The organism is Thermoanaerobacterium sp. PSU-2 (genome assembly GCF_002102475.1).
Taxonomy (GTDB): Bacteria; Bacillota; Thermoanaerobacteria; order Thermoanaerobacterales; family Thermoanaerobacteraceae; genus Thermoanaerobacterium.
On sequence record NZ_MSQD01000005.1, the window covers coordinates 57,672 to 173,014 of the forward strand.

General features: G+C 35.6%; 122 protein-coding genes, 1 pseudogene and 1 other annotated feature (2 of these 124 cut by a window edge). Of the genes and pseudogenes, 18 read left to right on the forward strand and 105 right to left on the reverse strand.

What is annotated here, in order from left to right:
• The 46 genes and pseudogenes from BVF91_RS05300 to purR form a co-directional block, all read right to left on the reverse strand.
• Positions 1 to 374, reverse strand: the start of a protein-coding gene (locus tag BVF91_RS05300) for an APC family permease (RefSeq protein ID WP_085112437.1). It extends 1,492 nt beyond the left edge of the window; the window shows 374 of its 1,866 coding nt (coding positions 1-374); the start codon lies at positions 372 to 374; the stop codon falls past the left edge of the window.
• A gap of 88 nt (positions 375 to 462) precedes the next feature.
• Positions 463 to 1,134, reverse strand: a complete 672-nt coding sequence (locus BVF91_RS05305) for a beta/alpha barrel domain-containing protein (protein WP_013787003.1) — start codon at positions 1,132 to 1,134, stop codon at positions 463 to 465.
• A 58-nt stretch (positions 1,135 to 1,192) separates the two neighbouring features.
• Complete coding sequence (locus tag BVF91_RS05310; RefSeq protein WP_085112438.1) at positions 1,193 to 1,837, reverse strand: response regulator transcription factor; 645 nt, start codon at positions 1,835 to 1,837, stop codon at positions 1,193 to 1,195.
• On the reverse strand, positions 1,838 to 2,947 hold the full coding sequence (locus BVF91_RS05315) for a sensor histidine kinase (protein ID WP_085112439.1): 1,110 nt from the start codon (positions 2,945 to 2,947) through the stop codon (positions 1,838 to 1,840).
• Positions 2,948 to 3,033: 86 nt separating this feature from the next.
• A complete protein-coding gene (locus BVF91_RS05320) occupies positions 3,034 to 4,176 on the reverse strand; it encodes an ABC transporter permease (protein ID WP_168170186.1) in 1,143 nt (380 codons plus the stop codon).
• A 2-nt stretch (positions 4,177 to 4,178) separates the two neighbouring features.
• Positions 4,179 to 5,294 (reverse strand): ABC transporter permease, encoded by a 1,116-nt coding sequence (locus BVF91_RS05325; RefSeq protein WP_085112441.1) that lies wholly within the window; start codon positions 5,292 to 5,294, stop codon positions 4,179 to 4,181.
• Between the two features lie 12 nt (positions 5,295 to 5,306).
• Positions 5,307 to 6,242 (reverse strand): ABC transporter ATP-binding protein, encoded by a 936-nt coding sequence (locus BVF91_RS05330; RefSeq protein ID WP_085112442.1) that lies wholly within the window; start codon positions 6,240 to 6,242, stop codon positions 5,307 to 5,309.
• 602 nt (positions 6,243 to 6,844) lie between these two features.
• Positions 6,845 to 7,486 (reverse strand): MBL fold metallo-hydrolase, encoded by a 642-nt coding sequence (locus BVF91_RS05335; RefSeq protein ID WP_085112443.1) that lies wholly within the window; start codon positions 7,484 to 7,486, stop codon positions 6,845 to 6,847.
• A 21-nt stretch (positions 7,487 to 7,507) separates the two neighbouring features.
• Entirely contained in the window at positions 7,508 to 9,274 is a 1,767-nt protein-coding gene (locus tag BVF91_RS05340; protein ID WP_085112444.1) for a MutS-related protein, read from the reverse strand.
• A 40-nt stretch (positions 9,275 to 9,314) separates the two neighbouring features.
• Positions 9,315 to 11,003, reverse strand: a complete 1,689-nt coding sequence (gene argS / locus BVF91_RS05345; protein ID WP_085112445.1) for an arginine--tRNA ligase — start codon at positions 11,001 to 11,003, stop codon at positions 9,315 to 9,317.
• Between the two features lies 1 nt (position 11,004).
• Complete coding sequence (locus BVF91_RS05350; RefSeq protein ID WP_085112446.1) at positions 11,005 to 11,427, reverse strand: YwiB family protein; 423 nt, start codon at positions 11,425 to 11,427, stop codon at positions 11,005 to 11,007.
• 13 nt (positions 11,428 to 11,440) lie between these two features.
• The gene (locus tag BVF91_RS05355; RefSeq protein WP_085112447.1) at positions 11,441 to 12,529 is read right to left on the reverse strand and encodes a D-alanine--D-alanine ligase family protein; all 1,089 of its coding nucleotides are present in this window, start codon (positions 12,527 to 12,529) and stop codon (positions 11,441 to 11,443) included.
• A 146-nt stretch (positions 12,530 to 12,675) separates the two neighbouring features.
• Entirely contained in the window at positions 12,676 to 13,128 is a 453-nt protein-coding gene (locus BVF91_RS05360; RefSeq protein WP_085112448.1) for an arginine repressor, read from the reverse strand.
• A 43-nt stretch (positions 13,129 to 13,171) separates the two neighbouring features.
• The gene (gene arcC, locus BVF91_RS05365; RefSeq protein WP_085112449.1) at positions 13,172 to 14,161 is read right to left on the reverse strand and encodes a carbamate kinase; all 990 of its coding nucleotides are present in this window, start codon (positions 14,159 to 14,161) and stop codon (positions 13,172 to 13,174) included.
• Positions 14,162 to 14,176: 15 nt separating this feature from the next.
• A complete protein-coding gene (locus tag BVF91_RS05370) occupies positions 14,177 to 15,604 on the reverse strand; it encodes a basic amino acid/polyamine antiporter (protein WP_085112450.1) in 1,428 nt (475 codons plus the stop codon).
• Between the two features lie 68 nt (positions 15,605 to 15,672).
• Positions 15,673 to 16,662 carry an ornithine carbamoyltransferase gene (gene argF, locus BVF91_RS05375; protein ID WP_085112451.1) on the reverse strand — a complete coding sequence of 330 codons (990 nt, stop codon included), beginning with the start codon at positions 16,660 to 16,662 and terminating at the stop codon, positions 15,673 to 15,675.
• Between the two features lie 28 nt (positions 16,663 to 16,690).
• On the reverse strand, positions 16,691 to 17,938 hold the full coding sequence (gene arcA, locus BVF91_RS05380) for an arginine deiminase (protein WP_085112452.1): 1,248 nt from the start codon (positions 17,936 to 17,938) through the stop codon (positions 16,691 to 16,693).
• 402 nt (positions 17,939 to 18,340) lie between these two features.
• Positions 18,341 to 19,717, reverse strand: coding sequence for an amino acid permease (locus tag BVF91_RS05385; protein ID WP_085112453.1), 1,377 nt, complete (start codon positions 19,715 to 19,717; stop codon positions 18,341 to 18,343).
• Between the two features lie 30 nt (positions 19,718 to 19,747).
• Positions 19,748 to 20,236 (reverse strand): arginine repressor, encoded by a 489-nt coding sequence (locus BVF91_RS05390; RefSeq protein WP_085112454.1) that lies wholly within the window; start codon positions 20,234 to 20,236, stop codon positions 19,748 to 19,750.
• Positions 20,237 to 20,428: 192 nt separating this feature from the next.
• A complete protein-coding gene (locus BVF91_RS05395; RefSeq protein ID WP_013786991.1) occupies positions 20,429 to 20,614 on the reverse strand; it encodes a small, acid-soluble spore protein, alpha/beta type in 186 nt (61 codons plus the stop codon).
• 66 nt (positions 20,615 to 20,680) lie between these two features.
• On the reverse strand, positions 20,681 to 22,015 hold the full coding sequence (gene ypeB / locus BVF91_RS05400; protein WP_085112455.1) for a germination protein YpeB: 1,335 nt from the start codon (positions 22,013 to 22,015) through the stop codon (positions 20,681 to 20,683).
• A 9-nt stretch (positions 22,016 to 22,024) separates the two neighbouring features.
• Positions 22,025 to 22,741 (reverse strand): spore cortex-lytic enzyme, encoded by a 717-nt coding sequence (gene sleB / locus BVF91_RS05405; RefSeq protein ID WP_085112456.1) that lies wholly within the window; start codon positions 22,739 to 22,741, stop codon positions 22,025 to 22,027.
• A 49-nt stretch (positions 22,742 to 22,790) separates the two neighbouring features.
• Positions 22,791 to 24,248, reverse strand: a complete 1,458-nt coding sequence (locus BVF91_RS05410; protein WP_085112457.1) for an aminotransferase class I/II-fold pyridoxal phosphate-dependent enzyme — start codon at positions 24,246 to 24,248, stop codon at positions 22,791 to 22,793.
• A 13-nt stretch (positions 24,249 to 24,261) separates the two neighbouring features.
• A complete protein-coding gene (gene spoIIR, locus BVF91_RS05415; RefSeq protein WP_085112458.1) occupies positions 24,262 to 24,897 on the reverse strand; it encodes a stage II sporulation protein R in 636 nt (211 codons plus the stop codon).
• A gap of 95 nt (positions 24,898 to 24,992) precedes the next feature.
• On the reverse strand, positions 24,993 to 26,141 hold the full coding sequence (locus BVF91_RS05420) for a Ger(x)C family spore germination protein (RefSeq protein ID WP_085112459.1): 1,149 nt from the start codon (positions 26,139 to 26,141) through the stop codon (positions 24,993 to 24,995).
• Positions 26,138 to 27,232 carry a GerAB/ArcD/ProY family transporter gene (locus BVF91_RS05425; protein WP_085112460.1) on the reverse strand — a complete coding sequence of 365 codons (1,095 nt, stop codon included), beginning with the start codon at positions 27,230 to 27,232 and terminating at the stop codon, positions 26,138 to 26,140. The genes BVF91_RS05420 and BVF91_RS05425 overlap by 4 nt, the downstream gene beginning before the upstream one ends.
• Positions 27,216 to 28,829 (reverse strand): spore germination protein, encoded by a 1,614-nt coding sequence (locus BVF91_RS05430; RefSeq protein ID WP_085112461.1) that lies wholly within the window; start codon positions 28,827 to 28,829, stop codon positions 27,216 to 27,218. Before BVF91_RS05430 ends, BVF91_RS05425 begins: the two co-directional genes overlap by 17 nt.
• 19 nt (positions 28,830 to 28,848) lie before the next feature.
• Positions 28,849 to 29,061, reverse strand: a complete 213-nt coding sequence (locus tag BVF91_RS05435; protein ID WP_085112462.1) for a CLC_0170 family protein — start codon at positions 29,059 to 29,061, stop codon at positions 28,849 to 28,851.
• A gap of 85 nt (positions 29,062 to 29,146) precedes the next feature.
• On the reverse strand, positions 29,147 to 29,869 hold the full coding sequence (locus tag BVF91_RS05440) for a nucleotidyltransferase family protein (protein ID WP_085112463.1): 723 nt from the start codon (positions 29,867 to 29,869) through the stop codon (positions 29,147 to 29,149).
• 7 nt (positions 29,870 to 29,876) lie between these two features.
• Entirely contained in the window at positions 29,877 to 30,554 is a 678-nt protein-coding gene (locus BVF91_RS05445) for a GntR family transcriptional regulator (RefSeq protein WP_013786981.1), read from the reverse strand.
• Positions 30,547 to 31,413, reverse strand: a complete 867-nt coding sequence (gene ispE, locus BVF91_RS05450; RefSeq protein ID WP_085112464.1) for a 4-(cytidine 5'-diphospho)-2-C-methyl-D-erythritol kinase — start codon at positions 31,411 to 31,413, stop codon at positions 30,547 to 30,549. Before ispE ends, BVF91_RS05445 begins: the two co-directional genes overlap by 8 nt.
• Before the next feature lie 154 nt (positions 31,414 to 31,567).
• On the reverse strand, positions 31,568 to 33,100 hold the full coding sequence (locus tag BVF91_RS05455) for a DUF3794 and LysM peptidoglycan-binding domain-containing protein (RefSeq protein WP_085112465.1): 1,533 nt from the start codon (positions 33,098 to 33,100) through the stop codon (positions 31,568 to 31,570).
• A 121-nt stretch (positions 33,101 to 33,221) separates the two neighbouring features.
• Positions 33,222 to 33,485: a Veg family protein gene (locus BVF91_RS05460; RefSeq protein WP_014757674.1), complete on the reverse strand. Its 264-nt coding sequence runs from the start codon at positions 33,483 to 33,485 to the stop codon at positions 33,222 to 33,224.
• A gap of 195 nt (positions 33,486 to 33,680) precedes the next feature.
• On the reverse strand, positions 33,681 to 34,529 hold the full coding sequence (yabG, locus tag BVF91_RS05465; RefSeq protein WP_014757673.1) for a sporulation peptidase YabG: 849 nt from the start codon (positions 34,527 to 34,529) through the stop codon (positions 33,681 to 33,683).
• A 72-nt stretch (positions 34,530 to 34,601) separates the two neighbouring features.
• Complete coding sequence (spoVT, locus tag BVF91_RS05470) at positions 34,602 to 35,153, reverse strand: stage V sporulation protein T (RefSeq protein ID WP_013786976.1); 552 nt, start codon at positions 35,151 to 35,153, stop codon at positions 34,602 to 34,604.
• Between the two features lie 98 nt (positions 35,154 to 35,251).
• On the reverse strand, positions 35,252 to 36,157 hold the full coding sequence (locus BVF91_RS05475) for a peptidylprolyl isomerase (RefSeq protein ID WP_143588973.1): 906 nt from the start codon (positions 36,155 to 36,157) through the stop codon (positions 35,252 to 35,254).
• 49 nt (positions 36,158 to 36,206) lie between these two features.
• Positions 36,207 to 39,707, reverse strand: a complete 3,501-nt coding sequence (gene mfd, locus BVF91_RS05480) for a transcription-repair coupling factor (RefSeq protein WP_085112542.1) — start codon at positions 39,705 to 39,707, stop codon at positions 36,207 to 36,209.
• Positions 39,708 to 39,712: 5 nt separating this feature from the next.
• Entirely contained in the window at positions 39,713 to 40,081 is a 369-nt protein-coding gene (locus BVF91_RS05485) for a hypothetical protein (protein ID WP_085112467.1), read from the reverse strand.
• Complete coding sequence (pth, locus tag BVF91_RS05490; protein WP_085112468.1) at positions 40,069 to 40,641, reverse strand: aminoacyl-tRNA hydrolase; 573 nt, start codon at positions 40,639 to 40,641, stop codon at positions 40,069 to 40,071. The genes BVF91_RS05485 and pth overlap by 13 nt, the downstream gene beginning before the upstream one ends.
• Positions 40,642 to 40,773: 132 nt before the next feature.
• Entirely contained in the window at positions 40,774 to 42,129 is a 1,356-nt protein-coding gene (locus tag BVF91_RS05495) for a S1C family serine protease (protein ID WP_085112469.1), read from the reverse strand.
• Between the two features lie 197 nt (positions 42,130 to 42,326).
• Entirely contained in the window at positions 42,327 to 43,790 is a 1,464-nt protein-coding gene (locus BVF91_RS05500; protein WP_085112470.1) for a sensor histidine kinase, read from the reverse strand.
• 1 nt (position 43,791) lies between these two features.
• On the reverse strand, positions 43,792 to 44,475 hold the full coding sequence (locus BVF91_RS05505) for a response regulator (protein ID WP_085112471.1): 684 nt from the start codon (positions 44,473 to 44,475) through the stop codon (positions 43,792 to 43,794).
• 90 nt (positions 44,476 to 44,565) lie between these two features.
• Positions 44,566 to 45,516 carry a ribose-phosphate diphosphokinase gene (locus BVF91_RS05510; RefSeq protein WP_013786968.1) on the reverse strand — a complete coding sequence of 317 codons (951 nt, stop codon included), beginning with the start codon at positions 45,514 to 45,516 and terminating at the stop codon, positions 44,566 to 44,568.
• A 2-nt stretch (positions 45,517 to 45,518) separates the two neighbouring features.
• Positions 45,519 to 46,892, reverse strand: a complete 1,374-nt coding sequence (glmU, locus tag BVF91_RS05515) for a bifunctional UDP-N-acetylglucosamine diphosphorylase/glucosamine-1-phosphate N-acetyltransferase GlmU (protein ID WP_085112472.1) — start codon at positions 46,890 to 46,892, stop codon at positions 45,519 to 45,521.
• Positions 46,893 to 47,001: 109 nt separating this feature from the next.
• Positions 47,002 to 47,283 (reverse strand): septation regulator SpoVG, encoded by a 282-nt coding sequence (gene spoVG / locus BVF91_RS05520; RefSeq protein WP_013786966.1) that lies wholly within the window; start codon positions 47,281 to 47,283, stop codon positions 47,002 to 47,004.
• 157 nt (positions 47,284 to 47,440) lie between these two features.
• Positions 47,441 to 48,303 (reverse strand): annotated as a pseudogene (purR, locus tag BVF91_RS05525) (pur operon repressor).
• A gap of 157 nt (positions 48,304 to 48,460) precedes the next feature.
• Between purR and murC the strand changes: the two are divergent.
• Entirely contained in the window at positions 48,461 to 49,858 is a 1,398-nt protein-coding gene (gene murC, locus BVF91_RS05530) for a UDP-N-acetylmuramate--L-alanine ligase (protein ID WP_085112543.1), read from the forward strand.
• 23 nt (positions 49,859 to 49,881) lie between these two features.
• On the opposite strand, the gene BVF91_RS05535 is transcribed toward murC, so the two are convergent.
• Positions 49,882 to 50,895, reverse strand: a complete 1,014-nt coding sequence (locus BVF91_RS05535) for a LacI family DNA-binding transcriptional regulator (RefSeq protein WP_085112473.1) — start codon at positions 50,893 to 50,895, stop codon at positions 49,882 to 49,884.
• Positions 50,896 to 50,973: 78 nt separating this feature from the next.
• On the reverse strand, positions 50,974 to 51,921 hold the full coding sequence (locus BVF91_RS05540) for a CPBP family intramembrane glutamic endopeptidase (protein WP_085112474.1): 948 nt from the start codon (positions 51,919 to 51,921) through the stop codon (positions 50,974 to 50,976).
• A gap of 120 nt (positions 51,922 to 52,041) precedes the next feature.
• Here BVF91_RS05540 and BVF91_RS05545 point away from each other — a divergent pair, with 120 nt between their 5' ends.
• Positions 52,042 to 52,452: an Hsp20/alpha crystallin family protein gene (locus tag BVF91_RS05545; RefSeq protein ID WP_085112475.1), complete on the forward strand. Its 411-nt coding sequence runs from the start codon at positions 52,042 to 52,044 to the stop codon at positions 52,450 to 52,452.
• Between the two features lie 34 nt (positions 52,453 to 52,486).
• Here BVF91_RS05545 and BVF91_RS05550 read toward each other — a convergent pair whose 3' ends face one another.
• Genes BVF91_RS05550 through BVF91_RS05560 form a run of 3 tightly spaced genes read right to left on the reverse strand, consistent with a single transcriptional unit; the run spans position 52,487 to position 54,573 of the window.
• The gene (locus BVF91_RS05550; protein WP_085112476.1) at positions 52,487 to 53,236 is read right to left on the reverse strand and encodes a hypothetical protein; all 750 of its coding nucleotides are present in this window, start codon (positions 53,234 to 53,236) and stop codon (positions 52,487 to 52,489) included.
• A gap of 13 nt (positions 53,237 to 53,249) precedes the next feature.
• Positions 53,250 to 53,933 carry a polymer-forming cytoskeletal protein gene (locus BVF91_RS05555; protein ID WP_085112477.1) on the reverse strand — a complete coding sequence of 228 codons (684 nt, stop codon included), beginning with the start codon at positions 53,931 to 53,933 and terminating at the stop codon, positions 53,250 to 53,252.
• Positions 53,926 to 54,573, reverse strand: coding sequence for a YhbD family protein (locus BVF91_RS05560; RefSeq protein ID WP_085112478.1), 648 nt, complete (start codon positions 54,571 to 54,573; stop codon positions 53,926 to 53,928). The genes BVF91_RS05555 and BVF91_RS05560 overlap by 8 nt, the downstream gene beginning before the upstream one ends.
• A 77-nt stretch (positions 54,574 to 54,650) precedes the next feature.
• On the opposite strand from BVF91_RS05560, the gene BVF91_RS05565 reads away from it, so the two are divergent.
• A complete protein-coding gene (locus BVF91_RS05565) occupies positions 54,651 to 54,935 on the forward strand; it encodes a nucleotidyltransferase domain-containing protein (protein WP_085112479.1) in 285 nt (94 codons plus the stop codon).
• Between the two features lie 43 nt (positions 54,936 to 54,978).
• Here BVF91_RS05565 and BVF91_RS05570 read toward each other — a convergent pair whose 3' ends face one another.
• From BVF91_RS05570 to BVF91_RS05625, 12 genes are all read right to left on the reverse strand, one after another.
• Positions 54,979 to 55,545: a hypothetical protein gene (locus BVF91_RS05570; protein WP_085112480.1), complete on the reverse strand. Its 567-nt coding sequence runs from the start codon at positions 55,543 to 55,545 to the stop codon at positions 54,979 to 54,981.
• A gap of 141 nt (positions 55,546 to 55,686) precedes the next feature.
• Complete coding sequence (locus tag BVF91_RS05575) at positions 55,687 to 56,328, reverse strand: hypothetical protein (RefSeq protein WP_085112481.1); 642 nt, start codon at positions 56,326 to 56,328, stop codon at positions 55,687 to 55,689.
• 291 nt (positions 56,329 to 56,619) lie between these two features.
• On the reverse strand, positions 56,620 to 57,675 hold the full coding sequence (locus BVF91_RS05580; RefSeq protein ID WP_085112482.1) for a hypothetical protein: 1,056 nt from the start codon (positions 57,673 to 57,675) through the stop codon (positions 56,620 to 56,622).
• Positions 57,676 to 57,867: 192 nt separating this feature from the next.
• Positions 57,868 to 58,686: an AsnC family protein gene (locus tag BVF91_RS05585; RefSeq protein WP_085112483.1), complete on the reverse strand. Its 819-nt coding sequence runs from the start codon at positions 58,684 to 58,686 to the stop codon at positions 57,868 to 57,870.
• Between the two features lie 48 nt (positions 58,687 to 58,734).
• Positions 58,735 to 59,169: a hypothetical protein gene (locus tag BVF91_RS05590; protein ID WP_085112484.1), complete on the reverse strand. Its 435-nt coding sequence runs from the start codon at positions 59,167 to 59,169 to the stop codon at positions 58,735 to 58,737.
• 275 nt (positions 59,170 to 59,444) lie between these two features.
• A complete protein-coding gene (locus tag BVF91_RS05595; protein ID WP_240495821.1) occupies positions 59,445 to 60,002 on the reverse strand; it encodes a copper amine oxidase N-terminal domain-containing protein in 558 nt (185 codons plus the stop codon).
• A gap of 56 nt (positions 60,003 to 60,058) precedes the next feature.
• Positions 60,059 to 60,673 (reverse strand): VanZ family protein, encoded by a 615-nt coding sequence (locus tag BVF91_RS05600; RefSeq protein WP_240495822.1) that lies wholly within the window; start codon positions 60,671 to 60,673, stop codon positions 60,059 to 60,061.
• Positions 60,674 to 60,794: 121 nt separating this feature from the next.
• A complete protein-coding gene (locus BVF91_RS05605) occupies positions 60,795 to 61,166 on the reverse strand; it encodes a hypothetical protein (RefSeq protein WP_085112486.1) in 372 nt (123 codons plus the stop codon).
• 96 nt (positions 61,167 to 61,262) lie between these two features.
• Complete coding sequence (locus tag BVF91_RS05610; protein ID WP_085112487.1) at positions 61,263 to 61,571, reverse strand: hypothetical protein; 309 nt, start codon at positions 61,569 to 61,571, stop codon at positions 61,263 to 61,265.
• Positions 61,561 to 62,202, reverse strand: coding sequence for a hypothetical protein (locus BVF91_RS05615; protein ID WP_085112488.1), 642 nt, complete (start codon positions 62,200 to 62,202; stop codon positions 61,561 to 61,563). Before BVF91_RS05615 ends, BVF91_RS05610 begins: the two co-directional genes overlap by 11 nt.
• 43 nt (positions 62,203 to 62,245) lie before the next feature.
• A complete protein-coding gene (locus BVF91_RS05620) occupies positions 62,246 to 62,716 on the reverse strand; it encodes a hypothetical protein (protein WP_085112489.1) in 471 nt (156 codons plus the stop codon).
• 612 nt (positions 62,717 to 63,328) lie between these two features.
• Positions 63,329 to 64,024, reverse strand: coding sequence for a hypothetical protein (locus BVF91_RS05625; protein WP_240495823.1), 696 nt, complete (start codon positions 64,022 to 64,024; stop codon positions 63,329 to 63,331).
• Positions 64,025 to 64,129: 105 nt separating this feature from the next.
• Between BVF91_RS05625 and BVF91_RS05630 the strand changes: the two genes are divergently transcribed.
• The 4 genes from BVF91_RS05630 to asrC all read left to right on the forward strand — a co-directional run bounded on the left by BVF91_RS05630 (position 64,130) and on the right by asrC (position 67,370).
• The gene (locus tag BVF91_RS05630; protein ID WP_085112490.1) at positions 64,130 to 64,429 is read left to right on the forward strand and encodes a YmaF family protein; all 300 of its coding nucleotides are present in this window, start codon (positions 64,130 to 64,132) and stop codon (positions 64,427 to 64,429) included.
• Between the two features lie 130 nt (positions 64,430 to 64,559).
• Positions 64,560 to 65,570 carry an anaerobic sulfite reductase subunit AsrA gene (asrA, locus tag BVF91_RS05635; protein WP_085112491.1) on the forward strand — a complete coding sequence of 337 codons (1,011 nt, stop codon included), beginning with the start codon at positions 64,560 to 64,562 and terminating at the stop codon, positions 65,568 to 65,570.
• Between the two features lie 6 nt (positions 65,571 to 65,576).
• Positions 65,577 to 66,368: an anaerobic sulfite reductase subunit AsrB gene (asrB, locus tag BVF91_RS05640; RefSeq protein WP_085112492.1), complete on the forward strand. Its 792-nt coding sequence runs from the start codon at positions 65,577 to 65,579 to the stop codon at positions 66,366 to 66,368.
• A gap of 12 nt (positions 66,369 to 66,380) precedes the next feature.
• A complete protein-coding gene (asrC, locus tag BVF91_RS05645; protein WP_085112493.1) occupies positions 66,381 to 67,370 on the forward strand; it encodes a sulfite reductase subunit C in 990 nt (329 codons plus the stop codon).
• A 17-nt stretch (positions 67,371 to 67,387) separates the two neighbouring features.
• Here the strand turns inward: asrC and BVF91_RS05650 are convergent, their stop codons facing one another.
• Together BVF91_RS05650 and BVF91_RS05655 are read right to left on the reverse strand one after the other, a co-directional pair.
• Positions 67,388 to 68,791, reverse strand: coding sequence for a B12-binding domain-containing radical SAM protein (locus BVF91_RS05650; RefSeq protein ID WP_240495824.1), 1,404 nt, complete (start codon positions 68,789 to 68,791; stop codon positions 67,388 to 67,390).
• Positions 68,792 to 68,824: 33 nt separating this feature from the next.
• Entirely contained in the window at positions 68,825 to 69,481 is a 657-nt protein-coding gene (locus BVF91_RS05655) for an HAD family hydrolase (protein ID WP_085112494.1), read from the reverse strand.
• Positions 69,482 to 69,736: 255 nt separating this feature from the next.
• On the opposite strand from BVF91_RS05655, the gene BVF91_RS05660 reads away from it, so the two are divergent.
• The gene (locus BVF91_RS05660) at positions 69,737 to 70,789 is read left to right on the forward strand and encodes an NAD(P)H-dependent flavin oxidoreductase (protein ID WP_276204894.1); all 1,053 of its coding nucleotides are present in this window, start codon (positions 69,737 to 69,739) and stop codon (positions 70,787 to 70,789) included.
• Between the two features lie 37 nt (positions 70,790 to 70,826).
• Here the strand turns inward: BVF91_RS05660 and BVF91_RS05665 are convergent, their stop codons facing one another.
• Positions 70,827 to 72,368 carry a DEAD/DEAH box helicase gene (locus tag BVF91_RS05665; protein WP_085112496.1) on the reverse strand — a complete coding sequence of 514 codons (1,542 nt, stop codon included), beginning with the start codon at positions 72,366 to 72,368 and terminating at the stop codon, positions 70,827 to 70,829.
• 46 nt (positions 72,369 to 72,414) lie between these two features.
• Entirely contained in the window at positions 72,415 to 72,900 is a 486-nt protein-coding gene (locus BVF91_RS05670) for a GNAT family N-acetyltransferase (protein ID WP_085112497.1), read from the reverse strand.
• Between the two features lie 125 nt (positions 72,901 to 73,025).
• On the opposite strand from BVF91_RS05670, the gene BVF91_RS05675 reads away from it, so the two are divergent.
• Positions 73,026 to 73,436 carry a cell wall hydrolase gene (locus tag BVF91_RS05675; RefSeq protein WP_085112498.1) on the forward strand — a complete coding sequence of 137 codons (411 nt, stop codon included), beginning with the start codon at positions 73,026 to 73,028 and terminating at the stop codon, positions 73,434 to 73,436.
• 26 nt (positions 73,437 to 73,462) lie between these two features.
• Here the strand turns inward: BVF91_RS05675 and hypE are convergent, their stop codons facing one another.
• From hypE to BVF91_RS05745, 14 genes are all read right to left on the reverse strand, one after another.
• Positions 73,463 to 74,452, reverse strand: a complete 990-nt coding sequence (hypE, locus tag BVF91_RS05680; RefSeq protein ID WP_085112499.1) for a hydrogenase expression/formation protein HypE — start codon at positions 74,450 to 74,452, stop codon at positions 73,463 to 73,465.
• A gap of 19 nt (positions 74,453 to 74,471) precedes the next feature.
• Positions 74,472 to 75,524, reverse strand: coding sequence for a hydrogenase formation protein HypD (gene hypD, locus BVF91_RS05685; RefSeq protein WP_085112500.1), 1,053 nt, complete (start codon positions 75,522 to 75,524; stop codon positions 74,472 to 74,474).
• An 18-nt stretch (positions 75,525 to 75,542) separates the two neighbouring features.
• Positions 75,543 to 75,782: a HypC/HybG/HupF family hydrogenase formation chaperone gene (locus BVF91_RS05690; RefSeq protein ID WP_085112501.1), complete on the reverse strand. Its 240-nt coding sequence runs from the start codon at positions 75,780 to 75,782 to the stop codon at positions 75,543 to 75,545.
• 2 nt (positions 75,783 to 75,784) lie between these two features.
• Complete coding sequence (gene hypF / locus BVF91_RS05695; RefSeq protein WP_085112502.1) at positions 75,785 to 78,031, reverse strand: carbamoyltransferase HypF; 2,247 nt, start codon at positions 78,029 to 78,031, stop codon at positions 75,785 to 75,787.
• On the reverse strand, positions 77,989 to 78,642 hold the full coding sequence (gene hypB, locus BVF91_RS05700; protein WP_085112503.1) for a hydrogenase nickel incorporation protein HypB: 654 nt from the start codon (positions 78,640 to 78,642) through the stop codon (positions 77,989 to 77,991). Before hypB ends, hypF begins: the two co-directional genes overlap by 43 nt.
• A gap of 14 nt (positions 78,643 to 78,656) precedes the next feature.
• Positions 78,657 to 78,998 (reverse strand): hydrogenase maturation nickel metallochaperone HypA, encoded by a 342-nt coding sequence (gene hypA / locus BVF91_RS05705; protein ID WP_085112504.1) that lies wholly within the window; start codon positions 78,996 to 78,998, stop codon positions 78,657 to 78,659.
• Complete coding sequence (locus tag BVF91_RS05710; protein WP_085112505.1) at positions 78,999 to 79,355, reverse strand: 4Fe-4S binding protein; 357 nt, start codon at positions 79,353 to 79,355, stop codon at positions 78,999 to 79,001.
• A 26-nt stretch (positions 79,356 to 79,381) separates the two neighbouring features.
• On the reverse strand, positions 79,382 to 80,464 hold the full coding sequence (locus tag BVF91_RS05715) for a hydrogenase large subunit (RefSeq protein WP_085112506.1): 1,083 nt from the start codon (positions 80,462 to 80,464) through the stop codon (positions 79,382 to 79,384).
• Positions 80,457 to 80,834, reverse strand: coding sequence for an NADH-quinone oxidoreductase subunit C (locus BVF91_RS05720; RefSeq protein ID WP_013786934.1), 378 nt, complete (start codon positions 80,832 to 80,834; stop codon positions 80,457 to 80,459). Before BVF91_RS05720 ends, BVF91_RS05715 begins: the two co-directional genes overlap by 8 nt.
• Positions 80,835 to 80,844: 10 nt before the next feature.
• The gene (locus BVF91_RS05725) at positions 80,845 to 81,318 is read right to left on the reverse strand and encodes an NADH-quinone oxidoreductase subunit B family protein (protein ID WP_013786933.1); all 474 of its coding nucleotides are present in this window, start codon (positions 81,316 to 81,318) and stop codon (positions 80,845 to 80,847) included.
• A 7-nt stretch (positions 81,319 to 81,325) separates the two neighbouring features.
• Positions 81,326 to 82,189, reverse strand: coding sequence for a respiratory chain complex I subunit 1 family protein (locus BVF91_RS05730; RefSeq protein WP_085112507.1), 864 nt, complete (start codon positions 82,187 to 82,189; stop codon positions 81,326 to 81,328).
• Positions 82,186 to 84,069 (reverse strand): NADH-quinone oxidoreductase subunit 5 family protein, encoded by a 1,884-nt coding sequence (locus BVF91_RS05735; RefSeq protein WP_085112508.1) that lies wholly within the window; start codon positions 84,067 to 84,069, stop codon positions 82,186 to 82,188. Before BVF91_RS05735 ends, BVF91_RS05730 begins: the two co-directional genes overlap by 4 nt.
• A 202-nt stretch (positions 84,070 to 84,271) precedes the next feature.
• On the reverse strand, positions 84,272 to 85,756 hold the full coding sequence (locus BVF91_RS05740) for an AAA family ATPase (protein WP_085112509.1): 1,485 nt from the start codon (positions 85,754 to 85,756) through the stop codon (positions 84,272 to 84,274).
• Positions 85,749 to 86,273 carry a hypothetical protein gene (locus tag BVF91_RS05745; RefSeq protein WP_085112510.1) on the reverse strand — a complete coding sequence of 175 codons (525 nt, stop codon included), beginning with the start codon at positions 86,271 to 86,273 and terminating at the stop codon, positions 85,749 to 85,751. The genes BVF91_RS05740 and BVF91_RS05745 overlap by 8 nt, the downstream gene beginning before the upstream one ends.
• A gap of 189 nt (positions 86,274 to 86,462) precedes the next feature.
• Between BVF91_RS05745 and BVF91_RS05750 the strand changes: the two genes are divergently transcribed.
• Positions 86,463 to 86,825, forward strand: a complete 363-nt coding sequence (locus BVF91_RS05750) for a NifB/NifX family molybdenum-iron cluster-binding protein (protein WP_085112511.1) — start codon at positions 86,463 to 86,465, stop codon at positions 86,823 to 86,825.
• A 54-nt stretch (positions 86,826 to 86,879) separates the two neighbouring features.
• Here BVF91_RS05750 and BVF91_RS05755 read toward each other — a convergent pair whose 3' ends face one another.
• A complete protein-coding gene (locus BVF91_RS05755) occupies positions 86,880 to 87,935 on the reverse strand; it encodes an Mrp/NBP35 family ATP-binding protein (protein WP_085112512.1) in 1,056 nt (351 codons plus the stop codon).
• A 233-nt stretch (positions 87,936 to 88,168) separates the two neighbouring features.
• Here BVF91_RS05755 and BVF91_RS05760 point away from each other — a divergent pair, with 233 nt between their 5' ends.
• Complete coding sequence (locus tag BVF91_RS05760) at positions 88,169 to 88,405, forward strand: HPr family phosphocarrier protein (protein ID WP_085112513.1); 237 nt, start codon at positions 88,169 to 88,171, stop codon at positions 88,403 to 88,405.
• A 39-nt stretch (positions 88,406 to 88,444) separates the two neighbouring features.
• Here the strand turns inward: BVF91_RS05760 and BVF91_RS05765 are convergent, their stop codons facing one another.
• From BVF91_RS05765 to BVF91_RS05795, 7 genes are all read right to left on the reverse strand, one after another.
• Complete coding sequence (locus BVF91_RS05765) at positions 88,445 to 89,551, reverse strand: hypothetical protein (protein ID WP_085112514.1); 1,107 nt, start codon at positions 89,549 to 89,551, stop codon at positions 88,445 to 88,447.
• Positions 89,552 to 89,615: 64 nt separating this feature from the next.
• Positions 89,616 to 90,434, reverse strand: a complete 819-nt coding sequence (rsmA, locus tag BVF91_RS05770; protein ID WP_085112515.1) for a 16S rRNA (adenine(1518)-N(6)/adenine(1519)-N(6))-dimethyltransferase RsmA — start codon at positions 90,432 to 90,434, stop codon at positions 89,616 to 89,618.
• Positions 90,435 to 90,483: 49 nt separating this feature from the next.
• A complete protein-coding gene (locus tag BVF91_RS05775) occupies positions 90,484 to 91,491 on the reverse strand; it encodes a resuscitation-promoting factor (protein WP_085112516.1) in 1,008 nt (335 codons plus the stop codon).
• A 183-nt stretch (positions 91,492 to 91,674) separates the two neighbouring features.
• A complete protein-coding gene (locus tag BVF91_RS05780; RefSeq protein WP_085112517.1) occupies positions 91,675 to 91,956 on the reverse strand; it encodes a hypothetical protein in 282 nt (93 codons plus the stop codon).
• 66 nt (positions 91,957 to 92,022) lie between these two features.
• On the reverse strand, positions 92,023 to 92,796 hold the full coding sequence (locus BVF91_RS05785; protein WP_085112518.1) for a TatD family hydrolase: 774 nt from the start codon (positions 92,794 to 92,796) through the stop codon (positions 92,023 to 92,025).
• 130 nt (positions 92,797 to 92,926) lie between these two features.
• Positions 92,927 to 94,171, reverse strand: a complete 1,245-nt coding sequence (locus tag BVF91_RS05790; RefSeq protein WP_240495826.1) for an MFS transporter — start codon at positions 94,169 to 94,171, stop codon at positions 92,927 to 92,929.
• A gap of 57 nt (positions 94,172 to 94,228) precedes the next feature.
• The gene (locus tag BVF91_RS05795) at positions 94,229 to 94,651 is read right to left on the reverse strand and encodes an EamA family transporter (protein ID WP_085112519.1); all 423 of its coding nucleotides are present in this window, start codon (positions 94,649 to 94,651) and stop codon (positions 94,229 to 94,231) included.
• A 475-nt stretch (positions 94,652 to 95,126) separates the two neighbouring features.
• Between BVF91_RS05795 and BVF91_RS05800 the strand changes: the two genes are divergently transcribed.
• Positions 95,127 to 96,176 (forward strand): hypothetical protein, encoded by a 1,050-nt coding sequence (locus BVF91_RS05800; protein ID WP_085112520.1) that lies wholly within the window; start codon positions 95,127 to 95,129, stop codon positions 96,174 to 96,176.
• A 95-nt stretch (positions 96,177 to 96,271) separates the two neighbouring features.
• Positions 96,272 to 96,568 (forward strand): hypothetical protein, encoded by a 297-nt coding sequence (locus tag BVF91_RS05805; protein ID WP_085112521.1) that lies wholly within the window; start codon positions 96,272 to 96,274, stop codon positions 96,566 to 96,568.
• An 88-nt stretch (positions 96,569 to 96,656) separates the two neighbouring features.
• Here BVF91_RS05805 and BVF91_RS05810 read toward each other — a convergent pair whose 3' ends face one another.
• The 7 genes from BVF91_RS05810 to BVF91_RS05840 all read right to left on the reverse strand — a co-directional run bounded on the left by BVF91_RS05810 (position 96,657) and on the right by BVF91_RS05840 (position 103,452).
• On the reverse strand, positions 96,657 to 97,415 hold the full coding sequence (locus BVF91_RS05810; protein ID WP_085112522.1) for an ABC transporter permease: 759 nt from the start codon (positions 97,413 to 97,415) through the stop codon (positions 96,657 to 96,659).
• Entirely contained in the window at positions 97,415 to 98,110 is a 696-nt protein-coding gene (locus BVF91_RS05815) for an ABC transporter ATP-binding protein (RefSeq protein WP_085112523.1), read from the reverse strand. The genes BVF91_RS05810 and BVF91_RS05815 overlap by 1 nt, the downstream gene beginning before the upstream one ends.
• Positions 98,110 to 98,481, reverse strand: coding sequence for a GntR family transcriptional regulator (locus BVF91_RS05820; RefSeq protein ID WP_085112524.1), 372 nt, complete (start codon positions 98,479 to 98,481; stop codon positions 98,110 to 98,112). The genes BVF91_RS05815 and BVF91_RS05820 overlap by 1 nt, the downstream gene beginning before the upstream one ends.
• 144 nt (positions 98,482 to 98,625) lie before the next feature.
• Positions 98,626 to 100,536: a methionine--tRNA ligase gene (gene metG, locus BVF91_RS05825; RefSeq protein ID WP_085112525.1), complete on the reverse strand. Its 1,911-nt coding sequence runs from the start codon at positions 100,534 to 100,536 to the stop codon at positions 98,626 to 98,628.
• Positions 100,537 to 100,589: 53 nt separating this feature from the next.
• Positions 100,590 to 100,824 (reverse strand) — a binding site (T-box leader).
• A gap of 56 nt (positions 100,825 to 100,880) precedes the next feature.
• Complete coding sequence (locus tag BVF91_RS05830) at positions 100,881 to 102,284, reverse strand: CCA tRNA nucleotidyltransferase (protein WP_085112526.1); 1,404 nt, start codon at positions 102,282 to 102,284, stop codon at positions 100,881 to 100,883.
• Between the two features lie 56 nt (positions 102,285 to 102,340).
• Entirely contained in the window at positions 102,341 to 102,862 is a 522-nt protein-coding gene (locus BVF91_RS05835) for a spore maturation protein (RefSeq protein WP_085112527.1), read from the reverse strand.
• 5 nt (positions 102,863 to 102,867) lie between these two features.
• Positions 102,868 to 103,452 carry a nucleoside recognition domain-containing protein gene (locus tag BVF91_RS05840; protein WP_085112528.1) on the reverse strand — a complete coding sequence of 195 codons (585 nt, stop codon included), beginning with the start codon at positions 103,450 to 103,452 and terminating at the stop codon, positions 102,868 to 102,870.
• Positions 103,453 to 103,591: 139 nt separating this feature from the next.
• Here BVF91_RS05840 and BVF91_RS05845 point away from each other — a divergent pair, with 139 nt between their 5' ends.
• Complete coding sequence (locus tag BVF91_RS05845) at positions 103,592 to 103,840, forward strand: AbrB/MazE/SpoVT family DNA-binding domain-containing protein (protein WP_013786911.1); 249 nt, start codon at positions 103,592 to 103,594, stop codon at positions 103,838 to 103,840.
• 38 nt (positions 103,841 to 103,878) lie between these two features.
• Here BVF91_RS05845 and BVF91_RS05850 read toward each other — a convergent pair whose 3' ends face one another.
• The 3 genes from BVF91_RS05850 to BVF91_RS05860 all read right to left on the reverse strand — a co-directional run bounded on the left by BVF91_RS05850 (position 103,879) and on the right by BVF91_RS05860 (position 106,466).
• On the reverse strand, positions 103,879 to 104,757 hold the full coding sequence (locus tag BVF91_RS05850; RefSeq protein ID WP_085112529.1) for a cation diffusion facilitator family transporter: 879 nt from the start codon (positions 104,755 to 104,757) through the stop codon (positions 103,879 to 103,881).
• 145 nt (positions 104,758 to 104,902) lie between these two features.
• Positions 104,903 to 105,718, reverse strand: a complete 816-nt coding sequence (gene rsmI, locus BVF91_RS05855; RefSeq protein ID WP_085112530.1) for a 16S rRNA (cytidine(1402)-2'-O)-methyltransferase — start codon at positions 105,716 to 105,718, stop codon at positions 104,903 to 104,905.
• A gap of 1 nt (position 105,719) precedes the next feature.
• Positions 105,720 to 106,466: a tRNA1(Val) (adenine(37)-N6)-methyltransferase gene (locus BVF91_RS05860; RefSeq protein ID WP_085112531.1), complete on the reverse strand. Its 747-nt coding sequence runs from the start codon at positions 106,464 to 106,466 to the stop codon at positions 105,720 to 105,722.
• A gap of 119 nt (positions 106,467 to 106,585) precedes the next feature.
• On the opposite strand from BVF91_RS05860, the gene BVF91_RS05865 reads away from it, so the two are divergent.
• The 4 genes from BVF91_RS05865 to BVF91_RS05880 all read left to right on the forward strand — a co-directional run bounded on the left by BVF91_RS05865 (position 106,586) and on the right by BVF91_RS05880 (position 111,292).
• Positions 106,586 to 107,806, forward strand: coding sequence for an arginine deiminase (locus BVF91_RS05865; RefSeq protein ID WP_085112547.1), 1,221 nt, complete (start codon positions 106,586 to 106,588; stop codon positions 107,804 to 107,806).
• A 79-nt stretch (positions 107,807 to 107,885) separates the two neighbouring features.
• Positions 107,886 to 110,069 (forward strand): alkaline phosphatase family protein, encoded by a 2,184-nt coding sequence (locus BVF91_RS05870; RefSeq protein ID WP_085112532.1) that lies wholly within the window; start codon positions 107,886 to 107,888, stop codon positions 110,067 to 110,069.
• An 11-nt stretch (positions 110,070 to 110,080) separates the two neighbouring features.
• Positions 110,081 to 110,914, forward strand: a complete 834-nt coding sequence (locus tag BVF91_RS05875) for a sulfite exporter TauE/SafE family protein (RefSeq protein ID WP_085112533.1) — start codon at positions 110,081 to 110,083, stop codon at positions 110,912 to 110,914.
• Between the two features lie 42 nt (positions 110,915 to 110,956).
• The gene (locus BVF91_RS05880) at positions 110,957 to 111,292 is read left to right on the forward strand and encodes a DUF1634 domain-containing protein (RefSeq protein ID WP_085112548.1); all 336 of its coding nucleotides are present in this window, start codon (positions 110,957 to 110,959) and stop codon (positions 111,290 to 111,292) included.
• Positions 111,293 to 111,318: 26 nt separating this feature from the next.
• On the opposite strand, the gene BVF91_RS05885 is transcribed toward BVF91_RS05880, so the two are convergent.
• The 6 genes in view from BVF91_RS05885 to BVF91_RS05910 are tightly spaced (at most 13 nt apart) and all read right to left on the reverse strand, a layout consistent with a single transcriptional unit that may run on beyond the window.
• Entirely contained in the window at positions 111,319 to 112,203 is an 885-nt protein-coding gene (locus BVF91_RS05885; RefSeq protein ID WP_085112534.1) for a PSP1 domain-containing protein, read from the reverse strand.
• A gap of 11 nt (positions 112,204 to 112,214) precedes the next feature.
• Complete coding sequence (gene holB / locus BVF91_RS05890; protein ID WP_085112535.1) at positions 112,215 to 113,174, reverse strand: DNA polymerase III subunit delta'; 960 nt, start codon at positions 113,172 to 113,174, stop codon at positions 112,215 to 112,217.
• Positions 113,175 to 113,184: 10 nt separating this feature from the next.
• Positions 113,185 to 113,628, reverse strand: a complete 444-nt coding sequence (locus BVF91_RS05895; protein ID WP_085112536.1) for a YaaR family protein — start codon at positions 113,626 to 113,628, stop codon at positions 113,185 to 113,187.
• A gap of 9 nt (positions 113,629 to 113,637) precedes the next feature.
• Positions 113,638 to 113,967 carry a cyclic di-AMP receptor DarA gene (gene darA / locus BVF91_RS05900; RefSeq protein ID WP_085112537.1) on the reverse strand — a complete coding sequence of 110 codons (330 nt, stop codon included), beginning with the start codon at positions 113,965 to 113,967 and terminating at the stop codon, positions 113,638 to 113,640.
• A gap of 13 nt (positions 113,968 to 113,980) precedes the next feature.
• On the reverse strand, positions 113,981 to 114,598 hold the full coding sequence (tmk, locus tag BVF91_RS05905) for a dTMP kinase (protein WP_085112538.1): 618 nt from the start codon (positions 114,596 to 114,598) through the stop codon (positions 113,981 to 113,983).
• A protein-coding gene (locus tag BVF91_RS05910) for an aminotransferase class I/II-fold pyridoxal phosphate-dependent enzyme (protein ID WP_206199028.1) crosses the window boundary here: on the reverse strand, positions 114,598 to 115,343 show its 3' portion. 676 nt of this gene lie beyond the right edge of the window; only the last 746 of its 1,422 coding nucleotides appear in the window; its start codon lies off the right edge, out of view — the gene reads right to left on this strand; it ends in the stop codon at positions 114,598 to 114,600. The genes tmk and BVF91_RS05910 overlap by 1 nt, the downstream gene beginning before the upstream one ends.

Genomic DNA, 115,343 nt, shown 5'->3' on the forward strand with positions numbered 1-115,343 from the left:
ACTGCCACTGTCAAAATATAGTCGACAGATAGTGCAGCACCAGCTACTACTCCTGCTATTTTCCCTAAGTTGTCAGACGCAACTATGTAGGCGCCCCCTCCATTTGGGTAGTTTTCTATTGTCTGTATGTAAGAAAAAGTAAGTATCAATAGTAGACTGATAATAGCGGCAGAAATATAAAGCAGATTTTTATATGCCATAAAGCCTATTGCAGGCAGCAAAACTAATAAGATTTCCTCGCCGGCATAAGCCACAGAAGAAATCGCATCGCTGGACAGTATAGGAAGTCCCCATATTACGCCGTATTTCTCGTTTTTAATAGCCTTATTTGTCAGTGGTCTACCTATTAAAGCCCTCTTAAGTCTATTAAACATCATAACGCCTCCGCTTATTAATAATAACCTATTATAAATCATTATTAATTATTTATCAATATCAATTTATTTATATATTTTACTATTTTTACTGCCTTTCCTCTCTGTATTTATCCATTACGTGTGAAAATATCTCCGCATTTGTTGGGGGTGTGTACGAAATAGCATTTGCACCAGCTTCTATCGTCTCCATTATCGTCTCATCTGTAGGCCCTCCTGTGGCAATTATCGGTATATTTGGGCAAATGTCTCTTACCCTTTTCACAATCTGTGGAGTCTTTTTTGCGCCTGAAATATTTAAAATCGTTGCCCCTGCATCTACGCGGCCTTTTATGTCTTCATTTTCTGAGACGATGGTTACTATTATCGGTATGTCGATTGTAGCCCTTATCTTTTTGATTATATCATTTGCAGTAGGTGCATTGACGACGACACCCATAGCGCCTTGGAATTCCGCATCAAGTGCCAAATTGACCACTCTCTTACCTTGTGTAAGTCCACCGCCGACACCGCTAAACACAGGAATGTCTGACGCCATAATTATAGCGTGTGTAATGACAGGCTGTGGTGTAAAAGGATAAACTGCTAATATGGCATTTGCATTTGTGTTTCTTATTATAGCTATGTCTGTAGTAAAAAGTATGGACTTTATAACTTTGCCATGTATTTTTATGCCTGAAACATTTTGTATGACCTCCGGAACTCTGACCATCTTCTGTCTCAAAGGCGACACTATCTCAGGTATTGACAAATTATCCATATATATCACCTCCGAAAATAAAGTTAAAGGCATATTGTAGTATACCACAACATCGGCATCATTTAAACTGGTTTTTTTCTTTTCCATTTAAATAATAAATGGCGATCTGTGTCCTATGCTGAAGGGATGTCTTATCAAGTATAGACGATATATAGTTTTTCACGGTTCCTTCTGAAATAAAAAGTTTATCAGCAATTTCTTTGTTGGAAAGTCCTTTCGATATGAGATCCATTATTTCTATTTCTCTTTTTGTGAACATTGACATGTCAATTTTTGAATCATCACACTTACGGATTCCTTCCTTAATCTTGTCAAGAACCACATCCTGTATAACTGAATTGCCTGCATAAACCATTTTTATGGCATTCTTTATGTTTTCAGGAGAATTGTTCTTTAAAAGATATCCTTTTGCACCGCTCTTTATGACATCTACTATGTATTCATCGTCGTCAAATGTGGTAAGTATCAAAACTTTTGTCTTTGTACGACTGCATATTTCGTAAGATGCCTGCACACCGTTCATTACAGGCATTCTAACGTCTATCAGCGCAACATCCACGTCGTGTTTTAAGCAGTAGTTTAAAGCTTTTAACCCATCGTCAACGCAAGACAGCACTTCAAAGTCTTTATCCATTTCTAATATGATCTTAAGACTTTCTCTAATAAGAGAATCATCGTCGGCAATAAGTATTTTAATCGGCATTCAACATCCCTCCAATGGAAGCAAAAATATCACTGAAAATCCATTTGAACCATCTATAATGACTTTTCCTCCAACGCTTTCGCATCTCTCCTCGATGCCCTTAAGCCCAAGTCCTTTTCTTACAACATCTGTGCCAACGCCATTATCTTTCATCTCTACCTTAATAAATTTATTAAGCACATCAATGGTTAAAGAAACTTTAGTAGCCTTTGAATATTTCATGGCGTTTGTCAACAATTCTTTTACATTTTCCATTATGATATTCCACTGTGAATATGTAATCTTATCAATAATACCAGTGTATTTTAGATTTGCAGAAATATGAGTCTTTAACGCGAAATCATCCAAAACAAGCTTCAATCTGTTAAGCCCCATCTGTTCCAGTGGTGGTTTTATCTCCCTTAATGCAATTCTTATGCTTTCAAGTCCATTTCGCAAAGTATCTATGGTGCTTTGGATCATCCTTTTTGCATCATCTTTGTTTCTATCCATTAAAAGCTTCGAAGCTTCTAACTGCATCAAACTTCCTGATATTGTATGCCCAATATCGTCGTGGATTCTCTGGGACAGCCTATTTCTTTCTTCTAACTGTGTAGTGTATTTAAGCTGCCTTTCATACTCTTCATTTTTATCTATTCTTATGTATAAATCCTGTATTTTCCATCTTAACTCCTCATTCTTCCTTTTTAAGCTTTCTAATTTTTCGTATGACCTTTTGGCAAGATATGATATAAGATACGACATCAATAATATAACAATATATTCTGGTATTAATTCGCTTTTAATGAACATCATAATTGAAAGCGAAATAATAAGGCTAAACAAATCAGTAATCAATCCTGAAAATATCTCGTAAATATTAACTGGAACTAAAAATACAAAAAAATAGCTGACATGATTATACGAAAATAGCAATAAGCCAATGGATATAAGCAGCATAAGCTTTTTTATATTCTTTCTATCTGCTAAATAATACGCCATATTGATACATATATATAAAAGAATGAATGCTACAAACTCTGCCGGATATGTAGCCGCTTCTATGTATATGTATTTTATAATAATGTATAAAACAATGATCAATTTTGTCGCAATAACCCACATTTCCATAAAAATATCTCCTCAATAGACTAATTATATTTTATCCCAAAATGGTTATAATTGCACCATAAAAAATAAGGCTTAAAAGCCTTAAATTATACAAAATCCGCCGTTTTATTAGACATCTTCATTTTATACGATGCAATTAGTATAAAAGTTAAGGAGAATGCCAGCAATATAAAAATATTTGGCAATACACCACTACTTGGCGTGGCACCTTCTATTTTTGTTATGGCATCAATAGCCCATCTTTGCGGCATAAAATAGGAAACTTTTTGGAAAATCTTTGGCATGACTTCGATAGGCCAAAAAGCGCCTCCCAACATACAGCTTGGAGTTATAATCAATGTCGACAGCCCCCCAGATTGAACAGTAGAATCGCTAAATGCTACGATAAGCATACTAAGCCCTATAGCAGATAGCCCAAATGCAATAAGAATTACAAATATTTCTAAAAGAGATTTATCAAAAGGCAGCTTCAGAAACACAGCCAAAAGCAACATGATCATCCCTATCTGAAACAAAGTCACTATCATATTCACTATAAAGTTGCTTAGTGCATATACAATGGATTTGACGGGTGCAGCGCATATCCTGGAGTAAGTTTTATCTCGTTTTTCATGAAGCATAAGCTCTGCTATCCTGCTTGTTCCCAGCATCAAAAACATTATAAACATTCCTACGCTGCGTGTCATTATATCGTTAATTGCGCTTTTGTCTTTAACTGTGTATTCGCCTAACTTTACCAAGGCATTTCTTTCATATTCTTGGTACATTTTATAAAAAGTGCTACTATCGCCATTAGAAGAAATCGACAGGTATTTTAAATTGCTGATGTATTCATCAACATAATTTTTTACGGCTAATGCGACTTCTTTGCCTTTAATGGACACAATTTGAACTTTTAAAGATTTATCTTCTATTATGCTTTTGCTGAAATCTTTCGGAAATATAATTGCAAAATCGATATTACCTTTTGTAACGTATTTATCCAAATTGCTTTTATCAATATTGACAACTTCGAACTTTTGAGAATCTTTAAATGAGTTTACTAAGTCTTTTGATAATATGCCTGTGTCGTTGTTTATGACTCCAATAGCTAATTTTGAACTACCGGACAGATTCACAGTCAAAACTACAAAAGGTATTAAAACCGACAACAGTATATAAATCAAATTACCTTTTCTCCTGAAAAACAATTTTAAAGTATTCTTTACGAGAAGAAAAACATTTCTCACGATTAGAAAGCCTCCTTTCGGAACAAATAAGCGGATAAAAACACGAAAACAAAAGCACATGCCAAATTAATGGCTATTGCTGTTAATACGTCACCGTAGTTATTGGCAAAAGCCACATTTAATATGGCTGAATTTGTCCATTTCATTGGTGATATGTTGGACAAATTTTTAAATAAGCCTTCCGCAGAGTCTACTGAAAAATAAGAACCGCCCAAAAATGCTATAAAAGGAATTATTGCATTGATAATGCCTGATGCAACGCCGCTATTTTTAAATAAAAATCCCAGGCAAATTCCAAGACTTATCGAAAATATGATCTCACTTATTATTATCAGTGCGATTGTGTATATATCATTTCCCCAATAAGCTTTAAGTATAAACGTGCTGTACAGAAAAACTAAAATTGACTGCAAAAGAACTGATAGCGATGAACCTAAAATTTTTCCCAATAATATCTCATGTTTTTTAGCAAGAGTTGTAAGCATCCTATTGCCCGTATTTCTCACTCTCTCACTATTTATAGAGTAAATACCGCTTATAGAGCCGTAGAGTATGATTAACGTCAACATGGTGATTGAATAGTAATCGTAAGAAGACGGCTGTCTTTCACCATTTAACGACACTATTTCTGTAAAGTCGTGATTGTCACTCACATTTATTTTTGATAATGATTGTGGATTTTCCTTTGCCACGACAGCAACAACATTAAATCTGTCGACAAAAGCTTTGAGAATTGTCTCAACAATGTTTGTATCAATAGAGTCTCTGTCATTTTTATAAAATACTATATTATTTCCTCTCAAGACAATGTAACCCGCATACTTGGCATTTCTAACATCGTTTATGCCACTGGTTATTTCTTTCACCTCATGAAACCTTATCCCTATCTTCTCACAGCTATCCACAAAATTATTAAATCCTTTCGATAGCTCTTTGCTTCCGTTATCTGTGTATTCTACGCTGATATTGCTTATTTTGTGATCTCCATTAAATGTATTTGAAAAAGCAAAACCTAATATGGTCATAAGGACTATAGGAAATAAAACCATAAATAACAACGACTTTTTGCTCCTAAAGTTTTCTTTTATCTCTTTCAATGCGATTTTTAATACTCTCATAATCAATCCACCTTAATCTCTCAATTTTCTGCCTGTAAGTGTCAGAAATACCGTTTCTAAATCAGGCGTCTGTGTCTCAATATTTTTGATAGATATGCCATCAGTCGTAAAGTAGTGAATTATCTTGTCAAGATTGTTGACATCCCTATAGCTTACGATTTTTACCGTATTTTCATCTATATCAATACTTTTTACTCCGTTAATAGCTTTAAGTTTGTTTTCATCAATATCTGCTACTTCCAAGACCGTTATCATCACCGTATTAGTATCGGTAATAATTGATTTAAGCTCTTCTTTAGTACCCTCAGCAATTATTTTCCCATGATCGATTATGGAGATTTTTGTGCATATAGCTTCAACTTCCTCCATGTAATGGCTTGTGTATATTACAGTGCTTCCCATCTCATTTAGCTTTTTCACAGATTCTAAAATATGATTTCTTGATTGGGGATCTATGCCGACCGTAGGTTCATCCAATATTATTATTTTCGGCTTATGCGCTATTGCACAGGCTATATTAAGTCGCCTTTTCATTCCACCTGAAAATTTATTTGCCAGCCAATTTGCTTTGTCTTGAAGACCTACAAATTCCAACGCCATATCAACACTTTCTTTAAGTTCTCCCCCTTTAAGTCCGTAAAGACTTGCAAAAAAGCTTACATTTTCGTATGCAGACAGTTCTCCGTAGATGGCGATGTCCTGCGGTACAACACCTATATTCATTTTGGCAAAATCAGGCTCTCTTTTTATGTCTCTCTCCATCACATAGACATTTCCACTGTCTATCTTCAAAAGCCCGCATATTATATTTATAGCTGTACTTTTGCCAGCACCATTGGGACCTAAAAAGCCGTAAATCTCTCCTTCTTCAATTTCAAGATTTACATTGTCAAGTGCCACCAAATCTCCAAATCTTTTAGTCAATCTCTCAAATTTCACAGCTTTCATAAACATTCTCCTTTATTTGAATCTTACGCTTAAATCATATAACAAAAAATGATCTTTATTAAGTACAAAAAGTCACTACTTGTATATGACTTTTGTCACAAAAAAAGAGACGGCGATAACCGTCTCCATGATTATATATAAAAAGGCCCGCAATGATCTTCGCTTCAGCCTATATAAATCTTTGCACACCTGTATTAAATCAAACCTTATGACTTAATACAAGCATCTCAAAACCCATATAGACCTTTGCTCGACCATTATAAATACCTTAGAAACCTAATATAATCTCTCGACTATATTAGACCTCCAGCCTAAGTACAACGCTAAGCTATACATCTGGCCTGCGGAACTTATAATGATCTTAGCTCGACTATAATACATCTCTTTTAACCTTATATTAATCTCTATGACTAATATAAAGCCTTACAAGACATATTACAGTCTGCCCGCCGACTGATATTGGACCACTTGATCCAATATCAATCTTTGGCCGATCATCTAAGAACTTTCGTCCTTAGATGATCTTGGCTCAACCATTGCGAACCTTACGATATTATATTGTCCCCATTACAACATAATATACCTAAAAATATATGGTAAATTTATGAATTTTTATAATTCAAAGCAACCACATCGCTTCTGCCTTCTAAGTAATTTCTGTCAATTTCAATTTCATTAGACTGTATCTTCCGTCCGCCTGTCATCTTCAAGAAATTATCCTCTGTCTCAATCGGCAAATTAACGTTGCTTGTCCTAAAGTGCATTGCAATGGTCAACTTTGGTTTAAGCTGCTCAACTACTTTTACTGCCTGTCTATCATCAATCGTGTAATACCCACCAACTGGCACCATCAATACGTCAACATCTCCTACTTCTTTCACCATATCGTCTGTAAGTATGTGTCCAAGATCACCTGCATGGCACACTTTCATGCCATCAGCCTCTATTACGAATATTATGTTCTTCCCTCTTTTAGCACCATGCTCGTCATCGTGAAATACACTTACTCCTTTTATGTGAACACCATCTACATCATGTTCACCAGGAGTATTTACAATTTTAAAGTCACCCTTTACAGCTTTAAAGTAATTGTGGTCAAAATGAGAATGAGATGATGTCACAATGTCGGCTTCTGTCTCAGGCAGCGGATATCCTACAGTCTGATCAAATGGATCTGTCACTATGCTTATGCCATTTTCTAATGTTATCTTGAAGCATGAATGTCCAAAATACCGTATTTTCATATTAACACCTCCTATGCCATATTATAACACATTATCTTGTCCTATATTAATATCATTGGCACGATTCATGGCTTTATCATAAATTTCCTCCGGATAGCCTAATAGTCTTAATATCTTTATTGCATTTCTGCTTCTTGAAGGCCCTTTTTGTAAAAGATAATTAAATCGCACATCATTATCATCTACTTCTTCTTCAAAATGGTAATTATCGTATATGTCTTTTGCCAAACTCGTAAGCTCCATGTCGTGAGTCGCAGCTACGACAAAGCAATTTTTGTTTGCGAGATATTTGAGGACTTCGCAAGCTGCACTTACTCTTTCTGCCGTATTAGTTCCCCTAAAGATTTCATCCAGTATGCATAGGACTGGCACTTCTCCCCCTGTAACATCAATTATCCTTTTTAAAGATTTTGCTTCAACCATAAAATAGCTATCACCGCCAATTATATTGTCCAATGTCCCAATAGATGTCATTACATTAAAAAAACTTGATGAATAATCTTTTGCAAGGACAGTATAAAATGTCTGAGCAAATATGGCATTTATACCTACCGTCTTTAAAAATGTCGATTTGCCCGACGCATTTGAACCTGTCAACAATACACCTCTGCCTGCAACCTCTAATGAATTAGGTACGGGATCTCTTAACAATGGATGATATATATCGACTGCTTTAAAATGATATGGCAAATCCTTATCTAATACTGGTTTTGTATAATACTTCAAACTACTTTTATATGAAGCCAAAGCTATATACGCATCCAACTTTCCAAGCTCAACATATACAGTAAACAATTCATCTTTATATTTGTTAATCAAATTGATGGATCTATAGAAACTTTTCACTTCCACAAGAAACAAAACATTTATAAATGTAAAAATTCCTGTAGGGTCGCCACCTGATGAAGCCCTTTCAAAATTTTCTATCCATTTTATATTATTATAGATCTTCTTTACCTTAAAAAAAGCAGATTTCAATGTGGATAAATCATAAATCTGTCCTTTATCCATCATCTTTATTATCTCATTTGCAGATTTTAAAATTTTTGACATATATTCAAAGACGATTATGCCTTCCAACAGTTTGTTTTTAGTATTTGTATAAATCATTCCATTTATCATAACAAGTCCAATTATCAAAAGTATCCCAAACGCATGTGTAAAAGCAATAATGATTGGAGACAAAACAACTAATATAGATAACATTTGTAAAATATAATATGTGGAAATCGGATTTTGATTTATTTTTATTCCTTGCATTAGATAGTTCAAAATATCCACATCGTATTTTTTGCCAATCCTATGCAATCGGCACTGCACAGACATGGCATAATTTTTATTTTCCATAAATCCTTCAATTGCAGCATCCCGCTTTTTTAATTCTTCCTCATCAAACAAAGGACATCTAAAAAGCGAATATAAATATTGTTGTCCTGCAATTGACATTGTATGATCAAGCTTTCCAAAGATAAAATCCATATCAAGATCATTCCAGGTGATATCATCTACATCCATTTTGTGAACTTCATCCTTTTTTATTTCATCCCAAAGCCTTCGTATTGATTCAAAGTTTCGTTTTTCTTCTCTTTCAATTCCCCAGTTTTTTTCTATTTCTTCTTTTATCTTTTTCCTGATCTTATTTTGCTGGACTCTATTCACAATTATCATGATGACAATGCCTACAAAAGGCATTATGAAGAATAAATGATTCACCTGAAAGCCTAATAATAGTCCACCGCCAATAAGAACGACATATAAAAGTTCTAAAATAAATTCTACGCCTTTCATAAATACTCCTCCATAAAAATATTAGGCGGATAATCCGCCTTTACATTTTCTCTGGTGCCGTTATCTTCAGCATGTCAAGCACATTCTTTATTACAATTCTTGTAGCATCGATTAAAACTATCCTTGCTTTCATCAGTTCTTCATCAACACCTCTCACCCTGCAGCTATTGTAAAAAGTGTGAAACAGTGATGCTACGTCGAGTATATACCGCGTGATTCTGTGAGGAGCCATGGTATTTGCTGCTATTGTAATTTCTTCAGGCAAATATGCCAGTTTTTTAATCAAACTAATCTCTGTATCTTCACTCAACAATTTTAAGTTGACTTCTTTTAAATTGTCTGTATCAATCCCATCTTCCTTTAATTGCCTCAATATAGAACATATTCTGGCATGGGCGTATTGAACGTAAAAAACTGGATTTTCATTTGACTGCTCAACGGCTAAGTCCATATCAAAGTCAACAGCGCTGTCTGCCGAACGCATGTTAAAGAAAAATCTCGCGGCGTCTTTGCCGACTTCATCAATCAAGTCTCTCAATGTCACCATCTTGCCTGTCCTTTTTGACATCCTCACTACTTCTTTGCCTTTCATAAGTCTTACAAGCTGCATCAAAAGCACATCAAGCCTATCAGGGTCAATACCCAGTGCTTTCATGGCGCCTTTCATCGGTGCCACATGTCCATGATGATCGGCGCCCCATATATCGATGACCCAATCAAAGCCACGAGTTACAAATTTATTCTTGTGGTAGGCTATATCAGATGCTAAATATGTAGGAAAGCCATTAGCCCTTACTAATACATCGTCTTTTTCAGCGCCAAAAAGCGTCTCTTTAAACCAAAGAGCACCATCTTTTTCATACGTATAGCCTTTTTCCTTAAGTTCTTCTATGACTGATTCTACTTCACCGCTTTCATGCAGTGTATTTTCAGAAAACCATACGTCGTACTCTATCCCGTACGCTTCAAGGTCCTCTTTAAGTTTAGCTATGTTCTTTTTAAGTCCATACTGTATTAATGCTTTTCTCCTTTCTTCAGGATCTGCATCCTTATACTTGTCACCGTATAGTTCTAAAAATTCTTTTGCTCTTTCAATTATATCGTCGCCGTGATAACCGCCCTCAGGTACTTCTGCTTCTACACCCAATAATTGCAAATAGCGTGCTTCCAATGATAATCCAAATTTTTCTATCTGATTGCCTGCATCGTTTATGTAAAACTCTCTCGTGACATCGTATCCTGCGTAGTCCAATATAGATGAAAGCGCATCGCCTAATGCACCACCTCTGGCATTGCCCATGTGCATAGGTCCAGTTGGATTTGCTGATACAAATTCTACTTGCACTCTCTTGCCATTTCCAATATTCACTCTGCCATAATCTGAGCCTTTCTCTTTTATAAGCATCAATGCTTCAACGTTATAATCATCATTCAAGTAAAAATTCATAAACCCTGGACCAGCTATCTCTACTTTTTCAATCATGGTGCCTTCAAGTTTAAGCCCATCTTTAATTATCTCAGCGATCTTTCTTGGCGGCATCTTTGCAGATTTCGCCATTATCATAGCTGTGTTTATAGCTAAATCTCCAAATTGTTTTTCTTTAGGCTCCTCTATTTCCACTGATGGAATTTCTTCAATATTTAAAAGACCATTCTTTTTAGCTTCCTCTATAGAGTTCATCACCATTTCAGTTATCTCATTTTTTACCTTTTGTACGATATTATCCAAATCAATTAACCTCCCGCACCGTTAAATGTAGTTCATTATCGCTTAATACTCTTTTATCTAAATCAATGGCATATTTGAGTTTCAACTCTCCACCATTTTCCGTCAAATTTACTTTGATTTCATCAGATTTTACGCCAAGCATTATATTGCCATAAGGTGTCACATAGTTTGATTCATGCCTCGTGTTCTTTTCAAATACCATCTTTGATTGATTGTCTCCAAATCTCATTAATATTACTGAATCTTGGCCAACTTTCAATGTAGTAGTCGTCTTGTCTAAACCGGAAAGTTCCGATTCATCGTACTTTATATAGTAGTATTCACCTTTTTTCAAAAATTCACCCTCTGTAATAAGCTCTATCGTATCTGTCTCATTTTGAGCATTCTTCTGTGTGCCTTTAACTGTAATCAAAGCTTTTTTCAAGCTAAACTCCCCTTTACCAGTTTGTACATTTTTCATTGTATGCAGATAAAGCCAATTGTATAAGCTCATCAATCAGTTTGCTGTATGGTTTTCCTGATGCCTCCCAAAGCTTAGGGTACATGCTGATTTGCGTAAATCCCGGGATCGTATTTAGCTCATTCAAGTAGACTTTACCTGTATTTTTGTCCATCAGAAAATCTACCCTGGCCATTCCTCTCACGTCCAATGCCATATACGCTTTTATTGCTAAATCTCTTATCTCCTCCATCTTAGCATCAGGTATAGGCGCTGGAATGAAAAGTTTCGATGCTTCATCAAAATACTTTGCATCATAATCGTAAAATTCATGTGCTGGAACAATCTCACCAGCGACAGACGCTTCAGGATTGTCATTGCCTAAGACAGAGCACTCAATCTCCCTTGCATCAATGCCTTCTTCTACAATAATCTTTCTATCATACTTTGCTGCAATTTTCAAGGCATCAATTAGCTCACCTTCATTGTGAACTTTTGTTATCCCTACACTTGAACCCATATTTGCAGGTTTTACAAAGCAAGGATATCCAATCTTTTGTGTTATTTCGCTTCTTATCTTGTCATGTTTATCTACGTCATTTAGATCTTTTCTGTATACAACCGTAAATTTTGGAGTTGGTATGCCAGACTCTAAGAATATCCTCTTTGAAAAGACTTTATCCATGCACAATGATGATGAAAGCACATTAGGCCCAACATACGGCATCTCAAGAAGTTCTAAAAGACCCTGTACTGTTCCATCTTCTCCATTGGGGCCATGCAAAACCGGAAAAACCACATCAATCGGATAAAATTCATAGCTCCCGTCTTTAAATGCAATTATCCCCTTGTACATAGTGGAAGGCCCTATCAAAGCAGGCACAGCTTCTTTTTCCCATTCACCTGTGGCGATTTTGTCAACATCACCGCTGTATAAATACCATTGACCTTTTTTCGTTATGCCTACCATGTAAACTTCGTACTTTTCTCTATCTATATTGTTAATTATAGAAGTGGCTGAAACCCTTGATACTTCATGCTCTCCAGACTGCCCCCCAAACAATACAGCTACTTTAAGCTTATCCATAAAAGAATTCATTCCTTTCAAATAGTATACATATAATTAATTATGTATTATTTATTAATTATATTCTAACCCTTTAGAAATATGGATTCAAGCTTAAGTTTTTCAATATAGTAAAATATTAAGGCGGATAAATCCGCCTTAATATTTTAATTTGTCATTTCGCTTTTGAAAATCTCTTTAACAACTGTACTGCCCGCTTTTCTTACCAATATAAAAATTGTATTGTCGCCAGCTACAGAGCCAACGATATCATCGCATTTTAATAGATCTATCATCTCGGCTACGGCAGATGCCGCTCCAGACAATGTCTTTATGACAATGATATTTCCATTACATTTAATATCGACTATTGATTTTAAAAAATTGTTTTTAGGAAGACTGCAGTCTTCATTAAAAGCATATTTATATGATTTCATATCAGTGCTTGGAACTTTTATCAACCTTAGCTCTTTAATGTCCTGAGAAATCGTCGATTGTGTGGCTATAATTTTATTTAACTTAAGCTCCTCTATAAGCTGTTTTTGGTTTATTATTTCCTTTTCTCTTATTATCTCGATTATCTTAGATTGCCTTAAAGCCTTTTGATTATAAGCCATCATTATAAAAACCACCTTTATAAGTATCCACAGCACTTTAAATCTTTTAAGCTTTTAAATTAGCAAGTTTTCTTTCAGCGACAGGACTTAAGATTATGGAAGTTCCACTTATGCCCATCACTGCTAATTTCGCTTTGCTTAACGATGCTATTATCGATTTTCGTCCTGCCTTAGACTCTGCAAACATTATTGCCGCTTTGACCTTAGGCAACATTGAGCCTTCTGCAAAATGTCCTTCTTCTATATATCTTTTGGCTTCCTCTACCGTCAACAGCGATAAATTCTTTTGGTCTGGCTTGTTAAAGTTTATCGCAACTTGTTCTACAGCCGTAAGTATCATGAGAATATCCGCATTTAAAATTTCAGCTAATTTTTCAGAGGCCAGATCCTTATCTATAACTGCTGGAACGCCTTTCAAGCTTCCATCTTCATTTTCAATTACTGGCACGCCGCCACCGCCTACCGCAATAACCACATGTCCTGCATTGACAATCGTTTTTATCAATTGCTCTTCAACGATCTTTTTCGGCATTGGTGATGCGACAACTCTCCTATAACCTCTGCCAGCATCTTCTTTCATTACATATCCTTTCTCTTCCATTAATTTTTTAGCCTGTTCTTCAGTAAAGAATGAACCTACAGGTTTTGTCGGATTCTTAAAACCTGGATCATCTTTATCAACCACCACCTGTGTAACCACAGACGCAACGTCTTTATTGATTCCTCTTTTTATCATCTCGTCTCTAATCGCCTGTTGCAGGTGGTATCCAATGTAACCTTGACTGAATGCACCGCATTCAGGAAAAGGCATAACAGGTATATTTTTATTTACAGAATTAGCGGTTTCATACGTTGATACAATTTGTCCTACCTGCGGTCCATTGCCATGAGAAATGATAACCTCATGTCCATCTTCTATAAGATCTACAATTGCTTTTGCAGTGCTATGTGCTGTCTTAAGCTGTGCTTCTGCAGATGTATCTTTTGGATTTTCTTGAAGTGCATTTCCTCCAAGTGCTACAACGATTCTTGCCATGTTACTTTCTCCTCTCTACGGTGTTATTTTTCCTGTCGCAACTTCATAAATCATGATAATCGCTATTAAAACCATTATCGCCATAGATATGACTTCAGCTTTACTGACTTTTTCTCCTCTTTCTCTTTTAGCAATATAGTAAGGAATTATACCTATTGCATACATAATGAATGCGAGACCTAAGTAGGATATGCCTACAGCATAAATCACGTACAAAGAATATACAGTGGCTATCAAAGAAATTACCGTATCAACGACTATAGATTTGTCTTCATTGCATACTTTTAAAGAAAACAGTGCTGAAAAAAGATATGGTATAAGTATCAATGTAGTTGCCATATAATACAATGTATAGTATGCAGATTGTAATTTATCAGATAGCAATGATACCAAAAACATTTGTGTTAACACATTAGTCAAAATAAGTGAATTTATCGGCACTCCGTTTTTATTTTCTCTGGAAAACCACTTAGGCATAACCCCATCTTTTGCCGCTACGTAAGGGATTTCTGCAGCTAACAATATCCAGCTTAAAGTCGCGCCTAAAAGTGATACTATAAGGCCAAGCTTTACGATAACTCCACCAGCGCCTCCTAATATAGTGGCTTCAAGCACATTTGCCAATGGAGTGCTGGCTTTTGCTAAAACCTTTGCAGGCACAACGCCCATTGCAATTGTGGATATAAGCATGTAAATCAAAAGTGTAATCAAGATGCTTAAAACTGTTGCTTTACCTACTATTTTTTGAGATTCAGCTCTTTCAGACAATACTGTTGCAGCTTCGACGCCTATGAAGCACCACAATATGGTTCCCATGGCACCTTTTATCTGTCCTATTAAGCTGCTTGCACTGCCATCGGATGCAAGTGTCGTGGTCCAGTTGTGTACATTAAAAATTGGAACCTTGAAAACTATCAATCCAAATATGATAACTAAAATCAACGGAAGCAGCTTTGCAACTGTTACAATCGCATTTACGACACCAGCATCTTTAATTCCTCTTGTAATGATATAATGTATTATCCAAAGCAAAATTGAAGCAACTATGAAAGTAACTACTGGTTTTAACTCATGCCCTTTTCCAAGCAAGCTATTAAATGTTTTAAAAAGCAAAACCAAAAATGCAACGTTACCAAGCCAAGCACTTAACCAGTAACCCCATGCAGAATTAAATCCTACAAATTCTCCAAAGCCTGCTCTTGCATAAGAATAAATACCACCTGTCAAACTTGGTCTTTTATTTGCCAGCATCTGAAACACCAGCGCCAACGAAACTACACCAATGCCGCCAATCAGCCACGCAATAAGTGCTGACTGCGGATTTGATACACCAATAAGATCAGTAGGGCTATTGAATATACCTCCACCAATCATCGAACCCACGCCCAATGCTATTAAAAGCATCAGCCCCAACTTTTTTTGCTTCCCAACACTACCTTCCATACATTCCCCTCCTATACATTTATTTTTACAATGGGATAGGTTTGTAACCTAGCCCATTGTAAGATGCATCATAGAGTAGCAACCATCACTGCTTTAATTGTGTGCATTCTATTCTCGGCTTCATCAAAAACAACTGAATGTTTGCTTCTGAAAACTTCATCAGTAACTTCTCTAATATCCAGATTCATTTTCTCTTTTGCATTCTTAGCCATTGTCGTCTCAAAATCATGGAAAGATGGTAAGCAATGCATGAATATGACTTCTGGATTTTGTGTAGCTTTTAACATATCCATATCAACTCTAAAAGGTGTAAGAAGTTTTACTCTGTCAGCCAGTTTATCTTCTTCGCCCATTGAAGCCCATATATCTGTATATATGACATCAGCACCTTTAATTTTTTCAATATCATCCGTAACTTCAAGTATAGCGCCAGTTTCCTCTGCAATTTTATTTACCTCATCAAGAACAGAACTTTCTGGCCACAGCTCTTTAGGTCCGTATGCCACAAAATGCATTCCCATTTTTGCACAACCATAAAGCCATGCATAAGACATGTTATTTCTTGTATCACCTACAAAAACTATTTTCACTTTGTTAAGTGGTTTTGCTACATGCTCTTCAATTGTAAGCATATCTGCCAGTATTTGTGTAGGATGATCTACATCTGTAAGCCCATTAAACACAGGAACCCCAGAATATTTCGCAAGATCTTCAACAACCTTTTGCGCAAAGCCTCTATACTCGATTCCATCATAGAATCTGCCAAGAACCTTTGCAGTATCTTCCAGCGATTCTTTCTTACCCATCTGAGAACTGTTCATATCCAAATATGTCACATGTGCTCCTTCATCTAATGCAGCCACTTCAAACGCACATCTTGTCCTTGTAGATGTCTTTTCAAACAAGAGGACAATATTTTTCCCATCAAGAAGTTTATCTTTTAGTCCCTTTCTCTTTTTTGCTTTCAGATCGTGTGAGAGATCCAGCAAATACCTTATTTCTTCTGTTGTAAAATCTTTAAGTGTTAAAAAGCTTCTTCCTTTTAAGTTTATTGGCATAATAATTCCTCCTCAAATCTTTTAGTTTTTATCTTAAATTTTCTCTAACAAGAGGCATACTCATGCATCTTGGGCCGCCTCTACCCCTTGAAAGCTCTGCACTTGGTATTCTGAGAACCTTTATACCTCTTTTCTCCAACAATTCGTTAGACACATAATTTCTTTCGTATGTTACGACGACACCAGGCGCTATTGCCAGCGTATTAGATCCATCATTCCATTGCTCTCTACCTGAGATTATTGGATCACCGCCACCGCATTTTATAAGCTCGACATAATCCAATCCTAATGCGTTGCTTAAAATGTTTTCAAGTGAATTAGTATCATTCCTGTATTTAAGTGCACCGTCACTTCCGCTTGAAATTTCATAGACATTGAGATTTCCCTGTATGCCTGAATGTATTGTAAATTTGTCGTAATCAACCATTGTAAATACGGTATCCAAATGCATGAAAGAACGGGCTTTTGGAATTTCAAATACTAATATTTTTTTGAAGCTTGTTTTGCCATTTAATAAATTTTTAGCTAATATCTCAATTGCTTCCGACGATGTCCTTTCGCTACATCCTATTGCCATCACTTCATCTGATAATATAAGCTCATCCCCACCTTCGATGGAAAAAGGCATTGTCCTGTCATACCAAAGAGGAATATTCGCATCCTTAAAGAGATCATGATATTTATGAATGTACTTTATAAAAAGTGTTTCTCTCCTTCTGGCTTCAGTTTTCATTCTGCTTATAGAAAGGCCATTTCCAATTGAAGCGCCGATATCTCTGGTAAAGTATAGATTTGGCATCGGATCAAGATAAAATGGGTAATCATCTTTAATTATGCCTGTAAGAGAATTGACCTTTTTAAGCCTTACGTCATCTTTTCGTATTCCAGCAATTATCGTGTCAATCATTTCTTCTGTGTCCATGCTAAGAAGGTATTCTTTCAATGCATCCTTTAAAACAGGTAAAATTATGCCACTTTCATTCAAAAATTCTTCAATGAACTCGTTTTTGATATCATCGTCGTTTAAGACGTCTGCTATCAAATTTTCAACGTACACTACCTCTACTCCATTTTCTCGCAATACATCTGAAAATTTATCGTGTTCTTGTTGGGCAACTTTGAGATATGGTATATCATCAAACAAAAGCCTTCCCAAATAGTCTGGAACTAAATTTTCAATTTCTTTTCCAGGTCTGTGTAGTAAAACTTTTTTTAATACGCCTATTTCTGAATAGACGTTTATGCTCAAAGAATCGATACTGACACAGGATTCCATATTGCTACCTCCATTTCTAAATTTATTTATCATCATCTGTTCACCGCAATTATACATCTAAAACGCTCATCCAATAAAACAGCAATAATCTTAAAATATTTTAATTTTATATGATATGGTTTTCTCTGAGAGAAATAACGGTTTACCTCTTAAATATGCGTATATTCTCTGAAATTTATGTATTTATCCGATTTTTATAAAAAAATATGAATTTTTACTTGCATACTGATTGATTTTTATTCATAAATGTCTTTTAATGTCGCTACTTGTTACAAAATATACAAACCTATACAAACTTTTATACATTCACTGCATAAAATATTAATTCGAATTTTTTACAAAAAAATAACCAGGTTTTAAGCCCGGTTATTCTTGTTCAGAAAAATTTGATTTTTAATGATCTTATCTTACATTTAAAGTGCTGTGATATCTGCTGTACGCGAAATAAATGATTAGGCCTACTATCATCCATATTACAAATCTCGCAAGTGTCACCATTGGAAGATTGATGATAAGGTACAAGCTAAATATCATCGTAAGAGGCGCTACAATCCACACGAAAGGCACTTTAAACTTCCTTTCAGCATTTGGCATCTTTACTCTTAGAACCAATATACCAATTGATACAATGATAAAAGCGCTCAATGTGCCGATGTTTGTAAGCTCAATTATTTCATCTAATGGAAGAAATCCCGCAATAATAGCAGTCAAAACACATGTAATCAATGTATTTATGTGAGGAGTTTTGTACTTTGGATGAACCCTTGAAAAAACCTCTGGCAAAAGGCCATCACGTGCCATCACCATAAAAATCCTTATCTGACCATACAAAGTCACTAAAAGCGTCGAAACCATGCCTACAATAGCACCTGTAGCAACCAGTGCAGAACCCCAGTTAATCCCCACACTTAAAAGTGCACCAGGAAGCGCATTGTTTGGATCTATGTGTTTGAAAGGTACCATCCCAACCAATGTGATGGCAACCGCCATGTATATAACAAGAATCAATACTACAGCCACCATAAGTCCTAAAGGAACATCTCTTGTGGGATTTTTCGTTTCCTCCGCTGCAGTAGAAACAGCATCAAAGCCTACATATGCAAAAAATATGATAGCTGCTGCAGTCATTATCCCTTTAAATCCATACGGTGCAAATGGAGTAAAATTGGCCATCTTAATGTGGCTAAATCCTAAAAATACAAACAATCCTATGACAGCAATCTTCAAAAGAACTATCAAATTATTTACAGTGGCACTTTCCCTTACGCCAACGTACAAAATCCATGTTACAAACGCAGTAATCAAAATTGCAGGCAAATCCATGATGCCGCCAGAAATTGGAGGTGTAGTTATGACTTTAGGCAATGTTATGCCAAGGGTTTTTAAAAATCCGATAAACGTGCCGGACCATCCTGATGCCACAGCGCTTGCAGATATAAGATATTCCAAAAGTAAATCCCATCCTATTATCCAAGCAACTATTTCACCAAAAGCAACATAAGAATAAGTATATGTGCTGCCAGCTACCGGAAACATTGTAACCAACTCAGCAAATATAAAAGCAGCCAAAACAGCCGTCACACCACCAATTATATACGAGATAATCACTGCTGGACCCGCTTTTAAAGCACCTTCGCCAGTTGACACAAACACTCCTGTTCCAACGACAGAACCAATGGCCAATGCAGCCAAATCAATAGCAGTGAGTTTTTTGTTTAAATTCGTCTTCTCAGCAGTCTCAAGCAATTGATCTGCCGACTTCTTTCTGAATACATTCATCTAATATTGCCTCCTATGTTGTTTTTAACATCAACTTAATTTTTTAATATTTTCCCCCATTTGCGTATCGACTATTTTTTTTAATCTATCGATTACTTCTTTTACATTATCATCTTTGTCGACAAGCACAAAAATAGTATTATTTCCTGCAATAGTGCCTACGATTTCACTCCAGTTTAATTCATCAATTGCTTCAGCGGCACTTGATGCAGCACCAGACAACGTTTTAATTGCAATTATATTGCCTGAATAATCTACATCTACAATTACTTTAGATAAAAGCGATAAAAATTTATCCAATGTTATATTCTCATTTACATCCCTGGTGGAGTATTTGTATCTTTTCCCATCGCTGCTTAATATCTTTACTAACTTCAGTTCCTTTATATCTCTCGATATGGTGGCTTGAGTCACAATGAATCCTTCTTTTTGCAATTCATTGACTAATTCCTCTTGATTCTCAATATCTTTCTCTTTGATGATTTTTAATATCTTGTTGTGGCGATCCAGCTTTGTCATATAACTCACCTCAAATCTCTACAAAATTATTGATTATTTTTAAACATTTTTTACACAATAATTTTATCGCGTTTGCTATTAAATGTCTACAATTTTAGTTGAGCACTAAAAATTTTTTAAGTCATTATAGACGTTAAAAGGCCAGAGAAGAAATTTATCTTCCCCGGCCTTTCTGGGCTTTAATGAGGAGACTTAGAAGTTATTGTTCTGTACCATGCTTTCCTCGGCTTTCTTGATAGCAAGTTTTACAAGATTGCCGCAGTCACGAGATGATACACTTCCCCAACCTTCAGTCTTTACAATGTCGTAAACGCCTAACTCTTTTGCCAATTCCTCTTTCAGGTTATCTGACATGAGGCTATTGCGACGTCTACTCATTTTCAATTCCTCCTTTTGGGCCCATTTATATTTTTCCTGTTAAGCTCTTTTTTATTCTAAAAGAAATTACATCGTCAGATTGCCTTGATTTGTCTTTATGACTTTTAAAATCTTTTCTTCAACGCCATTTTCCGCGTTGATGTATACATAAAATGTATCGCCGCTGTATGTTCCTTTAAATTCATAAGCCAAAACTTCTTTCCCTCCGTCCAATGGTATTATGCACAATCGGCTGCTTTCAATTTTCAAATTCTTGCTGACCTTGCTTTGCGCTTCAGATTCCGTAAGCTTCGGCTTTTCTATTTTCCTATCAACGTGTGACATATAGTATGATGTGGCATCAAATCCTACTATGTCGCCATTGTCCAATGCAATTTTTACTTTGACAATGTCAGGATAGATTCTTACGTTATCCTGAACAGGAGTAAAATTAAATTGGACCGTTCCATTGGCCTTTATAGAATAAGTATTTTCCATATTGCTGAAACCATGTGATTTTAAAAACTTCATAGCATAATTTAACGCTTGTGTCTCTGATATGTTCACTTTAGAAACTGCCCTTTGATCCATAAGCCATATTACATGCCCGCCCTTCTTGCTTACATTCACATATATAGAAGGAGCGTTTTGAGGTGGCTTTAATTCTACTCCATACGCATCTATCTTTCCATTGTTAGGACTGTATTTAATCGCAGACGATACTGGCTTTCCTAAAAACCTTTTTGCTATTGACACTGCGTTATCGTACGAAACGTTGCTGCCAGTCAGTCCTTTGGGCGTTAACTTTGCTTGACTTTCAGAAAAAGGTCCATCGTATATAAGTGTTGGATAGTTAGACATCTGTTGATTTACAGTATTCATATTCACATTTAGTATTTTGCTGTCTATCTGGCTCATCTTTTGAGTGCCTTTTTTATTTAAGTTGTCTAAATCATACCCTCCTTGTATTTTGCTTCTTAAATCTTGCAAACTTTTGCCAAGATATACTGCGTAGTTGTGCAGCTCTGATATTGTCTTTAAATCTTTGTCCGTCAATTTTTTGCCGTCAGCGACGTTTTTTGAAAGGCTGTAAGAATAATCGCCGATTTGGGACAAAAACTTTGAAGTGTTGTCTAATTCAGGTTGACTTATGGGAAGCTGGCTTAAGTTTTCCTGCGCCTCAAAAGCCTGTCTCCATACATCGCTTAGAATTGGTATTGTCGTATTTTCCTGAGATGAAACCATCAACTTGCCTGTTGATGTCTCTATATTTTCTATGCTGTTTACAAGCTGATAAAAAGACCTATCGTACTGTGCCTGTAAATATCTATGGTATGTTACTTTCTGCATGTACTGATTGTATCCCCATGCACCTACTACTAAAAGCAAAAGAAGCATCACGACTGTTGATATTCTCTTCATTTACATCACCTACCTTGCAAATATATGGTTGCCAATCTGGGTTATTATTGGCCTGTTAAAAATCCAGTAATTTTGTACTCTCGATGCATTGTAGTAGTACAGTGCTCCACCTGTTGGATCCCATCCTGCTATTGCATCCTGAGCTGCTCTTATGCAGTCTTGAGTTGGAGGAAGCCACATTTGTCCATCATCAACCGCAGAAAATGCTCCAGGTTGGAAAATCACGCCTGCAATTGTATGTGGAAACATCGGTGACCTTACTCTGTTCATCACAACCGCTCCAACGGCTACTTTGCCTATAAAAGGCTCACCTCTCGCTTCACCGTTTATAAGCATTGCCAAAAGGTATACGTCATCGTTTGTAGTCGTTGATGTTGCTGGAGTGTATGTACTTGATATTGAAGTGTATTTGCTAATATTAAATCCCAAGGCTACCTTCGTCTGATCGTCCACAATCCCAGTCACATTAAGTCCATTATTAGCCTGAAATTTTCTCACAGCCAGCCATGTTCTGACTCCGAAAAATCCATCTACAGGCCCATCGTAATATCCCCAATCTTTTAACCTTGATTGAACTCTCGATACGTCTGAGCCAGAATTGCCCCAGTACAAATTTGCCATTGTCTTCATGGACATGTTTAATGTGCTTAACTCGACACAAAAAGTCGTAAATAATATTAATATAAGCAAAACTACTTTGACTCTTGAAATGGAATAGTTTTTCATCTGTCTCCTCCTCTACAAATTAGTATTTGTAGATATTTTTTGTAGAGAATCAAACTTTATACACGTGTCCCAAAACTTTTATATGATCTATGTTTGGATCTTCAGTGCCCTGAAGCTGACAATGCTGCCTTTTAAGCAGCTTTACCCTTTCAATTATGTCTTTTGTTATCCTCTCACCTGGGCAAATCATTGGTATCCCCGGCGGATATGCCATGATCATCTCCGCACATATTTCACCTTCTGCATCATCCAAAAGAATTGACCTGCTTTTGCTATAATACGCATCTCTCGGAGCAACGATGACTTCTGGCCTTATTATGTTTCCTGTTGTTATTTCACCGCTGTTTTTATTCATTTTGGCAAATTCCTTTAAACTGTGTATTAGATGCTCTACATCATCCTTTTCATCGCCAAGGCTTATTATTGCCATTATATTGCTAAGATCCGCCATCTCCAACTGGATGTGGTATTTAAGCCTCAATTCTCTCATTATCTCGTATCCCGTCATGCCTGTCTTTGATACATTTATGACAAGTTTAGTTGGATCTAACATATATGGGCTCATTATATCCTTTTGAGTAATGGCTTTTAACCCATCTATCTTGTTGATTTCCTCACGAGCGTATTCCGAAAATTCTATGACTTTCATGAGCATTTCTTCACCTTTAGTAGCCAACTGTTTTCTCGCCACATCCAGTGATGCCATCAAAACGTACGAAGCAGACGTAGATTGCAAAAGGTTTAAAATGGACTTTATTGAAGACACTTCTACTCTATTGCCCTTAGACAAAAGAAGAGAGCTTTGTGTCATTGAGCCACCCGTTTTATGTATGCTAAGGGCACAAATGTCAGCGCCCAGTGTAATACCACCACGAGGCATGTCAGGATGAAAATAAAAATGGCTTCCATGCGCTTCATCGCACAAAACCGCCATATTATTCTCGTGTGCCACATTGATTATCTTTTCTAATTCTGAAGTAATGCCGTAATACGTAGGATTCAATATGAGAACTGCTTTAGCGTCAGGGTTTGCTAAAATTGCCTCTTGTACCTTGTCGGCGCTAATTCCTAATGCTATATCCAAATCTTCATCTATTTCAGGATACAGGTAAACAGGTACTGCACCTGATAGAATGAGAGCCGAAAAAGCTGATTTGTGAGCATTTCTCGGCATGATTATCTTGTCACCCGGCTCTGTAACTGCCATTATCATGGCTTGTATTCCAGACGTAGTGCCATTGACCAAAAAGTAAGCATAATCTGCACCAAAAGCCTGTGCTGCAAGTTTATGTGCTTCTTCTATTACGCCTATTGGATTAGCAAGATTATCCAAATCCTCCATGCTGTTGACATCAATGCTCATCACTGCACTTCCAACGTATTGAGTAAATTCTCTATTTCCCTTCCCATGTTTATGCCCTGGAACATGAAAGGCATACACATTTTCCTCTACATAATTTTTTAGCGCCTCAAATAAAGGCGCATCATTCTGTGTGTACTTCGTCATCTAAGTTTTCCTCCTAATCTTTTAATGCCATTTTTATCTCGTTAAAATACCTTTCCAATACTTCCACGACTTTAAATTTCACCTGTGGTTTTTCTGTCTCTATCATGGACAATTCATCTTCTGACAAGAACCTGCTTAATTCTCTCTTTGTCTCATCGCTTGTAAGCCCATGTGTTATATCGATAAAACACAGTGGCGGAAACATCACACACCACCAATTTTTCCCTTCGCCTTTACCTATGACGATCCTAAGTGCATTGTAATTTCCTGCAGGCAGTGTGATCGTTCCGTAGTATTTTGTAGGAAAATCAAAGCGACCGTACATTACTTTGACACCATAATTTTTTCCATTGGCGTAAACAGTATCTTGCGCTATCTTTTGTATGTATGGTATGTTCTTCTTTATTATTTCTTCTGACTCCTTTAGATTTGTCACACCGATGAATCTGTCGTTCATGTTTTTGATTACAGCATCTCTCACTTTTAGCTTTAGGCTTTGGTCCTCTTTAGAATCGCTGTTAGCTATAACGTGAAATCTTATAAGCTTATTTGAGATATCTTTTTTCATGGCGTATGTGTCATCGTTTTTACTTATCTCAAAGAAAAATACTGTAGAAATTATCAGAACAATTGCAATAAGACGCTTCATTATGTATAATCCCCCAATTATTTTTATTTGACAATTACAATTAAAATTGCCTTCGATTTCAATTATTGCCAAACAAGATGAGAATTATACAAAATTTATCTAAATAAGCCTATCCTCCTAATGTGGGCAGTCACAACCGGCTCCACCACAACATCCGGAAATTTCTCATTCCAAGTTGGCCCAACTTTGCTCCAAAGGGAAGGATTGTACTTCTCAATGTAGTCTCCTACACCTATCATATCGACTTTTAAATCCTTCTGAAATTTTTTAAGTGATTCATTTATCATTTTTTCAATGACGCCGTCGGCTTTTTTCTCCATTGTGCTTAATACATTTGTGTCAAACATCTCCCCATGTTTTTGAAAACTGTATTCCGTCACTTCTCCTTCAACATCGTATTTTAATTTGTATATTATCTTTCCGTTTTTCTCAATAACCTGTCTTTTCATAACGGTATTTGTGATGTTAAATGGCACCTTTACTTCCTTACCGTCCGTTGTAGGCATGTCAAACGTAATGTCTCCACCTTTGACAAAGCCCATAAGCCACATGTACCCCATGTTTTCCCCATCTGACAGCCATCCTGCCAGTTTGTAATTTTTTATGATGGCAGAACCAGCAATTTTCAGTTCATCTTTTCCCGCTGATATGACTGGAATTATGGCGTTTCCATTTGTGTCATGCAACGATTTGGTTATTTTATTGTAATCTATATTAGGAAATATTGACGTCCTGTTGTACTGCTTGAATATATCATCAATATACGCACCAATATCTGGATCAAATTTATAATTTTTAAGCAGTATATCTTGTGCCTTGCCATTTGCCACCAGCAACCTTAACTTCCTGCTTAGTTCGTAGCTTCTATCTAAAGTATCCAATACTTCAAGAAATTTATCCCTATTGCTGACTACATCCTTGCCTAAAATCACAGCTTTCGTATGACCTAAAAAAAGCCTTTTATCAAGCCTTGTGCTCACATGACGGGATGCAGAAAAGACTGTATCCCCAATTTCTGATATGGAGAAATTAGGCTGCCCACCGCCACCACCGCCGCCACCTGCAGCGCTGGACACCTGTTTTACATTTGGAAACTGGAAAGTCACCACATAATTTTTGGCTTGATTCGACGTGTCAATCCCTATGGCCATCACAAATGCTCTGTCCTCAATCTCAACCTTGTCCCAGCATCCTGTCAAAATTAATGGTATAATGAGCACCAAAATAAAAATAAATTTCTTCATTGCTTTTCACCTCCATGCCTTATTTTCACTATAGTACACATTAACAAAGGAAGGATGATCACAAAAAACAGAGCTAAATATATGGCGTATGACGCGTATCTGTATACCTCTACAATTGATTCAGGTATAAGTGCCATAAAGTATATGATGGGTATAAGCGGTATAACAAGATATGAATGTTCTCTTGCCTTTATAAGCTTTGACAAGCTCAGTGTGGCGGCATAATGAAAAGCCGATATAGATGTAAATACTGCAAACGTCCAAATGCCCATTATAAGGCTTTCAAGATTTTCAATAAAAAAGCCTGGAAAGTTTATGGATTTTATGACTGTAAGCAATGGCCACAATTGGACACTTGTTTCCTTGTACCCGAATATACCTATGGTGAAAAACGTTATGTAAAGATAAAAAAATATTATGGAAAAAAATGATACATTTATGCTTTTTTTAAGCTTGTTTCCCAATTGGATATATGGAAATATGACGTACAATATTTCAAATCCGATAAAACTGTAGGTAGTCTGCAAAATGCCTTTTGCAAGCCTTAAAGGTGAAATCCTAAGCACAGGCAAAAAATTGCTTAAATCTATGTCTGTAATGGCTGGCAAAAGGATGATCATGGCAGGTATAACCATTACAGGAAAAAGTATCTCCGACATCCTTGCAATAGGTTCTATCCCATATCGCACAATGTACGCCGACGTGAAAAGCAGGGTTATCATTATAACCTCTATAGGAGTGCTATTCAGTAGGTATGACTTTGCGACTTCACCGAATATCCTTAAATTTAAACTGCAAAAAATCAAAAAATACACGATTAAGAATATTGTAAGCAAAATAGACACAGGCTTAGTCATAATTTTTTCGGAATACTCTACAAATGTCTCCGTCGGAAATTTTGATGCTACGAAACTTATAATCCTAGCAAATGTTAAAGCCACAAGTCCTCCTAAAAGTATCACAATAAGACCATTGGGTCCTGCTGCCTTGGCCACATCTGCAGGCAAGCTTAATACACCAGCTCCTAACATAGTGGTAAAAAGCAGTATAGAAAGCTGATTTTCTGAGATCTTGTCATTGTTTTTTATCATCATTATCCCTCCGGTCTACTTCTACGCTTTCGATCTTCTCCGGTCTTAAATCCTTCATCCGTTTTTTGTCCTGTGTGTCAAGTGTAGGAGGTCTCTTTTTAAAGACCATCAGCGGCGCTCTTATAATTGTATCTGCCAAATCGCTTAAATTTATCTCTACAAATGGAGATAAATAAGGAAGTCCAAAGCTTTTAAGTACGACCAAATGTGTCAGCATAAGTATAAATCCCAGCATTATGCCGTATAACCCCAATACAGCCGCTAGAATCATAAAAGCAAACCTTAAAAGCCTAAAGGCAATGGCAGCACTGTAACTGGGTATAGAAAAAGACGAAACGGCAGTAACTGCTACCACTATCACCATCAACGGACTTACGATTCCTGCCATTACAGCAGCCTGACCGATGATCAAGCCGCCTACTATGCCTATCGTCTGGCCTATTGGTACAGGAAGCCTTATGCCTGCTTCTCTCAAAAGCTCAAAAGTCGCTTCCATTATTAATGCTTCCATAAAGGCAGGAAATGGAACTCCTTGCCTTGTTGAAGCTATATAAAGAGCCAATTTTGTAGGTATCATGCCAGGATGGTATGATGTAAATGCTATATATATAGATGGACCTACAAGAGCAATGATTGCCGCCGTAAACCTTAGTATCCTGAGAAGTGAAGAAATCATCCATCTCTCAAAATAATCTTCAGGCGATTGGAATAGTGTGGCCAACGTTGTAGGTATTATTAGTGCAAATGGCGAATTGTCTATGAGTATGGCAATCCTTCCCTCCAACACTGATGCAGCAACTTTATCAGGTCTTTCGGTGTTAAGCATTTGTGGAAATGGCGAATGCCAATCTTCCTCTATAAGCTGCTCAATATAGCCGCTTTCTAAAACGCCGTCTATGTCTATCTGATTAAGCCTTTCTTTTATCAATGACAACAAATCTTTATTGACTATGTCATCTATGTACAGTAAAGCAATATCCGTCTTAGACCTTTTCCCTATCTGCATCTGCTTTATCTTAAACTTCGGATCCCTTATCCACCTTCTGACAAGAGCTGTATTTACCCTCAAAGTCTCAGTAAAACCTTCTCTTGCGCCCCTTACAACCATTTCTGTCTCAGGAGGTGCAACAGATCTCATCTGCCATCCTCTGCTGGATATAATGACAACTTTAGAGTGTCCATCTAAGAAAAGGGCCGTATCACCTGAAAGTATAGATGTTATACATTTGTCTAAATCGTCAATCTCCTTTATGTCACCACCAGTTATGGCCGCTTTTTTGATTACTTCATATATGTTCTTTTTAATCTCATCAATCGAAGGTCTTGCCTGCCTTGAATCAAGCATAAGGGAATGCATCACGTGCTCGTTTATGATGCCTTTGTCCACAAGTCCATCTACAAACACTAATTCCAGTTTGTGCTGGAATTCCTCACCAACCCAAAATTCTCTGTAAATTATATCATCAGAATCTTTTAACATATCCTTTATGTATTTTATATTTTCTTCAATGTCTTCTTTCACCTTTGGACTTTCTACATCTTTACCTTCCCTGTTATCATTGTTTTTATTTTTAAAAAGTTTATTAAAAAATCCCAAAAAAACCACCCCTTTCTCATCAAATCGGTGAAAATTTAATGATTATGTACATGATTGCATCAACTAAAAGATACGCTATGCCTATATTTCTGCAAACTTTTGAGTCTTTATCAAGCCCTTTTTTCTTCAAATCTTTGGGCTCAAACACCGATTCATAAAAACCTGTTATGAAAAGTACGGTAAACAAATACGCGTTAAAAACTTGTTTCAAAAAAAGAAATACATTCATCATATCCACATCACCTTTTTTAAGTATTTCACAATAAAAAAAATATATGCAAAAAAAATAGGCCTCCGCCTATTCTCATGCATATATATTAAGCTATATACTTATTTGCCATTTCTACGTCTTCATCCTTATCTACATCATTGCCTATCTCTGGGTATTTAGATATTACAGCTTTTGCGTTAATATTGAAAAGCTCTGATACCTTTCTCTCAAGCTGACTTATGGTTACGCGCCCAAAAGCGAACAGTATCAAAATCCTAAAGCCCAGCAACTGTCCTAACTTCCACGGTTTTTTCCTAAACGCTATAAATTGTTTTGCCGCTTCAATGCAAGCATCGACAATTTGAGGATTTATATAAAATATATTTCCACCGGTGAAAGTGCCTTCTTTGATTTTAGCGTAAGTCCTCTTTGCGTCTGGAAATTTCCTCTCGTTGTCCTCTCTTTTAACTATCGGATAACACAAATCCGCGTTCAAGGCTTCAGACTGCTCTACAAAGTCTATTACTGCCTCTTTTGTAAGCATAGGTATATCGCATGTCAATATCAATACGCGCCTGTCATTTTTAAAAGGCTCGACTCCTTTGACAACATTTTCTATTATGGAATTTCCTTGATCTATCAATATATCTATGCCATCTATACATTGCAGTTTTTCCCTGTCGCCTACTACAGCAATCTTATCTACTTTCCCAGAGCCTCTTAACGCATCAATGACATACGATATCATATACCTATCCTTTATCTTAATAAGAGCCTTTTCTGGAAGCTTCTCATCGCCAGTGCTTCCAGCCAGTATTAAAGCATTCATGATTCATTCACTCTCCATTGCTAAAATGCTTCATATCTTTCACTAAATCATTTTGAAAATTCTGTATGTGCTTCTCCGCCCACTTTTGAGCATTGTCAGAACTACGCATCTCCAATGACTCCAATATCTTCTTGTGCTCTTGATACAGCTTCTTTGATTTTTTAAAATCGCTTATATACCTTACTCTAAACCTATGAACATGCTCTTGAAGGTTGTTCATTATCTGAACCAATTTTTCATTTCTTGAAGCATTGAATATCAAGTCATGAAACTCCTGATCGTACTTAATCAGCTTTTCTACGTCGTTTTCTTGTATCCCCTCATAAAATTTGTCCAATATTTCTTTTAGTTTTTTTAGTTCATCGTCTGTTATCCTTTCAGCAGCAAGTGATGCCGCAAGTCCTTCTAAAGACTGCCTGACTTCAAACGCATTAAGCAGATCCTTCGTACTAAGATCTGACACATATGCACCTTTTCTCGGTACCATGACGACAAGCCCGTCTAACTCCAGCTTTCTTATGGCTTCCCTTACGGGAGTCCTGCTAACTCCCAGTTTCTCCGCCAACTGCACCTCCATAAGCCTTTCTCCTGGCTTAAATTCGCCTGTTATAATAGCATTTTTCATGTAATCAAATACGATATCCCTAAGCGGTTTGTAATTTTCTAATGGCAAATAGTTATTCATAAAGTTCTATCCCCTTATCAATAGTATTAGAAATACATGCATAAAATCCATCAGCCACAAAAGAATCATAAGCAATATTTATTTTTACACTATCATCAAAAATTCCGAATACCGTTGGCCCACTGCCACTCATAAGAGTGCCTAATGCACCTTTTTTAACCATCATCTTTTTTATATCGCCTATAATAGGATATTTTTTGATGGTTACCCGCTCCAAGTCGTTCCCCAGACTCATACATATATTCATGACATCTCCTGAGTTTATAGCGTCAACCATATTTTTAGTATAATTATTTTCTATGAAAGCAAGATTGTCATATTCAGTATACACGTCCTTTGTCGCTACGGATATATGAGGTTTTACTAATAGCAATTTCAAGTTGGGCGTATGTAAGTCTTGAAGCACGTCCCCTATACCAGAAGCCACTTTAGTACCACCATCTATGCAAAAAGGCACGTCGGCCCCTAAAGAAACGGCCAAATCTTTTAAGACAGACAACTTTACATTAAGGTTCCAAAGCTTGTTTAGAGCGACTAAAGTTGCCGCAGCATTTGAGCTGCCCCCAGCAAGTCCTGCAGCAATTGGTATGTTTTTTTTAAGTCTAATGTGAACACCGTATCCGCCAAATTCTCTTTTTAATAAATCCGCTGCCTTTATGATCAAATTGGATCTATCTGTAGGTACATCTTTCCTATTGCATTCAAGAACTATGTCATCATACATCTCAAATTCTAATTTATCATATAAATCTATCGATTGCAAAACCATCTCAACAAAGTGGTATCCATCATCTCTTTTCCCTTTGACATCAAGTGCCAAATTTATTTTTGCGTACGATTTCGCTTTTAGTTTGTCCATAACCAGTTCACTTCCACAAAAAATTTACGCTATAATATATATTATACATTATACACGAAAATCCTTCTACATATGTTTAAATCGATAAATAAATTTTCTCTATGAAATAAAATAAAGTTGGAATAAATCATGAATTCCAACTTTAGCTTAAACCTCATATTTTATTAGGTATTATAAGCTTTGAGCCAGCCAAAATCCTCTCGTCTTTTAATTCATTTACTTTAATTATTTCTTCTTTAGAAGTCCTGTACCTTTTAGCTATATCCCAAAGCTCATCGTCCTTTTGGACCATGTATATCGTGATGCTGTGCCTATTTTCTTCACTTCTTACATCTTCAACTTCCTTCGCATCTACAAGCACATCGTACTTGCTAATTTTAAAGGCATCTACAGTAGCATCGACTACAAACTTAAGTTCTGCCTCTTTCATGGCCATAATGTCATAGGTAATATGCGTTACTTTTAAATCGACGAAAAGATCTCCGTCATCTATTGGCACATCCAAAAACGTCTTAAACTGTGCTTCGTCTTTATAAGACATGGTGTTGCCGTTATCACCTATATATATGATGTTATAATCGATCACACCTTCTAAGATGGCTTTTCCGTCCTTTAAAGCGTAGTCTGAAAGGACAGGATATGCAACAACATCAATTATTCTACGGACATTGTTTCTAAATTCCACATTTTCTTTAAATATGGCTTGTGATTTAAAGCGCCCTTGCTGACTTATGGCTTCTATTCTCTCGATTACAGGCTCAACGTTTCTGTTGATGCCGTATATGTCTACCGGGATCTCAGTTTCATCTTTCTCTGTCACAATAGTATCAGTCTTTAAAACCAATTCTATGTCGATTATCCTGTTATCTCCGCTTTCATCAGGCAATATCTCTATGTTTTTCTCAATTATTCTTTCATACGTATTGGCATTCATATAGCTTAATGCGCCAGGCACGTCTATAAAATTAGCGTAATTTAGGTCACATTCTTCATAGCCGTACTCATCTTTCGAATCTCCTTCGTACACTATATACACATGAACGCTACCCTGTATTATGACGCGATTATCTGTTATTTTAGGCTCATCAGGCTTTATAACCATGTCAACTTTTAATATCTTAGAAACATTAGGTTCACCGTCAGAAATCTTAACTTGCTCTTTCAAGAAAGTCTCCGCACTGTTTTGCCCTACGATATTTGCTAATTTGATGGTCTTTTTCAGATATTCTATGCCTTCATCGCCTTGTATTCCCACTATGGCTTCTTTCTTTTCCTTTGCAAATGCTCTACCAGAAACGCTTACTATTGCTTTTACGTTCATCTTGCGGCTATTTATAAGGGAAAAATCTACATGTTCTACTCTACAATTGACGATAGATTTGCACTTTGAGTCAACACCGCTAATCTCTAAAAAATGCGTAAAATCCACAGACTTGTTAATTCGAAGGAGTTTTTTGTCCTTGTCAGCCACGTATAATATGCTTAGCTTAAGCTGCCCATCAACTTGAATCTTGCCGTCGCTTTCAACAACGTCGTTTATTACAGATTCCCCTAAAACCGCAATCACATTTATGGCATCAGGCATATCTTCCGGTACTATTACATCGCTTTCTATAAGAGCCTGACTATCTTCCCCGCCTACAAATCTGTCATAACTTATGGGATTTGTCAATGCACCTTGTAACATTTTTTTACCTCCTCGTATTAAATATATGATCAAATATAGAAGCTATATTTATCTAATATAATAATATAAAAGGAGGTATAAAAATATGCTAAAAACAAAAACCGATTGTTATCGGTTTTTGCTACATACATCTTATTTCTTTTTCACCTTTCATAAGTGTAAGCTCAACTGTATCTGTTAAAATGTCAGAATAACTATATGAGACCCTGCGGGTTGTTCCATGTCCATCTATGACAATAATAAAAATACTGGGATATGTTTTTTCTAAAAATCCTTCACGGATTATTGTCTTCTTTCTGCCACCGTTAGTTTTTAGCCGGACTCTGGCGCCAACATGGTCATCCAGCTTCTTTTTAATCTCATGTAGGGCTAATCTATCGGCCAATTTTATCACTCCTTACAAAATTCTGAAAATATTATAACACATTTTTCATCCTTTGTCAAATAAAATATATTATTATACCAGTGAAAATGTAGTTTGTCAACAAATCAATTCATGCTTAAAAGCACAAATAAATGCGCTAAATAGAGAATTATCCGGCATAAGCCGGGAAAAATTAATAGCGAGTCAGTTGACTCGCTAAAATTTAGCCTTTGGAACGCCATATCTGAATTTCCCCATCGTCTGCAGTCCGCCAATCCCTGCTGAACCTGTGATGGTGTCTTCTATAAGCTCTTCGATTTTTACTATCTCATTTATATGAGCGTAAGCTACTTTTTCACACACTAAAACAGGATCAAGGCAATGTATCAGCACTCTTTCAGGTGAACTTGCGTAATTTGCTCCAGATGATATTAAAGCTTCATAATTAGACTGGCAAGCACCTGCAAAAATCACCAAATCATCCAGAGATGGCTCATAGCTTCTGGCCTTTTTTACAGCTTCTACAAAATATTTTGAGTTTCTGTAGTTGTTTAGATCTGAATAATTTCTGGTGTTTTTTACGCCATCATGTCCTGTCAGCACCAGAATATCCGGTTTGTATTTATTTAGTAAAGCCACCACTTTATCAGGCTGCTCTTTTTCATCTACTATTTCTCCATAAGCCACTATATTTGCCTTTTTGTATGCATCTAAGCAAATATTCAGATATCCTTCATCGCCGTCTATATGGAGAACCGTACCAGGTTTGCCGTACGGCTCACTTCGGTTTGATCGCATCACATTCGATTTCCTCAAATCTTTTGATTGAGCAATCTTTTTAATTATATAATTTGCCTTTCTCTGATATGGTTCATCGTATTCGTTAATTCTGGTCAATGAAGCTGGCATAAGATCATCTTCAGGTGCATCAGCAACAATTCGCATATTTAGTCCGTGCAAAAGGTAATGTCTTGTTCCTCTATTTTCTATAACATCTATAACTTTAAACAGTAAATCAAAACCGTGTGATTTCCTCACTACTATGTCATTGACTTTAAAAGGCATAAAGATCCCCCCACAACATTATAGTCATTTTCATATACTATAATATGCAGGGTTCTATATACTTGTTATATATTATTCTTCCATTTGTTTTCCTAAGAATGTAGCGGCTGTCTCAGCTATCTTGGCCTCGACATCGGTAAGAACAACACCGCTTTCTCTCGTAAAGATTATTACAGTTCCAATCGTATCACCTCGTGAAATAATCGGAACTATAACCTGTGATACAGGCATAAATTCCTGTCCTTCTGCTATTGCAATAGTGCCTTTGTCTTTTCCTTCGCCAAGTATGACAGTTCTTTTTTCCTCCATGTACTTTTCCAATTCTGGACTTATGGGTTTGTCAATCAATTCTTTCTTAGGCATACCTGCCACAGCAATGACATTGTCGCCATCTGTTATGCAAACAGGTTGCTTTGTTGATTGATATATGCTGTCTGCGTATTCTTGTGCAAAGTCTCCAAGTTCACTTATAGGAGAGTACTTCTTTAATATTATTTCACCTTCTCTGTCAGTGAAAATCTCTAACGGATCACCTTCTCTAATCCTCAATGTCCTTCTTATTTCCTTTGGAATTACAACTCTTCCAAGGTCATCTATTCTTCTAACAATTCCAGTCGCTTTCAAATTATGTACCTCCATTTCCTGAAATTTTAAGTTCAAGATTAGTATTTATGTATTTCCATTATTTTATACATAAAAAAAGACACTTCTTTAAGTGTCTTTTATATTGTTACTTTTATATTTTGCGGAAATTTCTCAATCTTAGCTGCCTTTTTAAGAGCTTCTGATTTCTGATTAAATATGTCCTGCTTTTTGTTGTTTTCCAAGTAGGATATTATGCTGCTTTTTGCTTCATCAAAAGACTTTGTGTACTTTTCTTCTGATTTAATTATATGGTATCCATACTGTGTCTTGACAGGCTTTGATATCTCTCCAGGCTTTAGCGCAAATGCAGCATCTTCAAATTCCTTTACCATTGTGCCTCTTGTAAACTCTCCAAGTTCACCGCCATTGTCCTTTGTAGAAGTATCTATCGAATATTGCTTTGCAAGATCCGCAAAGTTAGCGCCCTTCATAAGCTTATCGTATATTTCATTAGCGGTTTTCTCGTCAGAAACTAATATATGGCTGGCTTTAACCACCTCAAACTGACTTTTATTGTCGTTATAGTATTTTAAAGCTTCACTATCAGTAACTTTTACATTTTTAGTCCAACTATCTACAAGCTTGTTTATAAGGACGTTGTCCTTGGCCATTTCTTTGGTGACTTTGCTATTTGTGGCTTTTTCCGCGTTGTATTCATCGGTTATTTCTTTGTCCGTCGCTGTAAACTTCTCTTTTTCAGCTTCTTTCAGCAAAAGCTTCTCCAGAATCAAATTGTCCAATACAGAATTCTCAACTACGTCAATAAACTTTTGCTCATTGTAGTTTTGATTCCAAATGTCTTTAGTGTACTGCGGATCGCTTTCTATCTGCGCCTTAACCTGATTAAACGAATCTTGATATTCTTTCAGCGTTATATCTTGTCCATCAACTTTTGCAACGATGTTTTTGTTTACACCACAGGAAGTCAGTGTGGTAAGTGCCAATGTCAATGCTAAAAATGCTCCTAATCTTTTAAGCTTCAATGCATTCATCCTTTCACATTACTATTTATATACTCATTATATATCAGTTTTAATTTATCTGCAAACATTTAATCTTGCTGACCAAATCGATCAATTCTTTCAATAAGTTTTCCTTTTTGCCATATTTATAGGTGATGTATGGCGGAATTTGACCTGAAAACATTATTTTACCTTTAAATTCATTGACTAAAGCATCAACTATGCTTGAATTTATAGACTTATTGTCCTTAAACTTCAAGATTACGGAATTTCCTCTTTCAGTAATCTCCAATATGTTTGCATCTCTTGCCAGCGCTTTTAAATAAGCCACATCTATAAGAGCTTCTACAGCTTTCGGATACTCTTTAAACCTGTCAATAAGCTCGTCCTTTATGTCTTCAACGTCTTTTTCATTTTCGATGGAAGAAATCTTTTTATACATTTCAAGCCTTTGATTTTCATCTTCAATATAATCCTTATCTATATAAGCGCTAACTTTAATGTCGATTGCTGTATTGGGCTTGTCTTCTTCAGGTACTCCTTTTAAGCTTTTGATTGCCTCGTCCAGAAGCCTCAGGTACATGTCATACCCTACAGCATCTATATGCCCATGCTGCTCAGCTCCTAAAAGATTTCCAGCACCTCTTATCTCTAAATCTCTCATGGCGATTTTAAACCCTGAACCAAACTCCGTAAACTCCTTTATTGCTTCAAGCCTTTTTTCTGCCACTTCTGTAATAACCTTATCTTTCCTGTAAGTAAAATACGCATAAGCAAGTCTATTTGACCTTCCTACCCTTCCTCTCAATTGGTACAATTGAGAAAGCCCCATCTTATCTGAATCATACACTATTATGGTATTTACATTTGGTATGTCCAAGCCCGTTTCAATTATTGTGGTACACACTAATATGTCGTATTCCCTGTTTAAGAATCCTATCATGATATCTTCCAGCTTTCCTTCATCCATCTGACCATGTGCAACAGCAATACGAGCTTCAGGCACCAGCTCTTTTAAAATCGAAGCCATTCTTTCAATGCCATCAATTCTGTTGTAGACAAAATAAACTTGTCCTCCACGCCCCAGCTCCCTCAAAATCGCATCTCTTATTAGATCTTCATTAAATTCTACCACGTACGTTTGAACTGGATACCTATCTTCAGGAGGATTTTCCAATACGCTCATATCCCTTATGCCTATAAGGGACATGTGAAGTGTCCTTGGAATAGGCGTAGCAGAAAGAGATAACACATCAATGTTTTCCTTCAACTTTTTAATCTTCTCCTTATGTTTCACACCAAATCTCTGCTCTTCATCTATGATTAAAAGGCCAAGGTCTTTAAACTTCACATCGTTTTGCAAAATCTTGTGTGTCCCCACCAGGATGTCTACGGTACCTTCGGCTACCATTTTAATTATTTGCGATTGTTCCTTGTTGCTTCTAAAACGAGAAAGCATCTCAATTTTGACTGGAAAATCCTTAAACCTCTGCACAAAATTGTTGTAGTGCTGTTCAGCTAATATCGTCGTGGGACACAAAAAAGCCACCTGCTTCCCATCTGCAACAGCTTTAAACGCAGCCCTAAGTGCTACTTCTGTCTTGCCGTATCCCACATCACCACAAAGCAATCTGTCCATAGGTTTATCGCTTTCCATATCTTTCTTTATTTCTTCTATACACCTAAGCTGATCTTCCGTTTCCTCGTATGGAAACCTTTCTTCGAAGTCTTTCTGCCACGGCGTATCTTTAGAAAAAGCATATCCTTTCATTGTCTGCCTTTTTGCGTACAGCTTAATCAAGTCCTTCGCTATATCTTCAACGGCCTTTTTAGCTCTTTTCTTAAGCTTAGACCAATCGCTGCTGCCTAACTTATTTAGTTTTGGTGGTTTATCTTCTGGCCCTATGTATTTTTGCACCAAATCCAACTGTTCAACAGGTACAAACAACTTGTCATCGCCAGCATATTTTATTTTAAGGTAATCTTTCGTGACACCGTCAACAGTTATTTTCTCTATTCCTTCATATTTGCCTATGCCATAATTTACATGGACCACGTATGAACCAACAGTAAGCTCTGTAAAATTCTTAATCCTTCCATCACTTTTAACTTTAACGGATCTTTTAGGTCTCCTTGATTGGCCAAAAATCTCAACATCGCTTATTAAAGCAAACTTGGCATCTACGTACTCAAATCCTTTGCTTATTGTGCCTGGATAAATTAACACACCGCCTTCTGGTATGTCGTACTCTTCGTCTTCTATAATAGGAACTTCTAATCCATATCCTATAAGGGAATTTCTCAATAATTTTCCTCTCTCTAAATTGCTGGAAAGCATGACAACTTTATAGCCGGAACTTTTGTAAAACTTAAGATCCTCTGCCAAAAGATCCAGCTTTCCGTGAAAAGAGTGCATCGTTCTTGATACAAAATTAACGATTTCTTTTGCCTGTATATTTTCATCAGACTTTACAATTGTGTTCATTAAAATTAGAGATTTATCTGAAAGCTTCCTTAGGATGTCGTCATAACCAAACAAAAGGTTTGACTGCTCAGGTATGACTTCTCCAGACAAAAGCAGCGACTTAAAATTTTCATTAAACTCTTTAACAATGTTTGAGGCCCTTTCTTTTACCCTTAAATTCTCATCTACTATTATAAAAGCATCATCGAAATAATCAACGATGGAATAAAGATTATCGTAAAAAAAGCCTATCAATTCCCCTATATTTGTTACATTTCTGGTCTCAGAAATATTCTCCATCATTTCGTCAAACTTCTTCTTGAGCTTTTCTGCCCTACCGCTTTGTGTCTCTTTTATCTTAGAAATGTAGGAATTTACCTTGTTGCTTAGATTGGTAAGCCCCTTTTTGATGTTCTCATCTTCCAAAATAAACTCTCTGGCAGGAAACAACTCAACCTCGTCTACATTGTCCAAAGACCTTTGCGTAAATGTATCAAAGCTTCTTATAGAGTCAATTTCATCGTCAAAAAGCTCTATCCTAAAACCTTCTTCTTCCATAGGAGAGAAAAAATCAATTATACCGCCACGTATGCTAAACTGCCCTTTACCCTCCACCATAGGGACTCTTTCATATCCCATGTCGATAAAAAACGATGAAATCTCATTTAAGTCCAACTTATCGCCAATCTTGTACTTCCTTTTATACTTTAAAAACACGTCTTTAGACGCAACTTTGTTTAAAACTCCATCTATTGAAGCAACAAATGCATAAGGCTTATCGTCAATGATTTTCTTAATAGCAGCAAGTTTTTTGCCTGTGATGTCTAAACTGGACGCATCCACTTTGTAAAAAAGCGCATCTCTCGATGGAATCAAATATGCATCGCCATTTAACAGTGAGCTTAAATCTTCATGCATCAATTTAGCTTCCACATCGTTGTATGTTATGAAAAGCACTTTTTTATTTAACTTCTTTACAATGTAGTGTGCTATGTGTGCTTTTTGAGAATCAGTTAATCCGTATATTAAAAGCGGTAGTCTCTCCTCTTTAAGAGCCTCATTTATTTCCCCAACCTCTCTCAAATTTTCTATCGGCTTTATAAACAATGCAATCACCTCAACATAATCCAATTCCAGCACCCATGAATGACGGCTGTCATAAAGATAGCAGCATATATATTTACATGTCTTAAAACGTAAAAAGCAACAACTCCAAAAACAAGGTGTGTGACGATGCTTAAAACTGATGCCTTAAAATTTATTTCTTTTGGTGATGCAACAAAATCTTTAAAGGCTTCCACAACCCCAAATACGAAATGAGCACCAATGACACTGCCAAAGATGTATCCCATGACAGTTTTAGACGATTCCTCAATAAGTGGCACGCCGTATATTACAGCTTTGTCACCGTACATATCCACAACAAGTTTATTCAAAAAGTAGGACAAAATTGCGCTTATAAAACCACCTACGATAAACATATATTGTTGCCATTGTACAAATTCATGGCATGTTCAACTCCATTCTCTATTATATCCAAAACAGCATTTGCCGCATTATCGATAGAATTTGTAACTATGTCCATATCCCTCTCCTCAAATCTACCCAAAACATGCTCTATCATGTCGCCTTTAGGCTTTCCTATGCCTAATCGCACTCTTGGAAAGTCCTCGCTATTTAATATATATATAATCGATTTCATTCCATTATGCCCACCTGCACTGCCTTTCTTCCTCACTCTTATTTTACCCACATCCAGGTCTTTATCATCGTATACCACAATCAAATTAGAAAGTGGCAATTTGTAAAAATCAACTATATCGTAAACAGCTTCACCACTGGAATTCATAAATGTCTGAGGCTTCTGCAGCACTATTTTTTCTCCTTTATAAAGTCCTTCACCGATCAATGATTTGAACTTAATTTTTTTTACAGCTATATCTAACTTTTTAGAAAGACTATCTATCACTTCGAAACCTACATTGTGCCTCGTCTTTTCATACTCTTTCCCGGGATTCCCAAGTCCTACAACAATGTACATCATAACCCCTCCAGTCATGCTATTTTTTATTATATCACAAAAAACGGCGAAAAAAAGTTCAAGTTTAACAATAAAAAAGTTCCTTACCAGCGGGAGGAGACTGGTAAAGAACTATTTAGCGTTATTTACATTTTATTGTGCATTTGAACTGCTCATAAGCTTTACTTTTGTGCTCATGGTCCTGCCATTTCTCCAGAATGTAACAGTTATCGTGTCGCCAACTTTATGCTTAGTTATTATGCTTTGCAGCGCATCAAAAGTCTGTACTTTTGTGCCATCTACTGCTGTTATCACATCACCTGGTTGAAGTCCGGCTTCATCAGCACCGCTTCCTTGCTGTACTTGCGCTATATAAAGTCCAACTGGTATATTGTACTGCGCTGCATCTTGTTGTGTTACTTCTTGTACGCTTACACCCATCATTGGTCTTTCTACATATCCGTGTTTTATCAAGTCATCTATTATAGGTTTTGCTTCATTTATCGGAATCGCAAATCCCATTCCTTCAACAGGTGTGCTTTGGCTTTGGAACATTCCAAATGGATCTTGTGTATTCGAACCACCTGTAGATGTCAACTTCACACTTGTTATCCCAACAACTTCACCATTGCTGTTGACTAAAGGTCCACCACTGTTACCAGGATTTATAGCTGCATCTGTCTGAATGAGGTTAACTGGGCCGTAATCGCTTTGAAGATTTCTGTTAAGACCGCTTATTATGCCTGCTGTAACCGTACCTGCAAAACTTTCACCAAGAGGGTTTCCTATGGCGACTGCCAGATCTCCCACTTCAAGTTTTGACGAATCACCTAATTTTGCCGGAATCAAATTTGTAGCATTTATCTTCAATACTGCCAAGTCAGTCTTTGAATCCTTTCCTATAAGTTGGGCAGGGAACTTTCTACCATCAGATAAATTTACGGTTATCTTAGAAGCGCCATCCACAACATGGTTGTTTGTCACAATATAGCCTTGTGAATCGATGATAATTCCTGAACCACTGCCTTCAGGCACCAGTGCACTTCCAAATCCATTGGAGTATGATACACTTGTATCAATTCCCACCACAGAAGGACTTACAATTTTAGCTATATTGGCAATCAAGTTAAAATTGTTATTGTCTGATGATGAAAGTGGCAAGTACCTGTTTATAACCTGTGTCTGTTGCCCTAAATTAGTGTATTTCATGATTCCTGCCACAGTTCCACCACCGATAAGTGCTGCAATCAATGCAACAGCCACAAATGAAACAAGCATTCTTCTTCTAAATCTTTTAACCATCTTGCCTAAGCTTTTTTTGTTGCTTCTAAACTCTACCCTTGGTGTCGTATAGGTTCCGCTTTCTTCAACACTATATGTTGCTGGAATTTCCTGAGTGTCATCTATATTTTCGCCTTTTATGTCATCGGAACCTAAGGCATCGTCAGTCCTAAAATTATCTATTTCATTTTCGCCTATATTTTTGTTTTGTTCATTTTCAAAATCCATATTCATCATCCTCCTTAACATCTCTCATGATTACATTATAAATTAGAATTTTTAATAAACTGTGAACATATTGTAAATTATTTTTAATAATTTTATGTGAAAAGAAAAAAATAAATGCAGCCCGAGGGGTGGCTCGAGCTGCTATAATAAGGGAGGTCAAGGAGAGGCTTTTCTCTCTCTCGATTATTATTATAACCTTAATTTATGAATAAAGTATGAACAAATTGTAAAAATTTTATTTTACTGCTTAACTTTTTTGACTTAAGTGTAAAAGTAAATGTAGTACCGTCTACATCGTTACTGGTAGCCCATATATCCTCATTATGAAGATTTATGATGCTTCTCACAATATAAAGCCCTAATCCGACACCTGGGCTACCGCTTCTGGCTTTGTCAACTTTGTAAAACCTGTCCCATATATGGTCAATTTCATCAGGTGGTATCGTCTTGCCTTTATTTTGGACTTTTACATGAACTTTTTCTCTCACCTTTTCTGTAGATACGTGTATATAGCCACCAGGATTTGAAAATTTAATTGCATTATCTATTAGATTAGTAAGCACTTGTTCTATCTTGTCTTTATCTGCCTCTACAATTTCTTTGTCGCTTTCAAAGTCCACCTTAACCATGAGATCTTTATCGCTTATCCTTGCTTCCATCTTTATTATGGTCAGCCTTATAAGCTCGTTTATGTCGAATTCCGATATGTTTAACGGAAAAGCCCCTGATTCCATTTTCGTTATATCTAAAAGTTCAGATATTAATCGAGACATTCGCCTCGTCTCTTTTTGAGCTATCTCCAAATAAAATTTGGATTTCTCCGCAGGTATAGTCCCATCAACGACGCCATCTATATAGCCTTGGATCGTGGACAAAGGCGAGCGAAGCTCATGTGAAACATTAGCCACAAACTCTTTCCTCGCATTATCCATCCTGCCTAATTCGCTTGACATTATGTTGAAGGACTTTGCCAAATCTCCTATTTCATCGTCATCTACAACGTTTATCTTTGTTGAAAAATCTCCTTTTGCCATCTTTTCTGTTGCAATGCTCATCTCTTTTAAAGGATTAGAGATTCTCTTTGATGTATAAGAAATAAGTATAAATGCTATTATTATGGATATGGCTATGGCTAAAAGCATTATAAAAAATATGTCCATCAAGGTTTTCTGCATCTCTACAATAGGAGCATGCATGAATATGGCACCTTGAATCTTCCCAGCAAGTACCAGCGGAAAGCCAACAGTCAAAACAGGCTGTGTAAACCTACCGCCAAAATATCCCCTTCTTACAATAGTCTCACCTTTTAAAATGCTTTTGATGTCATCTTTGCTTAATGTGACGCCTGTCCAATTCTTTTCAAAGTTCTTAGACTGTATATATATCCGCCCATCTGTGCTTACAACCCATATCGATGCGTTTATAAGCCTGTCAATAACGTTTAAATCCTGATTAAGCCTGTCGATGTCTATGTCTCCTATGAGGTAATCATTCAAAACGGTGTTTATCTGCTTTCCTTCTTCTACCATTATCTTTTCTTTATCGCGAAAATAGTAATTTTCAAACATGATGTAAAAAAGCACAGAAAGTATAGACATCGTAAGCAGAATTATTGCAATATTTGTGAAAAGCAGCCTTCTAAAGAGCCTGTTTCTGCTCAAATCATTTCACCTCGAATTTATATCCCACACCCCATACAGTTGTTAATTTCCAGTTTGGACCATCCCCTATTTTCTCTCTCAAACGCTTTATGTGTACATCGACAGTTCGGCTGTCACCCATGTACTCGTATCCCCATACATTTTCTAACAGTTGATCTCTCGTAAATACTTTATTTGGATGAGTACACAAGAAGTAAAAAAGCTCTAATTCCTTCGGCGTAAGGTCAACATTTTCGCCTTTGTATTTCACCTTGTACTCGCTTAAACTTATAGAAAGATCAGGGTATGTGACACTGTCGCCATCATTTTCCTCATGTTCATACCTTCTCAGCACAGCTTTGACACGAGCAACTAACTCTTTTCCATCAAAAGGCTTTACGATGTAATCGTCGGCACCTATCTCCAGCCCTAATACCTTATCAAATGTATCTCCTTTGGCTGTAAGCATTATAATAGGTACATTTGTAAATTTCCTAACCTCTTTGCACAACGTCATTCCATCAATGCCGGGAAGCATCAAATCAAGTATAATAAGCAAGGGGAGTTCTTCTTTTATTTTGTTCAATGCTGTAAGCCCGTCACTGATCTTTAATGTTGCAAAGCCTTCCTTTTCAAGATAAAGTGAAATTATCTCACATATATTTCTATCATCGTCAACTATATATATTTTTTTGTTTTCGCCCATACAAACACCCCTCTTTTTAAGACTATTATACATAATTGATTTAAAAACCGCAATGATGGATTGTGCATACAAAAAAAGGCACCTTAGTGCCTATACAAACAATTTGCTTACAGACATACCTTCATATATTCGCATTATGGCTTCCGCCAACAATGGAGCTACAGTCCTTACCTTTATCTTGCTTATCTTCTTCTCCTCAGGAAGCGGGATAGTATCTGTTATGACTAATTCTTTTATTGGAGAATCCATCAACCTTTCTATCGCAGGACCTGACAAAACACCGTGCGTAGCACACGCATACACCTCTTTTGCACCATTGTCAATAAGCGCTTGCGCTCCCTGTTGTAACGTCCCTGCTGTATCAATAAGGTCATCTACCAATATGGCTATTTTCCCTCTTACATCACCTATGAGGTTCATTATCTCTGCTACATTAGCCTTTGGCCTTCTCTTATCTATTATGGCTATAGGCGCATTAAGTTTTTCCGCAAAATTCCTTGCTCTTACTACACTTCCGTGATCTGGCGATACAACTACTACGTCTCCGCCCAAATCCTTTTCCATGAAATATTTCGCCAGTATTGGACCGCCAAGAAGATGATCGACCGGTATATTGAAATATCCTTGAATCTGTGCCGCGTGGAGATCCATTGTGAGAACTCTGTCGGCACCTGCAACTGTAATAAGGTCAGCTACCAATTTAGCCGTTATCGGATCTCTTGGTTTAGACTTCCTGTCTTGTCTTGCATAACCGTAATAAGGTATGACAGCAGTTATCTCTCCTGCAGATGCCCTTTTAAATGCATCTATCATTATTAAAAGTTCCATAAGGTTATCATTTACTGGTGAACATGTAGACTGAACGACAAATACATTTGCACCTCTTATGCTTTCTTTGATCCTTACGCTTATCTCACCATCGCTAAATGTACCAACTTCTGAATCACCTAATGTAAGCCCTAAGTTTTCGGCAATCTCCCTCGCCAATTCAGGGTTTGAATTGCCACTAAAAATCTTTATTGCTCCTCCGTGTCTTACCACTCCTATAGTCCTCCTTTTTTTCTTCTTTCTTCTACCCATCCTTCTTTGTTGGTCTGGCGACATCTTGCTATTGCCAATGCTCCTTCTGGCACTTCATCTGTTATGGTGGAGCCTGCAGCTATAAAAGCTTTGTCATTGACTTTAAGAGGCGATACCAAGTTTACATTGCATCCAACAAAAACATCGTCGCCTATGATGGTCTTGTGCTTGTTTTTACCATCGTAATTGACGACTATAGAACCACAGCCCATGTTAACGCGTTTCCCGACTTCCGCATCACCTATATAAGTCAAATGAGGCACTTTTGTTCCTTCACCTATGACTGATTTCTTTATCTCTATGAAATTGCCAAGCTTAGCATTGTCGTGTATTACGCTTTCAGGCCTTATCTGAGCAAACGGTCCTAATTTTATATTGTTGTGAAGTTTTGATTCGGTGATCATAGAAAATACTATTTTACAGCCATTTCCTATTTCTGAATCGATGATGTATGAATTAGGTCCTATTTCGCAGTCTTCTCCAATCGTAGTCTTGCCTTCTATCATAGTGCCAGGATATATAATCGTGTCCATTCCTATAACAACATCAGGTCCAATGTAAGTGCTATCAGGATCGATTATGGTGACACCGTCTAACATAAGCCTTTCATTTATCCTTTTTCTCATGACCTTTTCTGCGTCTTTTAGCTGTACTCTTGTATTGACCCCCATTATCTCCTCATTTGGAGCCTGATATGCTCCAACTTTTCCACCTAATTTTATCACTATCTCTATGGCATCCGTCAGATAATATTCCCCTTGTGCATTGTTGTTGCCTATATGTTGAAGCGATTTCCTTAAATAGTCAGAATTAAAAATGTACATTCCGGAATTTATCTCATGGATACCTTTTTCTACATCATTGGCATCTTTGTCCTCAACAATTTTTAAAACATTGCCATTTGAATCCCGTACAATTCTCCCATACCCATCTGGAACGTCAAAAAAAGAAGATAATATTGTGATAGAATTTTGCTCTCTTAAATGGAAGTCATAGAATTTCTTCAATGACTCAGACGTTATAAGCGGTGTATCACCAGTCAAGATCATTATGTTACCCGTATCAGGCAATAAGTCTTTCGAAACCATGACAGCATGTCCAGTACCAAGCTGTTTTTCTTGATACGCATATTTAACGCTGTCACCCAATACATTCTTTACCTCATTAGCACCGTGTCCTAAAACCACGACTACATCCTGTGAACCAGCTTCTTTGGCACTCCTTACAACCCACTCAACCATAGACCTTCCACAGACTTTGTGAATCACTTTTGGATGCTTTGATTTCATCCTCTTTCCAAGTCCTGCAGCAAGTATTAGCGTAACAAAATTATCCATCGCGACACCTTCTAATACATTCTTAATATTTTAACTCTTTACTCCTATACTATTTTAACTATAAATTTGACAAAGTTCAACAAAAAAATAAAAAGGAGAAACCTCCTTTTTATTCCTGTCCTTGCGGCTTGTCCTGCTCTTTAGCTTTTTCGTATTCGCTAAGTATAGCAGATTGAATCTTTGCTCTTGTCTCTGAATTTATTGGATGTGCAATATCTTTAAACTCTCCTTCGGGTGTCTTGCGGCTAGGCATAGCTATAAACAAACCATTCTGTCCCTCAATAACCTTTATATCATGAACAACAAATTCATTATCGAAGGTTACAGAAACCACAGCTCTCATTTTGCCTTCCTCGTTTATTTTTCTCACCCTAACGTCTGTAATTTCCATAAGCTCACCACCTTCCTGCAATATAAGCCAATAATTTATGACTTTTAGCATAAGAAAAATTAAATAAAATTTCTTACCTTAATATTATTCGCCATTAAATCAAAATTTCCTCCATGAAAAATTAAAATTTAGAAAAATTTTGATAAAAAAATTCATTTTATGCCACCACACTATTATTTCCATTATTATGCATATTATACATTATTTTAACCAATCGCTTATCTCCATCTTTACAGTTTCTTTCTCCTCATTCATGTCTACAAGCGTAAATATAGAAAAATAGTTTTTTACGACCTTATTCTCAGGTTCTTTTGTAGATATCATGACGCCAGCACCTATTACTTCTGCATCAAACTCATTCATAAGCTCAATCATGCCTTTTATAGTACCGCCCGCTTTCATGAAATCATCTATCAAAACAACTTTTGAGTTCCTCTCTAAAGATCTCCTTGAAAGGGACATGGCTTTTATCTGCTTTTGCGAACCTGAAACGTAGTTTATCGAAACAGATGAACCTTCAGTTACTCTATTGTCCTGCCTTATAATCACTAATGGAACATTTAATGCTTTGGCACACATGATGGCAATAGGTATTCCTTTTGTCTCAACTGTGACAACTGCATCTACATCTTTGTCTTGAAATGGATATGATAGAATTTCACCTATCTTATTGGCGTACTGTGGAGAATAAATGATGTCGGCAGTGTACAAAAAACCTCCAGGAATAATCCTTTTTGGATCTTGAAGCTTATTGCATATATCTATCATAAATTCTCGATAATTATCTATATTATTTATAGGAATGTACTTTATACCACCGCCAGCCCCTGCAACAGTCTTTATCTTACCTAAGCCGAACTTTTCTAATATACCTTGAAGTATATCCATGTCTTCTGATGCGGTGGACTTTGCCACATTAAATAGATCCATAAAATAATTCAAGTTATACAATTTATTGGGGTTTTCGGTCAATATCTTAAGTATGACGCTTATCCTTTCGTACCTTTTGTATGAATTCATCGAAAAACCTCCAAAGACAAACTTTTAATTAACATTATATTTTAAAGTTCATTAATTTGCAATATGTGATATAATCTTTTTGTATAGTATTTTATCTTCATAAAGAGACCGTTTTTTGGCAATAATAATAACAAAATTTGAAAGAGGTGCTATATTAATGATAATAGACATCGAAAATTTTAAAAGAGTTCATTTTATAGGAATTGGTGGCATAAGCATGAGCGGCCTTGCACATATAATGCTAAACTCTGGACACATTGTAACAGGGTCAGACATAAAGGATTCTCATATAATAAAAAAATTAAGAAATGAAGGTGCAATAATTAATATTCCCCATAGCGCTTCAAATGTGGACGGAGCCGACTTAGTCGTATACACAGCAGCAGTAAAAGAAGACAATCCCGAAATGGTAAGATCGCGGCAGCTTAACATACCCACAATAGATAGAGCAACGCTTTTAGGTGAAATAATGAAAAAATACAAGTACGGCGTCGGAGTTGCCGGAAGCCATGGCAAAACCACGACAACTTCGCTTATATCCGTTTTGCTGGAAGAAATGAATTACGATCCAACGGTCTTAGTTGGCGGTGAAGTCGACATAATCGGCGGAAATGTAAGAGTAGGCAATTCAGAATACTTCATAACAGAAGCGTGTGAATACACAGACAGTTTTTTAAAGTTTTATCCTTACATTGCGGTCATTTTAAATGTTGATTCAGACCACCTTGATTACTTTAAAAACATCGACAACATAAAGCAGTCATTCACGCAGTTTGCAAACCTCGTCCCAAATGATGGATTTGTAGTGGCATGTGGCGATGATCCTAATACAATGAGCGTGCTTAAAAATGTAGACCGCAATATCATCACGTTCGGAATCGACAGCAACTGTACATGGAATGCTAAAAACATAAAATTTGACGAAAAAGGATTTCCTTCATTTGATGTGTACCACGATGGTACATTTGTAGAACGCTTTGAGCTGTCCATTGTAGGGAAGCACAACATATTAAACGCATTGGCAACACTGTCAGTATGTCACCTTTTAGGCGTAGACATAAAAAAGACTTCAGATATCATAAAAAAGTTTAAAGGCACCCACAGAAGATTTGAATTCAAAGGTACAATCGATGGCGCAGTAATAATCGACGACTATGCCCACCATCCAACAGAAATCAAAGCTACATTGTCTTCTGCATTAAATTACCCTCACAATAGAATAATATGCGTATTTCAGCCTCACACATATACGAGGACTTATTCGCTTTTGAATGACTTCGCTGCCTCTTTTGACGATGCCGATATTACTATAATAACAGATATATACGCTGCGCGTGAAAAAGACACAGGAATCGTACGAGCAGAAGATCTGGCTAACCTTATAAAAGATAGAGGAAATGAAGTATACTACATAAAGGAATTCACTGACATAGTAGACTATCTCAAAGGCACTATAAAAAATGGCGATCTTGTAATAACAATAGGTGCAGGCGATGTATACGAGATAGGCAACATGCTTTTAAACTTCAACAAAAAAGCGGCAATAGGCGCATAAAAATAAATAGGCATTTAGCCTATTTATTTTTTTATGCATGACTTTCTTTCGATTAATTTTACTGGTACAATTATGTGATCTGCAACAAAGTCTTTATTTTTAATGTTTTTAAGCAACAGCTCTGCAGATTTCACACCTAAATCAAAAGTGGAAATGTCTATCGTCGTAAGGGGCGGATTTGCATAAGCAGAAAGAGGAATATTGTTAAACCCGATAAGGGATACGTCTTGCGGCACTTTAAGCCCATAATCTATGGCTGCCCTTATGACACCAAAAGACATTATATCGTCTGTCACAACAACCGCAGTAGGTTTCTTTTGCTTCAAAATCCTCATCATGGCATTGTAACCGCCATCTTCTGAAAATTCATCTTGAGCAACCAATTCTTTGTCAAATGGAATATTATTCTCCTCTAATGCCAACTTATAGCCATCAAGTCTATCCAAACTTACTACGAATTCCAGTGAACCGCTTATAAATGCTATTTCTCTGTGACCGTGTTTTATGAGATAATTGGTAGCAAGCCTTGATGCTCCAATATTGTCGTTATCTACCCAGCATACGCCTTTAGAATCTAAAGGCTTTCCTATTACAGTAAAAGGAAACTTCTCCTCTCTAAGCCAAGGTATTAGCTCATCTGTAGTCCTTGAACAAAGAAGCACGATGCCATCAACTCTTCTTCCTTTTACCATATCTATGACAGCCTGTTTTTCTTCCTCTTCATTGCCTGATGTCGATATAAGCAAATCGTACTTTTCGTTATGGGCGACGACGCTTATGCCCCTCATGACTTCAGGAAAGAAAGGATTGGAAAACGCGTCTTCTGCAGATCGAGGCATTATAAGCCCTATAGTGTAGGTCATCTTGCTGGCTAAACTTCTTGCAATAGCATTAGGGTAATACCCCAACTCTTCCATTGCCTTAAAAACTCTTTCCTTCGTCTCTTTGCTTATCCTTGGATTATCCGCAATAACCCTTGACACAGTCGAAGGTGCAACATGTGCTCTTTGCGCAACGTCTTTTATTGTTACATTCATCTTAACACCACCTTAGTGAAACCGATTGCAGTTAATTATATTTTATACCAATTTAGATTTATTGTCAACTTACAAGCCTCAATAGATAAACTTGACAATTTTTCCGTAATACTGAGACCCCGATATTCCCAATAGCTCCAAACCTATCATGGCTAAAAAAATCAATAAAGATAAGAAAAGAGGCCATTGAAGCAATATCTTAAAATCATCTTTTAAAGTTGTAGTGCTGTGAATAATGTATGGATCTGTAGTTTTCACGAGTTTTTCAAGAAGCATGTAAAGAATCGTACCTGCCGCTATAGCGATGAATCCATACACCACTACAGATAAAAATGGAATATTCATTTTTACCATGGTTCCAGGCTTAAGCCCTGCCGCACTTGAAACTTTATTTGACGCATATTGCAATATAAGTACCATAGTATTGTTTGTAAAATGTCCTAACATCGATGCGTAAATTGAATCAGTCCTTTGAACAAGAAATCCCAATAAGCACCCTAAAAAGACTACACTTAAAAAATTCTGCACATTAAGATGCAATGCGGCAAACATTATGCCTGATATGACGACAGCCTTTATAGAGCCTCTCATCTCATAACTTCTCAAAATAAGCCCTCTTGTAAGTATCTCCTCGCATAAAGCTGCAGTCCCTGAAATTATCAATATCTGTTTTATCAATCCTCCAATGTCGGTGGCAGCATTTATAGGCGGTATAGGTATTTTACCGAATTTACTTAGTACGTAATTTGTCAAGATGCTAAAAAAGCTGGATACAAACATACCGCATATCATTATAGCTATTATTAAAAACACATGATTTAAGTTAAGTTTATTTAATCTTAATACGTATTTTACGTCATACCTTTTAAAAATCAGAAAAAGTACAACAGGCAGCAAAACGATAACAAACTCTGTAATAACAAGCCCTAAATACAATGATTTTCTCTGAACGTATGAACCTACAAAAACAAATAGGATCAGTATAAGCAGATAGATTTTATTAGCATCTTTTTCAGACGGCCTCATACCAAAACTCCTTTTCATTTTGTCTACAATAGATTTTACCATACATATATTGAAAATGTAAGAATAAAAAAACCTATTTTTCACAAAATATTTTTGTAAAAATTATTGGAGGTGTCATTTATGAGCTTAATAAAATGGCGCGGCAACGACATGTGGCCGGATTTTAATTTTGACTTTAACTTACCTGCATTATCAAATATATTTGCTCGACCCAGAATAGATATTACAGAATCCGAAACTGAAATTACAGCGACAGCCGAATTGCCTGGTGTTGACAAAAAAGACATAGAAATAAGCGTTCACGATGATATACTTGAGATAAAGGGGCAGACTTCAAAAGAATCCGAAAGAAAAAATCAGAGCTACTATTTAAACGAAAGGTATTATGGCTCATTTGAAAGAAGAATAGGACTTCCCGCCGAAGTAGATTCAGAAAGAACAACTGCAAAATTTGAAAACGGCATATTAACCATCGTAATGCCAAAATTGCATCCAGATAAACCAAAGGGCAGAAAAATAGATATACAATAAAAAATAAAGCCAGACGCAGGACACCTGTGTTTGGCTATAATATTATCTTCTTGCTTTCTCTGACAACAGAATCATTGTGTTGAGTGAAATTATCCACATATTCTACAAGCTCTACATTGCACCCTTTACCAATTGTGACATTCTTACCTCTCACAGCTTTCGCCGTCGTATACTCCAGGTATATTTCATCACCTTCAATGACATCTGTTGTAAGGTTACCTTTACACATATCATAAATCATCGATTTGATAAGCTTAAGCCTCGTGAATATTGATTCAGAGCCTCGCTTTATCATGATTTTCTCTCCGCCAATTTCTTTGACAAAATTACTTCCATAGATGTAGATGTCTATGTCATCAGCATTCAAAAGCCCATTTAACTTCATGACAATGCTATTTGATGTGAAAATTTCAGAATTGCAATTTCCTTCTACTGTAAAATAGCCATTTGCATCTATTTTTTCAGACGAAATATTTGCATTAATTGTCGTATTTCCATGCGTTATTAAATTTTTAATAGACGTATCACCATCTACTGTCATGTTGCCTGCAACCTTAAATATATCGGCAAATAAGCTGCCTTTTATAGCTATACTTCCTGCAACTACCCCAGAGACAGTTTTTAAGTCTCCATTTATTGTACAATCCCCGGTAGTTTTGATGTATGTACAGTCAACAGAGCTATTAAAAATCCCATTTCCTACTACTGAGACATTATTAAATAAACCGCCTGCAGATGTATTATCACCAATAATCTTTATATCTTGCCTTTTCTCAAAATCCATGATAAGCACTCCTTTACACCTTTTTAAATTCCTTAACGTTCGCATTATCATCTTTTTCAAATTTATCCTCGTATTCTACAATGTCAACATTTGAACCCGGGCCAATTTTGACGTTTTTACCTCTTACGATTTTTGCATTGGTGTACTCTATATAAATATCATCGCCTTCAACAGTGTCCACAATAAATCTTTGTGATGCTGAAAATGTCTCAAGGATTTTTTCAAAGAATTTTATACCATTTGTATTGTCTTTACAAACATTGATATTTTGACCGCCGATTTCCTTCGCTTTACATTTTACAAAGAGGTTTATATCTATATTTTCCGCATTTAAAAGTCCGTTTATGGTAAATCCTCCTCGTGAAATAAATATCTCTGAATTTAAGTCATCATTTACCTTGAGCACACCATATATCTGAACTTTCTCGGCATTCACACTGCCAGCAACATTCAATGACCCCTCCACGGTTAATTCTTTGCACTTAATATCTCCATTTACATTATTGACTCCACTTACAAGAATGCTTTCTGCTTTTATGCTGCCATCTACTTTTGAAACACCACTGCATTTAAAATCTGTGCATTCTACATCGCCTTTCACTCCTATAACACCGCTTATTATGACATTTCGATACTTGCCACCAGCAGAATCTCCTACGCCACTGCCAATTAAGTCATTTAAGTTTTCACTACTCATTAAGCTCGCCCCCATTTACTAATTTTATTTTTAATTCTTCAATAATTCCCGCAATACTCAGTCTTTTAATAATTTTCGCGCCCGGCTCGAAATAAACTTCAGACCCACTTGATACCAAAAAACATGTAGATACTCCAAACTTTCTCACAAATAATAGATCACAATTCTTCCCATTGAATTTATTGTAATTTTCTCTCAAAGTTTCTAAAATGATTTTTCCTTCCTCAAGATTTATATCTCCTGCAATTATCATTTCATCAACAATGTAAATATATAGAATGGAGTTAAATGAAAATTCTTTTTCTTCTCCAAACGTCTTTACATATAATTCCAAAGATATTGACGAAACAATGTTGCGTTTTTTTATCTCATCTAAGCTTAATACAATCTCTGACGGATTTGGCGAAAGCATATTTGCAAGGTCGTCCAATGACAAGTCTTCTTTCATGCTTAGAATTTTATTTACTCTTTCAAGAATTTTTGCTTTAGGGAAAAATGTCTCTTGCCCTGTAAATGTAGACTTTCTTATAAACCACTCCTCAGGAATAAGATTTTTCCTCTTCCATCTATATAACTGTCCATACGAGATACCTGTTATTTCAAGCAATTCCTTTTTTGATATCAAATCATTGTTATCCACTAACATTCACCTCCACATGAATAGTATAACATAACACTGTTACGTTGTAAATAGGTTTTATAAAATTTTTAAGCGAAATGTCGATTGTAGTGCATTTCATAATATGTTCAATTAAATTTATAGGTGAAAAATATAATGATATTGATAAAATGGTAATATATGGTTCAAGATCAAGAGGAGATAATAGAAAGACCAGTGATATAGATATTGCCGTATATTGCAAAGATGGTTCACATAAAGGCGCAATTTATTGCGATTTAGATGATATAAATACTCTATTGAAACTTGATATAGTCTTTATAGATGATAATACCGACAAAAAGTTATTAGATAATATTAACCGGGATGGTGTTATTATATGAGGAAAGCAATAATAAACTTTAAAATTTTATAAAGGCATACTCATCATCTCGCTTTTGATTTGTAATAATCTTTTAAATAATTCATCATACTATCACTTAATTTAACACTTATGAAAGTTATATTGTTGTTTGAAGTTTTGTCATATTTAGGGAATAGCGCATAACCATTGTAAATATTGATATTTGTTATCATATATCCTTCTTTCAGCTTATTTTCATCCATTGTTTTTAAACCATTATATGCAAACTGCATTGAATAATAATCTTTACTCGACCTATCCAAAATTATATCTTCATCTTTTCCTTTTGAATTGTGGATATAATTTAAAAACTTATTAATAAACACTTTATCATCGATCATTACTGTAGATTTAACCTCAAGCTGGGCAATTTCTTGTAATATTTTTTGTTTTTCATTATAATCCTTTGTTTCTTCATATTTTTTATTTAATTCAATGATTTCCTGCCTATGTAAATCTCCAGTTAAATAAATTTTATCTGGAGTTTTGACATAGTTCATACTAATTCCGCTTTTAGAACAGCCAACAAATAAAATGGTTACTACACAAATAAGAGAAATTATTATTCTTTTAGATACATTTGTTTTCATATCATGCCACCTAGCATTATAAACATTGCTTCTCTCAATACATATAATACAATTTTTGTTTTTTGTTTGTCTAGTTTTCTGGTATCATTATAATACTTTTAGTGTAACATAAACAGTTAACAAAAAGTATTAGTAATTTTCTTACTTTCCATAGTTTTTTAATACTTCCTCATTATATTCTCTATTAATTTGATTTGTAATATCATTCAAGTTATTATCATATAATGTCCAATTCATAGATATCGAATTAGTATTCTCAATCATCTCGTTTAGCTTAAAATCTTTTAAATAAAATTCATCATCTCTATTGATATTGACCTCATAATTTCGATTATCATATTTGCCAACAATTTTGGCTATTTTCCCTTTATAATTTATACCATATAAAACCAAATGATTCTCTTTATTAATTTTGATAATACAATCATTATTAAGATTTGTTCCATACCCAAATGATTCGATTTTATATTTGTTGTTTATTCCTTTTTTTAAAATAGCATATCCAGCAAATTTAAATTTAACTTTTGGTATGCTATAAGAAAAAAGCGTGAATTTAACATTATCTATTGTTATAGTTTTTTCTATATTTATTGAATTTTTTAAAATGTCTTTTGAAGAATCTGAAATTGTAATCATTTTATTTTGTAATAAAGAGACTTTCCTAGTTATAGCATTTCGCTCCGATTCTCTAGTATTGTCAATGTTATAAGTAATAAAAATAGAAAAATACAAACTTATTGCTGTAACAGCAATAGCAATGCATATTATTATTATTTTTTTCATAAAATTTCGCCCTCCGATTTAAACTATTCATTTATATAGTTAATAAATAATAAAAATATATATAAATAAAAACTAATTAGTCGCAGAAAATTTTAAGGGATAAATAATAAAACAAAGGTGGGCAAAACGGTAAAAACACCTCAATTTTGCCCTATAAATTATATTAAATAAATAGCATTAAAAGTTGCTGTGAAATTTTTTAGCTTCTAGTATTCTATTATATTTATATTAATTTTTAATTTATATTTTTTATAATATTTCAAATCATATAGATCTAGAATTATATTTTGTCTAATAATTTAGTCCACCAATTTGTGTAACTATAGACCATTGCTTAGCTACATTAGAAAGTGAAAAACCTGCTCCTACCCCTGCAACGTTTGCACTTATAGAAATTGATCCACTCACATCTTGATAAGTATGAATATATTTAAATACAGCAGAAGTATCATTTCCACCTCCAGTCAATGTGTTTTTATATAACCGAATACCAGTATTTATTTGTTTAACATAGTATTTATAACCATTAATTGATAAATATTCATTAAATGACCATACGTGCCCTGCATTTGGCACCGAATCTGCTTTATAGAAAGTTGCATTTGCTCCATTAGACCAAATACCAGAGATATTTTCCAGATAATAGCTAAATCCGCCACCCCATGCATAACCAATAAAATCTTCTCCTACTGCAGGATTATTTTCTGCACTGTAAAGAAAGTTAAATCCGCTCCAATTGGCATTACCTGTAAGTACATATTCAATGGAATGACTCGAATTAGAATCTTTATACAAAGTAAAATATAATGAAAGTGTTCCTCTGGATTCAGTATCGTATGGTTGAATGCCAGAAGCATCTAAAGACTGTACATTAGCTTTTTCATCTTCAATAGGAATAAATTTGTTCTTTCCTATTCTATTTATTTCATCCGCAGATAATAATTTACTACTAATACAAACTAATTTATTATTTTTCTTCTCATATTTTTCCTCAACATATACTGTTGCCTTTGCAATTCCGATGAGTTTTAAAGATGAACTATCTAAATGCTTCTTTATATCTGAACTAACATTTGGAGCGTCCTTAAATATTTTATTTAGTTTATCTGCCAACTGCCGATTATTATTACTATCTGCTACAATCTTCCCATTAACTACTTTCATTGATGTATCTCTTAAATCTAAGAAATCTTGTTCAATATATGCATTTGAAAATTCAGGACTAAAAAATGTTATAACAGGATCATCTTTAAAAGCGCTTTTTGTGCTTTCTGCAAAAACAGAACTAAAAGTTGAAACTGAAAGAAGCACTACAACAAGAACCAATGAAACAGCCTTTTTTAACATTTCTATACTTCTCCTTTTTATAGTTAGTAACACTATTTCGGTACCAAAACAGCATACTAACTACATTTTTATTAAACATCGAATGGCCATTCATCTGTTTGACTACATTATAACTCCAAGCTCAACATTTGGGAAGTTCCGAAATTCGGCACATTTTTTTATGAAATAAGTGCCGAATTCCGGCACATCATTTTATAATATATTGCCATGTATGTCTATGATGCCTATGTTTATGGCTGTCATTATTATTTTTATATCATTGTTTGCATCAAACAATATACCTAATTTATTTAGATGGTTTCTCAATGCTCTGTCAGATATGCCTACTTCGTCCATTACTACTTTCCTTACTCCGTTTCGGACCAATGATGATAGGATAAGCTTATCAGTATCATCGATCTCTCCTCCTACGAAAGACATATTTTCACTTCTACATGATATACATTTTTCAAGGTAAATTGCTACGTTTTTTAGACTAATGCTCTGCTCTTTTATGCTGGGAATCTTTATACGGGATATATCAAGATATGCCACTATTTCTTTGTTGTAATGATCTGTAATAGGCATTGCAGTACAATACCAATTCTTAAACAAGTCGCAACAATGGTCTTTTCCGTATAACTGTGCAAGGCTTTTGTATTCCATGGCTATGTTGACTGCATTTGTTCCACTGTCTTCAAGCCTTAGGCTTATGCCTTCTCTAAATTGCAGTTTTTTAAAATCTTCATTTAATTGGTCATTAGCTATAATTTCAATCACATAACCGTCTTTATCACACAGAATAAAGAAATATCCTTCTTCAATAAGCATCCTGTACCTATAGCATTGATTTACAAAGTTGTTTAACAGCAATATTAAAAAGTTGTTTTCTCTTTTCTTTTTTAACAATGCATCATCATCGATTGTTTTATCAAATGAGTTTTTTTCAGGATTGATATTTAAAAGCAATGATTCCCTATAAGACACAGTCAGCTTACCATTTCCTCTTTTTATAAACATGTCATTGTTCATCAATATCACTCCATCATTTTACTTTTCCGTTAATCGCAATATCCTCTTTTAATACCAGCGTGCATCGCTTGTATAGTTAGCTTGCTCTAATTGAACTCCATTTCTATAAACTGTACCTTTCGTGACAAGCCTGTAATAATACCCTTCTTCCACATACCATATTTCACTTATGGAACAGCTAATATCTGTCGATGTGGTTGACCAGCTTTTGATTGTCACCCAGTTTCCGTTCTTGTACTGTTGAAGATAAGCATCAATTCTGATTTTGTCGACGCTGAAAGCATATAATACGCTGTCGACAGTTGATTTTCCCATCGATGATATGTCGAATGTGTTAGTAAACTGGGATATGGCTATCCAATTAGGCGTTATTGGACTTGTCACTAATTTTTTTGAAATACCATCATCCGCAAAACCAGTGGTTGAAAGTGATGTCACCATTATTATTGTCAGCACAAAAATAGACAAGAATTTTTTAAACACACTATCACCTCACTAATTTTTTCCTTCATAAATATAAAACAACTTACAATGGATTTCGTTACAGTTTTTTATAAAAATTTTTATCAATTTCAGTATACAAAATTTCATTTTAATATTGTCAATTTAGGAACGAAAATATCATTTTAAGAAACGAAAAAGCATTTTTACCTCTTAATTTTCCTCAATTGCAAGATAAAAAAATAAAGACAGATTATTTTCTGTCCTTATTTTGTAAGTTACATTTGTCAACAACTTATTATAGATATGCACTATATTTAATTACCTTGAGCAGCATCTACTGTTATAACACCATCTTTATAATCGACTTTATATCCAAATGCTTCACTTATAACCCTTAGGGGGATATATGTGCAATTATCGACTAATCTCACCTTCACCGGAAGTTCATTGATCTTATCATTTATTTTTGCTACCTTTGACCCTATTGTCAACTCTACAGTCGTACTATCTTTTTCTGCTGTTATTGTTTGACTGTCACTATGCCAATTCACTGTTGCACCTAATTTTTCAAAAAATTCACGGGCCGGTACTACTGTAATTCCGTCTATTAAAGTAAATGGCTCCTTAGTAAATTTTATCTCTTGCCCGTTTAACTTGATTTTCGGAACATAAGGAAAATGTATTACAGTGCCTCCACCTGAATCTTTATAAATGATTATGCCATTGTCCATTTCTTGAGAATATCCTGCTTGCATGACAGTTTCTTTGGTTACAGATTTTCCATCATCTTGTACAGCGTAAGCGATGGATCCTGTACATACAACAGCAAAAATAGCAACAAACAAAATACGTTTAAGAAAAGTAAATTTCATCCTCACACCAACTCCTCTTTAATCATATTATCCAAACCAGCCCAGGTAATATACTTCTAGAATTCTCTCTTAATTAAAACTTTGTGAATATGATCCCACACTCCTTTCACCTTTTCATTTGGCGGTATGCTTTTAATATAAAACCAAGAAAGTATACAAAATAAACAGTAACCTAATAATACACCTAAGGCATTTAGTATTACATCGTTAGTATCAACCCTTCTGGCAACATAACCAGATAAATAAAATATGTTTTCTAAAAACTGTAGAAGCTCTATCGAAATAGAAAATAAGAACCCTTTCCAAATAACTGATTTCAGATCGACATTACTTATAAACGGCAGTCCAAAACCAAAAGGAACGGTAATTATCACATTCCCCCATCCTTGTACTGAATTAAGATAAGAATATGTCAATTCACGAAATGGAATAAAGTTTAAACCGTTTTTCCAATCAACTCCATCTTTAATCAAGTCATTGTGTTGGAATAATCGAATCGGAAACAAAGTATAGTGAGCTACAGAAAGCAAATATATGAAAAATATCGAAAAACATAATATATATCCAATACTGCGTTGTTTCTTTCTCCACATATAAAAAATTAGCCATCCATATATTAAAACTATCACCGGCATAATAGTTTTAATGTCTATCATTATACCTAATCCCAATTATAACAACTCCTCACAATACCTGCATTAGTGCCTATTTGAACTGTATAAACATGTCATTGTTCATTGTTGCATATTTCGCTAAAATCTATGCAATTTTAGAGTATTAAAAAATATTTAGCTATTTAGTAAATCCTGATTTATTCTTCCTGATATAATTAATAATCATATAAAAAACAGCCATTACAGCAATACAGTAAAATGCCAAAAAATACTGCTGGTTAATAATTAAATATGCTATAGCCATTAAATAATAAATAATCAATATTGTATAAAGAGATAATGCTAAAAAATATCCATATTTTCTTTTCTTTAATAACCCAATTGATGATATAATAAATACAGCTCCAAATATGATACCAATAAAATAAAAATTTGTGCTTAGTATGACATTACTGCCAATTTTAAAGTTTACTCTTTCAAGCATCCTCATAATTGAGTCTAATATATACAAGGCCCCTTGTAACATAACTAATATAGCCACAAAGTTCATACTAACACCATCCAATAATTTTACACTTTTAATTAACAATTTTATTAATAAATAGAAATTTTATATTAAACTGGACATAATCAATCCTTTTTTGCTTTATCTTTTTGATAAACCTAAAAAACCTCTAAATTCGTTTCTTAAATCTTCTTCCTGAATCACTTTAAATTTTAAATTTTTTTCATCATATTCTAATACCATTACCTTGCCAAAAGAACCTGAATTTATATCAGGATCCATTATCAATATGCAATTATTACCAATATTTACTATGGCAATATTGTGACTTGCATATCCATTATTGTTGGGGACATATTGTACGCTACTTGTTCGATTGCCCAAAACTAATATAAACAATAAAACAATTATTATTAACATAAAAGTATGAGTAATTTTCTTACTTTCCATAGTATTTTAATACCTCCTCATTGTATTCTCTATTAATTTGATTTGTAATGTCATTCAAGTTATTATCATATAATGTCCAATTCATAGATATCGAATTAGTATTCTCAATCATCTCGTTTAGCTTAAAATCTTTTAAATAAAATTCATCATCTCTATTGATATTGACCTCATAATTTCGATTATCATATTTGCCAACAATTTTGGCTATTTTCCCTTTATAATTTATACCATATAAAACCAAATGATTCTCTTTATTAATTTTGATAATACAATCATTATTAAGATTTGTTCCATACCCAAATGATTCGATTTTATATTTGTTGTTTATTCCTTTTTTTAAAATAGCATATCCAGCAAATTTAAATTTAACTTTTGGTATGCTATAAGAAAAAAGCGTGAATTTAACATTATCTATTGTTATAGTTTTTTCTATATTTATTGAATTTTTTAAAATGTCTTTTGAAGAATCTGAAATTGTAATCATTTTATTTTGTAATAAAGAGACTTTCTTAATTATAGCATTTCGCTCCGATTCTCTAGTATTGTCAATGTTATAAGTAATAAAAATAGAAAAATACAAACTTATTGCTGTAACAGCAATAGCAATGCATATTATTATTATTTTTTTCATAAAATCCCTCCGCCATGCATTATTGATGAATAAAAATACACACTTAATCAAATAATTTCACATTTCCAATTTCATCATACCATACTTTATACCCATCTTTGCTACTGCCAGAAAACCAATAAATAGGTTTGCTATTCATATTTTTATCTTTATAAAATCTGGCATCTATAGACAGTATATAAAATTTGTCTTCTAATTCTTCCATATTACCTTCTTTAATCGCAAAATCCCTAATTATATGTAAAACATTTAATGCATCTTCTTTTTTACACCTTGAATCAATAATTATAGAAAAATATAAATAAGGTCTGGAATAATAAATTTTATATTCGGTAATACAGTTAGATTCATTTAACTTTTCTTTTAATGCTTTTATGGCACTTGTATTAATATTTTCATTATATATATATTTATGACTAATAATATATTTTGCACTTATTACAATTAAAATTGATAAAGACAAAATTATTAATACTATTAACGAGATTAGTTTATCTTTATTTATTTTAATCACCTCTACATAACCCCAAAATCTACCTAACTATTTTTTCCTCTCATAAATATAAAACAAATTAAAATAAAATTCGTTACAGTTTTTTATAAAAAATTTTTTAAATCAAAGTAAAAATTCATAGATTTTAAAGGAAATTTTTATCAAATCTCGATTTTATAACTTCTAAAAAATGTATACATTTTTTAAACTATATTGTATAATATATAAAAATACAATAATATTTTTGAAGTGGAGGAAAATTATGGTCAATATTATGTATATTTTACAATTCATATATGTTTTACTTTTATTTATCATAATTATTAAAGTTTTGATGAATGCAGCAAATTATATTGGTGAAAGGTTAAGATTTGGAGAGTTTTTTATGCACTTATTGCATTTACGAAAAGAGAAAAAATAGTTTTCATAGAATTAATAATGGAACCCGACAGTATGAGGTTCCATTATTAATTCTTAATAGACACTTCATTCTATAATATATTGCCATGTGTGTCTATGATGCCTATGTTTATAGCTGTCATTATTATTTTTATATCATTGTTCTCTCCAAATAACATACCTATAAAACAGATTACACTGGATTTTGTTACAGTTTTTAAAAATTTTTTATATTTATGGTCCTTGTCCGGGTAGATAGTCACCTTTTCTTGAAGTTATTTTCCAAACTCCATCTTCTTTAGCTAAATTGTAGTAAAATCTCATCGTTCCTCCCGGAGTAAATATAACTAATTTTTTTGGAGCATTCTTTATATCTTCTTGTAATTTTGCTTTCATTTCCGGCTTCATTTCTTCTTTTTTATCACTTGTTTTGTATTTGCTAATATCAATACCTTCCGGAACTAATCCTACAGCGGTTGAATGTCCAGTCACATCAGCTATTACAGTCGCTGTATCACCGCTTACATCAACACTGATAAAATTTATTTTTTCAACTATATTATTCTTGTCCCTATAATCTTTACTTTCTATTTCAGCTTTAACACCCATTTGTAAAATCTGAATTCTGTCAGCCAGAATTCCAGACTTTGCACTATAATATTTTTCTGCTTCTGAAACAACCCTTTGGTACATAGCATCTGCAACGTCACTTGGAACATCTATATCTGGTGAAGTTGTATACGCTTCTGGCAAAATACAAACTGAGGCTTCCATGTTTTCTGCATCACTAATTAATTGTTTTATTTTAATTATATCTTCATTTTTATTTTTATCCTGTAAGCCTGTCAATGACATGATTGCAATTACAGCAATCAATAATACTGCCAAGCTTATAAGAATGCTTTCTTTAGTTACTAATTTTTTATTCATCAATTTACACCTCTCTTAATTTGGTCTTATTGCTTATATATTATCACTATATCACTATCAAACATATAATGTAAAATACAATAATATATTTTGGAGGTATATATTATGTCAGATGGAGATAAGCATTACCACGATTATTTTGGTACAACCAGCACAGTGTTAGAGCACAACCATGATTACAAAGGATGTACCAGCTATGCCATACCATATGGCACAAGCCATATACACTATTACTCTGGGTACACGTCTATAGCCAAAAATCATAAACACTATGTAAATGGATACACAGGACCTGCCATAAGGACTAAAGATGGCCACGTCCACAAAATGGATGGCAGAACATCTTACGATAAAGACCATTATCATAATTACAGCAATTGCACTTCAAAGCAAATATACAATTGATATACTCCCTCTTTTGAGGGAGTTTTTATATTATTTGTGAGATATATCACATAAAAATTTGCGATTTTATGATAAAATTTTGTTAAATAAATAACCATTAGTCATGAAAACAGCAATACGAGGTGATATGATGGGTATTGAATTAGATGTAAAAAGTTTTGACGATGCCCTGAAAATATTAAGCAAAGATTACAAAATATTTGCTCCTATAAGGTTAAAAGGAAAAGGTTCATTTTCTGATACTGATCTTGTGACATACGGAGAAATTTCTTCCTATCGAGATATAGAATTAAGCGAAAAATCAAGGTATTCCCCAAAAGAGGTGATTTACCCTATAACACAAACCCTATTTTACTTTACAGAAGATGAATACAAAGAACCTGAAATTGACGATAAAGGAATCATCGTCTTTTTAAGACCTTGCGATGCTAACTCATATCTAAAATTAGACAATATTTTTCTAAAAAATGGTCCTTATGAAGATAATTATTACAAAAGGCTGAGAGATAAAGTCAAGTTCTTTGTCATAGAGTGCACAAAAGGCTTTTCTACTTGTTTCTGTGTGTCAACAGGTTCTAACAAGTTTTTAGATTATGATGTTTTTTTCCGGTTTGACAATGACAAGATAACATGCGATGTAAAAAACGACGAGTTTAGCTATGCTTTTTCAGGCAAAGAAGTGGAATTCACTCCAGAATTTATAGAAAAAAATGAAATCGAAATTAAATTGCCTGATGTAGACAAAATATCTCGAAATATAGAATATGTATTTAATCATGAATTGTGGGACGAATACACGAAAAGATGCATAGCTTGCGGAAGATGTACTGTATCATGTCCTACATGCAGTTGCTTTTCAATGCAAGATATATTTTACAAAGATAACCCTAAATGCGGAGAGAGAAGGCGGGTATGGGCTAGCTGCATGGTAGATGGATTTACTGATGTGGCAGGAGGTCACAGCTACAGGCAAAAATACGGTGAAAGAATGAGGTTTAAGGTGATGCACAAGATATACGACTACAAAAAACGCTTTGGCACAACAATGTGCGTAGGATGCGGAAGGTGTGACGATGTATGTCCAGAGTACATTTCATTTATAAAGATCGTGTCAAAAGTCACTGATGCAGTAGAGAGGTGAATCAAAATGGCAAATATATATATGCCAAGAAAAGCAGAAATATTGTCTATAATTCCTCAAACGGATATCGATTATACTTTTAGGCTAAAATCCAATATTATGCCAAAACATGGACAATTTTTACAAGTATCTATACCCAAAATCGGTGAAGCCCCAATATCGATAAGCGATTACACTGATGAATACATCGAACTTACCATAAGAAAAGTAGGCACTGTAACAGATGCTATACATGAATTAAAACCGGGAGATTTCTTGTTTATAAGAGGCCCATATGGCTACGGATTCCCTATTGAAGATTTTAAAGATAAAAATGTAGTGATCGCCGCTGGCGGTACAGGTCTTGCACCTGTCAAAAGCATAATAAACAGGTATTACAGAAATCCTAAAGAGATAAAAAAACTCAATATTTTGGTAGGTTTTAAATCCCCGAAAGACATACTCTTTGAAGATGAAATAAAAAAATGGGGAAAAAGTTTTGATGTCTTATTGACTGTTGACAATGGAGATGAAACGTGGACAGGAAATACAGGTTTAATCACAAAATTTATACCAGATTTAAGTATCGAAAGCCCTAATGATACGATCGTAATTGTCGTAGGTCCACCTATGATGATGAAATTTACATGCCTTGAATTTTTAAAGCGAGGTATACCAGAGGTAAATATATGGGTATCTTTCGAAAGAAAGATGTCATGCGGCATAGGAAAATGTGGCCATTGCAAGATAAATGAAACATACGTTTGCCTTGAAGGTCCTGTGTTCAACTTTACAAAATCTAAACAACTTCTCGATTAAAGGGGTGAAATAATGATTCTCGATATCGATACAAAACTCTTAAAGAAAAATGCATATAGAGTGACAAAGCAAAGAGGCATAACAGCTCTTAGAATAAGGGTTCCCGGTGGAGATCTAAATATAAAGTATCTCGACATAATAAAGGAAGTAGCTGAAAAGTACGGCAATGGAACTGTTCACATTACCACGCGTCAAGGCTTCGAAATACCAGGAATATCAATGGAGAAAATTGACGAGATAAATGAACTTATATCCCCCATTATAAGAGGACTTAAAGATGAAGGTGTCCAAATAGAAGATGAAGAAGGAGGATACCCTGCCGCAGGCACAAGAAACGTGTCGGCTTGCATCGGTAATCGGGTATGCCCATTTGCCAACTACGATACAACAGCACTTGCATTAAAGATAGAAAAGCTAATATACCCTAATGACTATCACGTAAAAATCGCAGTCACTGGTTGCCCCAATGATTGCATAAAAGCCCACATGCAAGACATAGGCATCATAGGTCAAGTTGAACCAATTTACGATCCATCAAGATGTATCGGGTGTCAAGCATGTGTAAAGAACTGTAAAAGAAGAGTGACTGGTGCCCTTACTTTTGAAAACTTCAAAGTCGTAAGGGATCCCAATAGATGCATTGGTTGCGGCGAATGCATATTGAAGTGTCCAACTTCTGCATGGACAAGAGGCGAAAAGTACTATAGACTCGTCATAATGGGTAGAACAGGCAAGAAAAACCCAAGACTGGCGCAGACATTTATTGAGTGGGCAGACGAAGAATCTGTGCTAAAAATAATAAAAAACATGTACGACTTTATCGATAAATACATCGACAGAACCTTAGATAAAGAGCATGTTGGATATATTGTCGATAGGGAAGGATTTAAAAAGTTTAAAGAAGAAGTATTAAAAGACGTCAAACTGCCTAAAAAAGCTAAAGTAGCAAATCATATAGATTACACAGGTTATAGATACGAAAGAAATACAATATACGATTAAGATAAGCCACTTACGGCTTATCTTTTTATCCATTTAGTATTGATATCGCTACTTCCTTTAAACCTTGATTTTAAATTGCCGACTAAATTGAACACTCCATGTGATAAATTGTAAATAAATCCAATAGCCTTGTCATCAAATTCATAATTGTAGTTTAAAGAATTCCCTTTATACAAGCCTTTTTCTTTCATATCTCTTTCAATTTCTGTCCCTGCTAATGGCAAGAGTCTACTTACAGGGTAATAGTCAAGCCTTTCCTTGCCTATCAATTTCACTGCATTATTTATAAAAGAAATGTTTTCGCTAAGCTCTTTAAAATTTATATGCGGATCGAACATGATAAATCCCATAGATATATAAAGCTCTAAATCATTTAAAATCTTTAAAGCATTTATATTGTCCTCAACCCTTACATCTTTTTTAAAACGGTCAAGAACTGTTTGCGATCCTGATTCAACACCTAAAAATACTCTTTTAAGCCCAGCCTTCTTTAGAATGGAAAAAAGCTCTTTATCTACATCGTTTACTCTGCATTGTATGCTAAAATTGATATTCATGCCGCTTCTTATGATTTCCTCGGCTAATCTATATGCCCTTTCATAACTTTTGCCTTTACCGCCTACAAACTCAGCATCGTTGAAAAATAAATTTCTTACATTGTATTTTTCATATAGTATTTTTATCTCATCAATGACATTCTCTACGCTTCTTTGCCTATACTTTTGTCCAAACTGGGAAAAAAATGGCCCAACGCTGCAAAAGCTGCATCTTCCATAGCATCCTCTTGATGTAAGTATTGATGCAAAACCTGACTTCAAGATTACTATCGGAAGCGTATCTCTTTCAGGATATGGCATACTATCAAGGTCATCTATGAGAGGTCTTTTGTCATTTACCTTTAAAGTATCGCCGTCCTTATAAGCTATGCCTTCTATATCCTTCCATTCTTCATCTTTTAGTATCTTTTTTGCAAGCTCTGTAAAAGTAAGCTCCCCTTCACCTAAAACAACTGTGTCAATCTGAGGGCACTCCATCAATATCTCATCGTATGAAAAAGTAGGGTATATGCCACCTACAGACAAATGCCCTTTATAACCCGTCTCTTTTATTCTTTTTATGAACCTTAAAGCTTCAATCGCACTATCTTGAAATGGTATGCTTACACCTATCAATTTTGGCTTGTCTTGCTTTATATCGTAAATAACATCATCTGGAAATAAATCATAAAGTGGCATGTCCACTATCTTTACACTGATGTGCTCTTTTCTAAGAAAAGCTGCTATATATGCAAGTCCTAAATGTTCGTATTTATCTTTCATACTTGATGATGGAGGATTTATAAGAAAAACATCGTACTGCTCCATTGTATCAATTCCTTTCAAATTTCCAACAATACACAACAAATATATATTTCTACACAAATCTTAAAAATCCTCCAAGCATATGTAACAATTTTATATATTTTGCAATTTTTCGTAGTTCAATTCAGAGAATGAACGTATAACCATGTCCGCCATACTTATGTCTTGATCTCCCGAATTAGGATTTATAAATCCCACTACTTTCATGCCAGCGCTTTTTGCAGCCAAAACTCCTTTATTTGAGTCCTCTATTACTATGCACCTTTCAGGTGCAATATTAAGTTTTTCTGCCGCATAAAGAAAAATATCAGGATATGGCTTACTTCTCTGTACAAAATCACCTGATACAAGCTCGTCAAAATAGCTTTCAAGCTTGAGTCTTTTTACAACAAGTTCAATTACATCAATAGGTGATGATGAAGCAACTGCAAGTTTCACTTCTCTTGAATACAATTCTTTTACAATTTCGTCTATGCCTTCTATAGGTTTTACTGCATCGTCATTTTCTGATATATAGTCAAAATACCTTTTTCTGTCCATCTCAACAAGTTCTTCAACCGTAAGCGGCACATTGCACTTATTCTTTACATATTCCCACATATAGTGAGACGTTGTCCCCACAAACGAAATATGCTCATCAAAAGATATATTGGCTCCTATTTCCTTGAAAATCTCTTCTTCCAATTGTATGTGCAGTGGCTCACTGTCGATTAATACACCATCCATATCAAAAATAACTGCTTCAAACACTTTAAGCACTCCTTCTCCCTTTATTCGCTACACATATAGTATATAAATTATTTAATCTCTTGTGAAGCCCTCATATAATTACTGTCACTTTCCTTAATACAAATGATGTATTTATAAAGTTAAACACCATAAAAAAAGGAATGCAATTTTTTTCTTGACTCTCCATCAAAATAATGTTAGAGTAACTTTATAAAATCATATGAGGAGGAATTTACAATAGATATCAATATTAAAAGTTTAAAAATCGGCGATTTAGTGGCAAAATTACCAATAATCCAAGGTGGAATGGGCGTAGGAGTGTCACTAAACAATCTCGCTTCTGCCGTAGCCAATGAAGGTGGCATCGGCGTAATATCTGCAGCAGGTATTGGCATGTTGGAAAAAGATTTTGCTACAAATTACATTGAGGCAAATATAAGGGCACTTAGAAAGGAAATTAAGAAAGCCAGAGAAAAAACTAAAGGTATAATTGGCGTTAATATAATGGTAGCACTTTCAAATTTTGCTGATATGGTTAAAACATCAATAGATGAAGGAATTGATATAATCTTTTCCGGCGCAGGACTTCCATTAAATCTCCCTAAATTTTTGAATAAAACATCTAAAACTAAATTAGTACCTATTGTTTCATCTGAAAGGGCATTCAATCTTATAGCAAAAAGATGGCTGCAAAAATACGATTATTTGCCAGATGCTGTTGTCGTTGAAGGTCCAATGGCTGGTGGTCACTTAGGATATTCAAATGAGCAAATATCAAATCCTGACTATTCTCTTGATAAAATACTAAAAGACGTATTAGAAAAAACAAGACAATATGAGAAAATCTCAGGAAAGCAAATACCTGTCATTGCTGCTGGTGGAATATATACAGGTGAAGACATATACAAATATCTAAAAATGGGTGCTGCTGGTGTACAAATGGCCACGCGTTTTGTCACAACCGATGAATGCGATGCGTCAGATGAATTTAAAAAGTCATATCTAAACTGCAAAAAAGAAGATATAGCTATAATAGAGAGTCCTGTCGGTATGCCAGGTAGAGCAATCATTAATAAGTTCCTTAATGATGTAAAATCAGGTGAAAGAAAACCATATAAGTGCTTGTATCACTGCATTAAGACGTGTGACTATAAAAAAAGCCCTTACTGTATATCGCAAGCACTTATAAACGCTCAAAAAGGACTTATGGCAAATGGATTTGCATTTGCCGGGGCCAATGCCTATAGAGCGGATAAGATAATACCCGTTAAAGATTTAATTGGTACTATCATGGATGAGTATAATAAAGCGCTTTATTTAAACATGTGACTATTTAAAAGACTGCCGTATTGGCAGTCTTTTAAAATTATTTTCTGGGCTTTGAAATCTCTACGCTTATTCTTTTACCATCGATTGTTTTACCAGATAATTGGTCAATTATATTTTTTGCAGCGCTTCTGGCCACATTTACAAACGAAAATTTTTCAAATATGTCTATATCCTGTATATCATTTTTTGAGATGCGGCAATCTGAAAAAAGCTTAATTGCCGTCCTCTTATTGAATTTGTCTTTTCTTCCTAAATTGATAAACAGCCTTAAATAATCCCGTTCAATGTCATTTCTATACACATCTTCCCCATAATACATATCCATCAAAGCTGCCGCAACATCTACAAGATTGTATTCTTCGTCAAGCTCCATTGCCAATGGCACAAACCTTTTATAATCATTTTTCTCCAATGTCTTTTTGATTTCAGCTATCATTTTATTGTACTTAACTTCCAATATGTCATCTACAGTTGGCAGTTCTTTTCGCTTTATTTTGCATCTTGTGGCTTTTTCTATCCTCTTCAATGCTGGATACTCCCTTGATGTCACTAATGTATAAGCGACACCACTTCGATTTGCTCTTCCTGTCCTGCCAATTCTGTGAACATACGATTCTACATCTTGTGGCAGATTGTAATTTATGACATGTGTCACATTCTCAATATCTATGCCTCTTGCTGCTACATCAGTCGCCACTAAGAAATCCAAAATACCTTCTTTGAATTTCCTAAGCGTATTTATCCTTTGATTTTGGCTCATATCACCATGCATACCTTCAACATTGTATCCTCTCGACTGCATATTTTCTGTAAGCTCATCAACTTCCTTTTTCGTTTTGCAGAAAATTATCGTGCTTGACGGCTCTTCAACATCTAATATTCTGCAAAGAGATTCAAACCTTTCTTGGTTTTTCACCTCGTAATAAAAATGCTGGACTGTTGAAACGGTCATAGTCTTTTTTACGATAGAAATAAATTTTGCATCGCTTTTCATGTATTTCTTTGCAAGATTCTTTATTTCATCCGGCATCGTGGCAGAAAACATCATGGTCTGTCTTTCTTTATTTGTATGGTTTATGATTTCTTTAATATCGTCTATAAACCCCATATCCAGCATTTCATCTGCTTCATCTAAAACAAGGTACTTCACATCGTTCAATCTCAATATATCCCTCTTAATAAGGTCCAGAACTCTGCCTGGAGTGCCAATTATTATATCTACGCCTCTTTTTATTGCTTTAATTTGCCTATCTATTTGCACGCCACCATAGACAGGAAGCAATCTCACTTTAGAATACTTTCCAATGCGGGCCAATTCATCATTTACTTGTATTGCCAACTCTCTTGTAGGAGTCAAAACAAGGCAAAACACTTTCCCCTCATTTGAACCAATATTGTTTATGATAGGTGCACCGTACGCCAGCGTCTTGCCGGTTCCTGTCTCTGCCTGTCCTATTACATCTGAGCCCTGCAACAACACAGGTATTACTTCCGACTGTATTTTAGATGGCTCTTCAAATCCCATATCGTCGATAGCTTTTAAAATTTTTTCATTTAAATTTAGTTCCTTAAAATCCATTAATCTTTTGTCTCCTTAATATTTTTTATTCACCTGGTATTATTTTTTACAAAATCAACTGCAATATGTGAATATCCAGGTATCTATTAAACTTGTAACCTAATTCCTTTAATGTACCAACAATTTTGAAGCCGTACTTTTCGTGCAAGTGAATGCTTACATCGTTGCCTTCAGATATTCTGGCTATTATAGTGTGAAATTCATTTTCCTTTGCGTGTTCTATAATCTTCTTGATTAATTTATCCCCAATGCCACGTCCCTTGTACGACTCATCAACGTAAATCGAGTCTTCCGCCACAGCCCTATAGCCGCATTTTTCAGACCAAATGGATAATGACGCCCAGCCTACAACAATGTCGTCTTCTATTGCCACAAAAACAGCATATCTGTCATTGTGGGCCTCAAACCACTTTTTATGATACTCTAATGGCCTTGGTTCAGTATCAATTGTTGCTGTTGTGTTTAATACAGCTTGATTGTATATGTCATTTATCCTTTCAATATCATCTATATTAGCTTTTCGAATGATCATAAAGACCGTTCCTTTCAATCAAATTGGCTTTAAAAGAATCCGATATAAATACTTTAACATATAATGCTGAAATTGCATATATATAATCAAAATAATTTTTAAAAATTCTCATGGAGATGTATTATATGAATAAGAAATCGATTGATATAAAAAAACACTCATTCATAGTAAATGCTGATTACAATGATGTTTTGCTTTTAGCAAAATTAATTCAGGCAGAAGGCGAAAGCGAACCAATGATTGGAAAAGTTGCCATAGGAGCCGTCGTCGTAAACAGAGTGCAAAATCAAAATTTCCCTGATACAATATCTGAAGTCATATTTGAGCCTGGACAATTTGAAAGCGTAACAAATAACCGCATATTCAATGTAGAAAACATAGACGAGGAATGTATTATTTCAGCTTTAAAAGCATTGGAAGGAGAAGACCCGACAGATGGTTCTCTGTACTTTTACAATACGTATACAGCAACAAACGATTGGATTAAATCAAAAAAAGTAAGCGTTGCAATAGGAAAACATAATTTTATAGCATAAGAAAGCAGGGCATGGCCCTGCTTTCTTCAGCATATTCTGGGGAGAAGTTCGCCAATTGGTCTATCAACGATTCTATTTGTGCCATAGACTGTTTCTATCGTCACAAGACCAGAATCATCGATTTCGCCGATAATGGCGGCATCTTTACCGTATTTATCCTCTTTCATTATTTCCAATGCCTTATAAGCAAAATCTTTATCAACTACACACACAAGCTTTCCTTCATTGGCAAGGTGCAGATAATCGATGCCTAACATACTACAAGCCGATTTTACGCTTTCTTTCACAGGCAGCTTATCTTCATGTATTTTGATTCCCACATTGCTCATGCCAGCTATCTCGTACAGAACTTCCGCAACACCGCCCCTTGTAGGATCTCTTAAGATTTTCACAGCATCTCTAAGAGCCATAAGCTTCTCCACCATTTTATTTAAAGGTGACACATCAGAAAGAAGAGGAGGGTCAAAATCAAGCCCTTCCCTGGCACCCATCACTGCCATCCCATGATCTCCAATTGTCCCCGAAACTATCACTACATCTCCAGGTTTTCCGTTTTTAATAGACACGTAAGCTCCATCAGGTAAAATGCCTATTCCGGCAGTATTTATGAAGATTCCATCTGCACTGTTTTTCTCCACGACCTTTGTATCACCTGTCACAATTTGTACACCAGCTTCATTAGCGGCATCTACCATAGAGCCGACTATCTTTTTAATGTCATCAACCGGAAATCCCTCTTCAATTATAAATGATGCACTCAAGAAAAGAGGCTTTGCACCACGCATGGAAATATCATTTACAGTACCGCATATTGCCAACCTTCCAATGTCACCACCTGGAAAGAAAACAGGCTTTACTACAAAGCTGTCTGTAGTAAAAACAGTCTTGCCTGGCAGCAATGCTGCATCTTCCATCTGATTTAGATATTCGTTATTGAACTTTTCTATGAATATTTCGCTTATGAAGCTTTGCATCATCGAACCACCGCCACCGTGTGACATCAATACCTTATCCATATACCGTTCCTCCTCGATTTTACTCGCCGTACTTGTAGTACGCCGCACAAGATCCTTCTGATGAAACCATGCAGGGACCAACAGGATTTAAAGGTGTGCAAGCTTTGCCAAACAGTGGGCATTGTTTTGGCGTTATAATCCCTTTCAGCACATCACCGCATCGACAGCCTTTTATCTCTGTACTGCTATTGGGCTTTTTAATCTTAAATTTTTTCTCTGCATCGTATTCGCTGTACTTATCACGTATCCTAAGCCCTGATCCTTCTATCATGCCAAGGCCTCTCCATTCAGCATCGCTTTCTTCAAAGACTTCATCCATCAATCTTTGTGCATAAGTATTTCCTTCCTCTTTTACGACCCTTTTATACTGAATTTCTATCTTAGGATCTTTTAAGTTTTTTAAAATCATTACGACGCTCATCAATATGTCTGTTGCTTCAAATCCAGATACGACACCGCCAATATTGTATCTATCAACCAAAAAATTATATATAGTGCTTCCTGTTATGGCACTTACATGGCCTGGAAGTAGAAATCCCTGAATGTCTGATCCATTTACAACAAGTGCCTCCAATGCCTTTGGCATTGTCTTATGAAGACAATACACACTGTAATTCTTTATTTTTTTTGTGTACGCTTCTTTTATAGTCATGGCGACAGACGGGATTGTCGTCTCAAAGCCTATCCCAATAAAAACTACCTCTTTACTTGGGTTTGCCATAGCATAATCCAGTGCATCAAGTGGTGAATAAAACACCCTCACATCTCTGCCTTTCGCCCTCTCCTCTTGCAGCGAAGAATCATTTCCAGGCACTCTTACCAAATCTCCAAATGTGGCAATAGTCACTCCTTGACTTGCCAAAGATATTGATGCATCAATCTCATTTTGTGCCGTCACACAGACAGGACATCCTGGCCCCGATATGAGTTTTATATTTGGCGGCAATATCTGCCTTAAGCCGTATTTCGATATAGCCATAGTGTGAGAACCGCAGACTTCCATTATTTTAATAGATTCTCCAGTATTATACCTATCTATAAGCTCTTTGGCTGTATTTATGATGCCTTGCATAGAAATACCTTTCCTTTCTTATTTTTGTTTGAAGCTTTCTCTCAAAGCTTCCTCCATTTCTTCCCAAAGCCTTAGATCTTCTTCAGCCGTCTCTTTATCTACAATGCTTATTGCCACACCTGCGTGAACCATGACATAATCTCCAATCTTGACATCAGGTACCATTGATATGGACACCCTTCTTTTTAGTCCGTTTAATTCAGTCTCTGCCACATCTCCATCGATTTTTACTACCTTTTGTGCGACAGCAATACACATAATTACACCTCCATCATATAGTTTGCTATGACTGCTTGGCCTAAGGAAATGCCACCGTCATTGCAAGGTATCTTGCTATTGGAATAAACAAGAAATCCTTCTTTTGATAATCTATCAATGATATTTTCCAATAAATATTTGTTCTGAAAGCTTCCACCGCTTAAAACCACTTTATCTATATTGTACTTTTCGCCAAGTCTCAATGCCACATAAGCAGTAAACTCTACAATTGTATTGTGAAATCTGGCGGATATTATTCCCTTGCTTACTCCTTTTTTATAGTCAGAATAAACCTGCTTTAAAATACCTGATGTATCCACCACATACTGGTCATCACTTGATACCGTAAAGTCATAATATGATCGATCACTTTCTATGATGCTTTCAAGCTCCATGGCTGCTTGTCCTTCATATAGGACAGTGTCTTTAACACCAATCAGTGATGCAACTGCATCAAACAATCTACCCATGCTGGACACCAACGGTGCGTTTATCTTTTTGTCTATCTGCGCTTTTATGATCTCCAATTCCTTTGCATCAAACCTTTTAAGGTATTCATGGTAGCAATCCATATCTTCATTTATAAAGCCTATTGCAGTTCTGTATATCCTTTTTATAGCAAGCTCTCCGCCTGGAAGCGGATTGTACTTTATATGGCCAGCCCTTACGAAGTCTTTCAAATCAGCTATCAAAAATTCAGCACCCCAAATATTTCCATCCAATCCATATCCCGTGCCATCGTATGAAAAACCTATGACTTTGTCATCTATGCCGTACTCCGCCATGCAACTTGCTATGTGTGCATGATGGTGCTGTGTGTATATTACAGGCAAGCCCAGTGTCTTTGCAAACTGCGTCGACAAATAGCCTTGATGCATGTCACACGCCACAAATTGCGGCTCCATTTTAAAAAGTTTCATGTACTTCTTTATCTCATCTACATAATACATGTACGTCTTGCTGTTATCGAGATCTCCTATGTGATGGCTTAGAAATGCGTAATTGCCTTTAGTCAAGCAAAACGTGTTTTTGTAATACCCTCCAACGGCAAGTATCGGTTTAAAGTCCATTTTAAGCACCATAGGCTCTGGAGCATATCCTCTCGATCGCCTTATGACTCTTTCGCTTTTAGCTTTCCAAGATGTAACCGTATCGTCAATCCTATTTACAATGTCTCTATCATTTAAAAGGAAACTGTCTGCTATGTCTTTAAGCCTCTCTAATGCTTCATCATTGTCTTTGCACAGAGGCTCTTCACTGATATTGCCACTGGTCATGACAACTGGAAAATCTATATATTTAAACAAAAGATAATGTATAGGCGCGTAAGGAAGCATCACACCTACGCTGTCAAGGCCATCGCTTACACCTTCAAACTCGTATTTCTTTTTTAAAAGGACGATAGGCCTTCTTTGGCTATTTAATAGCTCCATTTCATCATGGCTTACATGGCAATACCTTTTTACAGCTTCTACATCTTTCATCATAAGCGCCAGAGGCTTTCCATACCTGTTTTTCCTATCTCTAAGCCTTAATACAGACTCACGTGATAATGCATTTACAGCCAGATGAAAGCCGCCTATCCCCTTTATAGCAACGATTTTCCCTTTTCTTAAATCTTCAGCAATCGCCATAATGGGATCAATATTCGTGCTTTCGCCAACATATTTAAGGGATGGTCCACAATCGTAACATGCTACAGGCTGTGCATGAAACCTCCTGTCTAAAGGATTTTCATACTCGTCTCTACATAATTTACACATCGGGAATTTTTTCATAGACGTCTTTGGCCTGTCGTATGGTATATCCTCTATGATGGAAAATCTCGGACCGCAGTTTGTGCAATTTATGAACGGATAGTTATATCTCCTGTTTTTTTCGTCCATCATCTCACTTACGCATTCGTCGCATACACCCATATCAGGAGAAATCGGCACAAATCCCTCATCTGCTTTGCTTGACTTTATGCTAAAACCTTTATATCCTAAGACATCACAATCTTCTACAGATATCTCGTCTATTTTCGAAAGCTTCGGAGGATTGTCTTTTAATTCCATCAAAAACGCATCTATTTCATCATCATAACCCTCCACGTTAATAGAAACACCAGATGATGTGTTATAAACGATGCCTGACAAGCTGTGTTTTAATGCCAAATTGTAGACAAACGGTCTAAATCCTACACCTTGAACAATTCCTTTAATATTTATTTGCCTTGCACGTATTCGTCGTATTTCTCTTTCAGCCATTTCGCCAGCACCTCAAAGCCTTCCCCTGTCCTTGATGATACTTCAAAAATCTCAGCTTCATCATTAAGCGTCTTTACACCATCGTAAAAATACTGCTTATTGAAGTCAAAATACGGCAACAAATCTATCTTGTTTATAACGACTGCTTTCGCCTTTGAAAACAAGAGAGGATATTTGTATGGTTTATCATCGCCCTCAGCAACATTTGCCATAGCCAATTTGAAGTCTTCACCAAGTTCAAAATCTGAAGGACATATTAGATTTCCTATATTCTCTATGAACAATATTCCGCCTTTAAAATCAAGCGTAGACAATGCTTTGTTTATTGAATTTGCATTCAGATGACAAGCACCACCAGTATTTATCTGCACCACCGGTATATTTCTTTCAGCCATCTTGCGGGCATCTATATCAGACGCTACATCGCCTTCTATGACACCACAAGGAATATCCATGTTTTCTATAAGCTTCAATATGAAACTTGTTTTGCCTGTACCAGGTGAGCCGATTATGTTTACCATCATGATTTTTCTTTCATCTTTTATGCTTTTGTTTTCTTCCGCAATGTTGTTGTTGGCTTCAAGCACATCTTTAATAATCTTTATTTCCATTTATAATACACTCCTTATTCAACATCTATACTATCTATATAAAGTTCTTTGCCTTTCTCAATCAAAACACCGCTGCTGCCGCAATAGGGACACTTAAACGTGAAATTACCCCTATTATAAATCATGCCGCAACTGCGGCATTTAAACTCTGCTTTCACTTTTTTAAAATCAAGCTTAGCACCGTATAATGGCGTTCCTTCGCTTAAAACATCAAAATAAAACCTTATGCTTTCTTCTTCAAACCCGGTTAATTCCCCAAGCACGATGTTTATTTTGGTCACCTTATTGACATTTCTTTTTTTAGCTTCATCAGAAACCATGTTTACGATGCTTTCAGTTATAGACAATTCATGCATTTAAGCACCGGCTTTCTCAGAATCATCGTGTTTTTCCAAGTGAATGTTGTACTTTTTGTCTGTGCAGCTTCTGTAATGCACATCAAGCTTTAAACATTTCTTAGGGCACTTTTCCACGCATACGCCACACAAGACACATTCAAAAGGATTGTACTCCCAAACGCTGGTCTTTCTGTCCACCTTTATGCAGTTTGATGGACACACTCTCTGGCACATGCCGCAAAAAATGCATTCATCAATGTTGTTTTCCAAATGACCTCTGTTTATATCAAAGGGCTTTCTTTCTTCAAAAGGATACATACGAGTCACTGGCTTCTTTGACAGATTAGAAAACACGCTTTTTAGCATATCCAACATCTCAATAACACCTCTTCCCTGACAGATTATCTTTCCGTACAACTGATGCAAGGATCGATGGTCAGTATGAGTACAGGGACATCTTGCAAATAAGAACCAGGCAATATTTTCAAAAGAGCCGGTATATTAGCAAAGGTAGGTGTTCTTATGCGAAGCCTATCCAAAAATTTCGTACCATTTGATTTAATGTAATACACCACTTCTCCTCTTGACTGCTCAAGCCTTGATATGACTTCACCAGCAGGTGGATTGCCTTTTACAGGAACACTTATTTCCCCTTCAGGCATCTTTCCTAAGGCCTGTCTTATAAGGTCAATTGACTGGAATATTTCCTTCATCCTAACCAAATTCCTGGCATAGCTGTCACCAGTTTTTTCCACAATCGGCTCAAAGTCAAGATACTTATAAGCAGCATAGCCAGTAGTCCTAAGATCTAAATCCACGCCGCTTCCCTTAGCCATAGGTCCAGTAGCGCCAAGCTCGTACGCTTCTTCTTTCGTCAAAACTCCTATGCCAACAGTTCTTTGCTTTACAGTATAGTTGTTCATAACAACATCGTTAATGTCCTTAAGCTGTCTCTCAACATCGTCTAACTCTTTTAAGATCCACTTAGCTTGTTCGCTATTTATGTCTTTTCTGACACCGCCTACTATATTAACTGAAATTATCACTCTGTTGCCTGATGTGGCTTCCAGTATGTCCATTATCTTCTCACGAATCTTCCACGTCTGCATAAAGAGATTTTCAAAGCCAAATGCATCAGCAAAAAGTCCAAGCCATAAAAGATGGCTGTGTATCCTGTGAAGTTCTGCCCAAATAGTCCTTAAATATTCAGCTCTTACAGGAACCTGAACACCCATTAGTTCCTCTATTGCTTCACAATAATCCTGCCCATGCATACAACTGCATATGCCGCAAACCCTCTCTACGACGTAAACCATCTGGTTAAAGTCCTTTTTCTGAGCCAAAGTTTCCAGCCCTCTATGGACAAAACCAAAAGCAGGATACGCTTCTACTACTTTTTCATCCTCTACAACAAGTTTTAAGTGAATCGGCTCAGGCAAAACAGGGTGCTGTGGCCCAAACGGAATCGTACTTTTATCACTCATTCTTACCACCCTTTTCTCTTCTTATAATCTCTATGTCTGCTTGTGGACTTATTGGAGAGCTTTCTCCCAACATAAAATTCCCTCCGAAATCAACTGCAAGACCATCAAACTCAACTCCAAAAAGCTCTTTTATCTCATTCTCTACTGCCAGCGCACATGAATAAATGTCTGAAACGCTGGGCACATTTTTCCCATCAGTTATGATGTGGATGTTTTCTAAATCATAACCTATGGCAAATGTGTATATGATTTTAAACTTATCTTCCAAATTAAGGCACGTTTCTGTAACAAATCTATATCCACCATCGTGGTATTTCTTCACTTCACTTTTTAGATTGCCTATTTCCACTTCTCTGCTATTTACGATCATAAAATCACTCCTAACCTAAGCTTTTGGCTGAAACTATTACTTCCTTGCGAGAATACTTCTCTTTTAATATTTGTGCCGCCTTGTAAAGACCATCTATCATGGCCTCAGGCTTAGCTGGACATCCTGGAACGTACACATCGACAGGAATCACCTTGTCTATGCCGCCTAACACATTGTAGCAGTCCCTAAATATGCCTCCGCTGCATGCACAAATTCCCGCTGCCACAACTACTTTTGGATCAGGCATCATGTCATAGACATTTTTCAATACATCTTTATTTTTTTCATTTACAGTGCCCGTTACTATCAAGATGTCAGCATGTTTCGGATTTCCCACATTTACCATACCAAATCTTTCCATGTCATATATAGGCGTCATACATGCCAAAACCTCTATATCACATCCATTGCAACTTCCACAATCGTAATGGACTACCCATGGTGATTTTGAGAAGGACTTTTTCACAAATTCTTTTAAACCCATAAATTTATCACCTCGATACATTGCTAAAGTACAGGTAAGCAATATTTAAGACTGTAAAACTTATACCCACAATCCAGCTAAAGCTAAGCATCCACTTAAGCGTCATCCTTGCAGATATATTATCTACAATTATATCTAAAAAGAATACAAAAAGCGATATCAAAGCACCGATCACAAGATTTTGCGACCAGAAAATTGCCAGCATTGCTAAAAGCAGCACTAACTCATACCAATCAGCTATTTCTATTAAAGCCAGATACGGCCCTGCGTAATCTGTGAGAATCCCTCTTACAAGCTCTTGATGAGCATGTTCAGATGTAGAAAAATCAAATGGAGATTTCTTTATTTTTATGTCCAGTACAAGGCTTAAAACCACAAAAATAAGCGGCAAATCCAAAAGAAGCCTTCCATGTGACATTATATCGTGCAAATTAAAGCTTCCAGCTACGTAGTACATGCCAATAAGCACAAATATAAGGAGAGGTTCATATGCCAACATCTGCATTAATTCCCTCTGGGCCCCTACTTGGCTGTATGGAGACCTTGTAGCCAACGCCCCTATTACATAGAAAACAAGCCCTATTGACATTATGAAAATTATCATAAGAAGGTCAGCTTTTATCGCAAAGAAGCCAACACTTAGTATAGCTGATAATAAGTATATATACGCTGCGAATATCTGAAAGTCGTTCACTATCATCTTTTCTTTAGAAAGCAATTTTACAACGTCATAAAAAGGTTGCAATATAGGCGGACCATACCTGCCTTGAATAAGTGCCGTTACTTTTCTGTCTAATCCAGTTATAAGTCCACCTATAAGCGGGGTCAAAATGACCGCCGCCGCAAAAACCAAATAATCTACCCACGTCATAGCAATATCCCTCCGAAAACCGCCAGTATCAAAATAAATGAGATGTAGTTCATGTACTTCGTCATCTTCTCTTCATTTATTATGCTTGGAAGATAATAATTTTTTACATCATAGCCGTTGTTTGAGTCATCATAATTGAGTCCAGCTTCGTATGGCTTTGTCTCTACTATGTCACGTGAATTCCTTATTGTCAAAAACGCCAAGATAACAGCTAAACCTATGGCGAAAAACACTGGATATATAGAAAAACCACCAAGATTGCTTTCAAGGTATCCTGATGCAGCTTTTATCGAAATCGACATCTTAAGCATGTTTATTTCAGGCTTTACAATTGCATTAAAAAGCTGCGTCACAGCCAAGCTCAATACGATTGCTATCGTAACTAAACTGTATAAAGCAAACTTTATTGTTGACGGCTGTTTTTCTACGAAAAATTTGCTGTTATGCCCTTCTGATAAGATATTGCCTATCCACCTGGTGTAGTACATGACTGTTATAGCGCTGCCTAAAATCAAAAGCAGTGCCACAAGTAGATTTCTCGATGCTGCTTCAATGGCCATCCACTTGCTTAAAAGCATACCAAATGGTGCAATCATCAATGACAAAATGCCTATAAAAGTTATGATAGTCGTAACAGGCATTTTTGTGATAAGCCCTTTCATATCCTCGATGTCACGGCTGCCTATATTTTGTTCAATTGTGCCAACGCACAGGAACAAGAGAGCCTTTGACACCGCATGGAATATTAAAAGCAAAATTGCCGCCGTTATAGCGCTGGAAGTATTGATTCCTATGCTGGATATCATCAATCCTAAGTTGGCAATCGTGGAATACGCCAATATCTTCTTCCCATTGCTTTGACTTAAAGCCAATATAGACGTAGCGATAAACGTGAAAGCACCATACAGTGCTATAAATCCACTTAACGTAGTCCCTCTAAATGTAGGAGCTAATCTTAAGATAAGGTATATAGCAGCTTTCACCATCGTACTTGAGTGCAAAAGTGCCGACACCGGTGTCGGTGCCACCATAGCACCTAAAAGCCAACTTTGGAATGGCATTTGAGCAGACTTTGTAAATGCACCTAATACCATAAAAGCCACAGGTATCAGCAAAATATACGATGTATCAGACTTCAAAACAGCATCTAATGTTATCATGCCAGTATATTTGTATAGGATTATGATTCCAACTAACAATGAAAATCCACCAAACATATTAATCCACAAGGCTCTTGATGCGTTTTTGATTGCCACTTCTGTCTTATCGTGGGAAATAAGCAAGAAAGATGACAGAGAAGTTATCTCCCAGAAGAAATACAACCACATTAAATTATTAGAGAATATTATGCCATTCATTGCTCCAAAGAACAAGAGTATGACTGCAAAAAATCTTGATTGCCTTGATTTAACCAATTTCTCTTCTTTTTCATGATGGTCCATGTAGCCAAAAGCATACAAAGCTATTATAGGTCCTACTATCGAAACTACCAAATTCATTATTATTGAAAGATTGTCGATGTAAAATGCGCTTACCTCTTGCTCTTTTAGTACAAACAGTTCAAAGTACGCAAGAGGCAATATCTGCAATATTGAAAAAATCGCTATCTTAGGTTCTTTTACCTTAAATGATACATAAAGGGTATAAAGCAAAAGCACATAATCGCCAACTTTTATCAATTTATCAATGATTCCATAAAATGATGTCCCAACGACCGTTGGCAAATTGGCAGTTTTAAAAATCGCCAATGAACTTAAAAATACAATAAGCAATGTAGCCGAAACAAATGCTTTCCTCGCCGCTGCCTTACCAATTGTAATTGTTATCAAGCTCATTACAATCGGAGCAATAATGCTTATTAAAACCAGATCACTTGTCATTTTTTCACTCCTTATCTATTCAATTTAATGAATATTATATATTGTATACATTTTTAAATACCCATTTTGATTATAAATCTAATTGAATAATAAGTCAATTGTATTTAATATTAATTAATTTTGTTTATTATTTAACAATATTTCAATGAATTTTGCAGTTTATTCCACAAAAATAGCAGAGGAATAATCTCCTCTGCTGCCATCAACAAGCTTTTTGTGCAGTTTCTCCATTCAATATCCTTCTCAAATACTCGCCTGATATCGTTTCTTCTTTAACTAATATACTTGATATTTCGTTTAGCACATCGATTTTGTCCTTCAAAAGTTCTTTGACCTTTTCCTCCTGCTCTTTTATGATTCTGTTTACTTCTTCATTTACCTTATCTCCTGATATGTCGTCTTTACTGATGATGCCAAGGCTTGAAAGCCCTGTATAGACTATTTTCTTTGCAATATCCACTGCCTGTTCAAAATCGTTGGCAGAGCCTGTACTTCTGCTGTTTAGAATGAGAAGCTCAGCAGCCGTTCCACCAAGAGCCACCATTATTTCGTGCTCCAACTGTTCTTTCGTGTATATAAATGTATCGTCTTTCTCAGTCTGTCTTACGAAGCCTAAAGCCTTACCTCTTGGCACTATCGTTACAGTAGCCACAGAATTAGGATTGACTATCTCTCCAATTATGGCATGTCCTGCTTCATGTATCGATACTCTTAGTATCTCATCTTCTGTAGGCTTTTTATCTGTCTTTTCGCCAAGTATGACTTTGTCAACCGCTTCCTGCAAATGCTTTTGCATTATCTTAGATGAACCATCCCTCATGGCCAATATAGCCGCTTCGTTGCACAAGCTTTCCAGATGAGCTCCCGAGAAGCCAAAGGTATCTTCTGCAATCGCCTCTAAATCCACATTTTCATCTAAAGGCTTGTTTCTCGTATGAATCTTCAGTATTTGCAGCCTACCGCTTTTATCAGGAAGATCTACCGTCACCTGCCTGTCAAACCGCCCCGGCCTTAATAAGGCTGGGTCTAACATATCAGGTCTATTTGTAGCTGCTACCACAAGAATATTTATATCATTATCGCTTTTTATTCCATCCATCTCAACAAGAAGCTGGTTTAGTGTCTGATCGTACTCATGATGACTTTCGTTTGTACCTCTTTTTGCACCAAGTATGTCTATTTCATCTATGAAGATTATCGCGCTGTTTTTTTGCTCCTTTTTAGCCAACGCTTTTGCCGATTCAAAAAGTTTCCTGACTCTCTGTGCACCGACACCTGCGTACATCTCTATAAATTCACTGCCAGATGTAGCTACATAGCTAGAGTCAGTGTACTTTGCAGCAGCCTTAGCAAGAAGCGTTTTGCCTGTACCTGGAGGTCCACTTAAAAGTATTCCTTTAAGCGGCCTTATGCCCATTTTCCTGATTTTATCCCTGTTTATCACAAAATCCAATGCTTCTTTCAGCTCTGATATGGCTGTGTTTTGACCGCCTATGTCATCAAAAGACACGCTTGTGTCAGGATTTACTACTTTTCCTGACGAACTTATAAGCCCCCTGCTTTCCAGCAAGAAGCTTAAAGCGAAAATCATCATTCCTACTATCACAATAGGAGTTATATCTATGCCTAATATAGCAGCAAAAATCACTAATGCAATTGAAATACCGATTAGTATTTCTTTAACCATCTGTTACATCCCCCTTTGTATTGCGCGGTATAATCTTGTACAAGTAATTTTGACCATCATATATACTTAAATATATATTGCTACCATCAATATAGACATTCGTCTTCGCACCTTTTTCAATGCCATTTTTGTCAACAATTTTGCTCATATCTATATAATCGCCATTTTGAATGGCCTGATATATGGCAAACTGATCTTCGTAAAATAGACTGTCTAATTTGTCGTTAGGATTGTCAACTATCTTTATATCAATTTTAACCGGATATTTCTCAATTATTTTTTCAATGTCCTTATACGCTGTCATAAGGTTGTCTACCTTTTTAAGCTTGATATTTGCCGTATAACCGCTGTTTCCAATACTTACATTTGCAGATTGAACATTATTGAAGGACTTTATGTCATTGGCTATCTTCTGCGGCAATATGCGGTTCTGATATAAATTAAATCCTCCTAAAAGCACACCCAACGCCAACGTCACTGTTACTATAACTACCTGCCATTTTAATTTTGAAAACATAATATACCCCCTTTCCAGCGACGTGATATATCATATTATATCATAAAATATATACTCAGACAACACCATAGTATCTCATTTGATTTCTTCAACTCATAAAACTATAATTAACTTAATAATATATAATTATATTACAACTTATATCCAAAACTTAATGTTTAAAATTTACAGAAATAGGAGTGAAAAATCATGAGGATAGCAGCTACTGTGACAAATGACGGATTAATTTCTAAATTGCCAGACGGTCCTTATATAGTTATCTATGATGTAGAGAGAAAAGACGCAGAAAAATACGAAAATCCAGGTTTTCCTCTAAAAGATGGTAGGCGAATCGCTACAGTTAATTTTCTCATAGAAAAGAAAGTCGATCATGTCATCACAATACCCGAATCATTCTGCGACATATCGTATGGCAAAGCTAAAAATAGCGGCATCAAATTCATAAGACTTGATGAAAGTCTGCCATTTGAAAATGTCATAGAAAATCTTGAAACTTACTTAAATAGCGCAGCGTATGATATACCAGAACAAGAATTATTTAAGAAAAAATGAAAAATTTATAGGAGGCATTGGTAATTTCGATGCCTCCTTTTTTAAGATAAATTATCAGCCAATAGGCTTTACTTTTTCTGACACTTTTTTCGCCAGTTCCAAATAGTATTCTGCTTCAGGTTCATTTATAAAAGCTACTGGCAAGCCAATATCGCTTTTTTCGCGTATCTTTATGTCAATAGGAATCTTTACAAGAACTTCTGTATTAAGCTCTTTTGCAAGTCTGTCTGTTTCGCCTTCTCCAAATATATTGTACTTTTTATGGCAATCAGGGCACTCAAAGTACGACATGTTTTCAGCTATTCCTATAAGCTCTATATTTACCTTCTGAGCCATATATGCAATCCTTCCTGCCACATGTGAAGCAGATGCTTGTGGAGTCGTGACAAGCAAAAATTTCTGCTCAGGTATTTTCTGCATTATTGTAAGAGGTACATCCCCAGTGCCTGGTGGCAAGTCAATTATCATGTAGTCAAGTTTTCCCCAATAAACATCATTCATAAACTGCTCCAGGACGCCTCCTAAAAGCGGTCCTCTCCAAATAAGCGGTGTATCTTCATCTGCAAAATTGCCCATGGAGATAACCTTGATGCCGTACTTCTCTATTGGCAGTATCGTATTTTCATCTAATGCATAAGGTCTTTCGCCTACTATGCCTAATAAACGAGGTATGCTGAAGCCTAAAACATCGGCATCAATTAAGCCAACTTTGTAGCCTAACTTTCCTAAAGCAACTGCAAGGTTTGCAGAAACCGTAGACTTACCAACACCGCCTTTGCCGCTTCCAACTGCGATAACACGAGTCTTTTCAAACAAAGGCACTTTCCCTTGATTCATGCTATTTGCAAGCTTTTGCCTTTCTTCTTCTGTCATGGCTCCCATGTTGACAACCACATCATCAACGCCATCCAAGCTTTTAAGTTTATTTATGACATCTTCCTTTATGGTGTTTTGAAGTGGACAGCCTTTGATTGTCAATTTTATGTCAACTGTGACTGTACTGCCGTCTATATTGATATTATCAACCATATTAAGGTCGACGATGCTTCTTCCTATCTCAGGATCAAAAACATCTTTTAGTACATTTAAAATTTGTTCTTTTGTAAGCAACTGTATACCCCCTAATGGTATTTTATTTTTTAACACTTATATTATAATATACAATCCTAATAAATAGAATACCTATAAAGCGAAATTTTTATCATATGTCACATTTAAAATCCACCTTAATGGAGTGAAAACAATTACCAAATTAACAATGAAATTTTTGTTAAATCGGTTGATTGAATAAAATTAGCTCTTAATATATGATTAAAATAAATACAAGTAAGGGGGATAAGTGTATGAAGGAGTTTCAGATTTCTTTAAATTCAATTGATAAGGTCAAAAATTTTGTGGAGAAGATGTCAAAATACCCTTTTGATATTGACATCGTATCAGGTCGCTACGTCATCGATGCAAAGTCCATAATGGGGATTTTCAGTCTAAATCTTGAAAACTTGCTTACGGTTATACCACACACAGACGATGAAGAAGCATTGGCTAAGTTTTCCGATGACATAAAAGAATACATGAAGTAAAAATAAATTTAAAAGCGTAGACTATCTACGCTTTCACTTTTATATTATTGGCGGCGGTGTAGAGCCTTTTGGTATGGCTATTTGTCCCGTCATTGCATCAATGTGCATCAACCAGTACCCCATATCACCAGCATTTCTCATATTTTCTTTCAGTGGGCACCAGTACACAAATCCTGTCATGCCTCCAAAAGGTTGGTCAGAAAGTGTAAATAGCCCCGGCATACCGTAGACGATGTATTTAAGCTTACCATTTTCGTCATTTACAAATCCCACTAAATAATGATCGTAGAAACCATTCCTATATCCCGTATTTATCCTCCACCATCTGTAACCTTCCAGATTATTTTCAAATGGATGAACTTCATCAAGGTAATTCACAATATTATTCACATACTCTTTTAAATATTTTACATAACCGCTGTTTTCCTGTTCATAAACATCACTTTTAGTTATTGTATCATCGCTTTGATGCTCCGGTTGAACGCTTGTATTCCCTTCATCATTTAAATTAACATCACCCGTCTCCTCTATATTGTCAATTTGTCCATTTTCCACATCTTTTTCAGGCTCAACTTGAATTTCCACTTCTTCTTCGTGGTATTCCTCGTCATTGTACTGTGGCAATGTTGTATAGCTATCTACACTTTCTTTTTGACTTTCAACTAAATCCTCAATAAAATGAATCTCGCTTTTATCTTTTTCAATATTCTCTATGTTTTTCATAAGCTTCTTATAAGTGGCTTTCCAGTTAAATCTGGACTTGTCTATGACGCCAGACAATGGAATCAGCCTCTGTTGTCCATTATCTGCTTCTACTAATGCTACAGCAAGATCATCAAACTTCACACCCTTATCAAGCACATCGTCTGTATTAAAAGACCATTCTGCACCGCCTCTGCCTTTGTCGTCTACCCTTATTGCTCCAAACTCAACTAATTTAGGACTCTCTCCGATTTTTAAAAATTTTACTGTGTAAGAATAATTAGGATCGAGATTTTGAAGCGACGCTGTAATTCGGCCCCTTCCGTTCATAGTTTCTATTTTAAGGTACCCTGATATTTCCTTGTCCTTTAAAAGCGACGCACCTCTCTCGTCAGGTTCCAGCATTATATACATGCGCTTATAAATATCCTTCCTTAAAGGCATTTTATATCCCCCTTATTTCAAATATATTTTAGCAATATATATTATGAAACAGGGGGATTTAATATTACATCTTCATATCATAAATGGTGTTTGCAAGCTCAGCAAACTTTTCTATTGAAAGAGTCTCTCCTCTTTGTTTTAAGTCTATGCCACATTTTGTCAAAGCATCTGCAATTATTGATTGATCAATGCTAAGGGATTTTAAAGAATTTGTTATTACTTTTCTTCTCTGTCCAAATGATGATTTTACTATTCTAAAAAAAAGTCTTTCGTCCTTCACAAATACAGATGGCTTATCAAGGACATGTAATTTTATAAGCGATGAACTTACTTTTGGCTTAGGTGAAAATACTTCCGGAGGAAGATTTAACAGTATCTCCGGCTTTGAGTAATAGTTTACTGCTACTGTCAATACGCCATAATCTTTGCCACCTGGATTCGCACATATCCTCTCCGCCACTTCTTTCTGCACCATTATAGTTATGTCTTTCATCAAGTGGGACTCTAAAAGTTTCATTATTATAGGCGATGTTATGTAATAAGGCAGGTTTGCAACGACTTTGCACTTTTCCCCTCCAAAATACGCATTAACAGTTTCTTTCAAGTCAACTTTCATTATATCGTCATTTAATACGATTAGATTATCACGTCCTTTAAAATCTGCCTTAAGTATGTCATAAGCTTCTTGGTCTATCTCATAAGACACTACCATATTAGCCTTCTCCAATATTTTCCTTGTAAGGGTGCCTAAACCTGCGCCTATCTCTATCACATTATCATCCTTTGTTATGCCTGATAAATCCACTATTTTTGATAGTATGTCTTCATCAAAAATAAAATTTTGTCCAAGTCTTTTCTTTGTATTGAATCCTTTTATTTTCATCATCATCCAACCTCGCTTTTTTCCAAAAAACAAGACAGGTTAAACCTGTCTACTTAAGTATATAAACTCTAACAGTTCGTCTTCCCCAATTACACGCTTCTCTATACGATGTAAAGAACAAATCGATGATATTGCCTTTTATCGCTTCCCCAATATCTGCTGCAACCCCAGGACCATACCCCTCAACATAAAGTCTTGTACCTAAAGGTATTACTCTCGGGTCAACCGCAATGATACCACGCCCGACTGTAGCACCAGAATACGTTAGGGATCCAGGCGGTGCATCATACCCTGTCGCATCCATTACCTTCATCTCTCTATATCTGTAGGTTTCTCCCCTTGACGTAGTCAAAAGCCCTAATGTGCCTACCTGCACTATCTTTGTTATGGGATTTTGCACTACGACGTCTTTTATAACTTGCCTTGATACTTCTTTCCCATCTTCATATGTAATTTTTATCGTCTTTTCTCTCTTTCCGTTTTGACCTTCTTGCACAACTAAAGTCTGACCTCTTATCATATTGTCATTTTGAATTGTTTGAACGTTGAAAGCTATATCTTCATCTTGAGTTATTACTTTTTCATTTACTCTAGTAATTGTGACATTCATTCCGCTATATGTTTTGCTATCTAAAGAGGTGCTAATTTTATCGATGGGACTTACTGTGATTTTTCCTTGAGCTAATACATCTTTTAATGTTGGTTTTACTGTGTATATTGTAATATCTTTTCCATCAACGTGAATTACCACGGGGTATGCTCTTTTAATGCTAACTTTCATTCCATTTTTCAGCTTCGAATCTATCGATGGTGTAACTTCGTCTTCTTTTCTAAGCTTTATATTTTTCTCCGCCAATAAGTCTTTTACACTGCTTTTAAATGTGGTCACAGCAACTGTTTTTCCGTTATCTGTGATCGTCACCTGTTTTTTCAAGTTAACGTATACAGTTGTACCTACTAACAAAATGACCAATGCAGCCAATATCAGAATTCCAACCGGTTTTTTGATAAGCTCAGTAAATGCATCCGGCCAAATTCTTCGGTTGCTTGCATCCATTACATAACCTCCTCATTTTTATTGGGAAGACTTTTTATAATTTTAATATAACATATTATTTTTGTCAAATTCATTTCATAATATTTATCTCCATTTCCATAATAAGTTATCACTTATATTATCTACTACATTATTATATTATATACATGAAAATATTATGTTTCTTTTGAAAAAAATACGCCCTTACGGGCGCATCATCTGCATCATTTGTGTCATTATCATGTATGCCATTGAAACATGATTGTAAGCATCCATAAACATTCTCATATGCTCAGGAGGGCACTGCATTGGTGGCATCATGCCCGGCATTCCTGGCATTGGATAAGGCATTGGTCCCATTGGTGGCTCGGAAGGGCACGGCATCGTAGGCATACCGCCCATTGGCGGTTGCATAGGACCTAAATACGGTTCTGGATTTACAGGTGGAACATTCATGGGATTTTCATTTACATTTTCTCCATCCATTTTTCGATTTTCCTCCTTTTTTGAAATATCCATTTCAATACAGTATATGTTCCACCTTTTAAATTGCTATAAATTACTTGGACTTATTTTAAATAACTCTAAGGCGTTAGATGCTGTTATATCACAAACCTCATCAAATATCATATTCTTTATTTCAGCAATCTTTTGTGCCACGTATTTCACATTAATAGGCTCATTCCTCTTACCTCTATGGGGCACAGGCGTCAAGTAAGGACTATCTGTCTCAATTAACAACTTTTCTATCGGCACTTTCATAGCTACATCAACTGCTTTTTTCGCATTTTTAAATGTCACTGGTCCTCCCAATGAGATGTAAAAGTTCATCTCAATCAACTGAAATGCCATTTCGCTGCTGCCTGAATAGCTGTGAAAAACTCCTCTTAAACTGCTTGTCCACTCTTTTTTGATAATATCAAGCATATCGCCATGTGCATCCCTGTCGTGGATTATTATTGGCAAATCATACTTTTTGGCAAGCCTTATCTGTTCTATGAAGCACTGTTTCTGGTATTCAACTGGTGGATCGCCGTAATAATAGTCAAGTCCTATCTCTCCTATAGCAACAACTTTTTCTTGTGATAACAATTCCTCAATAACCCCAATGTCGTTTATCTCTTTTTGTGAATGCTCAGGGTGTATGCCAATGGCGGCATATATAAAATCGTTACTTTTAGCAAGCTCAATCGATTTTTTTGACGTCTCAATGCTGGATCCTACATTTATCAATAATGTAAGCTCATCTTTGCACCTTTTTATAACATCATCCCTATCTTCATCATACTTTTCATCTTCCAGGTGTGCATGAGAATCTATAATCATAAAATCAACTCCTAAATGCTTTTATAGTCATTTTTATTTTAGCATATTTTATCAACGGAAAAATAATAATAATCTTACAAAAAAGAACAAGATTATTTTATTGCACGATCGTCTACAATTTTGCGAAAGATCAATTGATTGATTTAACCCTATTATATGTTTTATAAATAAGTGATACAGTAATCTCTGCAATTCCACATAGAATAAAAATCGCCTTTGCGTTAAATATGCCTGTTAAAGCACCACCTATTCCTAAGGATATTATCGATAAAGGATCGACTAATGAACCTAAAAATCCGTAAACCTTGCCTCTATTATCGTCATTAGTATTTTCTTGTATTATCGTATCTGTAAGTGTTTCAAATACTACAAATATTACGCCTAAGAAGGTAAAAAGTATTGATGATAATAAAAATATTTTGCTGTTTGAAAATGCAATTAGAGTAATTCCATCAAAAAGCAGTACAGTCGTCATAATTGAAATATTATTAAATTTCTTTCCTATTGAATTTATCAATATACCTCCAATAAGCCCTCCAACACCTGCTAGCGAAAAAAGCATACCACTTCTTGCTGCAAGCAATTTCTCTCCACCTAGGTAGTTCTTAACAAAAATATACACAAGTGGCGTTTGCATACTTATTATAAGCGTACTCAATAGATTAAGATTTATCACCTGTCTTATTACCATGCTGTCTTTGATAAATCTTATTCCTTGCTTTATTTCACTTACTATATTGTTGATTGTTTTTAATACATCATTAAATATATTCTCACTTTTATCTTCTTGAGCCTTTTCATCTATTCTAATAAATGCAATTAAAATCGCGATTATGATAAATGTAAGACTATCTATTAAAAAAGATATATCATTCCCAAATATCGAAACAATTATACCACCTATAGAATACCCCACTATCATATTTATACTTGATAAACTGCTTCTTATGCTATTTGCCTCTAAGAGATGGTCTTTATCAACCAAAAGCGGGACAATCGAACTTCTAGCGGGATATTCAAATGATGTTAATATACCGTTTATAAAACTAATTATGTATATTAGGCTCATATCATTTGCAAATATCAATCCAAAAGACGTAAAAGCAAATAATATATATAAAATCATCAATATGTTCTTTTTTCTCATCTTATCGACTACATTCCCAGCAAACAAACCTAGCAAAAAACTCGGTATCCCTTCAAGCATTAGTGTTGCACTTAAAGACAGTCCACTATTTGTAAGATACAATATTTTGCTTGAGATAGCTATCGTGGTAAGTCTTGTGCCAATACCTGATATTACATAACCAATAATATAAAGCATAAAATTGCTATTTGATAGAAATATTTTATTTCTTTTTGCAAAATCATTCATCATGTCATCACTTCTTTCCATAATCTTAAATTTAGCCATGTAAATAGCAAGTATTCTTCATTTGCTATTAATTAACACTAATCCAACAACGCAAAGCAATATGCCAATCAAATTCGCCATTGAAATATTTTCTTTAAAAAATATTATACCTATGGGAATTAACAATAGCGTAACAGATACGTTTGAAACTATTGCACCTAAGCTTATATCCCATCCTACCCTGTATGCAAGAAGAAACCCCAACTCTAATAAAATTATAGACAATCCTAAAGCGCAACTTGTCCAATTTAATCCTTTAAATGAATCAATTAAATCAATATTTTTATGATAGTAAATAAACACTATCAAAGAACCTATTAATGCAGTACAATATGTCAAAATTAGTGATGCAATTGGATCTGACTTTTCTGGTATCATTTTTTGGAGAATATGGTAAAACACATTAGCAATAATAGTTAGTATAATTGGTATATAGTACAAAAATCCCACCTCTTATTACATATTACATTCTTTGTAATTTGCCCCAAAATTTAAATTACCTTCATAATAGCATCAATGTTTAATTTTAGCAATAGCTAAATAAAAATCGTATGGCGTTTTTTTGAGATGCAAGTAAAAATTCTATTTTGCTCATCATAAAACGAAAACAACTTTAATCCAGACGACTGCTTTTTACAATAGGCAGCAATGAAGCTCTAATTGTAATAAAGTTTAACATCATAAACTTTTATTACATAACTTAAAGCTTATCTTACATATACACATGTTAGGCAAACTTAGTAAAGCAGAAACTGAGATGCCGAAATTCGGCACCTACCTCATAAAAAATGTGCCGGATTTCGGAACTTCCCAAATGTTGGAGTTAGAGTTATAATGTAGTCAAACAGATGAATTCAATGTATTATTTACTAACAAATATTTCTTTCATGCTTTATAACAATCGGGAGGCAATGTAATGAAAAAAAGTGTAATAATTTTATCCATAATTTTATTGTCCATTTTGTTAACGTCTTGTCATGTAAAAACTAATAATCAAATACATAAAAGCCTTAATATAGATAATGCTTCAATCATTCCGCAAAATACAATTCCTCTTGGATTTGACAAATATAAAAAAAGAATATTGGTGTCAATAGAAAACAAAAACAATGAAAAAACAGAACTGGGTTTCTATGATTTAAATACAAGTGTAGTTAAACCAGTGATAAAGCCAGTTAATACTGATAAAAATATAATAAATGCTGCTACGGATGGAAAGTATATTGCTTGGGTAGAAGCATCTGATAATCCATATGGCAATGACTGGATAATATATGCCTATAATATAAAAAATGGAACCATTAAAAAGATAGACTACGGAAAATTAAATGAAAAATCTGCTTCAAAAGTATCCTTTAATCAACAGCCAAACCTGTCTTTGGATAGCTCAAAGCTTGTATGGTCTACTTATGAAATACAAAACAACAAAATTCTGTGTTCTTTGATTTTATACGATTTAGCAAATGACAAAAAGCAAGTGATAAGAAGCATTGATGGACTGGGAAATAGTTATATTGGACATCCAAAAATATTTGGCAATTACATAGTATGGCATGAAGGTAAAATCGAAGAGCAAAGCGAAGTTGGCAAGGTCTATCTATACAATATTTCAAATAGTAAAATTGCAAAAATAAGCGATAATGGATTCACACCAAATATTTACGGTGAGAATATTGTATGGGTATCTGATAAAAGCCATATATCCTTATACAATCTCAAAACTAAAAATACTGTAGAAATTGTAAAAGGCGATGCAGTAGAAAGATGGTTTCCATCGTTAAACGATACATATATTACGTGGTATGATAATATGGGAATACTGGAATTATATAACATTAAGACAGGTAAATTGCAAGACTTCCCTATAAAAACAAATAATTTTTCTAGCATAATGGGTAACGTATTGTCATGGACTAAATTAGAAAATAATAAAGGTATAACACAATTTATTACCCTTTCTGAATGATGGTATGCCGATGCAGCACATACCCAATATATTTGCACCACGAAATATTTTGCATCATTTCTATAATGCAAACAACATAAGGAAGGAGTTTGCCTTTGAAGAGTTTATATGTTTGGCTAATAAGTATTGTAGTAAGTTTAATCATTTTTCTAATTGGTTTTGAAATGGCACGCTTTTCTGGACGGGTGTTTAAGTATTCCATACCGAAAGACAAAGAGTCTAAAATTAAGTTTTTCTGCTTTATAGCGATTGTTGTCATAGCTTTAATATTAGATTTCTTTTATCCAAAAAGATCTTCATTTTACTTAGCCCTGTTCACTGGATTAGCAGCCGGATTACCATATAGTTCTTCAGACAAAAATTCGAAAGATGATAAGAAGCAAAACACTTAAAGTAGTTCAATTAGATAAAAATAATGGCGGGAATCACCCCGCCTTCTTTTTATTTCACCTTCGCGTACTACCTGGATAGACATCCTTTTTATAGATCTATTTTTTTGTCAATAAGATATGATGTCAGAGTGAATAAACCTATATATACAAGTGTTTGGAAAACAAAGCTTGCTACATTTATCGGGAAAACCGCAAAAGACAAAGCAAAATTATCGCTTCTTTGTGCAATTCCTGAAAATAGATTTATATTTAAATTGTATGGAAATAAATTAATGAGAAGACCATTAATTTTACCGATTACATAGAAAATAATCAGAAATAGAACTATTGACAAAACTTTTCCATATTTTTTGCTGTAAATAGCTATCTTGCTGATTGTGATAGAAAAATACGACAAAATCAATAAAGCAATAAAACTCAATAAAGTAGATATAAATATATAAAGTATAAAAATTTTATGTTGAAGTACTGCATCTATAAACACTTTAGCTTCATTCACATATAATAGATTTATAAATGCCATCACTCCAGATACTGTTATAAACAATGTGAATTCAATGATCGATATAATTAGCTTTGAAAAAGCTATGTCAAAACCTCTTTGTGGCAGTGTAAACAAAAGATATCCTGTATTGCCGTACATATCTCTCTGATACAACATCACTCCTGATATAAGCACGGCTACAAAGCAGGCAAATCCAGCCATAAAAGATACAACGAATGGCAAGCCATGTGACCATGTATTATTTTTTGTTATAAGGTATATATTCAATAAAATCAAGGCAGCCAAAAATCCAAGATAATATTTATACCTTCCTAAAAACTCATACTTTATTAGTTTAATCATTATTCATACACCTCCCTGAAGATTTCATCAATAGATTTATTTCTTTCCATCCTTAATTCTTCGGCATTTCCTTTTAAAATAATTTCACCATCTGAGATAAATGCCACATCGTCAAAAAGCCTTTCAATATCTCTTACAAGGTGTGTAGATATAATCATTGAACTATCTTCGCGGATATTATCAATTATTGCGTCAATTATCTTTTCCCTTGTATTAGGATCTATTCCCCCAAGGGGTTCATCAAAAATATATAGTTTCGCATTTCTTGAAAGCACAAGTGTAAGATGCAATTTTTCAAGCATTCCTTTTGAAAGTGACGTTACTTTATCATTTTCATTCAGCATCATAAAATCCAGCAATCTTTTTGATTTTTCAATGTCAAAATCAGCGTAAAAATCTTTGAAGAAATTTATCGCATCTCTAATCTTCATCCATTTATAGAGATAGTTTATATCAGGTAGATACGATATAATTGATTTTGTATAAATACCTGGTTCCTGACCGTCAATTAATATTTCGCCAGATGTGGGCCTTAATATGCCTGCTGCAATCTTTATAAATGTAGTCTTCCCACTGCCGTTAGGACCTAAAAGACCTAATATTTTACCCTCTTCCAACTCAATATTAATTCCTTTTAATGCCTTTTTGCTGTAATAATTTTTAGTAAGGTTTGCCGTTTTTAAAATTAACCCCATCAGTTGACCTCCTTTTTAAGATATTCCTCAACAATTTCGAGTATTTCACTTGAATTGAATCCTAAGCTTCTCATACCTGTTACAAATGACTCAACTATCTCTTTTGCCATTTCTCTTTTTAATGATGCAAGCTTTTCGGTATTTTCGGTTATAAATGTTCCCATGCCTCTTTGTGTATATGTGACGTTTTCCCTTTCAAGTTCTTGATAAGCTCTTTGAACAGTATTTGGATTCACTTTAAGGCTTTCGGCCATTTCTCGTACAGAAGGCAATTTATCTCCTACATTTAATTTTTTTGTCACTATGTCCCTTTTTATCATATCCATAATCTGGATATAAATAGGCATTTTTTCATTGAATTCGACTTTCATGTTTCACCTCCATCGTGCTATCATAGTGCACTAATTAAATAGTACACTATGATAATATAAATGTCAATGTATTTTTTAAAAAAACTTATTGTAAGCTATAATACACATAAAAATAAGAGGGACTTATGTTGCCCTCTTATAATGCTATTTTACCTTTGCACCGCTTTCTATGTCTTTATCTAAAGTTACAACAGTCAATTTGCCTTCGTTTGATGCCGCCAAAATCATTCCGTGCGATTCTATTCCTCTTAATTTTTTAGGTTCCAAATTAGCGACAAGGACAAGTTTTTTACCTATAAGCTCCTCTACTTTGTAATGCAGCGCAAGTCCTGATACAACTTGCCTTACCTCGTCGCCTACTTTAAGCTTAAGCTTTAATAATTTGTCGGCGCCTTCTACTTTTTCCGCTTCTAATACTTCTGCAACCCTCAAATCGATTTTTGCAAAGTCGTCTATTTTAATGTAATTTGCCTCTTCTTTTACCTCTGCTTTTTTAGGCGATTCTTTTTCAGCTTCTTTAAGCTCTTTTTCTACATCGATCCTCGGGAAAATATTCTCGCCTCTTTTGACTTTTGTGCCTGATTTCAGTAAGCCGAATTTAAGGCTATCCCATGTCCTTAAATCATCGTCGATGCCAAGTTGTTCATATATCTTCATAGGCGTATTTGGCATAAATGGCGTTATCAAAATTGCGACAAACCTCAGTGATTCTACAAGGTTATAAAGAACAGTTTTAAGCCTTCCTTTTTTGTTTTCATCTTTTGCCAATACCCATGGCATCGTCTCGTCAATGTACTTATTGGCGCGACCTACAAGCTTCCAGATCTCCGCAAGAGCATTTGAAAACTGCAGCTTATCCATATAGCTTTCAACAACTTTTGGCAAATTATTTGCGATAGATATTAACTCATCATCAACATCATCTTTATCCGAAACTTCAGGTACTACACCGTCAAAATATTTTTCTACCATCGTTACAGTCCTGCTTAAAAGATTTCCAAAGTCATTGGCAAGATCTGAGTTTATCCTGGAAATCAAGGCTTCATTTGAAAATACGCCATCTGCTCCAAACGGAACTTCTCTTAAGAGAAAATACCTTATGGCATCTACGCCGTATTTCGACACAAGTTCTTTCGGGTCAACCACATTGCCCTTCGACTTTGACATCTTGCCGCCTTCTAATATAAGCCAACCATGGCCAAACACTTTCTTAGGGAGAGGCAAATCCAGTGCCATAAGCATTGCAGGCCATATAATGGTGTGGAATCTTACGATTTCCTTTCCAACAAGGTGCACATCTGCCGGCCAGTACTTTTTAAAATCTTCGTCATGTTCTGTAGAATAACCCAACGCAGTTATATAGTTGGAAAGGGCGTCAATCCAAACATACACAACGTGTTTTGGGTCAAACGGAACTTTTACGCCCCAGTCAAATGATGTTCTGGATACGCACAAGTCCTCAAGACCTGACTTTATAAAGCTTACCATCTCATTTAGCCTTGATTCAGGCTGTATAAAGTCTGGGTGCTCCTCGTAATATTTAAGAAGCCTATCTGCGTAATTTGAAAGCTTGAAGAAATAGCTTTCTTCTTTTACAAGCTCTACAGGTCTACCACAGTCTGGGCAGTTTCCATCCACAAGCTGTTTCTCAGTCCAAAACGTCTCGCAAGGTGTGCAGTACCATCCTTCGTATTCGCTTTTGTATATGTCCCCTTTTTCATAAAGCTTTGTAAATATCTTTTGCACAATCTCTTCATGCTGCTTGTCCGTCGTCCTTATAAACTTGTCATTGCTTATGTCCATCGTCTTCCACAAATCTTTGATCCATGCCACGATCTCATCCACATACTGCTTCGGCGTAACTCCTTTTTCTTTTGCCTTTCTCTGTATCTTCTGACCGTGTTCATCGGTCCCTGTCAAAAACATCACGTCATAGCCTGTAAGCCTTTTAAACCGAGCCATCGCATCTGCAGCAACAGTTGTATAGGAATGGCCTATATGCAGCTTATCGCTTGGATAATATATTGGTGTCGTAATGTAAAAAGTCTTCGCCATGAAAATCCTCCTTATCTAAATTTATTTTTAAGACGTAAAAAAACCCGCTCCCACTAAGGGGCGAGTTTATTCGCGCTACCACCCTTTTCACATACGCCTCACGGTCGTATGCCTCGTAAAGTGCTGTCACACTCCTACTCTGTAACGGGAAATCCCGCCAAAACCTACTTAGTTTCAGCTTTGAAGCTCAAGGTCCATGTTCAAAAGTTCATTCTCTGCTGGCTTTCACCTTAACCCAGCTCTCTTTTAAGAGAAATTCCTTTCTACTCTTCCCTTCATTGCCTTTTTAATATATTATTAACATCGTTACATAATAATATACTTTATCGCAAATGTATTGTCAACTATATTTTCTCCATCTTCATCCTTTCCTCCACAAATTTTACTGCATCTTCTCTGCTTTCTATTTCACCGTAAAATTGATTTTTCCTCAATTCGTATAGTATTTGATTTAAAAGCTTATAATCTTTAAGATCGAAATTGACTATTATATCAAGCGGCGTAAGAAGTGGTGTCTTCGTCTTTTCAAAGTCCATGTACCTTCTTAATAGCTTTGTTATAAAATTTCTGTAGCATGAAGCTTCATTCAACCTGCCTTGTCCTTTCATAGCCGAAGTAACATCAGCTAACGACAAAAGCAAACACCCTATAGCATTTTCTTCAAGGTCTGAAAAGAATTTAAACAATGCTTTGTTTCCAGTCCCATCTATGTAAAGTGAAAATGGATTTACGTGGTACAAAACCATCTTCTTTATCAGAGATGCTTCTTTTTTCGCCAGTTTTAATCTCTTAGCTATATCTGCAACAATTTTTTCTCCCTTTACATCGTGATTGTAAAACTGAAGCCTGTTATCAGAATCTATGTAAATGGCATCTTTTTTGCCGATTTCATGAAACATTGCAGCCAGTTTCAATACATCTTTTAGCTTGTTTCCTGAGGAAAGATCTTTATCAAGGTACTTTTTGGCCAAATTTTCTATATCTGAAGGAAATCTGAGGTCATTTACAATTGTTTCATATTCTTCTATAGTCTTTATGGAATGATGCCATGAGTCCAAAACCTGATAATAGCACTTGCCTATCTCTTTCATCTCAGCTATCTCAGGGAAAAGCGCATCGATTAATCCCAGCTCGTCCATCATTTGTACGTATTTGAAGGACTCCTTTGACTTAAGTATAGAATATATTTCACTCATAATTCTTTCTGAAGAAACGTTCTTAATCAAATCGGCTTTTTCTTTTATAAGGTTTTTGGAATCCTCATCTATAGAAAAATTGTACTTAGCTGCAAATCTAATAGCTCTAAGCATCCTTAAAGGGTCATCATCGAAGGAACTTTTCCCTACGCATTTTATCTTCTTTTCTCTTAAATCCTTTAATCCACCTAAAGGATCTACTATCAAGTCTACATCAAAAAAATCATTTAGCCTTATTGCCATCGCATTTATTGTAAAGTCCCTATGAATCAAATCATCATCTATATTTTCGCCTTTAATTTGCGTGAAATCCAGCACTACATTTTCATATACGACTCTATATGTGCCTCTGTCTTCTGCATAAGGCACATAAGAGCCTTTTAGCTTATCACATACAAGCTTTGAAATCGAAGCAGCATCACCTAATACAGCAAAATCATAATCGCTTATATCTACATTTAGTATTCTGTCTCTTATGGTTCCTCCTACAATATAGACTTTTTCGGCCTCATCAGATAGTATGCGCTTTATCCTGTTTATCAATATCCCCATATCATGTAAACTCCTCGTTTTTATATTACTGTCTTTAGTATATCAGATTTGAAGTTTCAAAAAAACAGTCTGCTGTAAAAAACAGATGACAGTATTGCAGCGATATCAGCAGCAATGCCCGCTACTATAGAATGCCTCATCTTTTTAACTCCAACAGACCCAAAATAGACTGCTAAAACGTAAAACGTAGTTTCTGTAGAGCCGTACATTACAGAAGCAAGTTTCGCTGTAAATGAATCAGGCCCATGAGATTTAATAAGTTCTGTCGCTATGCCTAATGCACCGCTTCCAGATAGAGGCCTTATGAGTGCCAATGGCACTACATCTGACGGCATTCCAATTTTTGCAGTAAGCGGTGAAATCCACCTTGCAAAGATATCTAAAGTTCCGGATGCTCTCAAGACTCCCACCGCCACCAACATTGCTAGCAAAGCAGGAAATATTTTTACTATCGTATTAATGCCTTCTTTTGCGCCATCTAAAAAGACTTCATAAATTTTTACGTGTTTAGTTAACCCATATACAGGAATCAAAAACATTATAGCCGGAATTATAAACTCAGAAATCGATTTAAGCAAAAATATCACTCCTTAAAAAGGGATGACTTTTCAAGTGATTTTACAACTATAAGGCCTACGGTTAGAGCTGTAATACTTGATAAAAGTCCAGCCAACACAAAATCTGCTGGATTTTTCGCACCTAAAGAAGCCCTTAACCCTATCATTACAGCAGGAAGAAGCTGAACTGATGCAGTGTTTATGACGAGAAATGTGCACATGGAATTAGATGCAACATCCTTTCTATTCAATTCTTGAAGGTATTCCATCGCTTTTATTCCAAAAGGCGTAGCAGCATTGCCTAACCCCAACATATTAGCCGATATATTCATTATCATAGCGCCAATGGCAGGATGATCTTTGGGTATCTCAGGGAATAGTTTTATTATGGCTGGCTTTAAAACCTTTGCCAGCATGTCCATAAGCCCAGATTTTTCAGCTATCTGCATTATACCCAACCATAAAGACATGATGCCTATGAGTCCTATTGATATTGTAACAGCCGACTCGGATGAATCTATTATAGCTTTCGAAACTTCCCCCATCCTACCATTTATCATGCCGACGACCACACCTACGCCAATCATGAAGATCCATATATAATTTATCAACTTTATCTCCCCCATCCTATAAAAATTTATGTTATTTTTAAAAAAAAATGCCATTAAACTATTGACTTATTTTTCAAAACTTGGTATTATTAGAATGCAAAGAATTTGTCGAATTTTGTAGTTTTAGGAGGGGAGAGAAATGTTGAAATCCACAGGAATTGTGAGAAAAGTGGACGAGTTAGGAAGAGTCGTCATTCCTATCGAACTTAGAAGGACTCTGAATATTGCAGAAAGAGACGCTTTGGAAATCTACGTGGATGGCGAGCAGATTGTGCTTAAAAAGTACGAGCCTGCATGTATTTTCTGCGGCAATGCAGAAAATGTCGTCAATTACAAAGGCAAAAACATCTGCAAGACATGCCTCGATGACATTAAAAAGAGCGAATAATATTAAAAATAATAGAAGTTTTACTTCTATTATTTTTTTTACTCTGTTATTTCATTTTTATCGTAAGGCTCTATATGGACGATGACTTCTGTGACACCAGGTATTTCCTTTTTTAATTTTTCTTCCAACTGATCAGCTATATAATGAGCATCTTTTATGTTTTCATTCGGGTCAACCATTATATGCATGTCTATATTTATATCGTCCTCTCTCCCTCTGCTTCTTATTTGATGGCATGAAAGCACGCCTCTTACGGATAAAGCGATATCGCGAATTTTTTCTGAATCTATGACAATCCTATCGCACAAAATGTCGGAGCTGTGCTTTATTATTTCAATACCTGCCTTTACGATGAATATCGATATTGCTATAGACATAAGTGGATCGATGTATGGCGGTATTCCAAATTTTAATGCAATAAGCGTAATAAGAACAGAGACAGACACGTAGATGTCGCTTTTTGTATGAAGTGAATCAGATACAAGTATGTCGCTTTTTAAATTTACTCCTTGTCTGTACTCGTAAGCAAATACAAATATGTTAAGCAATAATGTAGTAATCATTATTATGAAGCTGTCTAACGTGATTTTTGGTTCTACAGGGTTTAAAAGCCTGCCATAAGCTTCTTTTAGTATAGTATAACTTACTACAAACAGCATCACAGATATAAAAATTGACGAAAATGTTTCAAATTTTTTATGCCCATAAGGATGTTCTTCATCCTGCGGTTTTGACGCCAAATATATGCCTACAAGGCCTACTATATTACCTGAACTGTCTGATAATGAATGAAACCCATCAGCCACCATGCTGGCGCTTTTTATATGCAAGCCGTACAAAAGTTTAGCTAACGCCACAGCTATATTTATAAAAAGTATGAGTATCAAAACATTCTTTATCTTTTTAAATGAATTCATTGTAAAACCCCTTTGTATCAATTGATAATTTTTAATATAATACATATTATATGCTTAAACTAAAAATTATGCAATATATTAAGATATTTTTATATTCGAAATTATTGATTATCATTATCAATTGATATTGATAGGCGAAATCGAATTACGATTCATCCTTCAATGCGAGCTTGTAAATTTCGCTTTTTGGTATCTTTAATTGTTTAGCCGTCAATTTAATCGCTTCTTTCTTATCCATGCCGCATTCAATGTATTTTCTGAGAAGCTCCTCTGGTTCCATCGCAACTTCATCTCTTCCGCCCTCTATAAGGACTACAATTTCTCCTTTTACATCGTCTCCTAATTTTGATAGAACTTCATCTGCCGTACCTCTTATGTACTCTTCGTGCACTTTTGTAAGCTCTCTTGCTATTACAACCTTTCTGCCTTCTATGTATGGCTTTAATTCTTCCAACGTCCTGACAATTCTATGAGGCGCCTCATAAATGATAACCGTTCTCTTTTCTCTCCCTATCTCATCCAAAGCGCTTTCTCTCTCGCTTTTCTTTGTTGGCAAAAATCCTAAGAAGACAAACTTCTTTGTGTCAAACCCAGAGCCTACTAATGCCGTTGTTATTGCTGTAGCGCCAGGAAGCGATACTACATTTATCTTTTCTTCTAAGCAAAGTTTTACAAGGTCTTCCCCAGGGTCAGATATGCCCGGTGTACCAGCATCAGTAACCAGCGCTACATTTTTCCCAGCCTTTAAATCTATTAAAAGTTTTTTACCGCTTGAAGCTTTGTTATGCTCATGATAGCTTACTACGGTTTTTTTTATGTCGTAATGATTCAAAAGTTTCAAAGTCTGCCTCGTGTCTTCAGCAGCTATTATGTCTACTTCTTTAAGTATCCTTAGGACTCTTAAGGTTATGTCTTCCAAGTTTCCGATTGGTGTTGGGCACAAATATAAGCTTCCAGACATTCTATTCCTCCTCTATCGAAGTTTTCCCGTATATACTTAAAAGCTCCTTTGTGTACTCTCCATTTTCTTCGTATACGTAAAGAGGCGGCATTATTGCCACACCACTTTTTGCGCCTTTTTTTGATTCCACTAAGACTAAATTGGGCTTTTCCCCAACATGCGGATGGACAAACCTCATTTTTTTAGGTTCTAAATTGCAAATCCGCAAATTATAAACAATATCCACAATCCTATCCACTCTATGGACTAAAAAAAACTTGCCTCCAAACTTTAAAAGCTTTGACGCAACCTTTATGAAATCATGAAGTCCGCCATTTAACTCGTATCGCGATATGTTTTCACTTTCGCTATTTTTGTCAAATCCTGTGTTGCAGGGCATGTATGGGGGATTGGACGTCACAATATCGTATTTTTCAATTCCCAATTTATCCACAACATTTCGAATATCATCGTTTATTATGTCTATTCTACCTTCAAGATTATTTAGATATACGTTTCTTATGGCAATATCGGCAACTTCACTTTGTATTTCAACACCTACAATACGTGTATCTCTTGACTTGCCTGCTATCAAAATTGGTATGATGCCTGTTCCGCACCCTAAATCTACAATCTTATCTCCTCTTTTTGTGTATACAAAGTTTGAAAGCAGCACAGCATCCATCCCAAATTTAAACATGTCTTCCCTCTGTATAAGCTTAAGCCCATTCAAATTCAAATCGTCAATTCTCTCGCCATCTTTTAGCATATTACCACCTCGTTACAAATAATTTTACCATATCAATAAATTAATATAAATCGTATTGAAAAATAGATATAAGCAAAGTATACTATATAAAGAGTTTATGCATAGGGAGGAATGTGTTGGTGACGCATCCATTATTAGTGCCACATGTATCATCAGAAATAGGAACTTTAAAAGCAGTCGTACTGCACAGACCCGGAAAAGAATTAGAAAGGCTTACGCCTCAAAATTTGACAGAACTGCTTTTTGATGATATTCCATGGGTTAGAAAGATTCAAGAGGAACATGATGAATTTGCCAAAGTATTAAAAGATAACGGTATAACCGTTTTGTACGTAAAAGACCTTCTTCAGGATGTATTGAAAGATGACGCTATAAAAGAACAATTTATAATAGATCTTCTGAAGATAAATGGCATAACAAATACCGAAACAGAAAACTACCTTAAAGATTACCTTATGGATTTAAGCTACAGTGATATTGCTGAAATTGCCATAAGCGGACTCGAAAAAGGAGATATTGACAATGTCATCCCAAAAGGCCTGGCTGAATTCATCTATGAAGAACACTATTTTTACATTAAGCCTGTGCCAAATATGTATTTTACCAGAGATCCCGGCGCAATGATAGATGGAGGATTTATGATAAGCTCCATGAAGTCTGCGGCGAGAAAACCTGAGACCCTCATAATGAAATACATATACAAAAACCACGATATTTTTAAGAAAAACGGCATTCCATGTTGGTACGACAACACCTATTTCCACTCTTTAGAAGGCGGAGATGTGCTTATACTAAGCGACAGAGTAATAGCAGTAGGATGCGGCGAAAGGACTACGCCACAAGCAATAGAAAGGCTTGCCCGCAATCTCTTTGAAGGCAATTCAACAGTAGAACACATCCTTGTCGTCCAGATTCCCATAAACAGATCATACATGCACCTTGATACTGTATTCACCATGGTAGATAAGGAAAGGTTCGTCTTCTACCCTGGAATAAAGAAAGATCTGCGAGTTTTTAGCATAATAAAGGATGATAAAGGTTTTTCAATTCAGAAAGAAAAAGACCTCCAAGACGCATTGAAATCTGCATTAAATCTCAGAAATATTGAAATAATACCTACAGGTGGTTTTAATGCCATAACGTCAGCACGGGAGCAGTGGAACGACAGCACAAATACGCTTGCTATAGCGCCAGGCAAAGTCATCACATACTCCCGAAATGAATCATCAAATAAAATCATGAGGAAAGAAGGCATCGAGGTAATCGAGATCGAAGGTTCCGAACTATCAAGAGGCAGAGGCGGTCCAAGATGTATGAGCATGCCACTTTTGAGATATTAGAGGGTTTTACCCTCTTTTTAATAATTTCTTAACATTTATGGTGTATAATAAATAAAAAACTATAGAGGGTGTGTTTCACTTGAAGAAATTTATCACTGCTTTTATGCTTTTATTGATGACTTTGACTTTTATGCTGCCACAAAAAAGTTATGCTGATACAAGCAACAATAAAAAAGTAGTGCTTGTAATAATCGACAGGGTTAGTCTAAGTGACTATACAAAATACGACGCAAAAAACATTCAAAAGCTAATCAACAACGGTTCAGTTGGTCTTATGAATGTCAGAAATGCTGATGGTTACGTCGATGCATCTGGGTATTTGACATTTGGAACCGGCACAAGGGCAAGTGCTCATGACATCGGTCAAATAAGTCTTAATGTGAACGAAAAATATTCTTTCGGAACCGCGGGGGAAATTTACAAGCTTAACACAGGAGATAACTATGGAAATGCAAACATAGTAAATATAGGCATATCAAACCTTATACAAAGCAGCAAAAGAGCCGACTACAAGATTACGCCTGGTCTTTTAGGACAACTGCTAAAGGATAACAACATTCCTACATACGTCTTTGGAAATTCTGATATAATAACAGACAGCTCAGTTTCATATAGAAGGTATGGGGCGCTAATCGCCATGGATGAGAAAGGTACAGCATTTGGCGATGTCAGTGAAAATGTATTGAAGTACGATAGAAATAGCCCCTATTTTATTAGCACTGATTACAACAAAATCTTTGACTATTTTCAAAAATACGATAAAAATGGTGGATTCTTTGTAATCGACACTGGTGATACATCGAGAGTAGATAGCTATTCTTCCAACGTATCAGACCAATTGGCATCAAAATATGAAGAATACGCCATAAAAAACGCTGATGCATTCATAGGAAAGCTTCTAAAAAACTTGGATCCATCGAGGGATTTGCTTATAGTGGCGACGCCTTACCCTTCAAAAAGCGATATGTCTACTAACAATCTACTATCGCCAATAATAATCTATGGTCCCGGATACAACGGACTTACAACATCTATCACAACAAAAAGAAATGGGATCATTACAAATTTAGATTTGGCGCCTACAATACTTAATTATTTCGGCATAAAGGCACCTGTAGAAATGTTAGGACATCCCATAACGAACATAAAGACCCAAGACAAAGTAAATTACTTGGAAAATCTAAATGATAAAGTAGTGTCTATCTACACTGCACGACCCATCGTCTTAAAAAGTTACGTAATTTTTCTAATCATAATTTTAATACTTTACCTGATTACGCTATTTCTAAAGATCAACTACTTAAAATACTTGAAACCTATAGTTTTAGGCGTGATGATCGTCCCTCTGTCGCTTTTGATTTTGTCCCTTTTTGGGCCTTTGACTGTGTATTCAAGCATGATCGCTTTGATACTTATAACAATAGCTTTATTGCTTATAATAAAACTTTTTGCTAAAGATGAACTTAATATGCTAATAGTGATAAGCCTTTTAACTGCTTTGACAATTACGGTTGACATTTTTACAGGAGCACATCTGATGAAAGGCTCTATTTTAGGATATGACGTCATAGCAGGTGCCAGATTTTACGGAATAGGCAATGAATACATGGGTGTTCTAATAGGATCCACAATAATGGGAATAATGACATACATCCAAAAGTATGACACGAGAATAAACAAATTATTAGGAGTGCTCTTATTCGCGGCAGTTTTCATGTTGATGGTATTGCCACAGTATGGTGCAAAAATTGGCGGATTTATAACAGGATTTATGGCATTTGGCGTAACGCTTTTGCTTATGTCAGAAATCAAAGTCAACTACAAAAGTTTGCTGATTTTATTCATAAGCATGGCTGTCCTTCTAACGCTTATGTTTGTAGCATCAATGTTTATGGGCACTGTAACGCATATGGCGCAAACTGCTTTGATTGTTAAAAACGAAGGAATAATGGCTTTATACAAGATATTTGCCCGCAAATTAGACATGGAATTGACATTAATAAGATACACAATATGGTCGTGGGTTCTAATCATAACCATAATGAGCTTGTTTATCTTGTCATACAAGCCTACAGGAATACTTAAAAACATATTTAAGAAAAATAAATATATCTACTATGGCTTTTTTGGCAGCATTGTAGGAATGCTTTTTGCGCTGGCATTTAACGATGCTGGAATCGTGGCTGCTTCCACAATGTGCATATATGCATTTCCTCCAATACTGATAATGTTGGAAAGAGAAATAAAACATAATGAAATTTAGGAGATGATAAAGTGATATTGACATCATCAATTATACTTCTCATATCAATTGTAGCTGGAGTATTTGGAGCTCTTTTAGGATTAGGCGGTGGCATAATAGTAATACCAATGCTTACACTTCTCTTAGGAGTAAACATAAAATACGCCATTGGCGCCAGCATCGTATCCGTCATCGCCACGTCCAGCGGTGCTGCTGTAACGTATGTAAGAGATAAAATCACTAATTTAAGGATAGGAATGTTTTTAGAGATAGCTACCACGACAGGGGCTTTGACAGGCGCTTTTATCGCAGGACTCATAAGCTCAAAATACCTTTATATTATCTTTGGCCTTCTTCTTCTATATTCGGCTTTTACTATGTTAAAAAAGCGAAATGAAGAATTGCCTGTAGGTGTGGTATCACAGCCTATAGCAAAAAAATTGAAATTAGAAGGTTCTTACTACGATAAAGTCCTTAAAAAAGAGATACAGTACAATGTCACCGGTGTAAACAAAGGATTTGGCATGATGTACATAGCTGGTGTAATATCAGGACTTTTAGGAATCGGAAGCGGCATTTTTAAAGTAATGGCAATGGACCTATTTATGAGACTGCCAATGAAAGTCTCAACTGCCACCAGCAATTTTATGATCGGTGTTACTGCAGCCGCCAGTGCTGGAGTATACCTTGTAAGAGGCGATATAGATCCAAAGATAGCTGGTCCTGTGGCACTTGGAGTACTTGTAGGTGCAACACTGGGTACAAAAATCATGACAAATATGAAAAGCACAACCATAAGGAAAATATTTATACCTGTCTTAGCTTATGTTTCCATCGAAATGCTTCTTAAAGGATTGGGGGTATAAGCCGTGGAAGAAAGAAAAAATCAAAATGAGAAAATAGAAAACATGGAGATAATAATAAGCAAAACATTGAGGGCAGGAGTTTTATTAAGTGCTTTAATCATTCTCATCGGTTTAATCCTATTTTTTGCGACAAAAAGCAGCGGCTACCCTGCAAACACATACCCTACATCTGTTATAGCAATAATTAAAGGGCTAATGTCTCTAAAGCCTTACGCCATAATCATGACAGGACTTTTAGTGCTGATTCTAACTCCCGTATTTCGCGTGGGAGTATCTATCATCACATTTCTTCAAGAAAAAGACTATATGTATGTATACATAACATCGGCAGTTTTTATTATTCTGATATTAAGCTTTGTGTTAGGCAAAGTAGAATAAAAAATAGAGGTAAAACCTCTATTTTTTTATTCTGCAAAATCGCTTCCCAGTATTTCCTCATAAATCTCAGAAATCTCATCTTTTTTATCGTCTTGGCTTTCTTCTATGACAATGACATCTTCTGGGTCGTACTCTTTCGTTATCTCTATTCCCTCAGCATTTTTCATCTTTACCTTAAGTTTTTTTCTTACAACGTCAACTTCTGCTACCCTCATCTCTTTGTCATCGACTTTTATAAGGCTTCCTACAGAAGGCAGTTCTGATCTAACTTCTTCGTAAGTATCCTGCTCATATTTTAGGCAACACATTAATCTGCCACACAACCCTGAGATTTTAGTAGGGTTAAGGGAAAGATTCTGATCCTTCGCCATCTTAATCGATACAGGCTCGAAATCCCCTAAAAATGTCACACAGCAAAGAGGTCTGCCACAAGGACCTAAACCGCCTACAATCTTTGACTCGTCCCTTACACCTATTTGCCTAAGCTCTATTCTCGTTTTAAAAACTGCAGCAAGGTCTTTTACAAGATCTCTAAAATCTATCCTTCCATCAGCAGTAAAGTAAAAGATTATCTTGTTGTTGTCAAAAGTGTACTCAACATCTATTAACTTCATGTCAAGGTTATGCTCTTTTATCATGTCCAAGCAGACGCCAAATGCTTCCGCTTCACAGGCTCTATTCTCCTTGTAATGCTCATAGTCCTCATCTGTCGCAATCCTAAGAACCATTTTAAGAGGAGCTATAATCTCGTCGTCGTCAACTTCTCGTTTGCCTACAACGACTTCGCCAAACTCTACTCCTCTGGCTGTCTCTACTATGACATTGTCACCCACATTTATAGGCAAATCACCTGGATCGAAGTAATATATCTTACCGGCTTTTTTAAACCGAACTCCTACAACTGTATACAAAATAAAACCTCCTAAATGCTTAAGAGAAATTTTTCAATGGCCATTTGGTAATTAACGTTTGACTTAAGATTGAATATGAGATCTTCTATCTCATTTATTATATTATTAAGCTTAGCCCCTGTCAAATCATTCGAAATTGCTTTAATTTTATCTAGCATATCTTTGTTTATAATGCTTTCTTCATCACGGAAGTTTAAAACCATAATATCCCTCACGTAAGAAACCATTATATCAATTACATCATCTATCATTTCTCTGTTTTCATCGAAAAATCTAAAGCTATCAAGCCTTAATGCCTTATCACTGCTTACTAAACTTCGTAATACATCTCCAACTTCAAGCCTTATAGTTGAATACTTCTCATCGGTCAACAAGTCCGCCTTGCCATAATTGCCGCAAGCAACAGACGAAATCTTTTTGGCTTCACTTGCATCGACATTTTTCTCATTTATAAGATAATCCTCTATAACATCATCCGATTCTCTATTAAACCTTATTATCTCGCATCTTGATACAATTGTAGGCAAAAGGCCGTCCATTTTAGACGCTGTCAATATAAACAGAACATGCAAAGGAGGTTCCTCTAAAGTCTTTAAAATGCTGTTTTGAGATTGCTCTGTCATTTTCTCAGCTTCTTTTATTACAAAAATTTTCTTATATGAATTGTACGGTTTAATATAGGCATTGCTTATGACAGTATTTCTCAATGTGTCTACTTTTATTGAGCCTCCCACAGGCTCTATAAAGAAAATATCAGGGTGATTGCCTGATACAAATTGAACGCATGAATGGCAGCTGAAGCATGGCTTAGGATTTCTAACGCAATTTACCATCATGGCAAAATACTTTGCCATGTACTCTTTCCCCAACCCACTTTCTCCAACAAAAAGATACGCATTTGCTATTTTCCCTGAATTTATGATCTTATCAAACAATTCTAAAATATTTTTGTGACCGTAAATTTTGTGCATGAAGCTTCACCTACGAATATATATCTATCAACAATCCTCTGATCTCCTCAATAGCGCTTAAAATATCAAGATTCTTCTTGTTTCCCTCTAAAAACTCCCGCGTCATAGTTTCAAGTTTATCATTCACTTTTTCAACAATAGTGTAGATTTTTTTTCGTCCACTTAGATTTATTGACTCTCTTTTGCTTTTTTGAAACATGCCATTTAAAGACTTCTGCAAGAACTCTTTAACTTTTCTCTTGTAAACCATAAGGTTATCCAAGTTCATTTCATCTTTTAATTTTTCAGCAGCATCGTCAATATCATTAAGCATCTTATTTAACATGCTTTCTTCTACTTTGCTTATTTCACTGTCAAAAATGTCTTCAAATTTTAAGGCAGAAGTCCTTTCACCTCTATCATCTTTTTCATAGCCTGTCATTATTTTATTTGAATTTATCTCTTGTATCTTCATGCAAAACACCTATATCCTGAAAAATTTTTCTACATCTATGGCAAAAACTGTAGCTCCGCCGATAGAAACTTCAACAGGCTGTGGTATAAATATATCAGTGGCTCCTCCCATAGGAGTCGGAGATGTGATTATTCTGTCCCTAGTTTTACACTTCTTTTCAATCACTTCAATAGCATCATCCAGCTTATCATCTTCTACACCTATCATAAGTGTCGTATTGCCAGATCTTAAAAATCCACCCGTAGAAGCAACTCTTGTAAAGCTGAAGCCTTTTTCCGTAAGACCATCCATAAGCCTTCTTACGTCTTCGTCTTGTACTATGGCAAATATCAGTTTCACTTTTTTCCCCTCCTTAAATAATTTTGCTTACTTCAGCAATTATAGCCTTTTGTATATAGTAAATATCATGCGTAGCATCTACAATAAAGTACCTGTCTGGCCTTGACTTAATAAGATTCATATATCCCTCATAGACTTTTTCATGAAATTCTGCATCTTCTATCTCCAAGCGATCCTTGTCTTTTCTTCTGTCGATTCTCATTAAGGTATCTTTAGGCTTTATATCTAAGTACACAGTTAAATCAGGTACAAGTCCATCTATGGCGATACTGTTAATCTCCTCTACAACCTCTACTCCAAGTCCTCTCGCGTATCCTTGGTATACAATAGAGCTGTCAACAAATCTGTCCAAAATAACTATTTTCCCATCATTTAATGACGGTATTATGACCTCTTTTACAAGCTCTGCACGAGATGCCGCATAAAGAAGTGCTTCCGCAGATGGGACTATATTATTTTTTTTGTCAAGAAGTATTTCTCTGATTTTCTCGCCTATTGCTGTACCTCCAGGCTCTCTTAAAACAACAATATCTCGTCCAATCTCCAAAAGGTATTTTTTAAGCAGATTTATCTGCGTAGTCTTCCCACTGCCATCTATTCCTTCAAACGTTATGAGTTTTCCTCTGTACATTATTTACACACCCGTATTTTTAAATTATCAATGCCAATAATCTTTATACCTATATTATATAGTAATTTTATATATTGTACCATATCTTTTTTTATGAGTTCACCAGGACACAAAAGCGGAACACCCGGTGGATATGGAATTACATAATCAAGTGAAACCATTCCTACAGCTTCATCTATGCTTACATAATCATACTCTCTGTTTACAGCGTCTTTTGGTTTCATAGCCATTTCAGGAATTTCTGGGCGACCGTTGCTATCAAAATAACTTAATTTTTCATATCTTTTGTACTTTAAAAGACCTTTGATAGACTCTATTAGCTTGTCAAAAGATGATTCGTCATCAGCTACGGTCATTATGGCAAGTATATTTCTGTAATCTGACATTTCCATCTGAATGTTGAATTTTTCTCGCAGTATACTTTCCGCCACATTTCCAGACATGCCTATTCCACTTACATTGATGGTAAGCTTTGTAACATCGTAATCGTAGATTCCGTACTTGCCAATGACATCATCGCCAATACACTTTATACCATCTATTTCATTGATAACATCTCTTGCTTGAATCGATAGATCTACACATCTATCAAGCAATGCTTTGCCTTCCCTCTCCATAAAATCTCTGGCTAAATCAATTGATGTCATCAAAATATAAGAAGGAGATGTTGATTGATAAAGGCTTAAGTAAAACCTTAATCTATCAATATCTATCCTATCTGTATTCACATGCAAAATTGAGCTTT

What these genes read in the sequence shown, in the direction of transcription:
- BVF91_RS05895 (WP_085112536.1), bottom strand. Translation starts at nt 113,628, where the DNA reads ATGAAGATACAAGAGATAAATTCAAATAAAATAATGACAGGCTATGAA.
- BVF91_RS05575 (WP_085112481.1), bottom strand. Translation starts at nt 56,328, where the DNA reads ATGAAAAAAATAATAATAATATGCATTGCTATTGCTGTTACAGCAATA.
- BVF91_RS05435 (WP_085112462.1), bottom strand. Translation starts at nt 29,061, where the DNA reads ATGATGAATGTATTTCTTTTTTTGAAACAAGTTTTTAACGCGTATTTG.
- BVF91_RS05410 (WP_085112457.1), bottom strand. Translation starts at nt 24,248, where the DNA reads ATGACGAAGTACACACAGAATGATGCGCCTTTATTTGAGGCGCTAAAA.
- BVF91_RS05425 (WP_085112460.1), bottom strand. Translation starts at nt 27,232, where the DNA reads ATGATAAAAAACAATGACAAGATCTCAGAAAATCAGCTTTCTATACTG.
- BVF91_RS05360 (WP_085112448.1), bottom strand. Translation starts at nt 13,128, where the DNA reads ATGATGGCTTATAATCAAAAGGCTTTAAGGCAATCTAAGATAATCGAG.
- BVF91_RS05385 (WP_085112453.1), bottom strand. Translation starts at nt 19,717, where the DNA reads ATGAATGTATTCAGAAAGAAGTCGGCAGATCAATTGCTTGAGACTGCT.
- BVF91_RS05675 (WP_085112498.1), top strand. Translation starts at nt 73,026, where the DNA reads ATGAATAAGAAATCGATTGATATAAAAAAACACTCATTCATAGTAAAT.
- BVF91_RS05715 (WP_085112506.1), bottom strand. Translation starts at nt 80,464, where the DNA reads ATGAGTGATAAAAGTACGATTCCGTTTGGGCCACAGCACCCTGTTTTG.
- BVF91_RS05355 (WP_085112447.1), bottom strand. Translation starts at nt 12,529, where the DNA reads ATGGATAAGCTTAAAGTAGCTGTATTGTTTGGGGGGCAGTCTGGAGAG.
- BVF91_RS05665 (WP_085112496.1), bottom strand. Translation starts at nt 72,368, where the DNA reads ATGGATTTTAAGGAACTAAATTTAAATGAAAAAATTTTAAAAGCTATC.
- glmU (WP_085112472.1), bottom strand. Translation starts at nt 46,892, where the DNA reads ATGGATAATTTTGTTACGCTAATACTTGCTGCAGGACTTGGAAAGAGG.
- BVF91_RS05690 (WP_085112501.1), bottom strand. Translation starts at nt 75,782, where the DNA reads ATGTGTATTGCTGTCGCACAAAAGGTAGTAAAAATCGATGGAGATGTG.
- BVF91_RS05745 (WP_085112510.1), bottom strand. Translation starts at nt 86,273, where the DNA reads ATGTTTTCAAAATTAAAATGGCAGGTAGTTATAGTAACAGTGACGTTG.
- argF (WP_085112451.1), bottom strand. Translation starts at nt 16,662, where the DNA reads ATGCCAATAAACTTAAAAGGAAGAAGCTTTTTAACACTTAAAGATTTT.
- ypeB (WP_085112455.1), bottom strand. Translation starts at nt 22,015, where the DNA reads ATGAAGAGAATATCAACAGTCGTGATGCTTCTTTTGCTTTTAGTAGTA.
- spoIIR (WP_085112458.1), bottom strand. Translation starts at nt 24,897, where the DNA reads ATGAAGCGTCTTATTGCAATTGTTCTGATAATTTCTACAGTATTTTTC.
- BVF91_RS05725 (WP_013786933.1), bottom strand. Translation starts at nt 81,318, where the DNA reads ATGGGTTTAAAAGAATTTGTGAAAAAGTCCTTCTCAAAATCACCATGG.
- yabG (WP_014757673.1), bottom strand. Translation starts at nt 34,529, where the DNA reads ATGCCTTTTAAAGTCAATGACATAGTAGTGAGGAAATCACACGGTTTT.
- BVF91_RS05815 (WP_085112523.1), bottom strand. Translation starts at nt 98,110, where the DNA reads ATGGGGTTAATTTTAAAAACGGCAAACCTTACTAAAAATTATTACAGC.
- BVF91_RS05790 (WP_240495826.1), bottom strand. Translation starts at nt 94,171, where the DNA reads ATGAATGATTTTGCAAAAAGAAATAAAATATTTCTATCAAATAGCAAT.
- pth (WP_085112468.1), bottom strand. Translation starts at nt 40,641, where the DNA reads ATGTACATTGTTGTAGGACTTGGGAATCCCGGGAAAGAGTATGAAAAG.
- BVF91_RS05325 (WP_085112441.1), bottom strand. Translation starts at nt 5,294, where the DNA reads ATGAGAGTATTAAAAATCGCATTGAAAGAGATAAAAGAAAACTTTAGG.
- BVF91_RS05310 (WP_085112438.1), bottom strand. Translation starts at nt 1,837, where the DNA reads ATGCCGATTAAAATACTTATTGCCGACGATGATTCTCTTATTAGAGAA.
- BVF91_RS05735 (WP_085112508.1), bottom strand. Translation starts at nt 84,069, where the DNA reads ATGACAAGTGATCTGGTTTTAATAAGCATTATTGCTCCGATTGTAATG.
- spoVG (WP_013786966.1), bottom strand. Translation starts at nt 47,283, where the DNA reads ATGGAAATTACAGACGTTAGGGTGAGAAAAATAAACGAGGAAGGCAAA.
- BVF91_RS05845 (WP_013786911.1), top strand. Translation starts at nt 103,592, where the DNA reads ATGTTGAAATCCACAGGAATTGTGAGAAAAGTGGACGAGTTAGGAAGA.
- BVF91_RS05765 (WP_085112514.1), bottom strand. Translation starts at nt 89,551, where the DNA reads ATGCCTTTAAGGAAGGATATTTATAAGCGCATGTATATAATGCTGGAA.
- BVF91_RS05540 (WP_085112474.1), bottom strand. Translation starts at nt 51,921, where the DNA reads ATGAGGCCGTCTGAAAAAGATGCTAATAAAATCTATCTGCTTATACTG.
- asrB (WP_085112492.1), top strand. Translation starts at nt 65,577, where the DNA reads ATGGCAAATATATATATGCCAAGAAAAGCAGAAATATTGTCTATAATT.
- BVF91_RS05390 (WP_085112454.1), bottom strand. Translation starts at nt 20,236, where the DNA reads ATGACAAAGCTGGATCGCCACAACAAGATATTAAAAATCATCAAAGAG.
- BVF91_RS05545 (WP_085112475.1), top strand. Translation starts at nt 52,042, where the DNA reads ATGAGCTTAATAAAATGGCGCGGCAACGACATGTGGCCGGATTTTAAT.
- metG (WP_085112525.1), bottom strand. Translation starts at nt 100,536, where the DNA reads ATGGCGAAGACTTTTTACATTACGACACCAATATATTATCCAAGCGAT.
- murC (WP_085112543.1), top strand. Translation starts at nt 48,461, where the DNA reads ATGATAATAGACATCGAAAATTTTAAAAGAGTTCATTTTATAGGAATT.
- BVF91_RS05850 (WP_085112529.1), bottom strand. Translation starts at nt 104,757, where the DNA reads ATGAATTCATTTAAAAAGATAAAGAATGTTTTGATACTCATACTTTTT.
- BVF91_RS05615 (WP_085112488.1), bottom strand. Translation starts at nt 62,202, where the DNA reads ATGAAAAAAATAATAATAATATGCATTGCTATTGCTGTTACAGCAATA.
- BVF91_RS05570 (WP_085112480.1), bottom strand. Translation starts at nt 55,545, where the DNA reads ATGAAAACAAATGTATCTAAAAGAATAATAATTTCTCTTATTTGTGTA.
- BVF91_RS05565 (WP_085112479.1), top strand. Translation starts at nt 54,651, where the DNA reads ATGTCGATTGTAGTGCATTTCATAATATGTTCAATTAAATTTATAGGT.
- BVF91_RS05730 (WP_085112507.1), bottom strand. Translation starts at nt 82,189, where the DNA reads ATGACGTGGGTAGATTATTTGGTTTTTGCGGCGGCGGTCATTTTGACC.
- BVF91_RS05720 (WP_013786934.1), bottom strand. Translation starts at nt 80,834, where the DNA reads ATGATCGTAAATAGCAGAGAAGTGGAAATAGGCAATCTAAAAAGTGAA.
- tmk (WP_085112538.1), bottom strand. Translation starts at nt 114,598, where the DNA reads ATGTACAGAGGAAAACTCATAACGTTTGAAGGAATAGATGGCAGTGGG.
- BVF91_RS05605 (WP_085112486.1), bottom strand. Translation starts at nt 61,166, where the DNA reads ATGAACTTTGTGGCTATATTAGTTATGTTACAAGGGGCCTTGTATATA.
- BVF91_RS05750 (WP_085112511.1), top strand. Translation starts at nt 86,463, where the DNA reads ATGAGGATAGCAGCTACTGTGACAAATGACGGATTAATTTCTAAATTG.
- BVF91_RS05780 (WP_085112517.1), bottom strand. Translation starts at nt 91,956, where the DNA reads ATGGATGGAGAAAATGTAAATGAAAATCCCATGAATGTTCCACCTGTA.
- BVF91_RS05710 (WP_085112505.1), bottom strand. Translation starts at nt 79,355, where the DNA reads ATGTTGGATATGCTAAAAAGCGTGTTTTCTAATCTGTCAAAGAAGCCA.
- rsmI (WP_085112530.1), bottom strand. Translation starts at nt 105,718, where the DNA reads ATGTCTGGAAGCTTATATTTGTGCCCAACACCAATCGGAAACTTGGAA.
- BVF91_RS05315 (WP_085112439.1), bottom strand. Translation starts at nt 2,947, where the DNA reads ATGGAAATGTGGGTTATTGCGACAAAATTGATCATTGTTTTATACATT.
- holB (WP_085112535.1), bottom strand. Translation starts at nt 113,174, where the DNA reads ATGCACAAAATTTACGGTCACAAAAATATTTTAGAATTGTTTGATAAG.
- BVF91_RS05785 (WP_085112518.1), bottom strand. Translation starts at nt 92,796, where the DNA reads ATGATTATAGATTCTCATGCACACCTGGAAGATGAAAAGTATGATGAA.
- BVF91_RS05535 (WP_085112473.1), bottom strand. Translation starts at nt 50,895, where the DNA reads ATGAATGTAACAATAAAAGACGTTGCGCAAAGAGCACATGTTGCACCT.
- BVF91_RS05880 (WP_085112548.1), top strand. Translation starts at nt 110,957, where the DNA reads ATGGAGATAATAATAAGCAAAACATTGAGGGCAGGAGTTTTATTAAGT.
- ispE (WP_085112464.1), bottom strand. Translation starts at nt 31,413, where the DNA reads ATGGACAAACTAAAAGCGAAATCGTACGCAAAAATAAATTTGGCACTT.
- BVF91_RS05455 (WP_085112465.1), bottom strand. Translation starts at nt 33,100, where the DNA reads ATGTTACAAGGTGCATTGACAAATCCCATAAGTTATGACAGATTTGTA.
- BVF91_RS05630 (WP_085112490.1), top strand. Translation starts at nt 64,130, where the DNA reads ATGTCAGATGGAGATAAGCATTACCACGATTATTTTGGTACAACCAGC.
- rsmA (WP_085112515.1), bottom strand. Translation starts at nt 90,434, where the DNA reads ATGAAAATAAAAGGATTCAATACAAAGAAAAGACTTGGACAAAATTTT.
- BVF91_RS05670 (WP_085112497.1), bottom strand. Translation starts at nt 72,900, where the DNA reads ATGATCATTCGAAAAGCTAATATAGATGATATTGAAAGGATAAATGAC.
- BVF91_RS05370 (WP_085112450.1), bottom strand. Translation starts at nt 15,604, where the DNA reads ATGGAAGGTAGTGTTGGGAAGCAAAAAAAGTTGGGGCTGATGCTTTTA.
- hypA (WP_085112504.1), bottom strand. Translation starts at nt 78,998, where the DNA reads ATGCATGAATTGTCTATAACTGAAAGCATCGTAAACATGGTTTCTGAT.
- BVF91_RS05305 (WP_013787003.1), bottom strand. Translation starts at nt 1,134, where the DNA reads ATGGATAATTTGTCAATACCTGAGATAGTGTCGCCTTTGAGACAGAAG.
- BVF91_RS05595 (WP_240495821.1), bottom strand. Translation starts at nt 60,002, where the DNA reads ATGAAATTTACTTTTCTTAAACGTATTTTGTTTGTTGCTATTTTTGCT.
- BVF91_RS05830 (WP_085112526.1), bottom strand. Translation starts at nt 102,284, where the DNA reads ATGGGGATATTGATAAACAGGATAAAGCGCATACTATCTGATGAGGCC.
- hypE (WP_085112499.1), bottom strand. Translation starts at nt 74,452, where the DNA reads ATGGATAAGGTATTGATGTCACACGGTGGCGGTGGTTCGATGATGCAA.
- BVF91_RS05335 (WP_085112443.1), bottom strand. Translation starts at nt 7,486, where the DNA reads ATGAAAATACGGTATTTTGGACATTCATGCTTCAAGATAACATTAGAA.
- asrA (WP_085112491.1), top strand. Translation starts at nt 64,560, where the DNA reads ATGGGTATTGAATTAGATGTAAAAAGTTTTGACGATGCCCTGAAAATA.
- arcC (WP_085112449.1), bottom strand. Translation starts at nt 14,161, where the DNA reads ATGGCAAGAATCGTTGTAGCACTTGGAGGAAATGCACTTCAAGAAAAT.
- arcA (WP_085112452.1), bottom strand. Translation starts at nt 17,938, where the DNA reads ATGGAATCCTGTGTCAGTATCGATTCTTTGAGCATAAACGTCTATTCA.
- sleB (WP_085112456.1), bottom strand. Translation starts at nt 22,741, where the DNA reads ATGAAAAACTATTCCATTTCAAGAGTCAAAGTAGTTTTGCTTATATTA.
- BVF91_RS05580 (WP_085112482.1), bottom strand. Translation starts at nt 57,675, where the DNA reads ATGTTAAAAAAGGCTGTTTCATTGGTTCTTGTTGTAGTGCTTCTTTCA.
- BVF91_RS05625 (WP_240495823.1), bottom strand. Translation starts at nt 64,024, where the DNA reads ATGAATAAAAAATTAGTAACTAAAGAAAGCATTCTTATAAGCTTGGCA.
- asrC (WP_085112493.1), top strand. Translation starts at nt 66,381, where the DNA reads ATGATTCTCGATATCGATACAAAACTCTTAAAGAAAAATGCATATAGA.
- BVF91_RS05485 (WP_085112467.1), bottom strand. Translation starts at nt 40,081, where the DNA reads ATGTTTATCGTAGGTGGTTTTATAAGCGCAATTTTGTCCTACTTTTTG.
- BVF91_RS05340 (WP_085112444.1), bottom strand. Translation starts at nt 9,274, where the DNA reads ATGAAAGGCGTAGAATTTATTTTAGAACTTTTATATGTCGTTCTTATT.
- BVF91_RS05395 (WP_013786991.1), bottom strand. Translation starts at nt 20,614, where the DNA reads ATGAGTAGACGTCGCAATAGCCTCATGTCAGATAACCTGAAAGAGGAA.
- BVF91_RS05740 (WP_085112509.1), bottom strand. Translation starts at nt 85,756, where the DNA reads ATGGTTAAAGAAATACTAATCGGTATTTCAATTGCATTAGTGATTTTT.
- hypD (WP_085112500.1), bottom strand. Translation starts at nt 75,524, where the DNA reads ATGCAAGGCATCATAAATACAGCCAAAGAGCTTATAGATAGGTATAAT.
- BVF91_RS05440 (WP_085112463.1), bottom strand. Translation starts at nt 29,869, where the DNA reads ATGAATGCTTTAATACTGGCTGGAAGCACTGGCGATGAGAAGCTTCCA.
- BVF91_RS05550 (WP_085112476.1), bottom strand. Translation starts at nt 53,236, where the DNA reads ATGGATTTTGAGAAAAGGCAAGATATAAAGATTATTGGTGATAATACA.
- BVF91_RS05820 (WP_085112524.1), bottom strand. Translation starts at nt 98,481, where the DNA reads ATGAAAGTCGAATTCAATGAAAAAATGCCTATTTATATCCAGATTATG.
- BVF91_RS05760 (WP_085112513.1), top strand. Translation starts at nt 88,169, where the DNA reads ATGAAGGAGTTTCAGATTTCTTTAAATTCAATTGATAAGGTCAAAAAT.
- BVF91_RS05610 (WP_085112487.1), bottom strand. Translation starts at nt 61,571, where the DNA reads ATGGAAAGTAAGAAAATTACTCATACTTTTATGTTAATAATAATTGTT.
- BVF91_RS05555 (WP_085112477.1), bottom strand. Translation starts at nt 53,933, where the DNA reads ATGAGTAGTGAAAACTTAAATGACTTAATTGGCAGTGGCGTAGGAGAT.
- BVF91_RS05800 (WP_085112520.1), top strand. Translation starts at nt 95,127, where the DNA reads ATGAAAAAAAGTGTAATAATTTTATCCATAATTTTATTGTCCATTTTG.
- BVF91_RS05585 (WP_085112483.1), bottom strand. Translation starts at nt 58,686, where the DNA reads ATGAACAATGACATGTTTATAAAAAGAGGAAATGGTAAGCTGACTGTG.
- BVF91_RS05810 (WP_085112522.1), bottom strand. Translation starts at nt 97,415, where the DNA reads ATGATTAAACTAATAAAGTATGAGTTTTTAGGAAGGTATAAATATTAT.
- BVF91_RS05495 (WP_085112469.1), bottom strand. Translation starts at nt 42,129, where the DNA reads ATGGATTTTGAAAATGAACAAAACAAAAATATAGGCGAAAATGAAATA.
- hypF (WP_085112502.1), bottom strand. Translation starts at nt 78,031, where the DNA reads ATGGCTGAAAGAGAAATACGACGAATACGTGCAAGGCAAATAAATATT.
- hypB (WP_085112503.1), bottom strand. Translation starts at nt 78,642, where the DNA reads ATGGAAATAAAGATTATTAAAGATGTGCTTGAAGCCAACAACAACATT.
- BVF91_RS05775 (WP_085112516.1), bottom strand. Translation starts at nt 91,491, where the DNA reads ATGGATGCAAGCAACCGAAGAATTTGGCCGGATGCATTTACTGAGCTT.
- BVF91_RS05505 (WP_085112471.1), bottom strand. Translation starts at nt 44,475, where the DNA reads ATGGGCGAAAACAAAAAAATATATATAGTTGACGATGATAGAAATATA.
- BVF91_RS05420 (WP_085112459.1), bottom strand. Translation starts at nt 26,141, where the DNA reads ATGAAGAAATTTATTTTTATTTTGGTGCTCATTATACCATTAATTTTG.
- BVF91_RS05860 (WP_085112531.1), bottom strand. Translation starts at nt 106,466, where the DNA reads ATGCTAAAAGATGGCGAGAGAATTGACGATTTGAATTTGAATGGGCTT.
- BVF91_RS05330 (WP_085112442.1), bottom strand. Translation starts at nt 6,242, where the DNA reads ATGAAAGCTGTGAAATTTGAGAGATTGACTAAAAGATTTGGAGATTTG.
- BVF91_RS05445 (WP_013786981.1), bottom strand. Translation starts at nt 30,554, where the DNA reads ATGAATAACTATTTGCCATTAGAAAATTACAAACCGCTTAGGGATATC.